This window comes from Hydrogenophaga sp., from assembly GCF_050250835.1.
GTDB lineage: Bacteria > Pseudomonadota > Gammaproteobacteria > Burkholderiales > Burkholderiaceae_C > Hydrogenophaga.
The window spans coordinates 111,572-224,401 of sequence record NZ_JBFWNX010000003.1 but is presented as its reverse complement, the minus strand read 5'-3'; the positions used below and the strand labels follow the sequence as shown (position 1 = coordinate 224,401).

103 protein-coding genes and 2 pseudogenes (2 of these 105 only partly in view) are annotated in these 112,830 nt (G+C 65.0%); 60 read left to right on the top strand and 45 right to left on the bottom strand.

All coding sequences use genetic code 11. From position 1 onward, the window contains the following. The 3 genes from hpf to hprK all read left to right on the top strand — a co-directional run. Positions 1-100 carry the 3' portion of a ribosome hibernation-promoting factor, HPF/YfiA family gene (hpf, locus tag AB7F11_RS06150; RefSeq protein ID WP_428291054.1) on the top strand. It extends 230 nt beyond the left edge of the window, so 100 of the gene's 330 nt are visible here — the last part of the coding sequence; its start codon lies off the left edge, out of view; the stop codon is at positions 98-100. Positions 101-242: 142 nt separating this feature from the next. Further along, positions 243-713, top strand: coding sequence for a PTS sugar transporter subunit IIA (locus AB7F11_RS06145; protein WP_428291055.1), 471 nt, complete (start codon positions 243-245; stop codon positions 711-713). Positions 714-835: 122 nt separating this feature from the next. Then, positions 836-1,786, top strand: a complete 951-nt coding sequence (hprK, locus tag AB7F11_RS06140; protein WP_428291056.1) for an HPr(Ser) kinase/phosphatase — start codon at positions 836-838, stop codon at positions 1,784-1,786. A 35-nt stretch (positions 1,787-1,821) separates the two neighbouring features. Here the strand turns inward: hprK and fur are convergent, their stop codons facing one another. After that, entirely contained in the window at positions 1,822-2,262 is a 441-nt protein-coding gene (fur, locus tag AB7F11_RS06135) for a ferric iron uptake transcriptional regulator (protein ID WP_428291063.1), read from the bottom strand. A 148-nt stretch (positions 2,263-2,410) separates the two neighbouring features. Here fur and AB7F11_RS06130 point away from each other — a divergent pair, with 148 nt between their 5' ends. The 7 genes from AB7F11_RS06130 (at position 2,411) to holA (ending at position 9,380) form a co-directional block, all read left to right on the top strand. Further along, complete coding sequence (locus tag AB7F11_RS06130; RefSeq protein ID WP_428291057.1) at positions 2,411-2,992, top strand: outer membrane protein assembly factor BamE; 582 nt, start codon at positions 2,411-2,413, stop codon at positions 2,990-2,992. Continuing rightward, the gene (gene dapB / locus AB7F11_RS06125) at positions 2,989-3,798 is read left to right on the top strand and encodes a 4-hydroxy-tetrahydrodipicolinate reductase (protein ID WP_428291058.1); all 810 of its coding nucleotides are present in this window, start codon (positions 2,989-2,991) and stop codon (positions 3,796-3,798) included. Before AB7F11_RS06130 ends, dapB begins: the two co-directional genes overlap by 4 nt. Then, the gene (locus AB7F11_RS06120) at positions 3,795-4,463 is read left to right on the top strand and encodes a MotA/TolQ/ExbB proton channel family protein (RefSeq protein ID WP_428299897.1); all 669 of its coding nucleotides are present in this window, start codon (positions 3,795-3,797) and stop codon (positions 4,461-4,463) included. The genes dapB and AB7F11_RS06120 overlap by 4 nt, the downstream gene beginning before the upstream one ends. After that, complete coding sequence (locus AB7F11_RS06115) at positions 4,460-4,894, top strand: ExbD/TolR family protein (RefSeq protein ID WP_428291060.1); 435 nt, start codon at positions 4,460-4,462, stop codon at positions 4,892-4,894. The genes AB7F11_RS06120 and AB7F11_RS06115 overlap by 4 nt, the downstream gene beginning before the upstream one ends. A 110-nt stretch (positions 4,895-5,004) precedes the next feature. Then, positions 5,005-7,764, top strand: a complete 2,760-nt coding sequence (gene leuS / locus AB7F11_RS06110) for a leucine--tRNA ligase (RefSeq protein ID WP_428299898.1) — start codon at positions 5,005-5,007, stop codon at positions 7,762-7,764. 10 nt (positions 7,765-7,774) lie between these two features. Further along, a complete protein-coding gene (gene lptE, locus AB7F11_RS06105; protein ID WP_428291329.1) occupies positions 7,775-8,314 on the top strand; it encodes an LPS assembly lipoprotein LptE in 540 nt (179 codons plus the stop codon). A gap of 13 nt (positions 8,315-8,327) precedes the next feature. Beyond that, positions 8,328-9,380 (top strand): DNA polymerase III subunit delta, encoded by a 1,053-nt coding sequence (gene holA, locus AB7F11_RS06100; protein WP_428299899.1) that lies wholly within the window; start codon positions 8,328-8,330, stop codon positions 9,378-9,380. Between the two features lie 19 nt (positions 9,381-9,399). Here holA and AB7F11_RS06095 read toward each other — a convergent pair whose 3' ends face one another. After that, positions 9,400-10,359, bottom strand: coding sequence for a helix-turn-helix domain-containing protein (locus AB7F11_RS06095; protein ID WP_428291327.1), 960 nt, complete (start codon positions 10,357-10,359; stop codon positions 9,400-9,402). 192 nt (positions 10,360-10,551) lie between these two features. On the opposite strand from AB7F11_RS06095, the gene AB7F11_RS06090 reads away from it, so the two are divergent. The 8 genes from AB7F11_RS06090 (at position 10,552) to AB7F11_RS06055 (ending at position 19,750) form a co-directional block, all read left to right on the top strand. After that, positions 10,552-11,748 carry an amino acid ABC transporter substrate-binding protein gene (locus AB7F11_RS06090; protein WP_428291326.1) on the top strand — a complete coding sequence of 399 codons (1,197 nt, stop codon included), beginning with the start codon at positions 10,552-10,554 and terminating at the stop codon, positions 11,746-11,748. A 273-nt stretch (positions 11,749-12,021) separates the two neighbouring features. After that, entirely contained in the window at positions 12,022-12,924 is a 903-nt protein-coding gene (locus tag AB7F11_RS06085) for a branched-chain amino acid ABC transporter permease (RefSeq protein ID WP_428299900.1), read from the top strand. After that, positions 12,921-13,949 carry a branched-chain amino acid ABC transporter permease gene (locus tag AB7F11_RS06080; protein WP_428291324.1) on the top strand — a complete coding sequence of 343 codons (1,029 nt, stop codon included), beginning with the start codon at positions 12,921-12,923 and terminating at the stop codon, positions 13,947-13,949. The genes AB7F11_RS06085 and AB7F11_RS06080 overlap by 4 nt, the downstream gene beginning before the upstream one ends. Beyond that, on the top strand, positions 13,939-14,739 hold the full coding sequence (locus AB7F11_RS06075; RefSeq protein WP_428291323.1) for an ABC transporter ATP-binding protein: 801 nt from the start codon (positions 13,939-13,941) through the stop codon (positions 14,737-14,739). The genes AB7F11_RS06080 and AB7F11_RS06075 overlap by 11 nt, the downstream gene beginning before the upstream one ends. Further along, the gene (locus AB7F11_RS06070) at positions 14,736-15,551 is read left to right on the top strand and encodes an ABC transporter ATP-binding protein (RefSeq protein WP_428291322.1); all 816 of its coding nucleotides are present in this window, start codon (positions 14,736-14,738) and stop codon (positions 15,549-15,551) included. Before AB7F11_RS06075 ends, AB7F11_RS06070 begins: the two co-directional genes overlap by 4 nt. 410 nt (positions 15,552-15,961) lie before the next feature. Then, complete coding sequence (locus tag AB7F11_RS06065; RefSeq protein WP_428291320.1) at positions 15,962-17,416, top strand: aldehyde dehydrogenase; 1,455 nt, start codon at positions 15,962-15,964, stop codon at positions 17,414-17,416. 67 nt (positions 17,417-17,483) lie between these two features. Beyond that, the gene (locus tag AB7F11_RS06060; RefSeq protein ID WP_428291319.1) at positions 17,484-18,050 is read left to right on the top strand and encodes a TRAP transporter small permease subunit; all 567 of its coding nucleotides are present in this window, start codon (positions 17,484-17,486) and stop codon (positions 18,048-18,050) included. Continuing rightward, a complete protein-coding gene (locus AB7F11_RS06055; protein WP_428291318.1) occupies positions 18,047-19,750 on the top strand; it encodes a TRAP transporter large permease in 1,704 nt (567 codons plus the stop codon). Before AB7F11_RS06060 ends, AB7F11_RS06055 begins: the two co-directional genes overlap by 4 nt. A 25-nt stretch (positions 19,751-19,775) precedes the next feature. Here AB7F11_RS06055 and AB7F11_RS06050 read toward each other — a convergent pair whose 3' ends face one another. Continuing rightward, the gene (locus AB7F11_RS06050) at positions 19,776-20,123 is read right to left on the bottom strand and encodes a hypothetical protein (RefSeq protein WP_428291317.1); all 348 of its coding nucleotides are present in this window, start codon (positions 20,121-20,123) and stop codon (positions 19,776-19,778) included. Between the two features lie 40 nt (positions 20,124-20,163). Between AB7F11_RS06050 and AB7F11_RS06045 the strand changes: the two genes are divergently transcribed. Beyond that, entirely contained in the window at positions 20,164-20,436 is a 273-nt protein-coding gene (locus tag AB7F11_RS06045) for a 2Fe-2S iron-sulfur cluster-binding protein (protein WP_428291316.1), read from the top strand. A gap of 350 nt (positions 20,437-20,786) precedes the next feature. On the opposite strand, the gene AB7F11_RS06040 is transcribed toward AB7F11_RS06045, so the two are convergent. Continuing rightward, the gene (locus AB7F11_RS06040) at positions 20,787-24,917 is read right to left on the bottom strand and encodes a HigA family addiction module antitoxin (protein WP_428299902.1); all 4,131 of its coding nucleotides are present in this window, start codon (positions 24,915-24,917) and stop codon (positions 20,787-20,789) included. Positions 24,918-25,217: 300 nt separating this feature from the next. Between AB7F11_RS06040 and AB7F11_RS06035 the strand changes: the two genes are divergently transcribed. From AB7F11_RS06035 to AB7F11_RS06025, 3 genes are all read left to right on the top strand, one after another. After that, positions 25,218-26,210 (top strand): RpiR family transcriptional regulator, encoded by a 993-nt coding sequence (locus tag AB7F11_RS06035; RefSeq protein ID WP_428291645.1) that lies wholly within the window; start codon positions 25,218-25,220, stop codon positions 26,208-26,210. Further along, positions 26,207-27,016, top strand: a complete 810-nt coding sequence (locus AB7F11_RS06030) for a GSU2403 family nucleotidyltransferase fold protein (protein WP_428291644.1) — start codon at positions 26,207-26,209, stop codon at positions 27,014-27,016. Before AB7F11_RS06035 ends, AB7F11_RS06030 begins: the two co-directional genes overlap by 4 nt. Positions 27,017-27,473: 457 nt before the next feature. Continuing rightward, a complete protein-coding gene (locus AB7F11_RS06025; RefSeq protein WP_428291643.1) occupies positions 27,474-27,947 on the top strand; it encodes a CreA family protein in 474 nt (157 codons plus the stop codon). Here AB7F11_RS06025 and AB7F11_RS06020 read toward each other — a convergent pair. Beyond that, positions 27,925-28,587, bottom strand: a complete 663-nt coding sequence (locus AB7F11_RS06020) for a glutathione S-transferase (protein WP_428291642.1) — start codon at positions 28,585-28,587, stop codon at positions 27,925-27,927. The two genes, AB7F11_RS06025 and AB7F11_RS06020, sit on opposite strands and share 23 nt — an antisense overlap. Before the next feature lie 51 nt (positions 28,588-28,638). Here AB7F11_RS06020 and AB7F11_RS06015 point away from each other — a divergent pair, with 51 nt between their 5' ends. From AB7F11_RS06015 to AB7F11_RS05985, 7 genes are all read left to right on the top strand, one after another. Beyond that, complete coding sequence (locus AB7F11_RS06015) at positions 28,639-29,115, top strand: hypothetical protein (protein ID WP_428299903.1); 477 nt, start codon at positions 28,639-28,641, stop codon at positions 29,113-29,115. Positions 29,116-29,136: 21 nt separating this feature from the next. Beyond that, positions 29,137-30,669, top strand: coding sequence for a glutamate-5-semialdehyde dehydrogenase (locus AB7F11_RS06010; protein WP_428291640.1), 1,533 nt, complete (start codon positions 29,137-29,139; stop codon positions 30,667-30,669). A 71-nt stretch (positions 30,670-30,740) separates the two neighbouring features. After that, positions 30,741-32,033 (top strand): glutamate--cysteine ligase, encoded by a 1,293-nt coding sequence (gene gshA / locus AB7F11_RS06005; RefSeq protein ID WP_428291639.1) that lies wholly within the window; start codon positions 30,741-30,743, stop codon positions 32,031-32,033. 132 nt (positions 32,034-32,165) lie between these two features. After that, on the top strand, positions 32,166-34,034 hold the full coding sequence (locus AB7F11_RS06000; protein WP_428291638.1) for a potassium transporter Kup: 1,869 nt from the start codon (positions 32,166-32,168) through the stop codon (positions 34,032-34,034). A 298-nt stretch (positions 34,035-34,332) separates the two neighbouring features. Continuing rightward, positions 34,333-35,514 carry a benzoate/H(+) symporter BenE family transporter gene (locus tag AB7F11_RS05995; RefSeq protein ID WP_428291506.1) on the top strand — a complete coding sequence of 394 codons (1,182 nt, stop codon included), beginning with the start codon at positions 34,333-34,335 and terminating at the stop codon, positions 35,512-35,514. Positions 35,515-35,519: 5 nt separating this feature from the next. Further along, positions 35,520-36,470: a glutathione synthase gene (gene gshB, locus AB7F11_RS05990; RefSeq protein ID WP_428291507.1), complete on the top strand. Its 951-nt coding sequence runs from the start codon at positions 35,520-35,522 to the stop codon at positions 36,468-36,470. Continuing rightward, positions 36,467-36,742 carry a VF530 family DNA-binding protein gene (locus AB7F11_RS05985; RefSeq protein WP_428291508.1) on the top strand — a complete coding sequence of 92 codons (276 nt, stop codon included), beginning with the start codon at positions 36,467-36,469 and terminating at the stop codon, positions 36,740-36,742. Before gshB ends, AB7F11_RS05985 begins: the two co-directional genes overlap by 4 nt. A gap of 79 nt (positions 36,743-36,821) precedes the next feature. Here the strand turns inward: AB7F11_RS05985 and AB7F11_RS05980 are convergent, their stop codons facing one another. The 3 genes from AB7F11_RS05980 to mdeB all read right to left on the bottom strand — a co-directional run bounded on the left by AB7F11_RS05980 (position 36,822) and on the right by mdeB (position 41,170). Beyond that, positions 36,822-37,712 carry a universal stress protein gene (locus AB7F11_RS05980; protein ID WP_428291509.1) on the bottom strand — a complete coding sequence of 297 codons (891 nt, stop codon included), beginning with the start codon at positions 37,710-37,712 and terminating at the stop codon, positions 36,822-36,824. Between the two features lie 86 nt (positions 37,713-37,798). Then, on the bottom strand, positions 37,799-38,200 hold the full coding sequence (locus tag AB7F11_RS05975) for a GreA/GreB family elongation factor (RefSeq protein ID WP_428291510.1): 402 nt from the start codon (positions 38,198-38,200) through the stop codon (positions 37,799-37,801). A 384-nt stretch (positions 38,201-38,584) separates the two neighbouring features. Then, positions 38,585-41,170, bottom strand: coding sequence for an alpha-ketoglutarate dehydrogenase (gene mdeB / locus AB7F11_RS05970; protein ID WP_428291511.1), 2,586 nt, complete (start codon positions 41,168-41,170; stop codon positions 38,585-38,587). A 101-nt stretch (positions 41,171-41,271) separates the two neighbouring features. On the opposite strand from mdeB, the gene AB7F11_RS05965 reads away from it, so the two are divergent. Then, positions 41,272-41,757, top strand: coding sequence for an Lrp/AsnC family transcriptional regulator (locus AB7F11_RS05965; protein WP_428291512.1), 486 nt, complete (start codon positions 41,272-41,274; stop codon positions 41,755-41,757). 4 nt (positions 41,758-41,761) lie between these two features. Here the strand turns inward: AB7F11_RS05965 and AB7F11_RS05960 are convergent, their stop codons facing one another. Continuing rightward, a complete protein-coding gene (locus AB7F11_RS05960) occupies positions 41,762-42,361 on the bottom strand; it encodes a hypothetical protein (protein ID WP_428291513.1) in 600 nt (199 codons plus the stop codon). Positions 42,362-42,445: 84 nt separating this feature from the next. Between AB7F11_RS05960 and AB7F11_RS05955 the strand changes: the two genes are divergently transcribed. Beyond that, entirely contained in the window at positions 42,446-42,670 is a 225-nt protein-coding gene (locus tag AB7F11_RS05955) for a hypothetical protein (protein WP_428291514.1), read from the top strand. A gap of 10 nt (positions 42,671-42,680) precedes the next feature. On the opposite strand, the gene AB7F11_RS05950 is transcribed toward AB7F11_RS05955, so the two are convergent. The 8 genes from AB7F11_RS05950 to AB7F11_RS05915 all read right to left on the bottom strand — a co-directional run bounded on the left by AB7F11_RS05950 (position 42,681) and on the right by AB7F11_RS05915 (position 51,458). After that, positions 42,681-43,349, bottom strand: a complete 669-nt coding sequence (locus AB7F11_RS05950) for a DUF6064 family protein (protein ID WP_428291515.1) — start codon at positions 43,347-43,349, stop codon at positions 42,681-42,683. A gap of 25 nt (positions 43,350-43,374) precedes the next feature. Next, positions 43,375-44,313, bottom strand: a complete 939-nt coding sequence (locus AB7F11_RS05945) for an aldo/keto reductase (protein WP_428291516.1) — start codon at positions 44,311-44,313, stop codon at positions 43,375-43,377. Between the two features lie 38 nt (positions 44,314-44,351). Continuing rightward, positions 44,352-44,759: a RidA family protein gene (locus tag AB7F11_RS05940; protein WP_428291517.1), complete on the bottom strand. Its 408-nt coding sequence runs from the start codon at positions 44,757-44,759 to the stop codon at positions 44,352-44,354. Continuing rightward, positions 44,756-46,432, bottom strand: a complete 1,677-nt coding sequence (locus tag AB7F11_RS05935) for an AMP-binding protein (protein ID WP_428291519.1) — start codon at positions 46,430-46,432, stop codon at positions 44,756-44,758. Before AB7F11_RS05935 ends, AB7F11_RS05940 begins: the two co-directional genes overlap by 4 nt. 10 nt (positions 46,433-46,442) lie before the next feature. Further along, positions 46,443-47,651: an acyl-CoA dehydrogenase family protein gene (locus AB7F11_RS05930; RefSeq protein ID WP_428299916.1), complete on the bottom strand. Its 1,209-nt coding sequence runs from the start codon at positions 47,649-47,651 to the stop codon at positions 46,443-46,445. 104 nt (positions 47,652-47,755) lie between these two features. Further along, complete coding sequence (locus tag AB7F11_RS05925; protein WP_428299904.1) at positions 47,756-48,610, bottom strand: enoyl-CoA hydratase family protein; 855 nt, start codon at positions 48,608-48,610, stop codon at positions 47,756-47,758. Beyond that, a complete protein-coding gene (locus tag AB7F11_RS05920; RefSeq protein WP_428289281.1) occupies positions 48,607-49,101 on the bottom strand; it encodes a MarR family winged helix-turn-helix transcriptional regulator in 495 nt (164 codons plus the stop codon). Before AB7F11_RS05920 ends, AB7F11_RS05925 begins: the two co-directional genes overlap by 4 nt. Next, a complete protein-coding gene (locus AB7F11_RS05915; RefSeq protein WP_428289282.1) occupies positions 49,098-51,458 on the bottom strand; it encodes a bifunctional salicylyl-CoA 5-hydroxylase/oxidoreductase in 2,361 nt (786 codons plus the stop codon). The genes AB7F11_RS05920 and AB7F11_RS05915 overlap by 4 nt, the downstream gene beginning before the upstream one ends. A gap of 143 nt (positions 51,459-51,601) precedes the next feature. Here AB7F11_RS05915 and AB7F11_RS05910 point away from each other — a divergent pair, with 143 nt between their 5' ends. Beyond that, positions 51,602-51,928 carry a DUF1840 domain-containing protein gene (locus AB7F11_RS05910; protein WP_428289283.1) on the top strand — a complete coding sequence of 109 codons (327 nt, stop codon included), beginning with the start codon at positions 51,602-51,604 and terminating at the stop codon, positions 51,926-51,928. Positions 51,929-52,052: 124 nt separating this feature from the next. On the opposite strand, the gene AB7F11_RS05905 is transcribed toward AB7F11_RS05910, so the two are convergent. The 10 genes from AB7F11_RS05905 to AB7F11_RS05860 form a co-directional block, all read right to left on the bottom strand. Beyond that, positions 52,053-53,048 (bottom strand): Bug family tripartite tricarboxylate transporter substrate binding protein, encoded by a 996-nt coding sequence (locus AB7F11_RS05905; protein WP_428289284.1) that lies wholly within the window; start codon positions 53,046-53,048, stop codon positions 52,053-52,055. Next, positions 53,045-53,407: a hypothetical protein gene (locus AB7F11_RS05900; protein WP_428289285.1), complete on the bottom strand. Its 363-nt coding sequence runs from the start codon at positions 53,405-53,407 to the stop codon at positions 53,045-53,047. Before AB7F11_RS05900 ends, AB7F11_RS05905 begins: the two co-directional genes overlap by 4 nt. 58 nt (positions 53,408-53,465) lie before the next feature. Then, positions 53,466-54,452, bottom strand: coding sequence for a tripartite tricarboxylate transporter substrate-binding protein (locus AB7F11_RS05895; protein WP_428289286.1), 987 nt, complete (start codon positions 54,450-54,452; stop codon positions 53,466-53,468). Between the two features lie 102 nt (positions 54,453-54,554). Next, positions 54,555-55,802 carry a phenylacetate--CoA ligase family protein gene (locus AB7F11_RS05890; RefSeq protein WP_428289287.1) on the bottom strand — a complete coding sequence of 416 codons (1,248 nt, stop codon included), beginning with the start codon at positions 55,800-55,802 and terminating at the stop codon, positions 54,555-54,557. A gap of 32 nt (positions 55,803-55,834) precedes the next feature. Then, positions 55,835-56,656, bottom strand: a complete 822-nt coding sequence (locus AB7F11_RS05885; RefSeq protein ID WP_428289288.1) for an ABC transporter ATP-binding protein — start codon at positions 56,654-56,656, stop codon at positions 55,835-55,837. A gap of 89 nt (positions 56,657-56,745) precedes the next feature. Further along, entirely contained in the window at positions 56,746-58,083 is a 1,338-nt protein-coding gene (locus AB7F11_RS05880) for an ABC transporter substrate-binding protein (RefSeq protein WP_428289289.1), read from the bottom strand. An 87-nt stretch (positions 58,084-58,170) separates the two neighbouring features. Beyond that, positions 58,171-59,247, bottom strand: a complete 1,077-nt coding sequence (locus tag AB7F11_RS05875; RefSeq protein ID WP_428289290.1) for a branched-chain amino acid ABC transporter permease — start codon at positions 59,245-59,247, stop codon at positions 58,171-58,173. A gap of 12 nt (positions 59,248-59,259) precedes the next feature. Then, complete coding sequence (locus AB7F11_RS05870) at positions 59,260-60,189, bottom strand: branched-chain amino acid ABC transporter permease (RefSeq protein ID WP_428289291.1); 930 nt, start codon at positions 60,187-60,189, stop codon at positions 59,260-59,262. 12 nt (positions 60,190-60,201) lie between these two features. Further along, complete coding sequence (locus tag AB7F11_RS05865; RefSeq protein WP_428289292.1) at positions 60,202-60,999, bottom strand: ABC transporter ATP-binding protein; 798 nt, start codon at positions 60,997-60,999, stop codon at positions 60,202-60,204. Between the two features lie 118 nt (positions 61,000-61,117). Further along, positions 61,118-63,064, bottom strand: a complete 1,947-nt coding sequence (locus AB7F11_RS05860; RefSeq protein ID WP_428289293.1) for an AMP-dependent synthetase/ligase — start codon at positions 63,062-63,064, stop codon at positions 61,118-61,120. A 220-nt stretch (positions 63,065-63,284) separates the two neighbouring features. Between AB7F11_RS05860 and AB7F11_RS05855 the strand changes: the two genes are divergently transcribed. The 9 genes from AB7F11_RS05855 to AB7F11_RS05815 all read left to right on the top strand — a co-directional run bounded on the left by AB7F11_RS05855 (position 63,285) and on the right by AB7F11_RS05815 (position 75,107). Beyond that, positions 63,285-64,019 carry a Crp/Fnr family transcriptional regulator gene (locus AB7F11_RS05855; RefSeq protein WP_428289294.1) on the top strand — a complete coding sequence of 245 codons (735 nt, stop codon included), beginning with the start codon at positions 63,285-63,287 and terminating at the stop codon, positions 64,017-64,019. Positions 64,020-64,026: 7 nt separating this feature from the next. Further along, the gene (locus AB7F11_RS05850) at positions 64,027-65,100 is read left to right on the top strand and encodes a pseudouridine synthase (protein ID WP_428289295.1); all 1,074 of its coding nucleotides are present in this window, start codon (positions 64,027-64,029) and stop codon (positions 65,098-65,100) included. Between the two features lie 35 nt (positions 65,101-65,135). Next, entirely contained in the window at positions 65,136-66,413 is a 1,278-nt protein-coding gene (locus tag AB7F11_RS05845; protein ID WP_428289296.1) for an esterase/lipase family protein, read from the top strand. 84 nt (positions 66,414-66,497) lie between these two features. Beyond that, entirely contained in the window at positions 66,498-68,447 is a 1,950-nt protein-coding gene (htpG, locus tag AB7F11_RS05840) for a molecular chaperone HtpG (protein WP_428299906.1), read from the top strand. A gap of 110 nt (positions 68,448-68,557) precedes the next feature. Continuing rightward, positions 68,558-69,961, top strand: a complete 1,404-nt coding sequence (locus tag AB7F11_RS05835; RefSeq protein WP_428289298.1) for a class I SAM-dependent methyltransferase — start codon at positions 68,558-68,560, stop codon at positions 69,959-69,961. Between the two features lie 227 nt (positions 69,962-70,188). Then, positions 70,189-71,619 (top strand): class I SAM-dependent methyltransferase, encoded by a 1,431-nt coding sequence (locus AB7F11_RS05830; RefSeq protein ID WP_428289299.1) that lies wholly within the window; start codon positions 70,189-70,191, stop codon positions 71,617-71,619. Continuing rightward, positions 71,612-72,937: a sensor histidine kinase gene (locus tag AB7F11_RS05825; RefSeq protein WP_428289300.1), complete on the top strand. Its 1,326-nt coding sequence runs from the start codon at positions 71,612-71,614 to the stop codon at positions 72,935-72,937. The genes AB7F11_RS05830 and AB7F11_RS05825 overlap by 8 nt, the downstream gene beginning before the upstream one ends. Continuing rightward, the gene (locus AB7F11_RS05820; protein WP_428289301.1) at positions 72,934-74,139 is read left to right on the top strand and encodes a hybrid sensor histidine kinase/response regulator; all 1,206 of its coding nucleotides are present in this window, start codon (positions 72,934-72,936) and stop codon (positions 74,137-74,139) included. The genes AB7F11_RS05825 and AB7F11_RS05820 overlap by 4 nt, the downstream gene beginning before the upstream one ends. After that, positions 74,139-75,107, top strand: coding sequence for a response regulator (locus AB7F11_RS05815; protein ID WP_428289302.1), 969 nt, complete (start codon positions 74,139-74,141; stop codon positions 75,105-75,107). The genes AB7F11_RS05820 and AB7F11_RS05815 overlap by 1 nt, the downstream gene beginning before the upstream one ends. 9 nt (positions 75,108-75,116) lie before the next feature. On the opposite strand, the gene AB7F11_RS05810 is transcribed toward AB7F11_RS05815, so the two are convergent. Beyond that, the gene (locus AB7F11_RS05810) at positions 75,117-75,908 is read right to left on the bottom strand and encodes a class I SAM-dependent DNA methyltransferase (RefSeq protein ID WP_428289303.1); all 792 of its coding nucleotides are present in this window, start codon (positions 75,906-75,908) and stop codon (positions 75,117-75,119) included. A gap of 131 nt (positions 75,909-76,039) precedes the next feature. Here AB7F11_RS05810 and AB7F11_RS05805 point away from each other — a divergent pair, with 131 nt between their 5' ends. After that, positions 76,040-76,408 (top strand): hypothetical protein, encoded by a 369-nt coding sequence (locus AB7F11_RS05805; RefSeq protein WP_428289356.1) that lies wholly within the window; start codon positions 76,040-76,042, stop codon positions 76,406-76,408. A gap of 16 nt (positions 76,409-76,424) precedes the next feature. Here AB7F11_RS05805 and AB7F11_RS05800 read toward each other — a convergent pair whose 3' ends face one another. From AB7F11_RS05800 to AB7F11_RS05785, 4 genes are all read right to left on the bottom strand, one after another. Continuing rightward, a complete protein-coding gene (locus tag AB7F11_RS05800; RefSeq protein WP_428289304.1) occupies positions 76,425-76,658 on the bottom strand; it encodes a hypothetical protein in 234 nt (77 codons plus the stop codon). Positions 76,659-76,790: 132 nt separating this feature from the next. Next, complete coding sequence (locus AB7F11_RS05795) at positions 76,791-77,219, bottom strand: organic hydroperoxide resistance protein (protein ID WP_428289305.1); 429 nt, start codon at positions 77,217-77,219, stop codon at positions 76,791-76,793. 58 nt (positions 77,220-77,277) lie between these two features. Next, positions 77,278-77,727: a MarR family winged helix-turn-helix transcriptional regulator gene (locus tag AB7F11_RS05790; RefSeq protein WP_428289306.1), complete on the bottom strand. Its 450-nt coding sequence runs from the start codon at positions 77,725-77,727 to the stop codon at positions 77,278-77,280. Positions 77,728-77,799: 72 nt separating this feature from the next. After that, complete coding sequence (locus tag AB7F11_RS05785) at positions 77,800-78,840, bottom strand: serine/threonine protein kinase (protein ID WP_428289307.1); 1,041 nt, start codon at positions 78,838-78,840, stop codon at positions 77,800-77,802. Between the two features lie 47 nt (positions 78,841-78,887). On the opposite strand from AB7F11_RS05785, the gene AB7F11_RS05780 reads away from it, so the two are divergent. The 4 genes from AB7F11_RS05780 (at position 78,888) to AB7F11_RS05765 (ending at position 82,602) form a co-directional block, all read left to right on the top strand. Next, positions 78,888-79,763, top strand: a complete 876-nt coding sequence (locus AB7F11_RS05780; RefSeq protein ID WP_428289308.1) for a class I SAM-dependent methyltransferase — start codon at positions 78,888-78,890, stop codon at positions 79,761-79,763. A gap of 89 nt (positions 79,764-79,852) precedes the next feature. Beyond that, positions 79,853-81,040 carry a cation:proton antiporter gene (locus AB7F11_RS05775; protein ID WP_428289309.1) on the top strand — a complete coding sequence of 396 codons (1,188 nt, stop codon included), beginning with the start codon at positions 79,853-79,855 and terminating at the stop codon, positions 81,038-81,040. Positions 81,041-81,043: 3 nt separating this feature from the next. After that, a complete protein-coding gene (locus tag AB7F11_RS05770) occupies positions 81,044-82,168 on the top strand; it encodes a YbdK family carboxylate-amine ligase (RefSeq protein WP_428289310.1) in 1,125 nt (374 codons plus the stop codon). A gap of 176 nt (positions 82,169-82,344) precedes the next feature. Further along, a complete protein-coding gene (locus AB7F11_RS05765; protein ID WP_428289311.1) occupies positions 82,345-82,602 on the top strand; it encodes a hypothetical protein in 258 nt (85 codons plus the stop codon). A 3-nt stretch (positions 82,603-82,605) separates the two neighbouring features. On the opposite strand, the gene AB7F11_RS05760 is transcribed toward AB7F11_RS05765, so the two are convergent. Further along, positions 82,606-83,445, bottom strand: a complete 840-nt coding sequence (locus AB7F11_RS05760; RefSeq protein ID WP_428299907.1) for an ABC transporter permease — start codon at positions 83,443-83,445, stop codon at positions 82,606-82,608. A gap of 77 nt (positions 83,446-83,522) precedes the next feature. After that, positions 83,523-84,461, bottom strand: coding sequence for an ATP-binding cassette domain-containing protein (locus tag AB7F11_RS05755; protein WP_428289313.1), 939 nt, complete (start codon positions 84,459-84,461; stop codon positions 83,523-83,525). Between the two features lie 97 nt (positions 84,462-84,558). On the opposite strand from AB7F11_RS05755, the gene asd reads away from it, so the two are divergent. From asd to AB7F11_RS05730, 5 genes are all read left to right on the top strand, one after another. Further along, on the top strand, positions 84,559-85,410 hold the full coding sequence (gene asd / locus AB7F11_RS05750) for an archaetidylserine decarboxylase (RefSeq protein ID WP_428289314.1): 852 nt from the start codon (positions 84,559-84,561) through the stop codon (positions 85,408-85,410). 22 nt (positions 85,411-85,432) lie between these two features. After that, positions 85,433-86,635, top strand: coding sequence for a formate-dependent phosphoribosylglycinamide formyltransferase (gene purT, locus AB7F11_RS05745; protein ID WP_428289315.1), 1,203 nt, complete (start codon positions 85,433-85,435; stop codon positions 86,633-86,635). A 121-nt stretch (positions 86,636-86,756) separates the two neighbouring features. Then, positions 86,757-87,302: a DUF3455 domain-containing protein gene (locus tag AB7F11_RS05740; protein ID WP_428289316.1), complete on the top strand. Its 546-nt coding sequence runs from the start codon at positions 86,757-86,759 to the stop codon at positions 87,300-87,302. 91 nt (positions 87,303-87,393) lie between these two features. Next, on the top strand, positions 87,394-87,960 hold the full coding sequence (locus AB7F11_RS05735; protein ID WP_428289317.1) for a sigma-70 family RNA polymerase sigma factor: 567 nt from the start codon (positions 87,394-87,396) through the stop codon (positions 87,958-87,960). After that, a complete protein-coding gene (locus AB7F11_RS05730) occupies positions 87,957-88,670 on the top strand; it encodes an anti-sigma factor (RefSeq protein WP_428289318.1) in 714 nt (237 codons plus the stop codon). The genes AB7F11_RS05735 and AB7F11_RS05730 overlap by 4 nt, the downstream gene beginning before the upstream one ends. Positions 88,671-88,682: 12 nt before the next feature. On the opposite strand, the gene AB7F11_RS05725 is transcribed toward AB7F11_RS05730, so the two are convergent. Continuing rightward, a complete protein-coding gene (locus AB7F11_RS05725) occupies positions 88,683-90,191 on the bottom strand; it encodes an AMP nucleosidase (protein ID WP_428289319.1) in 1,509 nt (502 codons plus the stop codon). Between the two features lie 53 nt (positions 90,192-90,244). Here AB7F11_RS05725 and AB7F11_RS05720 point away from each other — a divergent pair, with 53 nt between their 5' ends. Then, the gene (locus AB7F11_RS05720; protein ID WP_428289320.1) at positions 90,245-91,525 is read left to right on the top strand and encodes an MgtC/SapB family protein; all 1,281 of its coding nucleotides are present in this window, start codon (positions 90,245-90,247) and stop codon (positions 91,523-91,525) included. Here AB7F11_RS05720 and gorA read toward each other — a convergent pair. Together gorA and AB7F11_RS05710 are read right to left on the bottom strand one after the other, a co-directional pair. After that, positions 91,515-92,921: a glutathione-disulfide reductase gene (gorA, locus tag AB7F11_RS05715; RefSeq protein WP_428289321.1), complete on the bottom strand. Its 1,407-nt coding sequence runs from the start codon at positions 92,919-92,921 to the stop codon at positions 91,515-91,517. The two genes, AB7F11_RS05720 and gorA, sit on opposite strands and share 11 nt — an antisense overlap. A gap of 64 nt (positions 92,922-92,985) precedes the next feature. Then, the gene (locus tag AB7F11_RS05710; protein ID WP_428289322.1) at positions 92,986-93,837 is read right to left on the bottom strand and encodes a 3-hydroxybutyryl-CoA dehydrogenase; all 852 of its coding nucleotides are present in this window, start codon (positions 93,835-93,837) and stop codon (positions 92,986-92,988) included. A 166-nt stretch (positions 93,838-94,003) separates the two neighbouring features. Between AB7F11_RS05710 and AB7F11_RS05705 the strand changes: the two are divergent. Next, a pseudogene (locus AB7F11_RS05705) lies at positions 94,004-95,608 on the top strand (GMC family oxidoreductase); the annotation flags it as partial. A 6-nt stretch (positions 95,609-95,614) separates the two neighbouring features. Here AB7F11_RS05705 and rocF read toward each other — a convergent pair. Together rocF and AB7F11_RS05695 are read right to left on the bottom strand one after the other, a co-directional pair. Continuing rightward, positions 95,615-96,532, bottom strand: a complete 918-nt coding sequence (rocF, locus tag AB7F11_RS05700; protein ID WP_428289323.1) for an arginase — start codon at positions 96,530-96,532, stop codon at positions 95,615-95,617. 393 nt (positions 96,533-96,925) lie between these two features. After that, positions 96,926-97,438, bottom strand: coding sequence for a hypothetical protein (locus AB7F11_RS05695; RefSeq protein WP_428299908.1), 513 nt, complete (start codon positions 97,436-97,438; stop codon positions 96,926-96,928). Positions 97,439-97,479: 41 nt separating this feature from the next. Between AB7F11_RS05695 and AB7F11_RS05690 the strand changes: the two genes are divergently transcribed. From AB7F11_RS05690 to AB7F11_RS05680, 3 genes are all read left to right on the top strand, one after another. Further along, positions 97,480-98,556 (top strand): hypothetical protein, encoded by a 1,077-nt coding sequence (locus tag AB7F11_RS05690; protein ID WP_428289325.1) that lies wholly within the window; start codon positions 97,480-97,482, stop codon positions 98,554-98,556. 69 nt (positions 98,557-98,625) lie between these two features. Continuing rightward, the gene (locus AB7F11_RS05685; RefSeq protein WP_428289326.1) at positions 98,626-99,903 is read left to right on the top strand and encodes a right-handed parallel beta-helix repeat-containing protein; all 1,278 of its coding nucleotides are present in this window, start codon (positions 98,626-98,628) and stop codon (positions 99,901-99,903) included. An 82-nt stretch (positions 99,904-99,985) separates the two neighbouring features. Continuing rightward, positions 99,986-101,068 (top strand): DUF6352 family protein, encoded by a 1,083-nt coding sequence (locus tag AB7F11_RS05680; protein WP_428289327.1) that lies wholly within the window; start codon positions 99,986-99,988, stop codon positions 101,066-101,068. Positions 101,069-101,071: 3 nt separating this feature from the next. Here the strand turns inward: AB7F11_RS05680 and icmF are convergent, their stop codons facing one another. The 5 genes from icmF to AB7F11_RS05655 all read right to left on the bottom strand — a co-directional run bounded on the left by icmF (position 101,072) and on the right by AB7F11_RS05655 (position 109,426). Next, positions 101,072-104,578: a fused isobutyryl-CoA mutase/GTPase IcmF gene (icmF, locus tag AB7F11_RS05675; RefSeq protein ID WP_428289328.1), complete on the bottom strand. Its 3,507-nt coding sequence runs from the start codon at positions 104,576-104,578 to the stop codon at positions 101,072-101,074. A 32-nt stretch (positions 104,579-104,610) separates the two neighbouring features. Next, entirely contained in the window at positions 104,611-105,489 is an 879-nt protein-coding gene (locus AB7F11_RS05670; protein WP_428289329.1) for a PPK2 family polyphosphate kinase, read from the bottom strand. A gap of 129 nt (positions 105,490-105,618) precedes the next feature. Next, positions 105,619-107,631 (bottom strand): TRAP transporter large permease subunit, encoded by a 2,013-nt coding sequence (locus AB7F11_RS05665; RefSeq protein WP_428289330.1) that lies wholly within the window; start codon positions 107,629-107,631, stop codon positions 105,619-105,621. Further along, entirely contained in the window at positions 107,631-108,248 is a 618-nt protein-coding gene (locus tag AB7F11_RS05660; protein WP_428289331.1) for a TRAP transporter small permease subunit, read from the bottom strand. The genes AB7F11_RS05665 and AB7F11_RS05660 overlap by 1 nt, the downstream gene beginning before the upstream one ends. A 59-nt stretch (positions 108,249-108,307) precedes the next feature. Further along, positions 108,308-109,426: a TRAP transporter substrate-binding protein gene (locus AB7F11_RS05655; protein ID WP_428289332.1), complete on the bottom strand. Its 1,119-nt coding sequence runs from the start codon at positions 109,424-109,426 to the stop codon at positions 108,308-108,310. A gap of 256 nt (positions 109,427-109,682) precedes the next feature. Here AB7F11_RS05655 and AB7F11_RS05650 point away from each other — a divergent pair, with 256 nt between their 5' ends. The 4 genes and pseudogenes from AB7F11_RS05650 (at position 109,683) to cqsA (ending at position 112,490) form a co-directional block, all read left to right on the top strand. Further along, complete coding sequence (locus tag AB7F11_RS05650; protein WP_428289333.1) at positions 109,683-109,928, top strand: metal-sensitive transcriptional regulator; 246 nt, start codon at positions 109,683-109,685, stop codon at positions 109,926-109,928. Further along, positions 109,882-110,442 (top strand): annotated as a pseudogene (locus AB7F11_RS05645) (MBL fold metallo-hydrolase); the annotation flags it as partial. The gene AB7F11_RS05650 and the pseudogene AB7F11_RS05645, both read left to right, overlap by 47 nt. Positions 110,443-110,646: 204 nt before the next feature. Further along, a complete protein-coding gene (locus AB7F11_RS05640) occupies positions 110,647-111,066 on the top strand; it encodes a rhodanese-like domain-containing protein (protein ID WP_428289357.1) in 420 nt (139 codons plus the stop codon). Between the two features lie 167 nt (positions 111,067-111,233). After that, complete coding sequence (cqsA, locus tag AB7F11_RS05635) at positions 111,234-112,490, top strand: alpha-hydroxyketone-type quorum-sensing autoinducer synthase (RefSeq protein WP_428289334.1); 1,257 nt, start codon at positions 111,234-111,236, stop codon at positions 112,488-112,490. Between the two features lie 84 nt (positions 112,491-112,574). Here cqsA and AB7F11_RS05630 read toward each other — a convergent pair whose 3' ends face one another. Further along, on the bottom strand, positions 112,575-112,830 hold the 3' portion of the coding sequence (locus AB7F11_RS05630) for a response regulator (protein WP_428299909.1). 731 nt of this gene lie beyond the right edge of the window; the window shows 256 of its 987 coding nt (coding positions 732-987); its start codon lies off the right edge, out of view — the gene reads right to left on this strand; the stop codon is at positions 112,575-112,577.

Here is a 112,830-nt window from a genome sequence, read left to right as displayed (position 1 = left end):
CGCCCTCGACGATCTGGCCGACAAGATGGACCGTCAGGTGCTTCGATACAAGAGCAAGGCTCAGGATCACCACCACGAAACCGTCAAACGCGTCATGTGAAGCATTTCACGGCTCCTTTGGAACGGGCCGTGATGTATGTTGCGATGCAACAAGCCGCTTGAATTGTCAAGCGGCTTTTTTGTGCCCTCGGTCTATTCAAGATGGCCCAACTCGGCATAATTTGCGGTCCGAAAGGGCTCACATGAACCGACTCTCCGCCATCCTGCCCGCTCCGCAAGTGCTCGTCAGCGTGGATGCGACCAGCAAGAAACGCGCCTTTGAAGAAGCGGGGCTGCTCTTTGAAACCCTTCACGGACTCAACCGCGCCCTCATCACCGACAGCCTGTTTGCCCGCGAGCGCCTGGGCTCCACGGGACTGGGACACGGTGTGGCCATTCCTCACGGCCGCATCAAAGGCCTCAAACAGCCGCTGGCGGCTGTGTTTCAGCTTTCCAATCCGATCGGCTTTGACGCGCCAGACGAACAGCCCGTCCAGCTCATGATCTTCCTGCTGGTGCCCGAGGCGGCCACGCAGAAGCACCTGGAAATCCTTTCCGAGATCGCCGAACTTCTCAGCGACAGCGCGCTGCGCGAGCGGATGAAGGGCTCCAGTGACGCAGCCCTGCTTCATGGTCTGATCACCTCCTGGCAATCGGCCCACGCCGCCGCCTGAGACGGTTGACCCCCACGCTTCACAGCCGCGCGGGTCGCCTCCCTTCCAAGGAGGCTGATCCACCTCGGAGTGGCCCGGCGGCGGATCGCTTGAATCCTTTCCACTTTGTGGAGTAACGACTTTTGAAACCCACCGTCGTCAGTGCCGATGTCCTGTTCGAGGACCATCGGGATGCCCTGAAGTGGCAGTGGATTGCCGGCCTGGGCGCTTCCGAGCGTCGCTTTGACGAGGTCGCGATCCGGGCGGCTCGTTCAGGCGCCGATCTGGTCGGTTATCTCAACTACATCCATCCCTACCGCGTCCAGGTGTTTGGCGAGCGCGAGGTGGCGTACCTCACGAGCCCGAGCGAGGACGACAACCGCCGCCGCGTGGCTCGCATCGTCACATTGGAGCCGCCGGTGTTGGTCGTGGCCGATGGCCAGACCGCTCCCGATGCGCTCACCGCGATGTGCGAGCGCGCCCAGATCCCGATGTTCGCCACACACGAGTCGGCGGCTTTCGTCATCGACGTGCTGCGCGCCTACCTCTCGCGGCATTTCGCCGACCGGGCTTCCATGCACGGCGTGTTCATGGACATCCTGGGCATGGGGGTGCTGATCACCGGCGAGTCGGGTCTGGGCAAGAGCGAACTGGGTCTGGAGCTCATTTCGCGGGGCCATGGCCTGGTGGCCGACGACGCGGTGGATCTCTACCGCATCAATCAGACCAGCATCGAGGGCCGCTGCCCCGAGCTGCTGCAGAACCTGCTGGAGGTTCGCGGCATCGGCCTGCTCGACATCAAGGCCATCTTTGGCGAGACGGCGGTGAGGCGCAAGATGCGGCTCTCGCTGATCGTGCATCTGGTGCGGCGCGAGACCATGGAACGCGACTACGAGCGCATGCCCCACGAGCCGCTGTACCAGGACGTGCTGGGGGTGCCGGTGCGAAAGGCGGTGATTCAGGTGGTGGCTGGGCGCAACATCGCCGTGCTGGTGGAAGCAGCCGTGCGAAACACCATCCTGCAATTGCGCGGCATCGACACCTACCAGGAGTTCGTCTCGCGCCACCGCGCGGCCATGTCGCGCGGCGAATGAAGGAGCGCCCCCGCGCCGCCTGCGTTCTGAATGGCTCAGCCTCTGTGCGAATGCCCTTTATGAGGGCAATCGGTCTTGGTGCAGTTGGCGTAAAGCGAGAGGGCGTGCTCCTGCAGGGCAAAGCCGCGTGTCTTGGCCACCATCTGCTGGCGTTTCTCGATCTCGGCGTCGTAGAACTCCTCCACGCGACCGCAGTCCAGGCAAACCAGATGGTCGTGGTGCTGCCCCTCGTTGAGTTCGTAGACCGCCTTGCCCGATTCGAAATTGCTGCGCGTGAGCAAGCCGGCCTGCTCGAACTGCATCAGCACACGGTAGACCGTGGCCAGGCCGATGTCGGAGCGCTCTTCCAGCAGCACGCGAAACACGTCTTCGGCCGTCATGTGGCGTTGCTTCGCGTTCTGGAACACCTCAAGTATCTTCAGCCGGGGCAGCGTGGCCTTGAGCCCCGTGCTCTTGAGTTCTTCGATGTTGGTCATGGCAGGGAACGGCGAGCGGTTGAAGGGGCTGATCCAGGGCATGAGGGACCCGGGACTACAATGACCGGATCATATCGCCAGCGCCCTGCGCACGCCGCAATTTCCGTCGGTTCGCGTGCGGAGCGCCGCGCTCACAAGGTCAGTTCACATGCACCCATCCGGTCATCACGGCATCGCTGCCCTGAATCGCTCCCGCCCGTTGCGGGTCCTCGTCTGCGCGGTGGCGCTGGTGGGCCTTGGGGCCTGCTCGGGTTACGGTGACGGCACCTTTGGCCTGACCAGTCTGGTCACGCCCTACAAGATCGACATCCTGCAAGGCAATGTGGTCACGCGCGAACAGTCGCAGTTGCTCAAGCCGGGCATGACGCGCCTCCAGGTGCGCGACGTGCTGGGCTCGCCGCTGCTCACCAGCGTCTTCCACGCCGAGCGCTGGGACTACGTGTTCACCTACAAGCGCCAGGGGCAGGAGCCGCAGAGCCGCAAAGTCACTGCCTTCTTCAAGGGCGACGTGCTGGATCGCGTCGAAGCCGACGAGTTGCCCAGCGAGGCCGAGTTCGTGGCGTCGCTGGACTCGCGCCGCAAGCCAGGCAAAGTGCCGCAGCTGGAGGCCACGCCCGAGCAGCTCAAGGCTTTTCACGAGCGCAACCCCGTCACCCCGGTGAAGACACCGCCCAGCGCGCCGGCCGACGCCAGCTACCCGCCCCTGGAGGGCGCGGGGTCGGCGCGATGAGCGGGCCGTTGCAAGTCTGTGTGGCCGGCGCCAGCGGGCGCATGGGCCAGATACTGGTCGAGGCGGTCCGTGCCAGCGGCGACTGCGTGCTCTCGGGCGCGCTCGACATCGCTGCCAGCCCAGCCATTGGCCAGGACGCCGGTGCCTTCGCGGGACAGGCCAGCGGCGTGACCATCACCGCCGATCTTGCTCAAGGTCTCTCGGGCAGCCAGTTCCTGATTGACTTCACCCGCCCCGAAGGCACCCTGGCGCACCTGCGCGAATGCGTGAAGCACGGCGTGGCGGTGGTGATCGGCACCACGGGGTTCTCTGAAGAACAGAAGGCCGAGATCGCGCAGATTGCGAAACAGATCCCCATCGTCATGGCGCCCAACATGAGTGTGGGCGTCAACGTCACGCTCAAACTGCTGGAGATGGCGGCCAAGGCCATGTCCACCGGCTACGACATCGAGATCATCGAAGCCCACCACCGCCACAAGGTGGACGCGCCCAGTGGCACCGCGCTCAAGATGGGCGAGGTGATCGCCGACGCCCTGGGCCGCGACCTCAAGGACTGCGCGGTCTATGCGCGCGAAGGCGTCACCGGCGAGCGCGACCCCTCCAGCATTGGTTTTGCCACCATCCGGGGCGGCGACATCGTGGGCGACCACACCGTGCTGTTTGCCGGTACCGGCGAGCGCATCGAGATCACGCACAAGTCGAGCAGCCGCGCCACCTATGCGCAGGGCAGCCTGCGCGCGGTGCGCTTCCTGGCCGGCAAGCCGGCCGGGCTGTACGACATGTTCGACGTGCTCAACCTGAAATGACCGACAGCGCGGGCCAGGGGCTCCTGCAGACGCTGGCCCAGGCGGACGGGCTTGGCCGCGTGGTCGCGCTGCTGCTGTTGGCCATGTCGGTGTCCAGCTGGGTGGTGATTCTCTGGAAGGGCTGGCTGTTGCGGCGCGCCGCCAAAGACATGAGCCTGAGCACGGCGACTTTCTGGCAGGCCAGCGACCTCGACGACGCCCAGCGCCGCCTGGTTGGCTTCGATTCCCGGCGCATCGTGTTGCCGCTGGTCCAGGCCGCTCGCGGCCTGGACGCCGCCGCACCCCTCACGCTGGCCACAGCGGCCGACCGATCACAACAACTCACGCGGGTGCTGCGCGGCGCCCTGCATGCCGTGCTGCATCGCCTGCAGTTCGGTCAGGTTCTGCTGGCCACCGTGGGCTCCACCGCACCCTTCGTGGGTTTGCTGGGCACGGTCTGGGGCATCTACCACGCGCTCACCGGCATGGGCCAGGACGGGCGCTGGCGCATCGAGCAGGTGTCCGGCCCCGTGGGCGAGGCGCTGGTGATGACCGCCGCCGGCCTGGCAGTGGCCATTCCAGCCGTGCTCGCCTACAACGTGCTGGGCCGTCAGATCGCGCGCATCGAGGCCGATCTGGAAGGCTTCGCGCGCGATCTGCGCGAATTGCTGTTGGCTCGCCCATGAGCTTCGGCGGGCTGGAAAAGCCGGTCGGGCACCAGCCCATGAGCGAGATCAACGTCACGCCACTCGTTGACGTGATGCTGGTGCTGCTGGTCATCTTCATCATTGCAGCGCCCCTCATGGCAGGGCGCCTGGCGCTGGACCTGCCGCGGGCGGAAGTGCCGGGCGTGGTACCCGCAGGCCATGAAGACTTTGTGGCTGTCGAGGTGGATGCCCGGGGCCAGGTCCACTGGGATGGTCAGCCGGTGAATCAGGAGGCCCTGCGCACGCGATTGCAGGAAGCCGCCCGGCGCAACCCGGCGACCGAACTGCAATTGCGCGCCGACACCAGCGTGCCCTATGGTCAGGTGGTGCAGCTCATTGGCCTGGCGCAGTCGGCCGGGCTCTCGCGCATCGGCTTTGTGGCCGAGGCCCCGCCTGCGCCCGGCCGCTGAAAGCGACAGGCGGGGGCACGAGCGGCCCAAGCCCTAAAATCCGGCATCTCCCTGCGCCGCCGCGCGCCGACTCCCCACATACCGTACCCGGCCCGTCCGGACCCTGGTTCATGCAAGAAAAGTACGCCCACCAAGATGTCGAGCGCGCCGCGCACGCCCACTGGACAGCCACCGACGCCTACCGCGTGAGCGAAGTCGCGGACAAGAAGAAGTTTTACGCCTGCTCGATGTTGCCTTACCCCAGCGGGAAGTTGCACATGGGCCATGTGCGCAACTACACCATCAACGACATGCTGGCGCGCCAGTTGCGCATGGCCGGTCACAACGTGCTCATGCCCATGGGCTGGGACGCCTTCGGCCTGCCGGCCGAGAACGCCGCCATCAAGAACGGCGTGCCGCCGGCGAAGTGGACCTACGACAACATCGCTTACATGAAGCAGCAGATGCAGGCCATGGGCCTGGCCATCGACTGGAGCCGCGAGGTCACCACCTGCAATCCCGATTACTACAAATGGAACCAGTGGCTGTTCCTGAAGATGCTGGAGAAAGGCATTGCCTACCGCAAGACCCAGGTCGTCAACTGGGACCCGGTGGACCAGACCGTGCTGGCCAACGAGCAGGTGATCGACGGTAAGGGCTGGCGCACCGGCGCCGTGGTGGAAAAGCGCGAAATTCCAGGCTATTACCTCAACATCACCGCCTACGCTGAAGAGCTGCTCGATCACGTGCAGATGGGCAACCCCAAGGCCACGCTCAACGGCTGGCCCGACAAGGTGCGTCTGATGCAGGAGAACTGGATCGGCAAGAGCGAGGGCGTGCGCTTCGCCTTTCCGCACACGATCCAGGACGCAGGCGGCACACCAATCGGCGGCGGCCGGATGTATGTCTTCACCACGCGTGCCGACACCATCATGGGCGTGACCTTTTGCGCCGTGGCGCCCGAGCATCCTCTGGCCACGCACGCCGCCGCGAGCAACCCGGCGCTGGCCGATTTCATCGAGGAGTGCAAGACCGGTGGCACCACCGAGGCCGAGCTGGCCACGCAGGAGAAGAAGGGCATGGCCACGGGCCTGACCGTCACGCACCCGCTCACGGGTGATGAAGTGGCCGTGTGGGTGGGCAACTACGTGCTGATGAGCTATGGCGACGGCGCAGTGATGGGTGTGCCTGCGCACGACGAGCGCGACTTTGCGTTTGCCAACAAATACGGCTTGAAGATTCAGCAGGTCGTAGAAATGCCCGTTCGGGCTGAGCCGGTCGAAGCCCTGGCGAACCCTTCGACCCTTCGACAAGCTCAGGACGGGCCGAGCTCAGGGCGAACGGGGGTTTTTTCGGCCACTGAGTGGCAGGACTGGTACAGCGACAAGCAGCGCGGCGTCTGCGTGAACTCCGGCGTGCTCGATGGCCTGGGCTACAAGGCCGCTGTGGACAAGGTGGCCGCGCTGCTGGCCGCCAAGGGCATGGGCGAGAAAAAAACCACCTTCCGCCTGCGCGACTGGGGCGTGAGCCGCCAGCGCTACTGGGGCACGCCCATCCCCATCATTCATTGCGAAGAACACGGCGCGGTGCCGGTGCCCGAAAAAGACCTGCCGGTGGTACTGCCGCAGGACTGCATTCCCGATGGGTCTGGCAACCCGCTGAATCACCACGCGGGTTTTCACGCCGGCGCGGTGTGCCCCGTCTGCGGCAAGGCGGCGCGGCGCGAAACCGACACCATGGACACCTTCGTCGACTCGGCGTGGTACTTCATGCGCTACTGCGACCCGGTCAACGAGGAGCGCATGGTCGCCGGCGGTGCCGACTACTGGATGCCGATGGACCAGTACATCGGCGGCATCGAACACGCCATTCTCCACCTGCTCTACGCGCGGTTCTGGACCAAGGTGATGCGCGACCTCGACCTGGTGAAGATCGACGAGCCCTTCACCCACCTGCTCACGCAGGGCATGGTGCTCAACCACATCTACAGCCGACGCACCGCCAAGGGCGGCAAGGATTACTTCTGGCCGCACGACGTGGAGAACGTGCTGGACGAGGCCGGCAAGGTGGTGGGTGCGAAGCTGAAGAACCCGGCCGCCAGTGGCGACGGCCAGCTGCCCGTGGGCACGCCGATCGACTACGAGGGCGTGGGCACCATGTCCAAGTCCAAGAACAACGGCGTCGATCCGCAGGACCTGATCGAGAAGTACGGCGCGGACACGGCACGCCTCTACACCATGTTCACCGCGCCGCCAGAAGCCACGCTGGAGTGGAACGACGCTGCGGTGGAAGGTAGCTACCGCTTCCTGCGCCGCGTCTGGGCGTTTGGCGTGAAGCTCTCGGCCGCGGGTGGCCTGGGTGCGCTCGCTGCAGGGGTGTCGAGGCAGGCGCTTTCCAAGGCCGCCAAGGCACTGCGCCTGGAGATGCACACCGTGTTCAAGCAGGTGGACTACGACTACCAGCGCATGCAATACAACACCGTGGTTTCGGGCGCCATGAAGATGCTCAACGCGCTCGAAGACTTCAAGGGCGACGGCAGCGCGGGCGATACCGCCGCGCAGGCCGAAGGTTTCGGCATCCTGTTGCGCGCGCTCTATCCCGCCACGCCACACATCACCCACACGCTGTGGAGCGAGCTCGGTTACAGCGGTGAGCTGCTCGACGCCCCCTGGCCACAGGCCGACGAAGCGGCCCTGCAACGCGACGAGATCGAGCTGGTGTTGCAGGTCAATGGCAAGCTGCGCGGCAGTGTGACGGTGCCGGCGGGTGCCGACAAGGCCGCCATCGAGGCCGCTGCGCTGGCTTGCGAGGCCTTCACCAAGCAGGCCGCTGGTGCCGCGCCCAAGAAGGTGATCGTGGTGCCTGGGCGGTTGGTCAACATCGTCGTCTGAAACCCGGTCCATGAACACCACCATCCACCTCGATCCCTTGCCAAGGCGCCGCGTCCTGCGGGGGCTGGCCTCCGGCCTGGCTGCGCTGGGCCTGGCGGGCTGTGGCTTCGCGCTTCGCAAGGCGCCCACCTTTGCTTTCCAGACGATCCGTCTGCAAGGCAACGAAGGCACCGCCGTGGCGCGCGAGTTGCGCGAGGCCTTGCAGGCCAATGGCCTGCAGGTGCTCACCACCGCCACCGCAGCCCCGACGCAGCCCGCGCAGGTGGTGTTCACCGTGGTGACCGATCAGCGCGAACGCGCAGTGGTGGGGCAGACGGCGGCCGGCCAGGTGCGCGAGCTGCAATTGCGCACGCGCTTTGTGTTCCGCCTGCGCACCGCCACCGAGAAAACCCTGATCGACGAGACCGAACTGCTGCTGGAGCGCGACATCAGTTTCACTGAGACGGCGGTGCTGTCCAAGGACGCGGAAGAGGCCATGCTGTACCGCGACATGCAGGGCGACATCGTGCAGCAGGTGTTGCGTCGGCTGGCGGCGGTGAAGTCGCTCTGAGGACGCCGCGCCCATGCAGATCGCTGCACCGCAACTCGCCGCTCACCTGCAAAAAGGGCTGAGAAGCCTGTACACCCTGCACGGCGACGAGCCGCTGCTGGTGCAGGAAGCGGCCGACGCCATCCGTGCCACTGCACGCTCCCAGGGTTACACCGAGCGCACCGTGCATACCGTGGCGGGTGCGCACTTTGACTGGGGCGAGGTGTTGGCCAGCGGCGGGTCGATGAGCCTGTTTGCCGACAGGCAGCTCATCGAGATCCGCATTCCGTCTGGCAAGCCGGGCAAGGACGGATCGCAAGCGCTGCAGCGCATCGCCGAGGCCGCGCAGGACAACGACAGCACGCTCACGCTGGTGATCCTGCCGCGCCTGGACATGGCGACGCAGAAGGGTGCCTGGTTCGCAGCGCTGGAGAGTTTCGGCGCCACCATCAGGTTCGATCCGGTGGATCGCAAGTCGCTCCCCGCGTGGATCGCGCTGCGACTGCAGCAGCAAGGCCAGCGCGTGACCGCAGGCGAGGAGGGTCAGCGCACGCTGCAGTTCTTCGCCGACCGGGTGGAGGGCAACCTGCTGGCCGCGCACCAGGAAGTCCAGAAACTGGCGCTGCTGCATCCGCAGGGCGAGTTGTCGTTCGAGCAGGTGGAATCGGCGGTGCTGAACGTGGCGCGCTACGACGCCTTCAAGCTCGCAGAAGCGGTGCTGGGCGGGCAGGTGCAGCGGGTGCAGCGCATGCTGGCGGGCTTGCAGGCCGAGGGCGAGGCGCCGGTGCTGGTGCACTGGGCTTTGTCGGAAGACATTCGCACCCTGCACCGCGTGCGCACGGCGCTGGACGCCGGCCGACCGCTGCCGATGGCGCTGCGCGAGAACCGGGTCTGGGGCGTGAAGGAAAAGCTCATGGAGCGCGCCTTGCCATGGCTGAACCTGGCCACGCTGTCTCGCTGGCTCGACGATGCGCACACGGTCGATGGGATCGTGAAGGGTCTCAAGGTTCCCTCATGGCCTGCAGATCCCTGGCAGGCTTTGCAGCAGTTGGCGCTCAAGGTTTCCCTGGCCTGTTCGGTTCGCTGACGACCTGCGAAACGAACGACTAAACCAGACGCAAGGCAGCTTCCCGGAAATCGCTCGGTGACTGCCCCGTGTGCTCCCGGAACACCCGGCTGAAATGTGCGCCGTTGTTGAACCCCCACGAGAACGCGATCTCCGTGATGGTGCGCTGCGCACGTGAAGGGTTGGAGAGTTCGCGCATGCAGGCCTGGATGCGCTGGCGCTGAATGTAGTGGGCCAGCGTATCGTCTTCGGCGCTGAAGGCGTTGTGCAGGTGGCGCTTGCTGCAATTCAACGCCTGCGCAATGTGGTCCAGCGAGAGCGAAGGATCGCGCAGGTGCTGGCCAATGTGTTCGCGGATGCGGTCGCGAAACGCCTCGAGCTGGGTGGTGGCATTGCCCTTGCCCGCCAGCTCCTGCAACGACAGGCGCACCAGCTCCACGATGAGCTCGCCCGCGCCCCTCGCCGCGTTCTCGCTCATGCCTGGGAGCTCCTGGTACGTGGTGCGCATGGTTTCCAGCGCCACACGGGCGATGCCGCTCACGCCACCCACGTGCCGCGCCATCAACGGCTCCAGCCGCAGCCCGCGCTCGGTGAGCTGGTCTTTGGGCAGCATCACGATCAGGTGTTCCACCCGCTCGGGGTTGGCAATCTCATAGCTGCCGGTGGTGTCGTAGATCGCCCAGCCGCCCGGTCGCACCCAGGCTTCGCGGCCCTGCTGCTGCACCGCCGCGCTGCCTTGCCACGGTGCCACGATCTTCAGGTAGGCGCGCTCGCTGCCGCGCGCCAGCTTCGGGCTGCGCAACACGCGGTGGCGGTTGGCTTCCAGCTTGGTCAGCACCACGTCGCCCGCGTGCGATGCCGACATGTGTCCGTCGAACAGCGTGTCGCCATACAGGTCCGATTCCAGGCCACCGAAATGCGTCCATACCCAGTCGCGCCAGATCGCCGCGCGCTCGCCCGGGGCGACGATGTCGGTGCTCATCGTGGAGGAGGAGGTCATGTGGGCGTACCTGGATATCGGTGACCACAAATTATCGGCGCCGGTGCCGCGCCGCGCAGCGGGTGATTTCAAGGGTTAACCCGCACCGCCGTGCGCGCTCGGACAAGCCGGCAGTGCGCCGACGGCATAGCGCCGCAGGCGCGTTCTGCTTAGCATGACGGTTCGGTCAACCACAACGCCAGGAGACAAACCATGGTCCATCCCACTCGACGTCTGGTCATCAAGAGCGCCGCCGCCACGGTGGGCGCCATGTCCATCGCCCCTCAGTTGCTGGCGCAGACGGCGCCCGTGCGCATCGGCTATTCCATGTCGCGCACCGGCCCCTGGACCGGCGGCGCGCAGGTGAGCCAGGAGCCCAACTACCTCCTGTGGGCCGAGCAGCAGAACGCTGCCGGTGGCCTGGACGTGAAGGGCACGCGCCGCAAGATCGAGCTCGTCAGCAGCGACGACCGCAGCGACATGGAAACCGTGGTGCGCACCTACGAAAAGCTCATGGGCAGCGACAAGGTCGATCTGATCCTGCCGCCCTGGGGCAGCAACGCCAATTTCGGCGTTGCGCCGCTGGCCAACCGCTTCGGCTACCCCTTCCTTGCGCCCACCGCGCTCTCGCGCCGCCTGGCCGAGATGAAGCTGCCCTACTTCTTCCTGCTGCTGCAGCAGCCCAAGCCCATGTGCGACGCGCTGGTGGACATGCTCAAGGCCAACGGCGCCAAAAGCCTGGCCTGCGTGTACGTGGACGACCTGTTCGGCCTGGAGAACTACGCAGCCCTCAAGGTGGCGCTGCAAGGCAGCGGCATCAGCCTGGTGCAGGACACCAGCTACCCCGGCGGCGTCAAGGACCTCTCGCCCACGCTGCGCTCGATCAAGGACAAGAACCCCGACGCCTTCGTGGGCTTCACCTACCCGCCCGACACCATCCTGGCCAGCCGCCAGAGCAAGGAGATTGGATTCAACCCGAAGTTTTTCTACGCTTCGGTGGGCACCGCCTTCCCGCTCTACAAGAACGTGATGACACCGGCCGGTGCCGAAGGCGTCCTGGGCATGGGTTCGTGGAACAGCAAGACCAGTCCGGGCGCCAAGGCTTACTTCGACGCCCACGTGGCCAGCCAGAAGAAAGAACCCGATCGCTGGGCCAGCGGTGCCTGCTGGGCCGGCCTGGAAATCATCACGGCGGCCGTCAAGACCCAGGGCCTGGACCGCAAGGCGATCCGCGACTACGTGGCCAACACCACGCACAAGACCATCATTGGCGACATCAGGTTCAGCGGCAGCGAGAACGTGGGCACGCCGGGCACGGTGGGGCAGTGGCAGAACGGCGAGTTCGAGGTGGTGTGGCCGCAGAAGGTGGCGACAGCGAAGTTGAATCCGACCAAGCCCGCGTGGAAGTGACGCGGCGTTCGTCCTGAGCCTGTCGAAGGATCCGAGTCCCTTTCCAACCCGATCCGTTCGGGCTGAGCTTGTCCTTCGACAGGCTCAGGACGATCGGAGCACCGCCGTTCAGACTGAGCCGATGTTCCGTACAGACTGAGCCGATGTTCCGTTCAGGCTGAGCTGATGTTCCGTTCGGGCTGAGCTTGTCGAAGCCTTTGCCGGCTCCTGTGCCTGGTGAACCCTTCGACAAGCTCAGGGTGAACGGGTGTTTGTTCCCTCCATCCCCAACGCATGTCCTTCTCCTCCTGGCTCGAACTCATCGCATCCGGTCTCATCACCGGCGGCATCTACGCACTCGTCGCGCTCGGGCTGAACCTGCAATACGGCCTGATGCGCATCCTCAACATCGCGCACGGCGAGTTTCTGATGGTGGGGGCGTTTCTGACCTGGATGGTGCAGACCTCGTTCGGCCTCTCGCCGCTGTGGATGATTCCGGTGTCGTTCGGGCTGCTCATGGCGCTGGGTGTGGCGGTGCACTGGCTGTGCTTCCGCCGGCTCACGGCCACTTCGCCGAACCTCGATGTGTTCGAGGCGCGCGGCCTCATGGTCGCCTTCGGCCTCATGTTCCTGGTGCAGAACTTCATCTCCTATGTGTGGGGTGGTGACCTGCGCGGATACGACTACCTCACGCAGCCGCTGGCCATTCCGCTGCCCGGTGGCGACGCGCAGTTCGCGGTCAACAAGCTGGTGGTGTTTGCGATCGCGCTGCTGTTCTCCGGCGCACTCATCGTGCTGCTGCGCATGACGCTGCTGGGCAAGGGCGTGCGCGCGCTCATGCAGTCGCCCACCGGCGCGCAGCTCGTGGGCATCGACACCAGACGCCTGCATCCGCTCATGTTCGGCATTGGCCTGGGCCTCTCGGGCGTGGCGGGTTGCCTGCTCTCCATGGCCTACACCATCAGTCCATCCATGGGCGAGCCCTACACCGTCACCGCGCTCATCGTCATCACGCTCGGTGGCTTCGGCAGCATGGGTGGCGCGCTCGCTGGCGGCCTGCTGCTCGGCGTCATTGAAGCCATCGGCATGCACTTCACCAATCCTTCGCTCAAGGCGCTGTTGAGTTACGTGGTTTTCATTGGCGTGTTGCTGTTGCGCCCTGAAGGCCTGTTCGCCAGAAAAACAAGAAAAGCATGAACTCAAGACAGTTTCTCATCCGCGACCTGCTGGTCCTCTTCGGCTTCACCGGCTGGTGCATCGCATTGCCGGGCTTCGCCAGCGAGTTCGTCGTGTCCATGGCGCTCACCTGCCTGATGTACGTGGCGCTCTCGTCAAGCTGGGCGCTGTTCTGCGGCACCACGCGTTACCTCTCGCTCGCCACCTCCGCCTTCTTCGGCATTGGCGCCTACACCAGCGCGCTGCTGCTCGAAACCGTGCCCTGGGTACAGGCCATTGCGCTGGGCGCGCTCATCGCCGCTGCCGTGGCGGTGGTCATGGGCGCGGCCGTGCTGCACCTGCGCGGCACCTATTTCGCGGTCCTCACCTTCGGCATGACCGAGCTGATCCGCCACGCCATCAGCTATTTCGAGAAGAGCGTCACCGGCACCGTGGGCCGCGTGCTCATGGTGGTGCCCGATCGCGACACCATCTACTTCACCGTGCTCGCGCTGGCGGTGCTCACCGTGGCGCTGTCCATTGGCATCCGCCGCACGCGTTTCGGCCTGGCCATGCTCGGCATCGGGGCCGACGAGCAGCGCGCGCAGACGCTGGGCGTGAACACGCGCCTGGTGAAGATCGCCGGGTTTGCACTCACTGCTGCCGTGGCGGGCGCCGTGGGTGCAGCCATGTCGGTTCGCTGGACCTACATCGACCCGCACACCGTGTTCAACCCCTTCATCGGTTTCCAGACCGTGCTGATCGCGCTCATCGGCGGCGCCATGACGCTCTGGGGCCCGCTGATCGCGGCCATCGTGTTCAGCGTGCTGGCCGAAACGCTGCGCCTGCAGGTGCCACAGGTCTACATGATGTCGCTCGGCCTGCTGCTGATTCTCTCGGTGCTGTACCTGCCGGGTGGCCTCGCCTCGCTGCGCACCGAAACCTTCCGCGCCTGGCGCGACAGCTTCAAGCTCTGGTGGAAAGACATCAAGGACGACCTGAGCGGCGAGACGAAGCGGCGCAAGCTGCGAGAGAAAGAGCAACGGGAGCGCCGCCATGTCTATTGAAGCGCTGCCTTTGCTCGACGCCCACGAAGTCACCGTGCGTTTCGGTGGCCTTACCGCCGTGGACGCGGTGAGCGCGCGCTTCATGCCCGGCGAACTCGTCGGCATCATCGGCCCCAACGGCGCGGGCAAAACCACCTTCTTCAACGCCATCTCTGGTGTGACCAGACCCACCAGCGGCACGCTGAGGGTGCAAGGCCGCGAGCTGGCCGGCAAGGCGCCGCACCGGTTTGCCGCCAACGGCCTGGCGCGCACCTTCCAGACACCGCGCACCTTTGGCGACATGCTGGTGCGCGACAACATCGCCTTCGGCCTCAAGTTCGCCGGCCGGCGGCCGCGCAAGTACCTCTTCTGGGGTGAAGAAACCACGGTGCCCTGGGTGTTGCGCACCCCCGAAAGCATCCTGAACCTCATCGGCCTCAGCGCGCAGGCCAACCTGCCGGCTGCGGCCATCACGCCTTCGCAGCAGCGCCTGCTGGAGATCGGCATGGCGCTGGCCACGCGCCCGCGCCTGCTGCTGCTCGACGAAGTGGCCGCTGGCCTCACCGAATTCGAGCTCGAGGAAATGGCGCGCCTGATCCGCCGCCTGCGCGACGAGCTGGACCTCACCGTGGTCTGGATCGAACACGCCGTGACCACGCTGCTGCGCCATGTGGAGCGCGTCATCGTGTTGCACCAGGGCCGAAAGATTGCCGATGGAACACCCGCTGAAGTGGTGCGCAACGCCGAAGTGATCGAGGCCTACCTGGGTGACGAGATGAACGAAGCCGAAGCCGGGGAGGCCATCGCATGATGTGGTACCGACCGCAAGCCTTTGAACTCGGCGGTGGTTCGAAGGCCCACCTGAAGATTGACGGCCTGTCTGCCGGCTACGGTGCATTCCTCGTGCTGCGCGACGTCAAGCTCGACATCCAGCCCGGCCTGACCGTGGTGCTCGGCCCCAACGGCGCTGGAAAGACCACACTGCTCAAGGCGCTCAACGGCCTCATTCCGCGCATGGGTACCGTGCTGCTCGATGGCGAGGAACTGGCCGAGAAGACCCACGAGATCGTGCAGGCCGGTGTGGCGCTGGTGCCCGAGGGCCGGCAACTGTTTCCGCAAATGACGGTGGCCGAGAACCTTGAACTCGGTGGCTGGCGGGTGCCAAAGGCTGAGCGTGCGCGCCGGCTGGAACAGGCCTTCACGGATTTTCCCAAGCTCAAGGAACGCGCAACCCAGATGGCCGGCACCATGAGCGGCGGCGAACAGCAGATGGTGGCCGTGGCCCGCGCCATGATGTGCGCGCCGCGCCTGCTCATGCTCGACGAACCTTCGCTGGGCCTGGCGCCGCGCATGGTCGATGAGTTGCTGGCGATTGTTCGCCGCATCGCGGACGCCGGCACCACCGTGCTGATGGTGGAACAGAACGTGAAGAAAGCGCTGGCCGTGGCCGACCGAGGCTACGTGCTCGAACGCGGCACGCTGGTGGCCAGCGGACCGGCGAAATTGCTCGCACGCTCCACCGTGATCCGTGAGGCCTACCTCGGCGCCGACAAAGACCCCGCCACCGGCACCACCAGCGCGGCCGATGCCGTGAATCGACGAAAGGCCTTGGCAACCACCTGACTTTCCGTTTGCACCGAGCCCCCCAGCGTTTGCACCGAGCCCCCACCTGTTTGCACCGAGCCCCCACCGTTCGGGCTGAGTTACACCACCGTTCGCCATGAGTTACACCACCGTTCGCGATGAGTTACACCACCGTTCGCCCTGAGCCCGTCAAAAGGCAAGCCCAGCCCGAACGGTATGGCGCCGATTGTCCTGAGCCCGTCAAAAGGCAAGCTCAGCCCGAACGGTATGGCACCGATCGTCCTGAGCCTGTCGAAGGGCAAGCCCAGCCCGAACGGTATGGCGCCGATCGTCCTGAGCCCGTCAAATGGCAAGCCCAGCCCGAACGGTATGGCACCGATCGTCCTGAGCCCGTCAAAAGGCAAGCCCAGCGCGAACGGTATTGCGCCGATCATCAAAGGAGAAACCCCATGTCCGACATGTCCATGCTCATCAACGGCCTGAAGGTCACCGCCGAAAAAGGTGCCACCTTCGAACGGCGCAACCCGCTCGACGGCAGCGTGGCCACGCGCGCGCCCGCCGCCTCGCCGGCCGACGCCGTGATGGCGGTGGAAGCCGCCGCCGAGGCGTTCAAGACCTGGAGCGAGACCGGACCGAGTGAGCGCCGCGCGCTGCTGCTCAAGGCGGCCGACGCACTGGAGGCCAAGACGCCCGCGTTCATTGAAGCCGTGTCCGCCGAAACCGGTGCCACCGGCATGTGGGGCGGCTTCAACGTGTTCCTGGCCGCCGGCATGATCCGCGAGGCCGCCGCGCTCACCACGCAAGTGGCGGGCGAAGTGATTCCGTCCGATGTGCCCGGTTCGCTCGCCATGGGCGTGCGCCAGCCGGCCGGCGTGGTGCTCGGCATTGCGCCGTGGAATGCGCCCGTCATCCTCGGCGTGCGCGCCATCTGCGTGCCGCTCGCGTGCGGCAACACCGTCATCCTCAAGGGCAGCGAGAACTGTCCGCGCACGCACCAGCTCATCATCGAAGCCTTTCAGGAGGCCGGCTTCCCGCCCGGCGTGGTGAACTACATCACCAATGCCCCGGCCGACGCCGGCGCCGTGGTGGAAGCCATGGTGGCGCACCCGGCGGTGCGCCGCGTGAACTTCACCGGCTCCACCAAGGTCGGCAAGATCATCGCCATGACCTGCGCGAAATACTTGAAGCCGGTGGTGCTCGAACTCGGTGGCAAGGCACCCATGGTGATCCTGGACGACGCCAACATCGAAGACGCCGTGAACGGCGCGGCCTTCGGCTGCTTCGCCAACAGCGGCCAGATCTGCATGAGCACCGAGCGCCTCATCGTGGACCAGAAGATCGCCGACGAGTTCGTGAAGAAGTTCAGCGACAAGGCCAAGGCCCTGCCTCTCGGCGACCCGCGCAAGCCCGAGCCGGTGGTGCTCGGTTCGGTCATCGGCATGGGCACGGTGGACCACTGCAACGCGCTGATCGACGACGCGCTGGCCAAGGGCGCCAAGCTGGTGTGCGGCGGCAAGGCCGACACCACCCTGATGCCGGCCACCGTGCTCGACCACGTGACGCCCGCCATGCGCATCTACCACGAAGAAACCTTTGGCCCGGTGAAATGCGTGGTGCGCGTGAAGGGCGTGGAAGAAGCCATTGCCTGCGCCAACGACAACGAGTACGGCCTGAGCGCCGCCGTGTTCGGCGGCGACATCGCCCGCGCTTTCAACGTGGCCCGCAAGATCGACTCCGGCATCTGCCACGTGAACGGCCCCACCGTGCACGACGAAGCGCAGATGCCGTTTGGCGGCGTCAAGGGCTCCGGCATTGGCCGCTTCGGCGGCAAGGCCGGCATTGCCGAGTTCACCGAACTGCGCTGGATCACGCTGCAGACGACGCCTCGGCACTACCCGTTCTGAATTCGTCAGCGCGCCGACAGCCGCCGCGCAGTAGCATGGCCCTCTCTCTGCACGAGGGGGTCTGGTCATGGACACTCTGGAACGGTTTTCCCGCGCCATTGACACGCTCAACCGCGTGATCGGCCGAGCCACGGTGTGGCTGATTCTGGGCGCCATCGTCGTCAGCGCGGCCAATGCGCTGATGCGCAAGTTCTTCGGTCTGGCCTCCAACCTCTGGCTGGAGGGTCAGTGGCACCTGTATGGCGCGGCCTTCCTGTGCGCGGGCGCCTACGTGCTTCAGGTCGACGAACACGTGCGGGTGGACGTGCTCTCTCGGCGCTTCGGGCCGCGCCTGCAGGCCGGGCTGGATCTCGCCGTGCTGGTGCTGGTGGCGCTGCCGGTGTGTGTGTTGCTGGTTGGTCTGGGTGGCCGGCTGGCTCTGAACGCGTGGCGCATCGGCGAAACGTCGTGGCACCCGGGCGGCCCCGTGCACTGGCCCGTGCTCATGTGCATTCCCCTGGGCTTCGGTTTGCTGGGCCTGCAGGCCCTGTCCGAGGCGGTCAAGCGCGCCAGCTTCCTGCTTGGGCGGCGCCCGAACGCCAGCCTGGCCGAAGCGGACCTGCCTGCGTTCTTTGGCGACCGGACGACCCCATGACCTGGATTGCAGCCCACCTGGCCCCGCTCATGTTCGTCGGCCTGGTGCTGCTGCTGCTCACCGGCGTGCCCGTGGTGTTTGCGCTCATGGCCTGCGGCCTGGGCTTTGCGCTCGCGGGCATGGCGCTCGACCTGATGCCGCCAGCGCTGATGGGGGCGTTGTCGTTGCGCGTGTTCGGCATCGTGTCGAGCGAGCTGCTGCTGGCCATCCCTTTCTTCACCTTCATGGGGCTGGTGTTGCAACGTTCGGGCATGGCTGAAGACCTGCTGGAAACCGCGGGCCAGGTCTTCGGCTCCGTGCGCGGTGGCATGGCGCTGGCGGTGGTGGTCGTGGGCGCGCTGCTCGGGGCTACCACCGGCGTGGTGGCGGCCTCCGTCGTCTCGATGGGGTTGATCTCGCTGCCGGTGATGCTGCGCAACGGCTACAACCCGCGCATCGCCTGCGGCGTGATCGCGTCATCGGGCACGCTGGCGCTGGTGGTGCCGCCGTCGCTCGTGCTGATCATCGTCGCCGAACAGCTCGGCACCAGCGTTGGCGACATGTACGCAGCGGCGCTGGTGCCCGCCGCGCTGCTCATCGGCCTGTATGCGTTGCTGGTGGCGATGCTGGCCCTGTGGCGCCCCGAGTGGCTGCCTGCCTTGCCGCCGCACCGGCGCACCCTGGCGCAGGCCGACGGCAGCGCGGGCTACCGCTCGCTGCTGGTGCTGGTCGGCCTGAGCGCTGTCGCCGGTGGTGCCCTGGTGGAAAGCTACCCGGCGGTGCTGCGGGCCATCGGGCGAGAGTTCGCGCCTACCGCCGACGAAGTCTTCATGGCGGGCTTCGGGGGCGCCGTGCTCGTTGCATTCGCGCTGTCCTTGCTGGACGCCGGCCTGCGCCTGCACTGGCTGTCTCCGCTGGCGCGCCGCGTCGCCTTCGTGCTGCTGCCGCCGCTCATGCTGATCTTTCTCGTGCTGGGCACGGTCTACCTCGGCATTGCGACGCCATCCGAGTCGGGCGCGCTCGGGGCCGTGGGTGCCGTCTTGCTGGCCGTGGCGCGGCGGCGCCTCACCCGCCGCAACGCGGCCCAGGCCCTGCTGGAGACGAGCAAGCTGTCCTGCATGGTCATGTTCGTGCTGATCGGCGCCACGTTCTTCAGCCACTCATTCCTGGCCCTCGACGGCAAGCTGTGGGTGGAACAGCTGTTCGCCGATCTGCCCGGCGGAGCCACCGGTTTCCTGGTCTTCGTCACGCTGCTCATCTTCGTGCTCGGGCTCTTCCTCGACTTCTTCGAGATCGCCTTCGTGCTGCTGCCCCTGCTGGCGCCGGTGGCGCACAAGCTGGGCATCGACCTGGTGTGGTTCGGCATACTCGTTGGCGTGAACCTGCAAGCGTCATTCATGACACCGCCGTTCGGGTTTTCGCTGCTGTTCCTGCGCGGTGCCGCGCCCCGGGCAGACACGATCGACCCGGCCAGCGGCAACACGGTGCGCGGCATCGGCACCCACGACATCTACATCGGCATCCTGCCTTTCGTGGGCGTGCAGCTGCTCGTGCTGGGGCTGCTCATCGCCTGGCCGGGCCTGGTGATGCGCGACAGCCCAGCCCCACCGCTGGACGCCGCCGCCGTCCAGAGCGAACTGGAGAGGGTCACCCCGCCGCCAGAAGAGGGGCTCACCGATCCGCTGCAGATGTTGCTGGAGAGCCTTCGCGAAACGAGGTGAGTTGGTTGCGCGCCTGTTGTCGCGCTCAGTAAATCGTCTCGCGGGCTTCCAGAACCAGCGACAGAACCCTTGAGCCCTTGCAGCTCGCCTTGGCCCGCACGCGGCCATCGGCACCGGCCTCGATGGCCAGGCGACAGTGGTACTCCAGGCTGTCGGTCTCGCCAGGGTTGTGGCTCGGAACCCGGCGAGCCCACACACGCCTGCCATCCACCTCCACCGTCAATTCGTGCGAGCCCTCAGAGACCTCCGCTGGCACAGACACCCGCAGTGTTGCATCAAGGTCGAAGGTGCGCGAGCGGCCCAGTGCAGCGGGAATCACCAGAAAGGCGACGGAGTCGGTGCCCGCGTCATACTTCCAATACTCCAGAGTCATGGGGCAAGTCTATGCCCACTCCTTTTCATCCTCGGCGCGCATGACAAGCTTCCGCATCCAGATTGAAGGCCAGGCAGCAGACGTCGAGGCCGACAGCGAAACCAGCTTGTTCGCTGCCATGACGCGCGCGGGCATGGCATGGCCGGTGTCCTGTCGCAACGGCACCTGCCGCACCTGCCTGGCTCGCCTGCTGCAGGGGGAGGTTCGCTACGAAATTCCCTGGCCCGGCCTGAGCGCCGAAGAAAAGGAGGCTGGCTATTGCCTGCCCTGCGTTGCACGGCCCGTGGGGGATGTGGTCATTGCGCGGGCTTGAAGGCCGCGCCACGCGGGGTGTTCTGGGTGGGCTTTGCTTTCTGGATGGCTGCTGGAGGCTGATTCCGGTCTGTCGCCCGTAGGTTGCGACTGGCTGGTTATGCCGGCGCCAGCGGTCATCCGCGCATCGCAAAAACGAAGGCTGTGATGCGCGAGAACTGTGATTCAACGGATTTGTTAGAAGATATCGGGCGAGGCATCAATCACAGAGTGTCGGCGGCAGTACTGGTTCAATAGCCCTTGTACAACTCGCACCCTCTTGGATGTTCCCTGAGGTGCGATTCGCTTGGGCGAGGAGTCGGTACAGCACGCGGAAGCAGCAAGGGCAAGTTGGTGACCTCGCCATCATGCTCAGCGCAACCTCCTCTGGATCGTCGCTTCCGTGTCCTCGCGCTCCGCCTCGGCGTCGTACGTCTTCACCAAGCCCATCAGGAGCTTCGAAGAGACGAAGGGATGAGAGTGTTGAAGGGCTTCGGCCCAAGTGCGGTACTCGTCGGCGAGAGCGCGCTCTTGCCCTCCACCCTCACCTCGCCAATGCGCTCCACGGGCGTTATATCGCCCTGTACGCATGCCACGAGCAATGTCGACGGATTGGATGTCCTCAATCACCTCTCGTACCTGCTCGCAGGGCCATACCCCATCGTCACCTGATGGTGCATTGGAGAGAAGCTCCCCGATGCTCACGTCCGCCACCGCCGTGCGGTCAATTTTTGCTGCCGCATCGCGTACCGCATCGACCCAGGAGCGCAGTCGAGCAGCATTCAGAGCGCCGGCCTCGTCGCGTCCTGGGATGGATCGCAACGCGCGAAGAAGCTTGTATCCCCGCTCCGCAAGTTGTTTGCCGCTTCCCTCCGGCGGCACGATCTCTGGCGGATCTATCCCGTCACCCTTGCGTCGGTATGTCCATGCGAGCGCCTGCACGTACAGGTCTGGATGCGCTTCGACGTATCGCTCTAAGTTTGGTATGCCGCCCTTTGCTCCAGGCTGGATAAGCGCATCGACGAACGTGAACTCAAGTCCAGCCTTCTGCTCGATCGTGAGTGACGAGGGCGCATTGATTCGGTCAAACGCTTCTTCGATGTAGTGATGTTGCAGTTGGTAGTGGCCTTCCTGCTCATCGCCCCCTTGAGCCACATTGGTCATGAGACGGAAGACGAGCTCGGGTTCAAGGCGTCCCAGGGCGAACTGCGCAGTATGGAACGCAGCTCGCGGCCGCTTCGCCGCGACTAGGCGTTCGATCGCTTCCAGCACCTCGGCATCTTCTTCTCGGAACCACTCGGGGACCACGTCTCGCCAGTACCGCGTTCGTGAGTCGACGCTGAGTCCGTCCACTCGCTGCCATGTCGCGGGACGGAACGGTGTTGCGAGGAGAACGCGGACGAGCTCGTCTTCTGGGATGCGTTCGGAGAGTGCATCCAGAAGCTCCTGGCGTTTTGTCTCGTCTGCATTGCTACGGACGAGCCCGGCAATGAGGTTTTGGCGCGAGCCGGCATTCAAGGCGTCGGTCGGGGCAAGCGCGGCACAGATGACGTCGGCGACCTCAGCCCACGACAGCACTCGCTCGGCGAGCAGGAGACCCGCGACGAAAGCCGCATTTCCTTGTGTTGAAAGTTCAATCACTCCGGTGTCGCCGCGAGCTGCGTACACATCCCTGAGCGCTTCTGCGCGACGGGCGGCAACACGCTCTGCGCGCTTGTCGAAGTCACGGTCAATATCCGCCAAGTCCTCCGCGGACTCAGAGAGCCAATGCTCTCTGAAGAGCCAGGCGTGCTTCTGCACGATGTCGGTCGGCTCAAGTGCCTGACGCGCCGCTTTCGCCGCGTCCGTGAGCGCAACATAGTCATCGGGATTGGTGTGACGCTTGCTCCTGCGCGAAAGGATGCGCTGCCTTATGTGCTCTCGCACACGCGCCTTGTCCCGGTCGGGAGCGGAGTTCGCCCATGCGGTCATGATCTTCCAGACGCGATCGCGGTCTCCGTTTGAAAGGCCAGGGAGGCAACTGACGAGATCGCAAATCATCGCTTCCGTGTAGTCGCTCTTCCAGGTCAGAGCCATTTCGACCATGTCTTTTGTGAACGCAATGATCGGTTCCCAGGTGGGCAGCGGTTCGCCGTACCCCAAGCCGTCGTTCCGCCACTTCGGCTTGTGGCTTCCGCTGCCTGACCGCAGTCCCGGCTCAATCTGTGCGATGCACAGCCTCCAGGCGATCTCCGGATATCGAACGGCAAGATCCTTCAGTACTCGTAGCCGGGTCGTGTGGTCCGCCGCGGTCTGCGGCATCCAGGCTGCAAATATCGATTCGAGCGAGTTCATGGGCTTGTTGACCCAGTTGTCGTTGATCTCGATCCGCGACAATTGCGCGAGGATGCGGGCGACTCGCGGCATGGTGATCGGGCTCCACGCCAGGCCCTCGAGTGCCCAAAGAAGCCCAGTACGTGGGCAACCACCGAAGACGCCGCTTCCGGCAGGACGCATAAGCCCATACGTTGCGGGTGTTCCGCTCTTGAGGTCGGCTTCAAGGATCGCGAGGAACACCTCGGGCGCGGCTTCCGCGTATGCGGTGAGATCGCGGTCGTTCGCTTCGAGGAGGCGCGTGCTGAGCGGCGTCAGTAGCGTACGGACGAGCGTACCCGCTTCGTGCTCGCAGTCGAATGCAAGACGGCTCCCGAAAAGATGGTCGCCGTGTACGGCAAGAAGTACGAGAGCCTCGGCGATGCCCTGTCGCAATGTTGCAGAGAACTCGCGACGCTTGCCGTAGATGTTGGCGGCCCACCGCTTTTCTTCTGGCAGATCGAGCCCTGGATCGTCCTCGCCGAGCACGATGTTTGCCACTCTGAAAAAGCGCTCGAGGTCGGATGCAGTGATCTGTGGTGCGATCGCGAAGAGCACGTCGATTGTCGATATGACACCGCGATAGTGCCCGACCGACCAAAGCGGCGGATCGTTGAGGCGCACGAGATCTTGGCACTGCCGCTCGAGCACGTCGTACGTATGCTCGTCGCTCATGAGTTCGAGCACAGCTTGATCGGCGCGATTTGTTGCGTTCCAGGCGCCGACCCAAAGGAAGGGAACGAGGGACGCACCTCGTCCCGCATCTGCAGCCCAGTGCGGCGTCCTGATCGCTGGCATCGTTGTGAGCCGACGACGAAGGACGGTAAGCGAACGGCCTGATTCGTTCGCGAGTCGCGCGATCTCGTCACGGCCGAACCCCATCGTTTCGAGTGGCTTCGTAAACGCCTCGTAGTTGAGCGGCTCGAGCGTGACATGGGGCTCGACGTTCACGGCGTTACGTGGATAGACAACGATGCAGTGATGGGAGCGCGCAAGCGGCGCTAGCTCGGCCTCGACCGCTCGCGTGTGCGCGACTGCAATGAATGTTGTCGTTCCTTTCGCTAGTGCGCGCACGACGCCCGGCTCATCGAAGACGAGCGCGCGGTCTGCCAGGCCGATCGCCTTCGGGTCTTCGAGCGACGCGAAACACCGTGCAAGGAAGGCAAGGGCCTCGTCCGTGGAGTCGGCGGCCACGATGGTGGGTCCGCCAGGGCTCTGTGTGAGCCGCGAGATCAGGGTCTTCTTCGCACCCTCAACGTAGAGGTCGAAGAGCGTGTGATCGAGTGCAGGGTCCGTCGCGAGCGACCAGTCAGCCCAGCACTGTTCGAGCGTACGAACCCCCTTGGCCGGGCGTTCCATCTCGCGAGCGAACCACGCCTGCGCGGCGATCGACTGCTCAAACCACTGCTCAAGATCGTTCGAATCGAACGCCCGCACATCGCGCCACTTCTTCTTCGCCCGCTGCGCTCGCTCCCAGTCGCCCTTCCCCGGCCAATGCCGTGGCGTGACGAAGACGAAGGTCAAGTTCTCGCGTTCGGCCTTTGGTATAGCCTCGACGCTCTTCGCGATGTCGCTGTCCGCCTTCGTCTTGGGGTCCTTGTTTGTGCCGAGTTCCCACCCCGAGAGGCCTTCGGGAATCCATGGTGTTCCTTGTCCCGTATCGACGATTCCGTCCCAGCCTGGACGCTCTGCATCATCGTTTCCAGGGAAGTCGATCTTCGTGATGCCGCGACCAGTCGAGTTCACCAACGTGCGAATGAGGACAGCCAAGCGGCTGCGCGCGCCGATGTTCCGCTCTGCCCAATCTTCGATGTCACGAGCCTTGAAGTTGAGGAAGGGCACCGCATAAGGCGTCGAATCAGCGGGGGCACCCTTCATTTGCGCTTCCGCGGCGTCGAACGCGGACTGCATCGCGAGTAGTTCCTCCTTGGTTGCGCCGAATGCCACCTCGATCCGCGCTGCCATATCGGGGGTGAGCGCAGCGTTGCCGTTGAGGAAGTTGGAGAACGCAGGGCGACCGACGCCGACGAGCGCCGCAGCGGCGGAGACAGACAAGCCTTTCGGTTCGAGGTACCTCTCGCGCACATGTTGGCCGGGGTGCGGCGAAGCGTTGGCTGGTGATGTCGACCCCTTTTTTGCTTTTTTGACCACGTTGCCCCATTGGTGTGTAGTGTGTTGCGCTACAGCATACATGGACTTGCGAGCAAAAGATCAGAACGTGCTTGTAACGTGGCCAGGTTGACTAACGTGGACTTGTTATCTACAGTGGCCATGTTAGGAGCATCCCCAATGCCGGTAGTCGAGTCACCTTCAAGTCGATACAGAGAGGCTGAGTTATCCGTTGCGGACCTGTTCCGGTCCCACGGATGGCGGCCCGACGCTTCGATTGACCGAGGTGGCGGGGGCGCCGATCTCGTCCTCGAAAGAGACGGCCAGCGCTTCGCTGTGGAAGTGAAGGCGCTCGCCGAGGGCCGAGCCGATCGCGTGCTGCCGCTCCTGTCGATGGCAATACTTCAGGCGAAAGCGCATGCACGCGAAGTGGGCGGGGCAAAGCCTCTGGCAGTTCTCTGGGTGGGGCACGCCTCACCCAGTCTCGGAAATCACCTGCGCTCGTTCGCCAAGAACTATGCGGAAGGCGTTCCCGTGGGAGTTGTGTCCGAGAACGGATTCAGGCACTTCGTGGGGCACCCGTTTGACGAACTGAATGCGGAACCGAAAAGCGAGCATTGGCGCGCCAGCCGCTCATCCCACCAAGTGGTCAACCTTTTCTCCGACCTAAATCAGTGGATGTTGAAGATCCTTCTCGCCAACGAGATCCCGGACACTCTACTAAGCGCTCCACGAATCAACGTTCGAAGTGGTGCCGAGTTGGCGGATGCAGCAGGTGCTTCGACGATGAGCGTCTCCCGATTCTTGCAGCAGCTTCGCAACGAAGGTTTTCTCGACGAAAACTCGCGGGGACCCCGCCTCGTGAGGAGAGCGGACCTGTTTGAGCGCTGGCGAGCCGCGGCCCTGCGCCCTGCGCCCGAACTGGCGGTGCGATTCGTCTTACGTGCGCCGGTGCGCCAGCAGCTGCAAGACCTCATCGCAAAGCAATCGCCCGAAGCCTGCCTTGGCCTGTTCGCCGCGGCTGAGGAACTGAAGTTTGGCCACGTTAGCGGCGTACCCCCGCATCTCCTTGTCCCCAAGCTGCCGCTTGCGGACGACAAGAAGTGGAGGAGCGTGCGCCCGGTGGCCCCAGGAGATGCGCCTGACTTCATTCTTCGGCAGGTGGCGTTTCCTCAATCAGTGTTCCGAGGCGCCGTGCATCGTGATGGATGGGCCGCCTCGGACGTCATTCAAACCTGGCTCGATGTTGGAAGTCACCCCGCGAGAGGCGCGGAGCAGGCTGACTTGATCTACGCTAAGTTCCTTCGCCCTATCGTTGAAACGGACCTCCGATGAACGATCTGGAAGCCTTTGTGCGGTTAGCTGAGGCCTTGGCGCCGTGGCGCGGTCAGCTCGTGTACGTCGGCGGATGGGCACACCGAATTCATCGACTGGATACCAGAGCCAATGCGCCGGCGCATCAAGCCGTCTTCACGAAGGATACGGATCTGGCCTTCGCAGCTGCTGAACCTATTGAAGGTGATATCAAAGCCGCACTGGAAGGAAGCGGATTTAAGGAACAGCTGTCTGGCGAGTCAAAGCCGCCTGTGGCTCACTACACCCTGGGTACGGAGGGCGAAGGCTTCTACGCTGAGTTTCTGACGCCGCTGGCGGGCAGTGGCTTCAAGCGAGACGGGAAACCAGATGCTACGCTGGCGAAGGCAGGCATCACGGCACAGAAGATTCGCCATCTCGACATCCTGCTGGTCGATCCGTGGGTAGTCAAGCTGCACCCCGACAACGCCCCCTTGAAGACGTCGATGGACATCCGGGTCGCCAACCCGCTTGCGTTCATGGTTCAAAAGTTCCTGATCCAAAAGCAGCGTCCGGCAAAGAAGAGAGCGCAGGACATCCTGTACATCTTCGACACCGTCGGCCTGTTCGGAGGTCAGATGGCGGCGTTTCAGAAGCTGTGGAAGGTGGTCATTGGCCCCGGCCTAGGTAAGGACCGCGATGAGGTGATCAAGCTCAACGAGGCTACCTTCTCGAAGGTGACCGACGACGTCCGCAGCGCGGCGTTGATCCCGCAGGACCGCAAGCTGACGGCCGAGGAAATTCAATCAACCTGTCAGCTCGCCTTTGAGCAAATCTTCGAGGGCTAGGAAGGGGCGCGACATCGCTGACCATGACTAGAAAGCGGAGCGATAGTTTTCGCTGAGCGTTCAATACAACTGTCAGCCGCCAGCCCGGCTCCCCGTGGCATGCGAAGCAATGCGTGGGGACAACCGTGCGGCCGTTGTCGCCGCAGCGGACACCCTGAGCGACCGCTTCGGATCGGACAGGCGAACTCGGTGTTGCCGTCGCGACTGACTTCTTTCGCTGCCAAGCCGCCCTACCTACAACACCGCCAATACGTCGCAGCAGCTTGCTGATGGCCGCCGCATTCACCCGTCTTGCGGTTGAGGTGGCAACCGCAGACGTCGAGGCCACCGCCGTGGGCGAGGGTGGCTGGTGCAGCGGCGGCCCCCCGGTGTCGAGATCAGTGCGCCGCCGCGCCGGACTGCGGCCCGTGGCGACCTGCTACCGTGTGGTCATTCGAATGCCCTCTGAAAGACCGCCATGCGCCGCTTCACCGTGCCCTTGCTACTGGCGCTCGCCGCCACTGCCGCCACCATCCACGCCGAAGAAATCGGTTCGGTCGACACCGTTTTCAAGTTCATCGGCCCGGACCACAAGATCGTGGTCGAGGCTTATGACGACCCGGGTGTGACTGGCGTCACGTGTTTCATCTCGCGCGCCAAGACCGGTGGCATCAAGGGCGCGTTTGGCCTGGCCGAAGACAAATCGGAGGCGTCCATTGCCTGCCGGCAGGTTGGCCCCATCGCCATCCCGAAGCCCATCAAGGAACAGGAAGAGATCTTCAGCGAACGCATCAGCCTGATCTTCAAGCGGCTGCGCATCGTGCGCATGGTCGATCCCAAGCGCCACACGCTGGTGTACCTCACTTACTCGGATCGGGTGATCGAGGGTTCGCCGCAGAACTCGATCACGGCGGTGGCGGTGGACCGGGCTACGCCGATCCCGCTGCGTTGAAGGTTGGAAACCGCACCGCCTGTCCGCTGGCCAGCTTGGTCATGGCTGTGTCGAACAAGGGACGAGACAGCCAGTCTGAAAGCCAGGTCCTGAGGGCTGGCAAAGGCAGTGTGCAAAACCAGCCGGGCTCCACCGCCGCGAACTGGCGCACGAACGGGAAGATGGCGATGTCCGTGGCGCAAGGGGCCTCGCCGCCCAGCTGGGGCGAGATCTGCAACCGCGCTTCAAGCGGCTTCAGCAGGGTCTCCACGGCGGCGTCCCGATGCAGCAACGGGTTCGCATCGTCGAATCGCTCGGGGTACTTGTAGCGGTCCAGGTGGTGTTTGAAGGGGCCATCGCAGATCGACAGCAGCTCCAGGTTGGCTGCACCCTGGCCGCGCGCCCACCAGCGCTCGGGGTCGCTGACGCCGAATGCCCATTGCACGATGTCCAGGCTTTGCTCCAGCACCTCGCCGTCGGGCAACTGCAGCACCGGCACCGTGCCCTTGGGCGACAGGGCCAGCATGGCGGCGGGCTTGTCGCGCAACACGATCTCATGCGCATCGAACGCAATGCCCGCCACCAGCAGCGCCATGCGCGCCCGCATGGCATAGGGACAGCGGCGGTAGCTGTAGAGCAGGGGAGCGGAAGCAGGCGTCATGGCACCCGATTACATCGCAATGCCCGCGTTCTGCCTGTAACCTCGACCCCCATGACATCTGACACCCAAGAACCCATTCACGAAGACCGTCTCTGGAGCGACGAACACTGGACCGCCCGTGTCATCAAGAACGAAGACGACGATGGCTGGGCCGTGGCCATGCATCTGGACGGTGCGGCCGAGCCGGCGCTGGTGGGCCCCTGGACCATGGGCCGCGACAAGAAGAACCCCAAGCCGCTGGACACGGCGGCTTTCAACACGCTGGTGAAGACCGCGAAAGAGGTGATCCGCCGTTCCGAACAGCAACTGCACGCGCAACTGAACAAGAACGTGACGGTGACGGCCGATGGCCGGCGCGTTCGGGTGGCGCTGGCCATCGTTCCCGATGAAGAGGGCGCCACCGCCACCCTGAGCGCGCACGACGAGTTCGATGCCGAACTGGCCCGCGTGCCCGTTGCGCCCCTCTTCAAGCTGAATGTGGACAGCGCGCAGGCCTGGATAGCATCCGGGTTCGAGCGCCCGCGCTGATCCTCTGCGAAAATCTCCGGCATGAACGCGACCAACACCACCGAACTCATGCACACCCTGGGCCAGCAGGCCAAGGTGGCGTCGGCGCACATGGCCAAGGCCAGCGCGGCCACCAAGCTGGCGGCGCTGCGCGGCCTGGCCGCCCTGCTGCGCGCCAACGTGGATGCCCTGCAGGTGGACAACGCGAAAGACCTGGAGCGCGCCCGCGCCAACGGCCTGAGTGAGCCCATGCTGGACCGCCTCAAGCTCACGCCCAAAGTCATCGAAACCTGCGCCCAGGGCTGCGAGCAGCTTGCGGCCATGCCCGACATCATTGGCGACATCACCGGCATGAAGCAGATGCCCAGCGGCATCCGCGTGGGCCAGATGCGCGTGCCCATCGGCGTGTTCGGCATGGTCTATGAGAGCCGGCCCAACGTCACCATCGAAGCGGCGTCGCTGTCCATCAAGAGCGGCAACGCCGCCATCCTGCGCGGCGGCTCGGAAGCCATCGAATCCAACCGCGCGCTGGCCGCGCTGGTGCAGCGTGCGCTGGTGGACGCCGGTCTGCCGGCCGATGCGGTGCAGCTCGTGCCCACCACCGACCGCGCTGCCGTGGGCCAGCTCATCACCATGCCGCAGTACGTGGACGTGATCATTCCGCGTGGCGGCAAGGGCCTGATCGAGCGCATCAGCGCCGAGGCCAAGGTGCCGGTCATCAAGCACCTCGACGGCAATTGCCACACCTACGTGGACGACCCCTGCGACATCGCCATGGCGGTGAAGGTGGCCGACAACGCCAAGACGCAGAAGTTCAGCCCCTGCAACGCCACCGAGAGCCTGCTGGTGGCGCGTGGCGTGGCGGCCGAATTCCTGCCAAAGATCGGCGCGATCTATGCGGCCAAAGGGGTGGAGATGCGGGTGTGCGCCGAGAGCCGGGCGATCCTCACCCAAGCCATGCGGGCTGAGCTTGCCCTTCGACAGGCTCAGGACGATCGGGGTACCGCCATTCGGGCTGAGCTTGCCCTTCGACAGGCTCAGGACGATCGGGGTACCGCCGTTCGGGCTGAGCTTGCCCTTCGACAGGCTCAGGACGATCGGGGTACCGCCATTCGGGCTGAGCTTGCCCCTCGACAGGCTCAGGACGATCGGGGTACTGCCGTTCGGGCTGAGCTGCCCCCCGTTCGGGCTGAGCTTGTCGAAGCCGGGCATTCACCCATCCTCGTCGACGCCACCGAATCCGACTGGTCCGAGGAATACCTCGCCCCCGTCATCAGCATCAAGGTGGTGGAAGGTGTGGACGAAGCCATTCGCCACATCAACCACTACAGCAGCCATCACACCGATGCCATCCTCACCACCGACCACATGCACGCCCAGCGCTTCTTGCGAGAGGTCGATTCGGCGAGCGTGATGGTGAATGCGAGCACCCGCTTCGCAGATGGCTTCGAGTTCGGGCTGGGCGCCGAAATCGGCATCTCCACCGACAAGTTCCACGCCCGCGGGCCGGTCGGCGTGGAAGGCCTCACCTCGCTGAAGTACGTGGTGCTGGGCGAGGGCGAAGTGCGCGGCTGACGCCTTGAAATGGCCGTCATCCGGCCCCATTACACTGACTGCCTCCCCCACCAGTCGTACCCCACCCTCCTATGGTTCCGCACCTCGTCACCGCCTTGACTGGCCCTATCAACGAGCTCGAGCAGCGAATCCTCGAATCCACCCCGGTGATCGAGCGCTGGTTCCGGCTGGAGTGGATGGAACACACGCCGCCGTTCTACAGCTCGGTGGACGTGCGCAATGCCGGCTTCAAGCTGGCGCCGGTGGACACGAACCTGTATCCCGGCGGCTGGAACCACCTGACGCCCGAAATGCTGCCGCTGGCGGTGCAGGCGGCCATGGCCGCCATCGAGAAAATCTGCCCCGAGGCCAAGAACCTCCTGCTGGTGCCCGAGAACACCAAGGACATCTTCTACCTGAGCAACCTCGCGCAACTGCAGCGCATCTTCTACATGGCTGGGCTCAATGTGCGCCTGGGCTCGCTCTCCAACGACATCAAGGCGCCCACCACCATCGAGCTGCCCGGCGGCGAAAAGGTGGTGCTCGAACCCCTGATCCGCAGCAAGCGCCGGCTGGGCCTGAAGAATTTCGACCCCTGCACCATCCTGCTCAACAACGACCTGAGCGCGGGCGTTCCCGGCATCCTGGAAGACCTCCACGAGCAGTACCTGCTGCCGCCACTGCACGGAGGCTGGGGCACTCGGCGCAAAAGCCACCACTTCAAGGCCTACGAGGAAGTCTCCAAGCGCTTCGGCAAACTGCTTGGCATGGACCCCTGGCTCATCAACCCGATGTTCAACCAGTGCGGCCAGGTGGACTTCAACTCCGACGCGGGGCTCGAATGCCTGCGCAGCAACACCGACGCGCTGCTCGGCAAGATCCGCCGCAAGTACAAGGAATACGGCATCAATGAAAAGCCTTTTGTCGTCGTCAAGGCCGACAACGGCACCGGCGGCATGGGCATCCTCACGGTGCGCGACGCCAAGGACATCGACCACCTGTCCGACAAGACCAAGGCCCGCATGGCCGTGACGCAGGCCGGACAGGAAGTTCACGAAGTGATCATCCAGGAAGGCGTGCTGACCAACGAGCGCATCAACAGCGCGGTGGCCGAGCCCGTGGTCTACATGATGGACCGCTATGTGGTCGGCGGTTTCTACCGCGTACACGCCGACCGGGGTGTGGACGAAAACCTGAACGCACCCGGTTCCAGCTACGTGCCGCTGGCCTTCGAGCAGAGCGCGCAGTTGCCGCAGCCCGGCGTCAAGCCTGGCGCCAGCGTGCCCAACCGCTTCTACATGTACGGCGTGATCGGCCGCCTGGCCATGCTCGCGGCGAGCTACGAGCTCGAAGCGACCGACCCGGACGCCGAAGTCTACGAATAAGTTGCTGCAGCGCAACATTTTCTGTGGGTGCGCCGGTTTAGGCCGCTGAGACCACAGACAAGCCGGGGTGCCCAGCGCAAAATCGCTGTTCCCCGACAACCGAACCCCGAGCCGACAGGCCGGGGTTGTTTTGTGTCTGCTTCCAAATCGTCTCTGGCGGCGCTCACCCTGGGCGCCATCGGCGTGGTTTACGGCGATATCGGCACCAGCGTGCTGTACGCCGTCAAAGAGGTGTTTGGGTCCGGCCACGTTCCCTTCACCTACGCCAACGTCTACGGGATTCTTTCCATCCTGTTCTGGACGCTCACCGTCATCGTCTCGCTCAAGTACGTGACGCTGGTGCTGCGCGCCGACAACAACGGCGAGGGCGGTCTCATCGCCATGCTGGCGCTGGCTTCCACGGCGGTGAAAGACCGGCCCGCGCTGCGCCAGGGCCTGCTGGTCGTGGGCATTTTCGGCACCTCGCTGTTCTACGGCGATGGTGTGATCACGCCGGCCATCTCGGTGCTTTCGGCGGTCGAAGGCCTGGAGGTGATCTCGCCACACTTCAAGCATTACGTGGTGCCCATCACGCTGCTCGTGCTGTTTGCGCTGTTCGCGGTGCAAAAGCGCGGCACCACCGGCATCGGCCGCTTCTTCGGCCCCATCACTCTCACCTGGTTCCTCACCATCGCTGCGCTGGGCGTGGCGCAGATCGTGGACCACCCCGAAATCCTGGGTGCGCTGAGTCCGCTGCACGCATTGCGCTTCATGTGGGAGCAGCCCGGCACGAGTTTCATCATCCTGGGTGCGGTGGTGCTGTGTGTCACCGGTGCGGAGGCGCTTTACGCCGACCTCGGGCACTTTGGCAAACGGCCGATCCGCCTGGCCTGGTTCCTGGTGGTCATGCCCTGCCTCACGCTGAATTACTTCGGCCAGGGGGCGTTGCTGCTGGCGCGGCCGCAGGCGGTGAAGAATCCCTTTTTCAACATGGCACCCGAATGGATGCTGCTGCCGCTGGTGGTCCTGGCCACCCTCGCCACGGTGATCGCCTCGCAGGCCCTGATCACCGGCGCGTTCAGCGTCACCAAGCAGGCCATCCAGCTCGGCTACCTGCCGCGCCTGAAGGTGCAGCACACCAGCGTGCGGCACACCGGCCAGATCTACATGCCGTTCGTGAACTGGGGACTGTTCGTCGCCATCGTGCTCGCGGTCGTCATGTTCAAGTCGTCCACCAACCTTGCGGCGGCCTATGGCATCGCGGTCACGCTGGACATGCTCATCACCACCGTGCTCACGTTCTACGTCATCCGCTACAGCTGGAGGTACCCGCTCTGGATGTGCCTGGGCGCCACCGGGTTCTTCTTCGCGGTGGACCTGGCCTTCTTCAGCTCCAACCTGCTCAAGCTCTTCGCCGGTGGCTGGTTCCCGCTGCTGATCGGTGGCGCGGTGTTCACGCTCATGATGACCTGGAAACGCGGTCGCGCGCTGATGCATGAGAAGCAGCACGCCGAATCCATTGAACTCGCCAGCTTCCTCGACGCCGTGTTTGTCGCGCCGCCCGTGCGCGTGGAAGGCACCGCCGTGTTCCTGACCGCCGACATCGGCACCGTGCCCAACGCCATGCTGCACAACCTCAAGCACAACAAGGTGCTGCACGAACAGAACCTGTTTGTGACGGTGCGCAGCCACGAAGTGCCCTGGATCGGCCTGGAGAAACGCCTGCAGATCGACCCGCTTGGGCACAACTGCTGGCAGGTGGTGGTGAACTACGGCTTCAAGAACGACCAGGACCTGCCCGAAGCGCTGGAAGCCCTGCGCGGACGCGGCTGCGAAGTGGGCCCCATGACCACCAGCTATTTCCTGTCGCGCGACGTCGTGGTGCCCACCATCGGCAGCGGCATGGCGCCGTGGCGAGAAAAGCTCTTCGCACAGATGCACCACAACGCGAGCGGGGCGGCCGAGTTCCTGAACTTGCCGAGCAATGCGGTGATCGAGCTCGGGTCGAAAGTCGAGATTTGAGCGCCACCCGTTCGGGCCGAGCCACCCCTCCGTTCGGGCCGAGCCACCCCTCCGTTCGGGCCGAGCCACCCCTCCGTTCGGGCCGAGCCACCCTTCCATTCGGGCCGAGCCTCCCCTCCGTTCGGACTGAGCCACCCTTCCGCACGGGCTGAGCCACCCTTCCGTTCGGGCTGAGCCACCCTTCCGTTCGGGCTGAGCCTGTCGAAGCCTCGCCCACACTCAGGCGAACCCTCCGACAGGCTCAGGGCGAGCGGGGTGGCGGGCGGGCCATGGGGCGGGGGGAGTGGACAATCCCCCGATGCCCTTCTTCCGTGACCTCAATCTCTCCGCCGCCACCGCTGGTTTCGTCGCCGTGCTGGTTGGCTTCACCAGTTCGGTGGCCATCGTCTTTCAGGCCGCGCAGGCCTTTGGCGCAACGCCGGCGCAGATCACATCCTGGATGTGGGCGCTTGGCCTGGGCATGGGGCTGTGTTCGGCCATTCCTTCGCTGGTCCTGCGCCAGCCGGTGATGGTGGCCTGGAGCACGCCGGGTGCAGCGGTGCTGGCCACGGCGGGCCTGGCGGGCGGGTTCACCATGGCCGATGCGGTGGGTGCCTTCATCGTCAGCGCGGCGCTCATCACGCTGGTGGGCGCCACTGGCTGGTTCGAGCGGGTGATGAACAAAATCCCCATGGCCATTGCTTCGGCGCTGCTCGCGGGGGTGCTGGCGCGCTTTGGCCTGCAGGCCTTCGACGCCGCCAAGACCGCCCTGCCGCTGGTGGTGCTCATGCTGCTGGCCTACCTGATGGGCCGGCGATTCATGCCGCGCTATGCGGTGCCGCTCACACTGGTGGTGGGCGTCGCGTGGGTGGTGGCCCAGGGGCAGTTCAACGCCAGTGCCGTCACGTTCGAGCTCGCCATGCCGGTATTCAGCCTGCCGGCCTTCAGCCTGGCCGGTTTCACCAGCCTCGCACTGCCGCTCTTCGTGGTCACCATGGCTTCGCAAAACCTGCCCGGTGTGGCGGCCATCCGCGCGGCGGGGTACGACATGCCCATCTCGCGCATCATCACCATGACAGGCGTGGCCACGCTGGTGCTCGCGCCCTTCGGCGCCTTTGCGCTCAACCTCAGCGCCATCACCGCCGCCATCTGCATGGGCCCCGAGGCACACCCCGATCGCGACAAGCGTTACGCCGCTGCCGTGGTCTGTGGTGGGCTCTACGTGTTGATCGGGCTCTTCGGTGCCGCCGTCACCGGCGTGCTCATTGCCTTTCCGCGCGAACTCGTCCTGGCCATCGCGGGCATCGCGTTGCTGGGCAGCATCGGTGGCGGTCTGCACGCCGCGCTCAAGGACGACGCGCACCGCGAGGCCGCGCTCATCACTTTCCTCGTCACGCTCAGTGGCGTGGTGATTGCCGGCGTCGGCTCCGCGTTCTGGGGCGTGCTGGCCGGCGCGATCGCGCTGTTTGTGCAACAGTACGGGCTCAAACCTCGCAAGTGAACCGCATGCCCAAAAAGATCCTCATCGTCGCCGACCCGCTTGAGTCCTTCAAGATCTACAAAGACACCACCTTCGCCATGATGCGCGAGCTGCAGAAGCGCGGCCACTCGCTCGCCACCTGCGAGCCTGAGCAGATGCAATGGCAAAGCGGCCATCCGGTCACCGCGCTGGCACGGCACGTCACTCTCACGGGAGACGCCCACGCATGGTTCAAGACCACCGCCGAAGTGCGCGACCCGCTGCACAGCTTCGACGCCGTGCTCATGCGCAAAGACCCGCCGTTCGACAGCGAATTCTTCTACGCCACCCACTTGCTGGAGCAGGCCGAACGTGAAGGTGCGCGCGTGTTCAACAGCCCGCGCGCGCTGCGCGACCACCCCGAGAAACTCGCGCTCATGGAGTTCGCCTCGTTCGCGCCGCCCACCCTGGTGACGCGTCTGCCTGCCGCCATCCGCGCCTTCCACGCCGAGCACAAGGACATCATCTTGAAGCCGCTCGACGGCATGGGCGGCATGGGCATCTTCCGCGTTGGCGCCGACGGCATGAACCTGGGCTCCATCATCGAGACGCTGAACCAGGGCGGCAGCACCAGCGTGATGGTGCAACGCTACCTGCCGCAGATCGTGGACGGCGACAAGCGCCTGCTCGTGATCGGTGGCCAGGCCGCACCGTTCTGCCTGGCGCGCATACCGCAGGGCAACGAGATCCGCGGCAACCTTGCCGCTGGTGGCAAGGGCGTGGCCTTGCCGCTCTCCGAAAGCGACTGGGCCATTGCCAGGGCCATCGGTCCCAAACTCGCCGCGCGCGGCCTGCTGCTGGTGGGGCTGGACGTGATCGGCGACAAGGTCACCGAAATCAACGTCACCAGCCCGACCTGCTTCCAGGAAATTCAGCAGCAGACCGGCTTTGACGTGCCGGCCATGTTCGTGGATGCGCTGGAGAAAGCACTGGCATGACCACCACCGCGCCCGCCCAACCCCGCAACCCCCTGCACGGACTCACGCTGGAGGCGGTGCTGAACGCGCTGGTGAACCACTACGGCTGGGAAGGACTGGGCGAACGCATCCCGGTGCGCTGCTTCAACCTCGACCCCAGCATCCCCTCCAGCCTGCGCTTCCTGCGCAAGACGCCGTGGGCGCGCGAAAAGGTGGAGGGGCTTTACCTCTTCATGTTGCGCGAAGAGCGCCGCGCACCTAAACCCGCGAGATCGCCAGCACCGCCGCGATGATCGGCATGCCGATCAGCATGCAGGTCAGCAGGAGCATGACCGGAAGACCTTGGAGCGGTCGGCAAAAAGCTGGTCCCTGTCACGGGACCGATCGCCCAGGCGCCCACGAGCCGGGCGCGCCCACCGGCTGAGCATGTGCTTGCTTCAGCGGTACCACCAGCACATCGCTCTGCGCCCACCGGGCCACCCTCTGCGCCACGCTGCCCGTGAGGAAATCGGCCAGTGGTGTGCGGTGCTGTTTTCCCACCACCACCAGTTGCGCACCCGTGGCCTGCTGCTGCACAGCGGTCTGGTAGGCCGCGTCGCCATGGGCCAGATCGAAGGCCAGGGCGGTGCCATCCTGTGCAAAAGCGCTGGTGAGCTGGATCAACCTCTCCCGGGCGCGTTGGCGCGAGCTCATGCGGTTGACCCGCTGGGTCTCCCAGGAGACGTTGGCCGAGCGCAGCTTGGACTCTTCCAGCGTGTCGATGGCGTGAAACAGCTCGACCTGCGAGCCTTCGACCCACGGGCGCGCACTCTCCACAAGTGGCCCGGATCGAGGGGAGAGATCGACCGCCACCAGCGCCCGCTGATAGGCGCCCGCAGGCGCGTGCTTCACCAGCAACACCGGGCACGGGCTGCCTTGCAGGCACTGGTCCGTGAGGCTGCCCTTGTAGAAGGTCTTCCAGTGCCGCTGCCATTGAGGCGCCATCACCAGCAGGCGCGCCGCGCCGCACTGCGCGATGACGCCCTCCAGTGTCGGCGTGGAGGTGGGTGAAGCGGTCACGCGCAGCGCGTGTCGGCGGGCCAGTTGCCTGGCGCGCTGTGCCAGCCGGGCCGCCGGGTCGGTGAAGGGAGAGCCAGTGCTCTCGCCAAAATGAAGCAGATGGAGGTGGTGCTTTTGCTGGCGAGCCAGCATGGCTGCGCGCTCGATGGCGTGCTCGGCCTGCACCGAGTGATCGGTGACGGCCAGTAGGAGAGGGTGGTTCATGAAACATCCTGGGCGTGCGGGGACCGGCCTCCGGCGCCAGGCCGGAGGAGCGATGGAACTGCAGTGGGCGTGGCGCCCGAGGCGATCTACAGGCTGTAGTCGCCGCTCGCCTCGGGCTGGAACAGCAGCGAGACGATTTCTGCCGCGCAGGCGTCACCGTTGGGTGTGCGCCAGCGCGCCGTGGCGCCCACGCGCAGGCCCAACAGGCTGGCGCCGACCGGCGAGAGCACGGAGATGAATCCCTGGTGTGGCTCGGCGTCGTCCGGGTAGCACAGCGTGAGCTTGTGGCGCTTGTGGGAGTCCAGGTCTTCGATGACCACCTGGGAGTACATGGTGACGACGTCCGACGGGACTTCGCGCGAGGCCACCAGATCGGTGCTGTCGAGCACCTCGGCCAGTTCAGGCAAGGCGTGCACGCCACCGAGGTGGCTCAGGCGCGCGTGATCGAGTTCGGTGAGCAGGCGTTCGCCCGCGATGTTTGCATGCATGGAGCACTCCAACCAATGCAGACGCCGAATGAAATGGACGGCGGCCGCGATCGCGCCGGCTTGTGGGCCCGGCGATGGTGGAATGGCGCAAGAAGATGAAGAGGTATCGCCGGGCTCAGGAATGTGCGGCCGGCTGACGTGGGCCTGCCGAACCCATGGCCGAGCGCGCGCGCAGCACGGCACCGGCCTGAAGCGGACGGTGGGTGCGGTGCGGCGATTGGTGGGAGGCGAGGGAAGTCACGCGGGAATTATAGGAAGGCGGGCATATCGCACTGCGGTGTGGTGGCAATGCGTTTTCGCGCGGCGTCTGGTGCGACGCCGTTGCCGGACGAGCGCACGTGATCCTCGTGCTCGGCACCAGGCAAGGCTTGGACTGAAGCCCGTTCAGTGCGCCAGCGCCGCCTTGGCCTGCTGCACGATGCTGGCCGCATCGACCTGGAAGTGCGCGCGCAGCGCGGCGCGCGTGTCGCTGCGGCCAAAGCCGTCAGTGCCCAGCGTGTGGTACGCACGGCCTTGCGGCACGAACGCACGCACGCTCTCCGGCACGGCACGCACGTAGTCGGTGGCGGCCACCACCGGGCCCGAGCCTTCGGCCAGCAGACGCGTGAGATGCGTTGTCTCGGGGCTGTTCAAGCCGTCGCGTGCGAGCTCGCTCCAACTGGTGATGCTGCACACCTCGGCGCAGATGCCCTCCCTGGTGAGCTCGGCGGCGGCCTTGATCACCTCGGTGAGGATCGCGCCGGAGCCCAGCAGGGTGACGCGCCGTGCGGCCTTCTCGTCACCGAAAAGACCGAAGCGGTAGCCGCCCTTGAGCACGTTGGCGGCCGCGCCTTCGGGCAGGTCGGGCTGAGCGTAGTTCTCGTTCATCAGGGTCACGTAATAGAACACGTCCCGCTGATCCACCAGCATGTCGCGCATGCCGGCGTCGACGATCACCGCGAGTTCGCCCGCGAACGCCGGGTCGTAGGCCTTGCAGTTGGGGATGGTTGCTGCCACCAGGTGGCTGCTGCCGTCCTGGTGCTGCAGGCCTTCGCCGCCCAGCGTGGTGCGCCCTGAGGTGGCTCCCAGCAGGAAGCCACGCGAGCGCTGGTCTGCGGCGGCCCAGATGGCGTCGCCCACGCGCTGGAAGCCAAACATGGAGTAATAGATGTAGAACGGCAACATGGCCAGGCCATGCACGCTGTAGCTGGTGGCCGCCGCCGTCCAGCTCGCCAGGGCACCGGCTTCGCTGATGCCTTCCTCCAGGATCTGCCCGTCCAGCGCCTCCCGGTAGCTGAGCACCGAGCCGATGTCTTCCGGCGCGTAGCGCTGGCCCACGCTGCTGTAGATGCCAACCTGCTTGAACAGGTTGGCCATGCCGAAGGTGCGTGCTTCGTCGGCCACGATGGGCACGATGCGCGGTCCGAGTTGCGCGTCTTTCAGCAGGCCGCCGAGCATGCGAACAAAGGCCATGGTGGTGCTCATCTCCTTGCCGTCGGCCTTCAGCGCGAAGGTGGCGTAGGCGTCGATGGGTGGCACCGGCACCACGTCGCACACCGTTTCGCGTCGGGGCATGGCGCCGCCGAGACGCTCGCGGTGTTCGCGCAGGTAGCGCATCTCGACGCTGTCGTCGGCCGGCTTGAAGAACGCCAGACCAGTGGCCTGCTCGTCGGAGAGTGGCAGGTTGAAGCGGTTGCGGAATTCAATGAGGTCGGTGCCGTCGAACTTCTTCTGGCTGTGCGTGGTCATGCGGCCCTGGCCCGCGCTGCCCATGCCGTAGCCCTTCTTGGTGTGCGCCAGGATCACTGTGGGCTGGCCGGTGTGGGCAGCCGCTGCGTGGTACGCGGCGTGGATCTTCACCAGGTCGTGGCCGCCGCGCTTGAGCCGGTCGATCTGTTCGTCGGTCATGCCCTGCGCAAGCCGTGCGAGGTCCTCGTTCTGGCCGAAGAAGTTGTCGCGGTTGAAGCGGCCGTCCTTGGCGGCGAAGGTCTGCATCTGGCCGTCCACCGTGTGGGCGAAGGCGCGCACCAGCGCGCCGCTGGTGTCGCGCGCGAACAGGCCGTCCCAGTCGCTGCCCCAGACCAGCTTGATCACGTTCCAGCCCGCGCCCGCGAACAGCTTTTCCAGCTCGTCGATGATGCGGCCGTTGCCGCGCACCGGGCCGTCCAGGCGCTGCAGGTTGCAGTTGACGACCCACACCAGGTTGTCGAGCTTTTCCCTGGCCGCCAGCGTGAGCGCGCACATGCTTTCGGGCTCGTCCATCTCGCCGTCGCCGAACACGCCCCAAACCTTTCGGCCCTCACAGTTGCGCAAGTTGCGGTGCGTGAGGTAGCGCATGAAGCGGGCGTGGTAGATCGAGCTGATGGGCCCGATGCCCATGGAGCCGGTGGGGAACTGCCAGAAGTCCGGCATCAGCCAGGGGTGCGGGTAGCTGGAGAGCCCGCGTGCGCCCTCGGCCGGGGCGGTGATCTCCTGACGGTAGTGCAGCAGGTCGGCCTCGCTCAGGCGGCCCTCCAGGAACGCCCGCGCATACACACCAGGTGCGCTGTGCGGCTGGAAGAACACCAGATCGCCCTGCTGCCCCGCGCGAAAGAAATGGTTGAACCCGGTCTCGAACAGGTCGGCCGCGCTGGCGTAGCTGGCGATGTGGCCACCAAGCTCGCCATACGCCTGGTTGGCGCGCACCACCATGGCCAGCGCGTTCCAGCGCATGAGCGATGCCAGGCGCTCTTCGATGGCCAGGTCGCCGGGAAAGGCTGGCTGGTCTTCCACCGCGATGGTGTTGACGTAGGGCGTGTTGAGCTCGGGTTGCCAGCCAATGCGCTGCTGGCGCGCCAGGCGAGCCAGTTCGTCGAGGATCTGCCGCGCGCGTGCCGGGCCCTGGCTGTTCGCCAGCGACAGCAGGGCTTCGCGCCACTCCGCCGTTTCGCCGGGGTCGGGGTCGGTGGACGCGGGCTCGATGAAATGCAGCTGTTTGGAATGGTCGTTCATGGTCGGGACTCCTGGACCGGACACTGTAGGCTCACTGGCCTGGCAATTGCTGTCGATGCTTGCGAAGAAGTGCAATTCATGAGGCATAAAATGCTGTGCATATGAAAGCAGACGGCACAAATACACTGGATGCAACCGATCTCCGAATTCTGAAAGAACTCCAGCGCGACGCCAGCCTGTCCAATGTGGAACTGGCCCGGCGCGTGCACCTTTCGCCCTCGCCCTGCCTGGCGCGGGTGCGCGCGCTGGAGGCGCGCGGGCTGATCCGTCAGTACGTGGCCCTGCTCGATGCCAAGCAGCTCGGCTTGCACCTCAACGTGTTCATTTCGATCAGTCTCAAGCAGCAGAACCGGCAGGCGCTGGAGGAGTTCGAGGCGCGCATCGGCATCCGCGACGAGGTGATGGAGTGTTACCTGATGACGGGCGACGCCGACTACCTGCTGCGCGTGGCCGTGCCCGACATGCCCGCGCTGGAGCGCTTCATCCTGGAGCAACTTTCTCCCATCGCCCAGGTGGAAAAGATTCGTTCCAGCTTTGCGCTCAAACAGGTGCGCTACAAGACGGCGCTGCCGCTCGATCAGGCCTGAGGCCTCAGATGCCCGTCAATTCGGCGTAGGCGCGCCGCGTGGCTGGCGACACGGCGGCCAGCACCTGGGCATGGCTGACCTGATGGCGCTTGAGCAGGCGCGCCGAAGCCAGTGTTCGCGAGCGGCAGAACCAGTGGCAGGTGTGTTGCATCAGGTACAACTCCGCCGACAGGGTAAAGGCCTTGTCGCGTGGCGAGCGTTCTGACGGGTTGGCCACCGCGTCAGCGATCCCACGGGCATGAATGCGAAAGGCTTCGCGCAGGTCGAACGTGGTGGCAGGAAAGAACCGGCCCACCCAGGGCAGGGCGATCTTGTTCACCCGTGCAGCGGCTTCGTCTGCGCGCGAAAACTCCGAGGCGAACCGGTTGAACTGGTCGGCAATGGCGGCCTCGGAGCCCGCCTGCAGGCGCCAGATCTGCTCGCGGCGTTGCGGATCTTCTTCATCCAGGGCGCGCAGGTAGCCCTGAACGACGTCTTCCATGAGGCCTTCCATGCGGTAGCGGCCCAGGTGTTGGCCGAGCAGCGCAATGCGCCGCTTCTGCTCTTGCGCGTTGAGGATGACGATGACCGCAAAGGTCACCAGCGTGAAGATGAGGATGTCCATGGACAGGGCGAGGTGTTTTCCGGCAAGCCCGCCAGTGTAGTGACCGGATGAGCCAGGGGCCAGCGAGGATGCGAGAATGAATTCATGACGCGCTCCCTGACCCTTTTCGCCCTGGTCACCCTGGCCTGGGTCGCAAGCCTGCTGGGCCTGTCCTGGCTCGCCGAGGCCTGGATGGGTCGCGAGCTTTCCGTGGGCGAGTGGCTGCTGCTGGGCGTGGTGCTGAGCCTGCTCACCGGGCTGGCGCTGCGGCGCTACCGCCAGCACCACCGGCGCAGGCTGCAGGACATGCGCGACTCGGCGCTCTGGTAGGTCGCCAGCCTCAGGCGCGCTGGCGTGCCACCACCGCCAGCGCCGCAGCCAGTGCCGGTATCCAGCCCTGTGCGGCACCCATGGTCCACAACGTGGTGGCACTCACGGCGCACCACAGCAGGGCCACCACCCACAGCGCGCCCCACAGTCCGCGCACAGAACGGCGGCACGATGCCACGCAGAGCAGCACACCCAGGGTGCCAATGGCGGTGGGGTCCGGTGCGAGGCCAAAGAACTCTGCCTGTGACCAGGGGCGGCCGAAGAGCCAGCTCAACCAGGGGTGCCCCAGCACCGACCAGACCAGCAGGGCCATCCCGGTTCGACGCGGCACACCGTCGCCTGCGATCTGGAACCCGCCCCACAGAGACAGCATCAGCAGGCCGGCTGCCTGAACTGCAAAGGCGATGGCAAAGGCGCTGCCTGCGGTGTTGATGGGGGCATAGCGCTGCCAAAGAAATGCCCACGCCACCAGTGCCCAGCAAGCGGCCAGCACCGCCAGGCCCGCACGCAATGCGCCGGATCGACCTCGCCAGAGCGCGCCTGCGAGTCCAAGCGCAACCAGCGCGGTCAACGCGGGCGCCGGCCAGATCGCCTCGTTGTGCAGTTCGAACAAGCGCCAGTAGGTGCGCGGCGCAAACATCAGCAAGTCCGAGGGGCGGTAGGTCCACCACTCGCTCACCTTGTGCCTCCGCGGGGCGCGAGCCTCAAAGCGCGGCCACTTCGCGCGCCATGCGCGCACGCAGCAAGGCGTCGGGCATGCGGCCGTGCGCGGGACCCATGTTCTGTCGCACATGGGCCACCTGGCTGGTGGCGGGGATCGCACAGGTCACGGCCGGGTGCGTGAAGGCGAACTTGAGCGCCACCTGGGCCCAGCCATCGCAGTCGATTTCACGTGCCCAACCTGGCAGTGGATGGCGGCGCAATGAATCCAGCAAGGCACCTTCCCGGAACGGGCGGTTGACGATGACGGCGATGCCGCGTTCCTGCGCCAGGGGCAGCACGCGTTGCTCCGCCTCGCGATCGAGCAGGTTGTAGGTGACTTGCACGAAGTCGATGGGCTGGGTGCGCATGATCTGTTCGAGTTCGGCGTGGCGTCGACCTTCCGATGTGCTGATGCCGACGTAGCGCAAGCGACCGGCGTCCTTCAACTCCAGCAACCGGGGCAGGTGTTCGCGCCACGACAGCAGGTTGTGCACCTGCATCAGATCGAAGCGCTTCACGCCCCAGTGGGCTCGCGAGGTTTCCATCTGCGCGGTGCCGCGAGCGCCGTCGCCCACCCACACCTTCTCGGCCGAGAACAGTGCGGCAGGCAGGCCCAGCTGCGCCAGTGCGTGGCCTATGGTGGGCTGCGAGGAGCCGTACATGGGCGAACTGTCGATCAGGCGGCCACCTGCTGCAAAGAAGGCGCGCACCACTTGCGCGCAGGTATCGAGGGCCATCGGGTCCTGCCCCACGTTGAACGTGATCCAGGTGCCAAGCCCGACCACCGGCACCGCTTCGCCACTGGAAGGAATGCGGCGCGTGAGGACGGGGCTGGATGATTGCGCTGAAGCCAGCGCCGGCAGTGCGGCCAGCAGCGCGGCACTCGCAAGCCAGCGACGGCGTTGCGTCGATGCGGGGTCGGCGTGTGCGGTGCGGCTCATGCGGTGGTGCAAAAGCCGTGGGAGCAACCCGGGTGCGCTTAAGTTCCGGGATCGTCCGGCACCACGGCGGTGACCTCGATCTCCACCTTGGCGCGGGCTTCCACCAGCGCGCTGACTTCCACGCAGGTCATGGCCGGGAAGTTCCGGCCCATCACCTCCCGGTAGACCTCGCCGAGCTCGCGCAGGCGCGCGTTGTATTCCACGCGGTCGATGATGTACCAGGTCATGCGCACCATGTGCCCGGGCGCGGCTTCGGCGCAGGCCAGCACCTCGCGCACATTGAGCAGGGCCTGGCGTGTCTGCGCGATGAAGTCGTCGCTTTCGAACACCTGCGCGCCGTTCCAGCCGATCTGGCCACCGACGAACACCTGGGTGCCGCGCGCCGCAATGCCGTTGGCATAGCCCTTGGGAGCCGTCCAGCCGGCAGGTTGGAGGTGTTTCATCATGTCGTGGGGTTCCTGGATGGGGTTTGCATCGCCTGCTGGCGCAGCGCGAAGCGTTGCAGCTTGCCGGTCTCGGTGCGCGGAAGCTGAGAGACAAACACCACGTCGCGCGGGTATTTGTAGGGCGCCAGTGTCTGCTTCACGTGGTCCTGCAAGGCCTTGACGAGCGGCGCACCAGCGGCCTCGCCGGGTTTGAGCACCACGTAGGCCAGCACGACCTGGCCGCGCTCGTCGTCCGGGCGGCCGACCACGCCACACTCGGCCACCGCAGGGTGTTGCAACAGGGCGGCTTCCACCTCCGGGCCAGCCACGTTGTAACCGGCGGTGATGATCATGTCGTCGGTGCGCGCCTGGTAGAAGAAATAGCCGTCGGCATCCTGGCTGAAGGCGTCGCCGGGGTAGTTCCAGCCGGCCTTGACGTACTGCGTCTGGCGCGGCTCGTCGAGGTACTTGCAGCCGGTCGGGCCGATCACGGCGAGCTTGCCCACCTGGCCACGCGGCAGCTCCTGGCCATCCTCGCCCACCACGCGGGCCTCGTAGCCCGGCACCACCCGACCAATGGCACCGCGCCGCACCGATTCGGGTGGCGAGGAGATGAAGATGTGAAACATCTCGGTGGCTCCGATGCCATCGAGCATTTCAAGCCCGGTCGCCTGTTTCCAGAGCTGTCGCGTGGCGTCGGGCAGGCCCTCGCCTGCGCTCACGCTGATGCGCAGCTTGCCAATGCCGTGCTGCTGCGCGAACGCGGCCATCTGCCGGTAGAACGTGGGCGCCGTGTAGCAGATGGTGGCGCCCACGCGGCCGATGAGTTGCACCATGGCCTCGGGCGTGTAGGGAATGGACGGGAAGTACACCGAGGCGCCGGCCCACATGGGAAAGACCAGCAGGCCACCCAGGCCGAAGGTGAAGGCCAGCGGGGGCGAGCCCATGACGATGTCGTCGGGCGTGGCGCGCAGCACGTGGCGCGGCCAGGTCTCGCAGGCGGCGAGCACATCGCGGTGCGTGTGCACGGCGGCCTTGGGCGTGCCGGTGGTGCCTGAGGTGAATGCCAGCAGGGCGATGTCGGTCGCGGCGGTGGGGCATGGCGTGCTGTGTTCGCACTGGCGTGCCGCCATCTTCTCCAGGGAATGCGGCACCTCGGCGCCCCCGGTGTTGAACACCAGCAGCTTCAGACCAGCCGTGGCGGCGTCGGCAGCGAGCGCGGCCTTGAGTTCGTCCTGCAGTTTCACATCGCACAGGGCCGCGGCCGGCTGCGCCTTGGCAATGATGGCAGCGAGTTCCTTCGCTCGCAGCAGCGGCATGGTGGCCACTGCGACCAGGCCCGCCTGCACCGTGGCCAGCCATGCGAGCGCCATGGCCACCGAGTTGCCGCCGCGCAGCAGCACCCGGTTGCCGGGCACCAGCCCAAGGTCCACCGTGAGCACGTTGGCAATGCGGTTCACTTCCGATTGCGCCTGTGCGTAGCTCAGCGTGCGTTCGTCGCTGCGAAGCAATGGCCGCCCCGCATGACCGGCTTGCTGCGCCCGCTGGAACAATGCCTGCACCGCATTGACCTGTGCGGGCATCTCCAGCTCGGGCCGGTCGAAGCGCAACTCGGGCCACTGCTCGGGTGGCGGCAGGTGGTCGTGGACAAACTGATCGGGCTGGGCGCTGGGAACGGTGCTCTTCATCGACATCTCCCGAGGATCACGAGCCATGGCTGCGCAGCGCCTGTTTGCCGAGGATGAGCAACTGCACTTCGCTCGCGCCTTCGTAGATGCGCAGCGAGCGGATGTCGCGGTACAGGCTCTCGATCTTCTGGCCCACCTGCACGCCCCGCCCACCGAACATCTGCAAGGCCATGTCGATCACGCGTTGCGCGTTTTCGGTGGCGCTCAGCTTGGCACTGGCCGCTGCGGCGGTGTAGGCGGGCGTGCCAGCGCCGCTGGTGGGGCTGCAGTCGCGCTGCCAGGCGGCGCGGTAGGTGAGCAGGGCGGCGGCGTCGACAAGCGCACTCATCTCACCCAGCTTCGCCTGCGTGAGCTGGAAGTCGGCCAACGTCTGCCCGAACATCTTGCGGTGCTTCGCGTGTGCCACCGCCTCGGCCAGCGCTCGTCGGGCCATGCCCAGCGCGGCGGCAGCCACCGAGGCGCGAAAGATGTCAAGAGTCTGCATCGCCAGCTTGAAGCCGCCGTGCAAGGGACCGAGCAGCGCATCGCTGCCCAGGCCGCAAGCCGTGAAGCGCAGGGTGGCCAACGGGTGCGGCGCCATCACATGAATGTGTTCGCGGCTGTCCAGGCCAGGTTCGCGCGCGTCGACGATGAAGGCGCTGATGCCGCGTGCGCCCGCGTTCGCGTCGGTCTTGGCGAACACGACGTAGAAGTCGGCCAGGTCGCCGTTGCTGATCCAGGTCTTGGTGCCCTCCAGCGTCCAGCCCTTTGCGGCCGGTGTGGCGCGCGTGGCCATGGCGGCCACGTCGGAGCCGGCTTCGGGCTCGCTGAGGGCAAAGGCGGCAATCTTGCGGCCCGTGGCCACGGCGCCCAGGTACTTGGCTCGCTGCTCGGGCGTACCCGCCAGCGTGATGGCGCCGCTGCCCAGGCCCTGCATGGCGAAAGCGAAATCGGCCAGGGGTGAGTGGAAGGCGAGTGTCTCGCGAAGGATCACCAGCGAGCGCGAATCGAGCGCGGGCAAGGCACCGCCATGCTCGGCGCTGACGCAGTACCGCAGCCAGCCATCCTGGCCCAGGCGCGCCACCCAGTCCTTGCAGGCAGTCCGGTCGTCGGTTTCGTCCACGCGCTGCAGCGCTGCCCAGCTGGCCAGGCGCGGCGCCATCTCGCGGTGGTGCGAGTCGAAGAACGGCAGTTCCCACTGCGCTTGCGGCGGGTGCATGCCGTGGGGGTGTTCGAAGGCGACCATGTCAGAGGTATCCATTCCCGTTCACCCTGAGCTTGTCGAAGGGTGCTTGCGATGTGGGCTGGAGGGGCTTCGACAGGCTCAGCCCGAACAGAAACTGCTTCATCTCAATCACCTTCAAACACCGGGCGCTGCTTCGCCGCGAACGCTTCATAGGCGCGCCTGAAGTCCTGCGTCTGCATGCAGATGGCCTGTGCCTGTGCCTCGGCCTCAATGGCCTGGTCCAGCGTCATGGCCCATTCCTGGTGCAGCATGGTCTTGGTCATGCCGTGCGCGAAGGTGGGGCCTTGCGCGAGTTGGGCGGCGAGCTTGTGCGCAGCAGGCAGCAGCGCTGGGCTGTCGTGCAGCGCATTGAAGAAACCCCAGGCGTGCCCTTCCTGTGCGTTCATGGCGCGGCCAGTGAACAGCAGTTCGCTGGCGCGACCCTGGCCGATCATGCGCGGCAGCAGGGCGCAGGCACCCATGTCGGCGCCGGCCAGGCCGACGCGGGTGAACAGGAAGGCGGTGTGGGTCTTTGGTGTGCCCAGGCGCAGATCGGAGGCCAGCGCCATCATGGCGCCCGCACCCGCACACACGCCGTCGATGGCGGCCACGATGGGCTGCGGGCAGGCGCGCATGGCGCTGACCAGGGCGCCCGTCATGCGGGTGAAGGCCAGCAGTTCGGGCATGGTCATCTTCGTGAGAGGGCCGATGATCTCGTGAACGTCCCCACCCGAGCAGAAGTTGTCGCCTGCGCCGGTGAGCACCACGGCGCGGATGTCGGTGGCCTTCTGCAAACCCAGGAACCAGTCGCGCAGCTCGGCGTAAGAGTCAAACGTGAGCGGGTTCTTTCGCTCGGGACGGTTGAGCGTGACCGTGGCCACGCCGTCCTGCACGTGCAAGGCGAAGTGGCTGGGCGACTTCGCCGCCATCGGGCCATATTGGCCATGCATCGGGTTGTGGTCGGGGATCGGGTGCTTCATTCGTCGAGTTTCCGGTTGAGTTCGAGTTGGTGCTGCTTGACCTTGCCCAGCAGCCGGTGCAGGCTGTCCAGGTCGCGTGCGCTCAGGCCTTCGAAAGCGTCAACGATCCATTGTTCGTGCTGTTCGGCCATTTCGACAAAGCTGGCGCGGCCTCGGTCGGTCAGTCGCACACGAAAGGCGCGGCGGTCGCCATCGACCCCTGTGCGTTCCACCAGGCCTTCGGTCACGAGCTGGTCGGTGATGCCGGTGACGTTCCCGCCCGTGACCATCAGCCGGTGCGAGAGCTCCTTCATCTTCAGGCCTTCGGGGTGGCGTTCGAGCTGGGCCATGAGGTCGAAGCGCGGCAGCGTGGTGTCGAACTGTTCGCGCAGGCAGGCGCGCACGCGCTTCTCGATCAGCTGCGAACAGGTCAGCAATCGAAGCCACAGGCGGAGTTCCTGGGCGTGCTCACTGTGGGCGCGGGCTTCAAGGTCGAGAGACGAGGCGTTCATGGGGTGCTGGCGCTGAGCGCTTGTTGGCGTGCGATTTCCCGGTAAAGCTGGTCGCGCCCACTCTCGTAGGGGCGTGGCCATTCGATCGCACGGGTCTGGAGCCTGGCCGCCTCGTGCAAGGTCCAGGCCGGGTCGGCCAGGTGCGGACGGGCCACGGCGCACAGGTCGGCGCGGCCGGCGGCGATGATGCTGTTGGCGTGGTCGGCCTCGCTGATGGCGCCCACCGCCATGGTGAGGATGCCGGCCTCGTTGCGCACGCGGTCGGCGAACGGTGTCTGGTACATACGGCCATAGACCGGTCTGGCCTGGCGCGTCGTCTGTCCGGAAGACACGTCGATCACGTCGCAGCCAGCGGCCTTGAACAGGCGGGCCATCGCCACCGCGTCGTCGGGCGTGTTGCCGCCGGGCGCCCAGTCGTGCGCGGAAATGCGCACACTGAATGGTCGGTCGGCTGGCCAGGCCGCGCGCATGGCGGCAAACACCTCCAGCGGGTAGCGGCAACGGTTCTCCAGCGAGCCGCCGTAGTCGTCGGTGCGCAGGTTGGTCAGTGGGCAGATGAAGGCCGAGAGCAGGTAGCCGTGTGCGCAATGCAGTTCAAGCCAGTCGAAGCCGGCTTCGGCTGCGCGACGGGTCGATGCCACGAAAGCGGCGGTGAGGGCGTCCATGTCGGCGCGCGTCATCGCACGGGGCACCTGATTCTGCTCGCCATAGGCCACGGTGCTGGCCGAAATCAACGGCCAGTTGCCGCTCGCCAGGGGTTCGTCGATCTGGTCCCAGCCCAGCTGCGTGGAGCCCTTGGCGCCGCTGTGGCCGAGTTGCAGGCCGATCTTCGCGCTGCTGCTGCCGTGCACGAAATCCACGATGCGCTGGAAGCCTGCCTGTTGTGCGTCGTTCCACAGACCTGGGCAGCCGGGCGTGATGCGGCCTTCGGGCGTGGGGCTGGTCATCTCCACCATCACCAGCGCTGCGCCGCCCAGGGCTCGCGCACCCAGGTGCACCAGGTGGTAGTCGCCGGCCACGCCATCGACCGCGCTGTACTGCGCCATGGGCGAAACCACAATGCGGTTCTTGAGCGTGAGGCTGCGCACCGTGAGCGGCAGCAGCATGGGTGGTGTGGGGTGTTTCCTGACCGGTTTGCCTGGTTCGGCCTGAGTCTGTAGCCACGCCTCATAGCCTTCCAGCCACCTCGCGTCTCGAAGTCGCAAGTTTTCATGGCTGATGCGCTGGCTGCGCGTGAGCAGCGAGTACGCGAACTGCTCGACCTCCATGCCGGTGTAGCGGTCCACGTTCTCGAACCACTCGGTAGAGTTGCGCGCGGCGTTCTGGATCTTGAGCACCTCGACGCTGCGGCGCGCTTCGTAGCCGCTGAGCACCGCGGCCACGTCGGCATTGGCGTGGCGCGCGAACTCGTCCGCCAGGTCGATCGCGTCTTCCAGCGCCAGCTTGGTGCCACTGCCGATGGAGAAGTGCGCGGTGTGCGCGGCGTCGCCCATGAGCACGATGGGGGTCTGGCGACCTGCCATGTCGGTCCAGTGCACCCACGTGTTGCAGATCACGCGCGGAAAACGAATCCAGATCGCCGAGCCACGCAGGTGCGAGGCATTGCTGATGAGACGGTGGTTGTCGAGCCAGGGCGCGAACAGCTTCTCGCAGAATGCCACGCCGTCTGCCTGGCTCATCTGGTCGATGCCATGCGCTTTCCAGACTTCCTCCGGCGTCTCGACGATGAAGGTGGAGGTCTCGCCGTCGAACTTGTAGGCGTGTGCCTGGAACCAGCCATGTTCGGTCTGCACGAAAGCGAAGGTGAAGGCGTCGAAGGTCTTTTTCGTCCCGAGCCAGACGAAGCGGCACTGGCGCGTGTCGATGTCGGGCTGGAAGGTGTCGGCGTAGCGTGTGCGGATGCGGCTGTTGAGTCCGTCGCTGGCGATCACAAGATCGGCCTGGTACTGCGCCGCCAGTGCCTGGTCGTCGGTCACGTCGGTCTCGAACACCAGATCCACACCCAGCGCCAGACAGCGTTCCTGCAGGATGTTGAGCAGTCGCTTGCGGCCGATGCCGCAGAATCCGTGGCCTCCCGAACGCACGCGCCGACCCTTGAAGAACACGTCGATGTCGTCCCAGTGGTTGAAGGCTTCGCCGATCAGCGCCGCCGACTCCGGGTCGGCCACGCGCAGGTTGCCCAGCGTCTGGTCGGAGAGCACAACGCCCCAGCCGAAGGTGTCGAACGGGCGGTTGCGCTCCACCACGGTGACGGCGAGTGTCGGGTCGCGCCGCTTCATCAGCAGAGCGAAGTACAGCCCCGCCGGGCCGCCGCCGATACACAGGATGCGCTGGAGTGCCGGTGGGGATGTGTTCATGCCTAATTAGTTTAGACTTGAAATATATCGAGCCAACCGGGGAAACCCTAGGCTCCCGTCCTTGATTCCGGGTGTTGGTGGGGCAGCGCCCCGCGTCGGTGCTATGGTGCTGAATTCCATCAGCGTTTCAAAGGAGGTCGCCCATGTCCGTCTACCGATTCAAGTCCCGCGAAACGGGCGAACTGGTGATGCTGGAGCCACACGCCAAACGACTGCTCCAGATCCTGGGCAAGGACCCTTCGGGCCCGGGCGTTGTTCTGCCCGATCAAATGGCGTCGGCGGTGGAGGCGCTGCGCACCGCCGCAGTGGAAGAGGATGCCTTTCGCAAGCGCCTGAGGGAAGAGGCGCAGGCCCGTGGCGAGCCTGCACCCGACTTCGACCCCGTCAGCCTGCGCATGCGTTCCACGCCGTTCATCGAGATGCTGCAGCGCGCCGAAAAAGCCGGCGTGGAAGTCGTTTGGGGCGTCTGAAGGCTTCAGGGCCTGTTCACACTATGTTTCCTACCCCATTCCCTCCGGGTTGAGGCCAAAAAGGCCTTGCGCATGGCCCTTTTGATCCGCAACGCATCTATCTTGAAATTGGCGTGAACAGGCCCTAGTCCACGCGAGCGCCTGAAGCCTTCACCACCGCCGCCCACTTCACGATCTCGTCGTTGATGAGTCTGGTGAATTCCTGCGGCGTGTTGCCGCCGGGAATGGCGCCCTGGGCGAGCAGCCTCTCCTTCACGGCGGGCAGGCCCAGCGCCTTGGCCGATTCCTGTTGCAGGCGGCTCACCACGTCCGGCGGCGTGCCGGCTGGAGCCAGCAGGCCGAACCAGGAGCTGGCCTCGAAGCCGGGCAGGTTGCCGGCTTCGGCCACCGTGGGCACATCGGGCAGGGCGGCCGAGCGCACTGCGCTGGTCACCGCGAAGGCCTTGAGGCTGCCGGCCTGGATGTGCGGCATCGCCGAAGGCAGGTTGTCGAACATCACATCCATCGAGCCGGCCAGCATGTCCGCCATGGCGGGCCCCGAGCCCCGGTAGGGAATGTGCGTCATGAAGATCCCGTTGCGCGACTTGAACAACTCGCCTGCCAGGTGGATGGAGGTGCCGTTGCCACTGGAGGCCATGTTGAGCTTGCCCGGGTTGGCCTTGGCGTACTTCACGAAGTCGGCCACGCTGTTGATGCCCAGCGCCTGTGCCCGCTTGGTGTTCATCACCATCACGTTGGGCACGCCAGCCACCAGCGTGATCGGCGCGAAATCCTTCTGTGGGTCATAAGGCAGCTTGGCGTAAAGCGACTTGTTGATGCCGTGCGTGCCGACGGTGCCCATGAGCAGCGTGTAGCCGTCAGGAGGCGATTTGGCCACCAGCTCGGCGCCGATGTTGCCACCCGCGCCGGCCCGGTTGTCCACCACAAAGCTCTGCCCGAACACCTTGGTGAGCTCGGGCGCCAGGACGCGGGCCAGGATGTCGGTGGTGCCACCGGGTGCGAACGGCACGACGATGCGCACCGGTTTGCCCGGCCAGCCTGCCTGCGCAGCGGCCAGGCCGGGGAGGACGGCTGCGGCGACGCCGAGGACGACGATGGTGCGGCGGGTGAAGTTGTTCATGTGTGTCTCCTGCTGAGTTGGTCGATCTGCGGCTGCAAGGGCTCGTGAGCGCGAATGCCCAGCGCCTGTGCCTCGTCATTGGCGCAGCTCACCACGCCATCGTCCAATGTACTGGCGGCCTGTCCGATGCGCGCACTCCTGTGCGACACCGCACAGGCCGCCAGACCATGCGACTGCAACAGGGCGAGTCCCGCAATGCCCGCTTCGTCCAGTCCGATCCCGGCGTCGTTGAACACCGAAAGCAGGGGCCGCACCGCCAGCGCGTAGCGTGCCGAGCTCAAACCCCCATGCGAACCGCTCAAAGCGATGCAGCCCGCATCAGCGGGCTGCAGTTCGGTGATCGAGTCAATGACCCTCACCGAAATCACGTGTCGCCCCTTGCCGGGTGGCGCAAAGCGCCGCAGGGGGTGGACCCAATCAATCTGCAAATTGGCCAGCGGCGTCGATCGCGCCCTTGAGCTTGGCGATCTGGTCGGCCACATACGCCTTGTGGCCAGCGGGCGTGACGCGGTTGTCCTTCACCACGAGGGCACCCAGGGCTTCCTGGCGCTTGATGAACTCGGGGTCCTTGAGCGCGACCTGGAGTGCATCGTTGATCTTCTTGGTGACATCGGCCGGCGTGCCTTTGGGCGCATACAGGGCGTGCCAGATGGTCAGGTCAAAGCCCTTGAGGCCCATTTCCTGCAACGAAGGGTAATCCTTGAGCAGCTTGTGCCCGGACAGCGGCTTCGCGGTGGTGACCGCGAACGCCTTCACGCGGCCGGCTTCGATCTGGCTGGTGGTGTTGGTGGTCTGGTCGCACATCACGTCGACCTGTCCGCCAACGAGGTCGTTCATGGCCGGGCCGGTGCCACGGTAGGCGATGGTGGTCAGCGACTTGTCCAGCTTGACGGCCGACTGCCACATGAGGCCGCACAGGTGGGACGCCGAACCCAGGCCGGCGTGGGCGAGGTTGAGCTTGCCGCCGTTGGCGCGGATGTAGGCCTCGAAATCGCGGTAGGTGTTGGCCGGCAGCTTGGGCGAGCCCAGCAGCGTCATGGGCACGTCGTTGATCATGCCGAGGAACTCGAAGTCATCCAGCGGCTTGAACTGTTGCTTGCGATACAGGCTGGTGGTGGCTGCCATGCCGATGTGCCAGACCAGCAGCGTGTAGCCGTCGGCAGGGGCACGCGCAACCTTGGTGGCGGCAATGGTGCCGCCTGCGCCAGCGGCGTTCTCCACCACGATGTTGGCGTCGCCCAGTGGCTTGCGCATGGCTTCGGCGAGTTGGCGAGCCACCAGATCGGTCGGGCCACCGGCAGCAAACGGCACCACGAAGGTGATGGGCTTGTTGGGAAATGCCTGCGCAAAAGCGCCGGAGGACACGGCGGCCGTGAGTGCCGCGAGGGCAAGAATCTTCTTCATCTGGAGCTCCAAGGGTTGATCAACTCTGGGATGTTAGTCCTTGTGTCCAAGTCGGAAATCGCGGTAATTACTTAGCTCTTGGCAGGGGAAAACCCTCGCTCCTCACTGGTAGCTGCGGGCGTCTTCGATCACCTTGCCGTCGTTGGGCAAGCTGCCCGGCTGCACCAGCTGGACCTGCGCGCGCAGCTTGGTGATGTCGCGCACCGCAGACTCGATGCGCTCGGCCAGGTCGTCGTGCGCGCCGCTGGCCTCCACCTGCAGGCACATCTGGTCGTTGGCCATCTCGCCGCTCACCACGAGGCGCGCTTTCTGCACCTGCGGAAAGCGTCGGGCAATGTCGGCCACCTGCGAGGGGTGCACGAACATGCCGCGCACCTTGGTGGTCTGGTCCGCGCGCCCCATCCAGCCCTTGATGCGCGGCGCGGTGCGCCCGGTGGGGCACGCGCCGGGCAGCACGGCCGAGAGGTCGCCCGTACCGAAGCGGATGAGAGGGTAGGCCGGGTTGAGCGTGGTCACCACCAGTTCGCCCACCTCGCCCTCGGCCACCGGATCGCCGGTGCCCGGGCGCACGATCTCCACGATCACCCCCTCGTCCACCACCAGCCCTTCGCGGGCGGAGGTCTCATAAGCCACCAGGCCCAGGTCGGCGGTGGCGTAGGTCTGGTACACCGCCACGCCCTGCTCGGCAAACCAGGCCGTCAGGCTGGGCGGACACGCCTCCCCGCCGACCGAAGCCTTGCGAATGCTGGAGACACCCACGCCCGCCTCGGCGGCCTTCTCGAGCAGGATGCGCAGGAAGCTCGGCGTGCCGGTGTAGGCATCCGGGCGCAGTTCAGCAATGGCTTGCAGCTGTTGTTCGGTTTGCCCGGTGCCGGCCGGGAACACGGTGCAGCCCACCGCGTGCGCGCCCGATTCGAGGATGAACGCGCCCGGGGTCATGTGGTAGCTGAAAGCGTTGTGCACCAGCTCGCCTGAACGAAAGCCCGCCGCAAACAGGGCACGTCCGGCACGCCAGTAGTCGCGCGTGGCACCCTCGGGTTCGTAGATCGGGCCGGGCGAGGCAAAGATGCGCGTCATCTGCGGACCGCGCACCAGGCTGGAGAACCCACCAAACGGATCGCTGGCGCGCAGCGCCTTCTGCCGTTCGAGCAACTCGCCCTTGCGCGTGACAGGCAGGCGCGCGAGCGCCGCACGGCTGGTGATCGAAGAGGCGTCGACCCCGCGCAGGATCTCGGCAAAGGCCGTACTGCCCGTTTGCGCGTGCGCCACCTGAGCGGCCAGCGCAGCCATCTGCCCGGCCTCGCGTTGTTCCGGCTTTCGGGTTTCCAGGGCGTCAAAAAATTCGTTCATGGCGTTGTGCAGCGTTGGGAATTGAAGCGAGATCAGGCCAGCCAGCGCTTGCGCCGCTTGTAGCTCTTGACGTCCTTGAACGACTTGCGCTCGCCACCGCCCATGCCCAGGTAGAACTCCTTCACGTCCTCGTTGTTGCGCAGGTCACTGGCCAGGCCGTCCATGACGATGCGCCCCGACTCCATGATGTAGCCGTAGTCGGCGTACTTCAGCGCCATGTTGGTGTTCTGCTCGGCCAGCAGGAAAGTGACCTTCTCCTTCTGGTTGAGGTCCTTCACGATCTCAAACACCTCTTCAACGATCTGCGGCGCCAGTCCCATGGAGGGCTCATCCAGCAGCATCACGCTGGGGTTGGTCATCAGCGCCCGGCCAATCGCGCACATCTGCTGCTCGCCGCCCGAGGTATAGGCGGCCTGGCTGGTGCGCCTCGTCTTCAGGCGCGGAAAGTAGTTGTAGACCTTCTCCAGGTTGGCTGCCACCTCGCCTTTGTCCTTGCGCGTGTAGGAGCCGGTGAGCAGGTTTTCTTCAATGGTCAGGTGGGCGAAGCAGTGGCGGCCCTCCATCACCTGCACCACGCCGCGCTGCACCAGGTCGGCCGGCGTGAGGTTCTCAATGCGTTCGCCCCGCAGCTCGATGCTGCCCTTGGTGACTTCGCCGCGCTCGGCCTTGAGCAAGTTGGAGATGGCCCGCAGCGTCGTCGTCTTGCCCGCCCCGTTGCCTCCCAGCACCGCCGCGATCTTGCCCTCGGGCACATTGAGCGAAACGCCCTTGAGCACCAGGATCACATGGTTGTAGATGACCTCGATGCCGTTGACGTTGAGGACGTTGGTGGTGGTGCTCGCTGGGGTGGTCATGGGAGTGTCCTGTGTGGCCAATTCAAAGACCTGCGCGCAGCCGGTCTTTGAATTGGCGGCTCTTGCGAGCCGCCAGGTTCAGTCGGAGATCAAGACTGGCAGTCGGCGCCGGTGCGACGGGTCAGTTTTTTCTCGGCCGCGTACTTGTCGGCCGCTGCCTTGACCATCGGACGGATGATCTGCTCATCGCCTTGCAGCCAGTCGGAGGTCCACTCGAACTTGCTGCCGTTCCAGGTGTGTACGCGGGCCCAGGAGGCGCCCATGTGGTCCTGGCAGCTGGTGGAGATCGGGCGCATCACACCCTTGAAGCCCAGCGCGTCGAGCTTGGCTTGCGTGAGGTTCAGGTTCTCGTAACCCCAGCGAGCCTGCTCACCCGTCATGACCTTGCCCTTGCCATAGCGGTCCTGCGCGGCGCGCACGCCCTCCACCGCCAGCATGGCGGCCTGCAGACCGCGCATGTACAGCACCTGGCCAACTTCTTCCTTCGGTCCCGTGCCCTGGCCCTTGCCGTGCACCTTGCTCAGGATTTCCTTGACCACGGCCGCATTCGGCTCGGCGCCGTGCTGCATCATGATGGCGTTGTAGCCCTTGGCGCCCGCGCCCACGTCTTTCACGTCCGGCTCGGCACCCGCCCACCACACGCCATACATCTTCTCGCGCGGGTAGCCGGTGGCCTGCGCTTCCTTCAACGCGGTGGAGTTCATCACGCCCCAGCCCCAGTTGAGCACGTAGTCCGGGCGGTCGCGGCGAATCTGCAGCCAGGTGGCTTTCTGCTCCACACCGGGGTGCGTCACCGGCAGCAGGCTCAGCGAGAAGCCGTGCATGGCGGCGCGCTCCTGCAGCAGCGGGATCGGCTCTTTGCCGAACGGGCTGTCGTGGTAGACCAGCGCGATCTTCTTGCCCTTGAGCTTGTCCACACCGCCCTCCTTTTTGGCGATGTGCTGGATCAGCGTGTCGGCGGCCACCCAGTAAGTGCCCGAGAGCGGGAAGTTCCACTTGAACACGCCACCATCGGCCGACTCGCTGCGGCCGTAGCCGGCGGTGATCAGCGGGATCTTGTCGCCCGGGGCCTTTTCGGTCAGCGCAAACGTGATGCCGGTGGAAAGTGGCTGGAACACCGTGGCACCACCATTCTTGCCCTTCAGGCGCTCGTAGCACTCGACACCTCGATCGGTGGCGTAGCCGGTCTCGCACTCTTCAAACGACACCTTCACGCCGTTGATACCGCCACGCTCGTTCACCAGCTTGAGGTAGTCCACGTAACCGTTGGCAAATGGCACACCGTTGGGCGCGTAGGCGCCCGTGCGGTACACCAGCACGGGGAAAAACTGTTCCTTGGCTTGCGCCATGGCGCTCGGTGCCACCAGAGCGGCGGACACGCCGGCGCAGGCGATGGACACGGACAGAACAAGATTTCGCAGCTTCATTTCGTAGTCTCCTGATAAGAATCAAACACACAGACCCACACAAACACCATGACCCTTGGACGTCGGACGGCCTGCGCCGTTCCGAACTCAGTGCGGAAAGGGCCAGAGCCGCAACTTCTGTTTGGCAATACTCCAGAGCTTGGCCAGACCGTGGGGTTCCACGATCAGGAACCAGACGATGAGCGCGCCGAAAATCATGAACTCGGTGTGCGAGACGGCGGCGGTGGAGATCTCCACGCCGACGAGTGAGCCCACCGCGGGCAGGAACTGGTTGAGGAAGATGGGCAGAACCACGATGAAGGCTGCACCGAAGAAGCTGCCCATGATCGATCCCATGCCGCCGATGATCACCATGAAGAGCAACTGGAAGCTGCGGTCGATGGAGAAAGCCGCAGGCTCCCAGGAGCCCAGGTGCACAAAGCCCCACAGGCCGCCGGCCACGCCGACGATGAAACTGCTCACGGCAAAGGCGCTGAGCTTGGCGTACATCGGGCGGATGCCGATCACCGAAGCAGCGACGTCCATGTCGCGGATGGCCATCCACTCGCGGCCGATGGCCGATCGCACGAGGTTCTTGGCCAGCAGCGCAAACACCACCAGAAAGCCCAGGCAGAACAGGTACTTGTCCATCGGAGTGTTGATGGTCCAGCCCAGCACCGAGAGGTTGGAGACCGAGACCGAACCCGAGGCGGTGTTGTTGGTGAACCAGCCGATGCGCAGGAACGCCCAGTCGCAGAAGAACTGCGCGGCCAGCGTGGCCACCGCGAGGTAGAGGCCTTTCACACGCAGGCTGGGGATGCCAAAGAAGATGCCCACCAGGGTGGCGAAGAAGCCGCCCGACAGCAGGGCAATGATCACCGGCATGCCGTCGATTCGCACGTAGGTGTTGTAGGCCATGTACGCGCCCACCGCCATGAAGGCGCCCGAGCCCAGGCTGATCTGACCGCAGTAGCCCACGAGGATGTTCACGCCGAGCGCGGCCAGCGCCAGGATCAGGAAGGGAATGAGGATGGCGCGAAACATGTACTCGTCGACCAGCAGCGGAACGCCGATGAAGGCAAACGCGATGAAGGCGAGGATGACCCACCGGTCCTGCGCGATCGGGAAGATCTGCTGGTCGGCGCTGTAGGAGGTCTTGAACTGACCGTTTTCTCTGTAGAACATGGTCGAAATTCCTTAGACGCGATCAATGATCTTTTCGCCGAACAAGCCCTGCGGCCTGAAGAGCAAGAAGACAAGAGCCAGCACATACGCAAACCAGATCTCGATGCCGCCGCCCACATAGGGGCCGAGGAAGACCTCGGAGAGCTTCTCGCCCACGCCGATGATCAGGCCGCCGATGATGGCGCCGGGCACCGAGGTGAGGCCGCCCAGGATGATCACCGGCAGGGCGCGCAGGGCCACGGTGGTCAACGAAAACTGCACACCCAGCTTGGAGCCCCAGATGATCCCGGCCACCAGCGCGGTGACGCCCGCCACGAACCACACGATGACCCAGATGCGGTTGAGCGGAATGCCGATCGACTGCGCAGCCTGGTGGTCGTCGGCCACCGCACGCAGCGCACGTCCGGTGGAAGTCTTCTGGAAGAACAGCGAGAGCGCGGCCACCAGCAAGGCCGCTACACAGGCCGCGTACACATCTTCCAGGTTGACCAGAACACCGCCTTCAAAGACGCCGTCAAACAGGAAGATCGGATCCTTGGGCATGCCCACGTCGATCTGGTAGATGTCCGAGCCGAAAATGGTCTGGCCCAGGCCGTCGAGGAAATAGGTGATGCCCAGCGTGGCCATCAGCAGCGTCACGCCTTCCTGGTTGACCAGGTGGCGCAGCACCAGGCGCTCGATCAGCAAGGCCAGCACGAACATGAGCACGCCGGCCATGAGAAAGGCGATCAGGTTGCCCAGGAACTTGTCCTCGATGCCCAGCAAGCCCGGCACCCAGCCGGAGAAGCGCGCCATGGCGAGTGCTGCGAACAGCACCATGGCGCCCTGGGCGAAGTTGAAAACCCCTGAGGCCTTGTAGATGAGCACGAAGCCCAGCGCCACCAGCGAATACAGCATGCCGGCCATGAGGCCGCCAAGAAGAGCTTCAAGAAAGAATGCCATGGTGTTTCTCGATCAATGACTCGTGCCAAGGTAGGCGCTGATGACTTCTTCGTTGTTGCGCACCTCATCGGGCGTGCCGTCACCGATCTTCTTGCCGTAGTCGAGCACCACCACGCGGTCGGAGATGTCCATCACCACGCCCATGTCGTGCTCGATCAGCACGATGGTGGTCCCGAACTCGTCGTTCACATCGAGGATGAAGCGGCTCATGTCCTGCTTCTCCTCCACATTCATGCCCGCCATGGGTTCGTCCAGCAGCAGCACCTGCGGCTCCATGGCGAGAGCCCGGCCGAGGTCCACGCGTTTCTGCAGACCGTAGGGCAGGGTGCCCACGGGTGTCTTGCGAAAGGCCTGGATCTCCAGGAAGTCGATGATGTGTTCGACGAACTCGCGGTGCTGTTCTTCTTCCTTCTGCGCGCCGCCGAAGCCGAAGGGGTTGCGAAACGCCTGTGCAAACAGGTTGCTCCTGATGCGCAGGTTGCGCCCGGTCATGAGGTTGTCGATCACGCTCATGCCCTTGAAGAGCGCGAGGTTCTGGAAGGTGCGCGCGATGCCCATCTCGGCCACCTGGCGGCTGTTCATGTGCTTGAAGGTCTGGCCCCGGAAGCTGATCGAGCCTTCCTGCGGCTGGTACACGCCGTTGATGCAGTTGAGCATGGAGCTCTTGCCCGCGCCGTTGGGCCCGATGATGGCGCGCACCTCGTGTTCGCGCACGTTGAAGCTGATGTCGGTAAGCGCCTTGACGCCTCCAAAGCGCAAGCTGATGTTGTGCACGTCGAGGATGACGTCGCCGATTTTCTTTTCGCTCATGCGAATCTCCGTTCGCCCTGAGCCTGTCGAAGGGTTCTTGCGATGTTGGCTTGGAAGGGCTTCGATCCTTCGACAGGCTCTGGACAGGCCAGGCTCAGCCCGAAAGGGGTGTGGTGGTTCATGCGGCTGCCCTCACGGGGGAGAACACCTTGGCGTCCTGGATCTTCAGCGTGGCGCTGACCGAACCGGTGCGCCCATCCTCGAACTTCACCTGGGTCTCGATGTATTGCTCGGTCTTGCCGCCGTAGAGCGCGTCCACCAGCACGTTGTAGCGGTCGGCGATGAAGCCACGGCGGACCTTGTTGGTGCGTGTGAGTTCGCCGTCGTCGGCGTCCAGTTCCTTGTGCAGCACCAGAAAGCGGCTGATCTGGCTGCCCGCGAGCAACTCGTCGCGGCTGAGGTCGGCATTCACTTTTTCCACGCACTCGCGAATGAGTTCGTACACCTCCGGCTTTTGCGCCAGGTCGGTGTAGCCCGCATACGGCAGGTTGCGCCGCTCGGCCCAGTTGCCCACGGCATCGAAGTCGATGTTGATCAGCACGCAGACCTTCTCACGCTGGTCGCCGTAGGCCACGGCTTCCTTGATGTGCGAGAAAAACTTGAGCTTGTTCTCCACGTACTTGGGCGCGAACATCGCGCCGTCGAACGCACCGCCCTTCAGGCGGCCCACGTCCTTCACGCGGTCAATGATCTTCAGGTGTCCCGAGGCGTCGATGAAGCCGGCATCGCTGGTGTGGTACCAGCCGTCGGCCGTGAGCACTTCGGCGGTGGCTTGCGGATTCTTGTAGTAACCCTTGAGCAGACCCGGCGACTTCACCAGGATCTCGCCGCTCTCGGAGAGCTTGATCTCCACGCCCTCGCAAGGAACCCCCACTGTGTCGGCGCGCGCCTCGTTGTCGGGCTGCAGGCAGACAAACACAGCGGTTTCGGTGGAGCCGTAGAGCTGCTTCAGGTTGATGCCGATGGAGCGGTAGAAACTGAAGAGGTCGGGCCCGATGGCCTCGCCGGCGGTGTAGGCCACGCGCACGCGGCTCATGCCGAGGTTGTTGCGCAACGGGCCGTACACCAGTGCATCGCCCACGGCGTACCAGAGTCGATCGAACAGGCCCATGGGCTTGCCGTCCATGCGGTCCGGGCCGACCCGGCGCGCCAGGTTCATGAAGTGGTGGAACATGCCGCGTTTGATGGCGCCCGCGTCTTCCATGCGGATCATCACGCTGGTGAGCAGGCCTTCGAAAACGCGCGGCGGCGCGAAGTAGTAGGTCGGGCCCACTTCTTTCAGGTCGATCGTCACGGTCGCTGCGGACTCGGGACAATTCACCACGAATCCGCAAGCCAGCCACTGCGAGTAGCTGAAGATGTTCTGCCCGACCCAGGCCGGTGGCAGGTAGGCCAGCACCTCTTCGTCGGCCGTGAGCCTGTCGAATTTCGCGCCCACGCTGGCGCGGTCGATCAGCGTGTTGTGCGTGTGCACCACGCCCTTGGGGTTGCCGGTGGTGCCACTGGTGAAGAACATGGCGGCCACGTCGTCGGGCTGGCCCAGTGCCACCTGATCCCTGAAGAGCTCGGGGTGCGCCTTCGCATGGGCCTGACCGGCCGCCACCAGTTCCTCCATGCCACCCAGGCCGGGCTGGTCGTAGTTGCGCAGGCCCCGCGGGTCGTCGTAGTAGATGTGGGAGAGTTGCGGGCAGCTCTCCCGGATCTCCAGCATCTTGTCCACCTGCTCCTGGTCTTCCACCACCGCGAAACGCACTTCGGCGTTGTTGATCGGGAAGACGCATTCGGTGCCCACCGCGTCCTGGTAGAGCGGCACGGGAATCGCGCCCAGCGCCTGGGCCGCCAGCATGGTGGCGTACAGGCGAGGGCGATTCGCGCCGATCACCACCATGTGCTCGCCGCGCCGCAGCCCTGCCTGGTGAAGACCGCAAGCCAGGGCTTCCACCAGCGCCGCCATCTGCGCCCACGTCGTCGTCTGCCAGATGCCGTATTCCTTCTCGCGCATGGCCGCCGCCTGTGGGCGGCGTTGCGCGTGGTCCAGCAACAGCCGGGGGAAAGTCGTTTGCATGCATGTCTCCTGTGGCAGGTGAGCGGTGGGTGTCCTGTGGAATGCGCAAGGCACGCCGTTCACTGTTTTGCGGATGGTAGGTCTTCGTTTGACGTTATGTTGTCGGTCCGACGACAATTGCGGGTCTCCCCTCCTAGGACTTTCCCTAGGACCTGCTCGCATCCCACGCACCAGCGTGGGCAGGCCCTAGCCTGTCGGTTCTTTCCCCTGGGGGACCAACATGAGCCCTTTCACGCCTCACCGTTCCGGCAACGTCTTGCGCGATCGTGCGAGGCCGCCCACCGAAGCCGAGCTGGCCGAAATACCCTGGCTGCAACGCTTGAGCGATGCCGAGCGCGAGCGCGCCGTGGCCGCGCTCGTGGTGGGCGAAGCCCAGGCGGGCGATTACGTGTGCCGTTTCGGGCGCCCGGTCACCTTCTGGTTCGGGCTGGTGGACGGCCTGCTCAAGATGAGCAACGACGACTCGCAGGGCCCCGTCATCACCTTCACCGGCGTGGCGCCTGGCGGCTGGTTTGGCGAGGGCACGGTGCTCAAGCACGAGCAGTACCGCTACAACATCCTGGCCTTGCGCAAGAGCCGCGTGGCGGGCTTGCCGGTGGAAACCTTCGACTGGCTGCTGGACCACTCCATCGGCTTCAACCGTTTCGTGATGCACCAGCTCAATGAGCGCCTGGGGCAATTCATCGCCGCGCGCGAGATCGACCGCCTCAACAACCCCGACCTTCGTGTCGCACGCAACCTGGCTGCGCTGTTCCATCCACTGCTATCGCCCAACGTGGGTGGTGTGCTGCGCATCACCCAGCAGGAACTGGCCTATCTGGTGGGGCTCTCTCGGCAGCGGGTCAACGAGGCGCTCACCACGCTGGCGGCCAAAGGGTGGATTCGCGTGGAGTACGGGGGCTTGAGGGTGCTGGACCTGGCCGCCCTGAGGTCGGGCGTGCTGGATGAGGGATGATCCCCTCATGTCTACCGATAAACCCGCCCGCACACTGAAGTTGAATCCGGGTGCACCCAAGAAGCCCGCCGACCCATTCGCGCCGCGCCGCGCACCCGTGCGCCCACCCGGCCCGGCGCGCGCCAAGAGCGTGTCTGCCTCTGCACCCAAGCCGCCGCGCGAAGCCTTGCCGGGTGAAGCGCCCAGGCGCGCTCGGCCCGAAGGTGAACGCACGGCGCGTCCCCGTCCTCCGGCACCCCCGCCTCAGCGCCAACCCCACCGGCCCGATCTCGCCCGCGTGGGCAACGTGCGCGGCGAAATCCGCCTCAACAAGCGCATGGCCGACCTCGGCCTTTGCTCGCGCCGCGAGGCCGACGAATGGATCGCGCGCGGCTGGGTGAAGGTGAACGGCCAGCCGGCCGTGATGGGCCAGCCCGTGCCCGCCGACGCACACATCGAAGTGGCGCCGCAAGCGCGTCACCAGCAGAGTGGACAGGTCACCATCCTGCTGCACAAGCCGGTGGGCTACGTGAGCGGCCAGCCCGAGGACGGCCACGAGGCCGCCGCCACGCTCATCGGTGCGCCCAGTCAATGGCGTGGTGATGCGCGCATGCCCGGCGACGGCCGCCGCTTTGCCCCCGAGCACACGCGGGGCCTGGCGCCGGCGGGTCGGCTCGACATCGACTCCACCGGCCTGCTCGTGCTCACCCAGGACGGCCGCGTGGCGCGCACCCTGATCGGCGAGCACAGCGGCGTGGAAAAGGAATACCTGGTGCGCGTGCAGTACGCGCCCAACGGCCCACAAGGTGCGGGCGTCGTGGCGCAGAACGTGCAGGCCGCGTTGGCGCCGTCGCAACTGGCCTTGCTGCGCCATGGCCTGAGCCTGGACGGCCAGCCACTCAAGCCCGCGCAGGTGGAATGGCAGAACCCCGAGCAGCTGCGCTTTGTGCTCATCGAGGGCAAGAAGCGCCAGATTCGCCGCATGTGCGAACAGGTGGGCCTGCACGTGGTGGGCTTGAAGCGCATCCGCATTGGCGGGGTGCTGCTGGGGAACCTGCCGGTGGGACAGTGGCGGTATCTGGGGAGTGACGAGAGGTTTTGATGGCCAGCGGGCATGGATCGAGTCCAGAATGCCCCATGGCCCTCAAGACCCCCTCCGCTGCCCAGCTGGCCCTGCTGCGCCATGTCCGCCCCGCCGACCTGCGGGCGGCCGTGCAACTGGCCACCGAAGCCACCACCGGCGTGATTGGCATCGCCGAAGGCGTGCACCAGTCGGTGCGTCGGCGGATCGGCCTGCCCGCCGGGGCCTTGCCCGATCGCACCAGCGGACTCACCGGCCAGGTCTACCGAGGTATTCGGGGGGTCACTCAACTCGTGGGCCACGGGCTGGACGGCGCATTGGCCTCCCTGCTGCCTCTCGTCGACGAGCCGGGTCTGCATCCGGCGCCATCTCCCGGCCGTGAGGCCGTGATCGCTGCGCTCAACGGCGTGCTGGGCGATCGCCTGCAGGCCAGCGCCAACCCGCTGGCGCAGCCGATGGAGCTGCGTTACCAGGGCGAACGGCTGCCTCTGGGCCGTGGCCCGCCGCTGCACGAACGCCTGGCGAGCGCAACGCCGCACCTGCTGGTGCTGCTGCACGGCCTGTGCATGAACGACACGCAGTGGCAACGTGCGGGCCACGACCATGGCGCCTGGCTCGCGCAGGCGCTGGGCTGCACGCCGGTCTACCTGCGCTACAACAGCGGCTTGCACACATCGGTGAATGGCCGCGAATTCGCACGCCAGCTCGAAGCGCTGACGGCGCAGTGGCCGGTGCCGCTGCAGTCCATCACCTTGCTGGGCCACAGCATGGGCGGTCTGGTGGCGCGTGCGGCCTGCTACGAGGCGCAGGGTGCCGGGCTCCGCTGGCCCGGGTTGCTGCGGCATCTGGTGTTCCTCGGAACGCCGCACCATGGCGCGCCCCTGGAACGCGCGGGGCACGGCGTCGATGTGCTGCTGGCGGCCTCACCCTTCACCGCTCCGTTCACCCGCCTGGGGCAGTTGCGCAGCGCCGGCATCACCGACCTGCGCCATGGCCATGTGCGCGAGGCGGACTGGCACGGCCGCGATCGCTTCGGCTCGGCCGCCGACCACCGCGAGCCCCTGCCCCTGCCCGAGGGCGTGGCCTGCTTCACCGCAGCCGGCACGCTGGCGCCGCAGCGCGGGCTGCTGGCCGAACGCCTCACCGGCGACGGGCTGGTGCCGCTGCGCAGCGCGCTGGGCCAGCACGACGACCCTCGGCGGCGACTGGTGTTTGCGCGCGACAGCCAGCGCACCTTCTACCGCACAGGGCACCTGGAACTGCTCTCCAGCATGGCGGTGGCCGAGCAAGTGCTGCAGTGGCTCGCACCCGCCCCGCCGCCGGTGGATGCTTGAATTTTCGAGTCCCGCCCATAATTCCGCTTCGCGCTGCGTCCGCAGCGGTGGTTTTCGTTCCAGTTCTTCTTCCTGCAGACTCCCATGAGCAAACAAACCCTGTCCTTTCAGGCCGAGGTGGCGCAACTGCTGCACCTCGTCACGCACTCGCTGTACTCCAACCCCGACATCTTTCTGCGCGAGCTGGTGTCCAACGCCTCCGATGCCTGCGACAAGCTGCGTTTCGAAGCCCTGAACAATGCAGCGCTGTTCGAGGATGCGCCCAATCTGGAAGTGCGAGTGGCCTTCGACCGCGAGGCCCGCACCATCAGCATCACCGACAACGGCATCGGCATGAGCGCACAGGAGGCCATTGACCACCTGGGCACCATCGCCAAGAGCGGCACCAAGGATTTCATGAGCCGGCTCTCTGGCGACCAGAAGCAGGACGCGCAACTCATTGGCCAGTTTGGCGTGGGCTTCTATTCCGGCTTCATCGTGGCCGACAAGATCACGGTGGAGTCCCGCCGCGCTGGTTTGCCAGCGGGAGAGGGCGTGCGCTGGACCAGTGGCGGCACAGGAGACTTCGAAGTCGAGCCCATCGAACGCGGCGCGCGCGGCACCAGCGTCATCCTGCACCTGCGCGAGGACGCAAGCGACTACCTCGACCACTGGCGCCTCAAGACCATCGTTGGCAAGTACTCCGACCACATCAGCCTTCCGATCCTGATGGAAAAGGAAGAATGGGACGCCGAGAAAAGCGAATACGTTCGCAAGGGCGATTGGGAGGCCGTGAATTCGGCCAATGCGCTGTGGGCGCGCAGCAAGAAAGACATCAGCGACGAACAGTACGCCGAGTTCTACAAGAACCTCAGCTACGACACCCAGGCCCCGCTGGCCTGGAGCCACAACCGCGTGGAGGGCAGCACCGAATACACCCAGTTGCTCTACATCCCGGCCAAGGCGCCACAGGACCTGTGGAACCGCGAGCGCAAGGCCGGCATCAAGCTGTACGTGAAGCGCGTGTTCATCATGGACGAGGCCGAAGCGCTCATGCCAGCTTACCTGCGCTGGGTCAAAGGCGTGGTCGACTCGGCCGACCTGCCGCTCAACGTGAGCCGCGAGCTGCTGCAGGAGAGCCGCGACGTGAAGGCCATCCGCGAAGGCAACACCCGCCGCGTGCTGGCCATGCTCGACGACCTGAGCAAGGACGCCGAGAAGTACCCCCGCTTCTACGCCGAGTTTGGCGCCGTGCTCAAGGAAGGCCTGGGCGAGGACTTTGCCAACCGCGACAAGCTGGCCAAACTGCTGCGTTTTGCCAGCACGTCCCCCGTTCGGGCTGAGCCTGTCCTTCGACAAGCTCAGGACGATCGGGATTCAGACGCGCAGGAGAGCCCTTCGACAGGCTCAGGGCGAACGGATGGGCTGGTGTCCCTCGCAGACTACAAGACCCGCATGAAGGAGGGTCAGAAAGCGATTTACTACATCACCGCCGACAACCTGGCCGCCGCCCGGAACAGCCCGCAACTCGAGGTGTTCCGCAAGAAAGGCATCGAGGTGCTCCTCATGACCGATCGCGTGGACGAGTGGGCGCTGTCGTTTCTGACCGAGTTCGACGGCACACCGCTGCAAAGCATCGCCAAGGGTGCGGTGGATCTCGGCTCCCTGCAGGACGAAGCAGAGAAGAAGGCCGCCGAAGCCGCAGCCGAGGTGTTCAAGCCGGTGTTGGAGCGCCTGAAGGAAAGCCTGAAAGACAAGGCCAAGGACGTGCGCGTGACTTCACGTCTGGTCGACTCGCCCGCTTGCCTGGTCGTGGAGGATGGCGACTACTCCACGCAATTGGCACGCCTGCTCAAACAGGCCGGTCAACCCGCGCCACAGGTCAAGCCCATCCTGGAGGTCAACGCCGACCACGCGCTGGTGAAGAAGCTGGAGGCCAGCGAGCACTTCGACGATCTGGCCCACATCCTGTTCGACCAGGCGCTGCTGGCCGAAGGGGGGTTGCCCGACGATCCGGCGGCTTACGTGAAGCGGGTTAATGGCTTGCTGATCTGAGCGTCATGACGGTGGGCCGGACCGAATAATCCTTTTGACTACACTCCTGGGAGCTCGCGGAGGATAAATTATGTACATCTGGTCCTCGCCTCCCGGCCATTTGTCAAAAATTGTTCCTAATGCGCCCCTTCGATCACGTCGTTACGTTCCGCAACAGCCACGGGCGCGCCGCATGTGGCAAGGTTGCCAGCCTGCAGCGGCGATCACTGGTGATGGAGATCTACAACCCGTGTTCCATCGTCCAGGTCTGCGAGGTGCTGAGCGAACTCACCATTCGAACAGGTGATGCCAATATCTATAAGGGCAATGCGGTGGTGGTGAGCCTGCTTAACACGGGGTTGATGGCCGTAGCCTCGGTGGAGCTGATCGACGAGTGGTCCGACCACAACGCTATTGGCGGCGACATTCACCAGGCGCGCGGCGAAGCGGAACGTTTCGTGTCCGACTGGGAGTCACGCTTCAAGATCCGGCAGAGCTACCAGGTCATGATCAGCGAGTTTCGTGCATTCCTGGCAGAAACGGCCCGCTGGGCGGATCAGGCGGACTTGTCCGCCTCGCTGCCACGCGAAGCCGATGGACGTATCCGTGCCGATGTGTTCGATGAGCTGGCCGCGCCCATCATGAAGAAAAGCGCAGAGTATTTGGTCTGGCTCGAAGATGAAGGCCCACGCGTTGCCCCGGAGGACTTGGTCGCGCACCGCAACTTTGCACAGACTTCGTTGCATCCTTTGCTGCTGCGTGCGCCCTTCATCTACCGCACCTTCACCAAGCCGCTGGGCTATGCGGGCGACTACGAAATGGTCAATCAGATCCTGGGGGATCCACGCCAGGGGCCCAACACTTACTTCCAGATAGTCAACACCGCATTTCTGAAGGCAGATGTCGCACAGGCCCATCGCAATCGCATTGACATTCTGGTCGAGTCCCTGTTGCAAATCGCCCGTCAAGCGCGGCGTGAGGGACGCCAGGCACGTGTGCTGAACGTGGGATGCGGTCCGGCCGTCGAGATTCGACGCTTCATTGCATTGGACGAACATCCCGACAGCATTGCTTTCACGCTGTTAGATTTCAGCGAGCCGACAATTGAGTACACGCGCAGCAAGATCGCCGAAGGTGCTCGCGAAACCGGCCGACGGGTGCAGGTGGAGTTCGTCAATGAGTCAGTGCACGACCTGCTAAAGCGGACCAGCCGGCAGACACCTGTTTCCGCCAGCGAAACATTCGACTTTGTGTACTGCGCGGGCCTGTTTGACTATCTTTCTGACAAGGTCTGCTCTCGGTTGTTGCAGTACTTCGTCTCGCGCGCACGAGAAGGAGGACAAATTCTCGTGACCAACGTGCATTCGAGCAATGCGCAAAAGATTCTCATGGAGCATCTACTGGAATGGCACTTGATCTACCGCGATGAGGCAGGGTTGGAATCCATCTTGCCGGCACAGCGCCAAAACACTTCGATCTACACAGAATCGACAGGTCTCAACGTCTTCGCCGAGTTCCGCGCCTCGGCGATATGATCGACCGGTGATGCGTAGCTGTCCGCAGCTTGAGAAACTTGGGATGTCGCCCTACCACGCGGAGCGGAACGGGTATCGTCTGTTGTTTTCCAAGGGCAACGCGCTTGTGGCTCTGCTGCTGAAGGTGGCTCGGCTTGGGACTCGGCTTTGCACTCTACAACAGCAGGGAATCTATCAAGAAGCAGTGAGATGTAGCTGCTCCGCCCATCCGATCCTTCGGTCACACTGTGTTCCTCCAGCGCCCCTTCGACCACGTCGTTACGTTCTGCAACAGCCAGGGCGAAAGCGCGCGCGGGACCCTGACCAGCCTGCAGAGACGTTCGCTGGTGATGGAGATTTACAACCCTTACTCCATCGTCCAGGTGAGCGAGGTGCTCAACGAGCTGACCATTCGTTCGGGCGACCGCAGCATATACAAGGGCAAGGCGGTCGTGGTCAGCTTGCTCAACACCGGCTTGATGGCTGTCGTGTCAGTGGCGCTGATCGACGAGTGGTCCGACCTCAACGCGATCCGCGGGGATATCAGGCAGGTGAGCAGCGAGGCCTACCGCTTCGTGGCCGACTGGGAATCTCGTTTCAAAGTCCGGCAGAGCTACCAGGTTGCCATCAGCGAGTTCCGGGCCTTCCTCTCGGAGACGGCCCGTTGGATCGATCAGGCCGACATGGTCGATTCACTTCCGCGTGATACCCAGGGCCGTTTAACCGACGAGGTGTTCGTCGCGATGGCCGAGCCGCTCATGATCAAGGGCAAGGAGTTCTTGGTGCGCCTGGAGGACGAGGCCTCCCGCCTGCCGGAGGCGGACTCGCTGTTGCATCGGGCCTATGCGCAGACCGCGCTGCACCCGTTGGTGCTGCGCGCGCCCTTCGTCTATCGCACTTTTGCCAAGCCGCTGGGCTATGCGGGAGACTATGAGATGGTCAACCAGATTTTGGGCGATCCTCGACAGGGCGGCAGCACCTATATCCAGCTTGTCAATGCCATGTTTCTGCGCTCAGCTGTGGCCGTGGCGCACCGCAATCGCATTGACATTCTTGTCGATTTCCTTCGCAAGGCGGTGGTTCATGGGGTTCAACTGGGCCGGCCTGTGCGAATCCTCAATGTTGGGTGCGGGCCAGGGGTGGAAATCCAGCGGCTGATCGCCATCGGCGAGGATCTCTCCCATCTTAAATTCACTCTGATGGATTTCAGCTTGGAGACTCTGAATTACACGCGCCAGAAGATCGAGGCGGTCGAAGACCTGCACAAGACCGGGGTTAGCGTGGAATACATACATGAGTCGGTGCATGAGCTGCTCAAGCGCGCCGTGCGCGGCAACGCTCTGCCCGAGGGAGAGGGTTTCGACTACATCTACTGCGCCGGCCTTTTCGACTACCTGTCCGACAAAGTCTGTTCGCGGCTGATCCGCTACTTTGTCTCCCGTAGCAACTTTGGGGCTCATTTGCTGGTGACCAACGTGCATGCCAGCAATCCGGAGCGTTACGGAATGGAGCACCTGCTGGAATGGCATCTGATCTATCGCGAAGAGCGGCAGATGCAATCGGTGCTAGAGGAGGTGGATGCCCCGGTGAATCTTTACACGGACCCTACCGGGGTCAACATTTTTGCGGAAGTGGTCGTGACGACCCATCTGAAGACGGTTCCTCTTAATCATGGATAGCCGCCCCAGCACGCCCTACGAGCAGCAGTTGTCGGATTTCCGTCTTTCTTATAGCAAGGCGGGAGCCATCACAGCCATCGTGCTGGTGCTCGCAGGTGTGGGATTGGACTATTTCACTTATCCGCAGCGGCTTCTGGAGTTCTCGATGCTGCGCTTGGCTGTGGTCGTACTCACGCTGGGCATTTTTGGGGTGTTATTCAGTGGTTTGGGCCGTCGTCACGTGCGCTCGATAACCATGCTGTGGCTGCTGCTGCCTCAAATGATGATTTCCTACATGATCTTCACCACGGATGGGGCGCACTCCATCTATTTCGTTGGCCTGCACCTGGCCTTGTACGCGGTGGGAATAATTTTGCCCATTAGCTTCTTTGAAGGCGTGGGCTTCGGCTTGCTTACCCTGATTTTGTACATGGTGGCATGCGCCCTGCATCCAGACGCAGAGGCCGAGACCTCTCGCATGGTGACGAATTCCCTCTTCATCCTGTTCTCGGCTGCCGCCGCCGCGGTGTGTACCTGGTTCAACGAGAAGGCGCGTATACGGCTGTTCTCCCTGCAGCATGAGGTGTCAGAGAAAAACGCATCGCTTCAGGAGATCAACGCTACGCTAGCCGAAGTCAAAGGTCAGCTGCTGCAACGCGAAAAAATGGCCGCCATCGGTACGCTCTCGGCGGGGCTGCTCCATGAGCTGAACAACCCGGTCAACTACAGCCTGATGGCGATCAACATGGGCCTGACATCGCCCGCCATGGACAAGGATGCCGAGCTCAAGGAGAGCCTGGTCGATGCTCGCGAAGGCATGCAGCGCATCCAGAACATTGTTTCCGACCTGAAAACGTTTGCTTATCAAAAGCCCGGTGAGAACAGCCAACGCATGTTCCTGCTGGAAAATGCCGTGCGTTCAGCGCTTCGACTGGCGGGACACGAGCTCAAGGGAATAGAAGTCAAGCTCGACATGCCGCAGGATACCCATGTGGTCGGTGACGAGCCGGCCATCATTGGTGTGCTGATCAACCTGTTCAGCAATGCCGCGCACGCACTGCAAGCGGCCAAGCGCGAGGCGCCCAAGATCGAGGTGCGCGCCGTCCAGTGCAATCAACGGCTGTGTGTGTCGGTGCGCGACAACGGCCATGGCATCACCGAAGAGAACCGGGCCCGGGTGTTCGAGCCCTTCTTCACCACGCGCGACGTGGGTGCCGGGCTGGGCCTGGGCTTGAGCGTGAGCTACGGTATCGTGCAACGCCACGGCGGCACACTGGCGGTGGATAGCGAGGCAGGCGCCTGGACCGAATTCACGTTTGACTTGCCGAGACCTCCATGACCCAAGAAGAATACAAGGGAGTGACTGAAGGATCGAGGGGGCCGCACGTGGTCCTCATGGTCGATGACGAGCCTCAGGCTTGCAAGTGGTTCGCCCGCTTGTACGGCGGCGAGTTTGCGGTGTTGACCACTGGTGGTGTGGACGAAGCGCTGGCGTTGCTGGCCCAGCGGGGCCACGAGGTCGCCGTTCTGTTGACCGACTACTCCATGCCGGGGCGCGATGGCGTGGCGCTGCTTGGCGAGGTGCGCCGCTCCTACCCCCACGTTGCGCGTTTGCTGATGTCGGCCTACGCCGACAAGGACGTGGCCATGTCGGCCATCAACCAGGGTCAGGTGGAAAAGATGCTGGAAAAGCCGCTGGATGATGCGCTCACGCGGCAAGTCCTGAAGGAGTCGATCGCGGTCAGCCTGGAGCGCGTGCGCCAGCAACAGCTGGTCGAGCGACGCGCATCCGCTCTGCGCGACACGCTGGGATTTCTCGCGCACGAAGTCACCTCGCCCCTGGCCACGGTGCGCGGCTACCTCAGCGCGATGCGAGACCGGCATCGCGACTCGCACGACGGTCAGGACGGCGTCGCCCACATCGAGCAGCAGAAGCCGGGCGACGTGCTGTTCATGATCGACGCGGCGCAGCGTCGCGCCACCTATGCCCAATCGCTGGTGTCCACCTTCGTGCAGAGCGCGCGCGACGCCAGCCGCGGGGATGCCTCGGCCAACCTGCTGGCCAGTGATCTCGTGCGTGCGGTACAGGAGGAATATCCGTTTGAACCGGGCGAGGCGGATTGCCTGTCGATCGACACGTCGGCCGATTTCACCTTGCCAGGCCGACGCGATCTGCTGTTCCTGGTGCTGTGCACGCTCGTGAAGAACGCCTTCATTGCCCTGCGGACCACTCCGCCCTTGCGGCCCGCGCTGCACATCGAGCTGACCCGTGCCGCGCCTGCCACCGGTCTGCCCCTGCAAGCCGCCTTGACGGTGGGCGACAACGGGCCCGGCATCGCACCCGAGGTGCTGTCGCGCCTGATGGTGGAGCCCGTGACCACTCGAGCCGAGTCCGGTGGCAGCGGAATGGGGATGCTTTTCTGCCACCGGGTGATCACGTCGTTGGGTGGTTCCATCGGAGTTCATTCCAACCTGGGGCAGGGCACGACGGTGACTCTGTATTTCCCACCCGCACAAGATACCTCGGTCGAGGAGACCTGATGACGCCAGTGAAAATCCTGTATGTAGACGACGAGGCCATGGCGCTGAAATATTTCGAGCGGCTGGTGAGCCCCTTGGCGCCCGTGATCACCGCTGGTTCGGTGGGAGAGGGGCGTGCGCTGCTCAAGGCCCACGGCGCAGAAGTGGCGGTGCTGGTGTGCGATCAGCGCATGCCGGGCGAGCATGGCAATGAACTGCTGCGCCATGCTCGCGAGTACTACCCCGGCGTCGTGCGCATTCTCACCACGGCGTACTCCGACATCGGCGATGCCATCGAAGCCATCAACGCGGGCGAGATCCACCGCTACATCAACAAGCCCTGGGAGATCGAGAGCCTTCGCGCTGAATTGAAGAATGCGCTGGACCTGGCCCAGTTGCGCAGCGAGCGCGATAGCCTCATGCGCGACAAGCTGCTGGCGCAGCAGAGCCAGTTGCGGGCCAACCGGCTGGCCGGCCTGCTCATGGTGAGCGCGGCGGTGCAGCACGATGGGCACGAACTCGCCTTGTACCGCTACGGCCACGCCGCCTTGCTCGCTGGCTGTGACGAGCCCGAGGTGGACTGGCACCGGTGGGATCACGCCGATCTGATGCAGGCTGAGGCGCAGCGCGGTGCGGCCATTGCCGCGCACCTCGGTGACTGGCTGCGCACCTTCGGCCCCCGGGGTGACGCTGACCAGACTCTTTCGGTGCTGGCGCAGACGTTGGGCGGCGGCGTGCAGGCGGGGGGCAGCGCTGTGCGCCTGAACGACCGCACAACGCTGACCGCCTTGCTGTCGATGCCGGTCGGCGAAATGCCCTCCGCGCCGCAATGCGCCTGGCTGGCGTGGCTGCTCTGGTGCGAAGGCCTGAGCGAACTGCATGTCGAGCCAGGCGGCGCCTGGCTGGTCAAGCCCGCCACAGCCCCCTTGCCAAGGGTCGACTGGCTGGCCGATCTGATCGAGCGCATCGCGACCGTGCCCGAGGCCTGACCCACGGTCTCAGTAGGCGCAGGCTTCGATCAGCGTCGCGGGAATGTTGGACTCTTTCCTTCCCACCAGCGCGTAGTAGAAAAGCGGTCTGCCATCCAGAGAGATGCGATGGCGGTAGCGCTCCAGGTGGTGCACCTCGAGGGCATCGTTCATCAGCAGCGTCTTTACCAACCGGGAGAAGCCCGAGGTGTCGCTTTCCAGAAGAAATGTTTCCTTGATATTGAAAGCCACCCAGCCACCCGGCGCGATCAGGTTGTAGGCATTGGCGAAAGCGGTCACCGGCACATCGCCAAAGCCCAGCGCCGCCACGCAGGACAGGCAGTCGAAGTGCCAGGATTCCAGCTCGACCCGTGACGCTTCCGACAGGTCGCAGAAATCGCAGGTGTAGTACGCGTCGTAGATGCCCGGCCGGTCGCGCTCACAGGCCAGCCGAGCCTCTTCTGCAATGTCGGCACCGACGATCCGGGCCACGCCGCCCTGGTGCAATTGCTCGCCAAACATGCCGTTGCCAGCGCCCAGGTCGAGCACACGCAGTTCGGTCATCTCCACCCGGTTGTCGCGAAGCACCTTCGAGAGGATGTCGCCCACCTTGCGCGGAGAGCTGCATTTGAGTCGTTCGTAGAACAACTGCTCGTAAAGACCTTCCCGTTTGTAGATTTCACCGTAGTCGTGGAACCGCAGCTTCAGCGATTGGTCTTCCTCACACAAGCTGAAATAGGCTTCGTCCTGATCCAGCCGATGTGGCTCGGTGATCGGGAAGCGGATGCGGTGTCTTGGTGTCGGGTTGGCCGTGACGCTCATGGGCAGATGTCTCCTCAAAAGCAACGGACCGTAACGCACAAGCCTTTTCGCACGCAAATACAGAGAATAGGAAAATCGTGTACGAGAAGCCCTTCTTTCCTCACCTGGACCGCCGCATGAATCTGCCCCCTATGCCATCTCGCCGGAACTTTCACGCATCCTGGCGCAGCGCCGTGCTGACACTTGCCGCCTTGGTGCTCGCGGGCTGCGGCTCTGTGGGCGCGGGCGTCGGCATCGGTATTCCCGTGGGACCGTTTTCCATCGGCGTTGGTGCGGGCACCGGTGGCGTGAGCGCGGGCGTGAGCACCGGTGTGGGCCCTGTGGGCGTGGGCGTGGGCGTGAACCAGCGCGGGCAGGTCAGCGCGGGTGCCGGGGTGGGCACCAGCACCCAGATCGGCAACAGCCGAGCGCGCGTGGGCGTGGGCGTGGGCACCAGCAGCGTGATCTACGACCCGAACGACCCCAGGCAGCGCACGGCGGGTGGAGAAGTGGCGCCTTGACGGATACGCTTCGCAGCTAGGGTGTGACGACGCGTATGGAGTAGTTGTTGTCGTCGATCGAGGTGGGATAGCCCTGTGCATCGACCGGCGTCAGGAGGCCCGCAACCGTCCCGTAGAGCCTGTTGTCCACGACCTGTGCGATGGACTGCCTGACTTCCAGGCCGCGTGTATGGATCAGCTTGTCCACCTCGCCAAAATCAATCACTTTCGTGCCATCCAGTTCGATGGTCCAGGTGCTGTGCGTTGCCACCACCTCCGCAGGCTAAAAGCTTGGTGATGGCGATCAGCGTTGCAAGCGTGGCTCCGATCGGATGGAATGTTCAACGAAAAAAGGCGCTCCCGGCTTTGGCCGGGCGCGCCTTCTGAGGGGTTTGGCGTGTCGTCAGACCAGCGTGATCGTGACGTCGATGTTGCCGCGCGTGGCGTTCGAGTACGGACAGACCTTGTGCGCGGTGTCCACCAGGTCTTGCGCCACGGCGCGGTCCACGCCAGGCAGGTTCACGGCCAGGCGTGCGGCGATGCCGAAACCGGCCGGGATCGGGCCAATGTCGACTTCGGCATCAATGGAGGCATCCGCGGGCACGGCCACTTTCTTCATGCCCGCCACGTGCTTGAGTGCGCCCATGAAGCAGGCTGAATAACCTGCTGCGAACAGTTGCTCGGGGTTGGTGGCGTTGCCGGCACCACCCATGGCTTTGGGCGGGGACAGTTTCACATCCAGCAGGCCGTCGTCGGTGCGCGAGGCGCCTTCGCGGCCGCCGGTGGTGTGGGCGCGGGCTGTGTAGAGAACTTTGTCGAGGGAGGTGGGCATGGTGTGGCTCCTGAGGTTGAAATCACCTGTGGACAGGCGGGGTTGAAAAGGGGGGCGTTCAGGCAATGAGTCGGTCGCGCAAGGCCTGTACCTGTCGGGTGAGTGCCAGCACTTCCGACAGATCGCATTGCGTGGCCTGCGCCACGCAACCGGGAATGCGCGCGGCGCGGGCCTTGAGCTTTCGGCCGGCAGGTGTGAGGCGGATCAGCACGCGCCGCTCATCCTGCAGGTCGCGCAGGCGGCTGACCAGTTCGGCGGCTTCGAGGCGTTTGAGCAAGGGCGTGAGGGTGCCTGAATCGAGGTGCAGACGCTCGCCCAGCTCCGAGACGGTCACGCCGTCGCTTTCCCACAGCACCAGCATGGCCAGGTACTGCGGATACGTAAGGCCAAGTTCTTCCAGCAGTGGCTTGTAGAGCTTGGTCATGGCCAGGGAGGTCGAGTACAAGGCGAAGCACAACTGGTGGTCGAGGCGAAGGGCCTGATCGGTGGCGATGCGTGGCGTGTTCATGAGGCCGAAATATAACGAACAATTAAATTGCACACAACTTAATTGCAAACAACCATGCTGCATGTCGGGTCTTCAGGCAACCAGCGGCCTGCCCTGCATCTCCTCGATCTGCTCGACCAGCATGTCCACCTGGCCTTGCCAGTAGTCGCGCGTGCCGAACCACGGAAAGTTGATCGGGAAGGCCGGATCGTCCCAGCGGCGCGCGATCCAGGCGCTGTAGTGGATCAGGCGCAACGTGCGCAAAGGTTCGATGAGGGCGAGTTCGCGCCGATCAAAAGGGCGGAACTGTTCGTAGCCGTCGATCAGCGCGCCGAGTTGTTGCGTCTGCTGGCGACGATCTCCTGAAAGCAGCATCCAGAGGTCTTGCACCGCAGGCCCGCTGCGGGCGTCGTCCAGGTCCACAAAATGCGGGCCGGCGCCGGGCTGGCCTTCAGGCGTCCAGAGGATGTTGCCGGGGTGGCAGTCGCCATGCAGCCGGATTCGTGCGATCCCGGCTTCTTCCAAAGGGGCGCCTGTTCGCAGGGTTGGGTGGGCTTCGATCAGCGCCAGGGCTTCTTCCAGCGCGACGGCCCACGCGGTTCGCACCTCGGGCGCCACGGCGCTGTGTTCCAGCAGCCAGTCCCGGGGTTCACGCGCGAAGCTCGCGGCATCCAGCGCGGGGCGCTCTGCGAAAGGTTGGCCTGCACCCACGCTGTGGATTCGCGCCAGAAAGCGGCCGATCCATTCCAGCACCTCGAAGTTGTCGAGCTCTGGGCGGCGCCCGCCTCGGCGCGGGCTGACCGAGAAGGCAAAGCCACCGAAGTGATGCAGCGTCTGCCCATGCAGGCGCAACGGCGGCACGGCGGGGATTTCGGCCGCGACCAGTTCTTCTGCAAAGGTGTGTTCCTCGGCGATCTGCGCGTCGCTCCAGCGATCGGGCCGGTAGAACTTGACCACCACCTGTTCGTGTCCGTTCACCGGCGTTTCCAGGTGCACCTGGTAGACGCGATTTTCGAAGCTGTTGAGTGCGGCCATGCGCCCATCGCCCCAGAGACCCACGTGGGCCAGCGCGTCCTGCACCACGTCGGGGGTGAGGCTGCTGTAAGGATGTGCGCGGTGCTGGTCAGAGGTCATGCGCGATTGTCGCCTCTGCCTGTGAAGCACTCCCCTATGATCGGCGCATGGCAAAACACAAGGCCCATGCGCAAGCTGCGCCCACGCTGCACGAACAGTTGCCTGAATTGCGGCCGGGCCAGTCGGTCGCGCTGCTGCAAGAGCTGCACATTCTCACCCGCGAAGGCCGGCTTAACCAGGACACGAGGCGAAAGCTCAAGCAGGTCTACCACCTGGTGCAGTTCATCGAACCGCTGCTGGCCGAGGTGCTGGCCGCACGCGGCGACGTCATCCTGGCCGACCACGGAGCGGGCAAGTCCTATCTGGGCTTCATCCTGTACGACCTGTTCTTCAAGGACAAGACGGCCGGGCGCGTCACGGGCGTGGAGACGCGCGCGGAACTGGTGGACAAATCGCGCGAGCTGGCCGAGCGCCTGGGATTCGCGCGCATGGACTTCCTGGCCACCACGGTTCAGCAGGCGTTGAACCACCCCGAGCTGCCCGAGCGCATCGACGTGGTGACCGCGCTGCATGCCTGCGACACCGCCACCGACGACGCCATTGCCTTCGGTTTGGCCAAGGACGCCAGCCACCTTGTGCTGGTGCCCTGCTGCCAGGCCGAGGTGGCCGGCGTGATGCGCAAGCACAAGGCGCTGAGCCTGGCACGCACGCCGCTGGCCGAGTTGTGGCGCCATCCCTTGCACACACGCGAGTTCGGCAGTCAGATCACCAACGTGTTGCGCTGCCTCCAGCTGGAGGCGCATGGATACAGTGTGACGGTGACCGAGCTTGTGGGATGGGAGCATTCCCTGAAGAATGAATTGATTCTGGCCCGTAGAATGGTCCAGGACCGGAACGGTGCCCGCGAGCGGGCCCGGCTGAGGCTGCGGCAGGTGCTCGACGAGCTGGACCTGCAGGAACTCACGCAGCGCTTCGCGGTTTGACTTTGCGGTGGCACCACGTGCCGCCTTCCCCCGGGGTGTTTCGTGCCCGCCGGGAACCGCATCCACCAGGCCTTTCAGGAGAACCCGCCATGGTCACCGATTTCGATTTTTTGCTGCAATCCGTTGCCTGGCCCCTGGTGCTGTTGCTGGCCTGGTTCGTGGGCGAACGGGTCCACGAGGCCTGGCACCTGCCGCGCGTCACGAGCTATGTGGCCGTCGGCCTGGTGGGGAGCCTGGTCAATCTGCCAGGGCTCACGGTGGCGGTGCCGGGCCTGGACTTTCTGGCCAATGTCGCCCTCTCGCTGGTGCTCTTCGAGCTGGGCTACCGCATCAACCTTCGCTGGTTCCGTCACAACCCCTGGGTGTTGGTGCTGGGCGTGGTGGAGTCGTTGGTCACTTTCGGGGCGATCTACTGGGTGTCGGGCTGGTTCGCGCTGGAGACTGACTTTCGTCTCATCATCGCGGCGTTGTCCGTTTCGGCATCACCCGCTGGCGTGGTGCGAGTGGCGAACGAACTGCGCAGCGCCGGCCAGGTGACCGAGCGCGTGTTGCACCTGTGTGCCATCAACTGCATGGTCTCCGTGCTGCTGCTCAAGATGGTGGTGGGCTACTGGTATCTCAACACCTCTGGCGATCTGGTGCTGGCGGCCTTCGGCAGCATCCATGTGGTGGGAACCTCGGTGGCGGTGGGCGGCTTGCTAGGGGTTGTGGTCCCCTGGTTGCTGAGCCAGCGCACCACGCACGAGCGTGGCGTGACGGTGGTGTTTGCCCTGGCGGTGCTCCTGCTCACCACGGCGGCCTACGGCCTCAAGCTGTCGCCGCTGCTGGCTGCGCTGACCTTTGGCATCGTCGCGCGCGAACGCCGCGTGCACCTGACCAACGCCCAACGCGACTTCGGTACGGCGGGCGATCTGTTGTCCATCTTCCTGTTTGTCTATATCGCCTCGCTGCTGGACTGGGCCGACGTGGCGACGGGCATGTTGCTGGGCCTGCTGCTCATCGTGGTGCGCACGGCGTCCAAGGTGGGCTGCAACCTGGCGGCCGCTCGCCTCTCGGGCATCACGGAGCGCAAGGGCGTGCTCACCGGCCTGGCGCTCACGCCCATGTCGGCCTTCGCCATCCTTTTGCTGGAACAGAGCCGGCTCTACGGTTTTGCGCCCGCGGTGCAGGTGCTCTCGGTGATGGCCGGGATGATGCTTCTGCAGGAACTGCTGGGCCCAGTGGTGACGCAGCGCGCGCTGATGGCCGCGCACGAAACCCATGTGACCAAGGAGTAAGTCATGCCATTGGAAGCCTTCAAATCCTCCGACTCGCTCACCATGGGCGTGGAGCTGGAGCTGCAACTCGTCAACACCTACGATCTGGATCTCTCCAGCAGTGCCAACGATCTGCTGGAGCTGCTGCGCCGCAAGCCTTTCCCCGGCGTGGTCACGCCCGAGATGACGCAGAGCATGATCGAGATCGCCACCGACGTGCAGCGAGAGCATGGCCCACTGCTCGCGCAGTTGCAGCAGATCCGCGACACGCTCGTCACAGCGGGCGACCGTCTCAACATCGAGATCGCCGGCGGTGGCACGCACCCCTTCCAGCGCTGGTTCGAGCAGCGCATCTTCTCCAAGCCGCGCTTTCAGGAACTGTCGGGGCTCTACGGCTACCTGGCCAAGCAGTTCACCGTGTTCGGCCAGCATGTGCACATTGGCTGCGCCAGCGCCGACGAAGCCCTGTTCCTGCTGCACTCCTTGAACCGCTACGTGCCGCACTTCATCGCGCTGTCGGCGTCTTCGCCGTTCTCGCAGGGCGTGGACACCTTGTTCGACTCCGCGCGCCTGAACTCGGTGTTTGCCTTCCCGCTCAGTGGACGCGCACCCTTCATGTTGAGCTGGGAGGAGTTCGCCAATGTCTACTTCACCAAGATGGAGTCCACCGGCGTGGTCAAGTCCATGAAGGACTTTTACTGGGACATCCGGCCCAAGCCCGAGTACGGCACCATCGAACTGCGCGTGTGCGACACGCCGCTGACGGTCGAACGTGCCGCCGGACTGGCCTGCTACCTGCAGGCGCTGTGTCGACACTTGCTGGAGCGTCGCGAACTGCCACCCGAGGAGGACGACTACCTCGTCTACACCTACAACCGTTTCCAGGCCTGTCGCTTCGGGCTGGACGGCATGATGGTCAATCCCAAGACCCGCGAGCAGATCAGCATTCGCGAGGACATTCTGGCCACGCTGCGGCACCTGGGAGACCACGGACAGGCGCTGAACTCCATGGCCGCACTCGATGAGATCGAACGCACCGCTGCGCGTGTGGGCAACCACGCCACGTTCCTGCGCAACCGTTTCAAGGAAAGCGGCAGCGTGCAGTCGGTCGTGAGGGCGAGTGTGGAGGCCTTGCGGCACGGGCCGTGATGGATGTCACAAGGCGTGCGTAGGGCAATCACACGCCGTGTCAGCGAAGTTCCTACAGCGTGAATGGGGGTGCGCCGACTTAACGTCGGCGAAGGCGGCGAATACAGTTTGTTTCATCGACTCCGCCTTGTTACCAACCTTTTCGACACCCGTCCATTCACCTTCAGGAAGCCGCCATGTCCACCACCGCCACCCGCCTCAATCCCTTTGTCCTGATGCTCGATCCGGAAGCCGTGATCAGCGCCATGGAGACCAGCGCCAACCTGCGCGGCATTCGCGGCCGCATCTGCCGCCCGCTGGACAAACCCCTGATTCCCAAGATCTTCGACGCCGCAGCGCGAGCCTACGACGCAGTGATCGAGGCCGAAGACTTTATCGACACCGGCAGCGAGTTGTACTGCGAAGCCCAGCCTGCACTCGCTTCTGTTCACTGAAGGCTATCTGGCAAAGCGCTTTCGTGTCAAAGCGAGGGCCAGCCAGAACCCTCCCACGGTGTACACCAGCAGCACCGCTACATGCAGCCAGGGCCGCTCAGGCCACTGGTCCATGAACAGAGGTCTCACCAGCTCCACCGCGTTGGTCAGGGGCAGCCAGTCCGAGAGGTGGCGCACCGCCGCTGGCAACTGTTCGCGCGGAAAGAACACGCCCGAGAGAAACATCATGGGGGTGAGGAACAGCGTGAAGTAGTAGGTGAAGAAGTCATAGCCTTTGGCCAGGGCGTTGAACACCAGTGCAATGCACGAGAAGGTGATGCCCACCCCCAGCAGCACCGGCCAGGCCAGCAGCAGCTTGGGTGAATGGCTGATGCCCAGCGCGAGCATCACCACCATGATGGCCGTCACCGAAAACAGCGCCTTGAACCCGGCCCACAGCATCTCCGCCAGCACCACGTCGTCCAGGCTCACCGGCGCGTTCATGATGCCGTCCCAGGTCTTCTGGACGTGCATGCGCGAGAACGCGGAGTACAGCGCCTCGAAGGTGGCAGCGTTCATGGCGCTCATGCAGATGCTGCCGCTGGCGAGGAACAGGATGTAGGGCACGGCCACGGTGCCCTGGGGCGTGCTCATGCTCACCTGCCCGACCAGCGCCCCCATGCCATAGCCAAAGGCGACCAGCCACATCAGAGGCTCGGCGATGTTGCCGACCAGGCTCGGAATGGCGAGCTTTCGCCAGACCAGCAGGTTGCGCAGAAACACCGGCCACCAGCGCCTGGACAGGCGAGGTGGTGCCCAGACCGAAGGGGCGCTGGGCAGGGCGGGGGTGCTGGTCGTGTTCATGGTTTGCTGTGCGTTGTATCCGTTCGGGCAGAGGTCCGTTCATCCTGAGCTTGTCGAAGGGGTCGAAGCCTTCGCCGTCAACCGTCTTCCCGAATCTGCCTGCCGGTGAGCTTGAGGAACAGGTCTTCCAGGTTGGCCGGACGGTGCAGGGCGCGCAGATGGCGGTGATGCTCACCCAGCGCCGCCAGCAAAGGCATGGCTTGCGCGGTGTAGAAGAACACGGTTTCGCCGCTCACCTCCACGCGCGCCGCCAGCGCGCGCAGCGCGGCATGTTCTTCTGCCTGTGCCAGTGCCAGCGCGCCGTTGCCGTAGACCTCCACCACATCGGGTTCGAGGTGCTGCGCAATCAGTTCGCGGGGCCGGCCCTCGGCGATCTTGCGGCCGTGGTCCAGGACCAGCAGGCGCGAACACAGGCGCTCGGCTTCGTCCATGAAGTGCGTGGTCAGCAGGATGCTCTTGCCTTGCTGCAGCAGCAGTTGCAGTCGCTCCCACATCAGGTGCCGTGCCTGCGGGTCCAGGCCGGTGGTGGGCTCGTCGAGCATCAGCAGTCTGGGGTCGTTCACCAGCGCACGTGCCAGCGAAAGTCGCCGCTTCATGCCGCCGGAGAGTTCACCCGGCTTGGCGTCCGCCTTGTGCGACAGCGCGGCGAATTCGAGCAGTTGCGGAATGCGCGGCTGGATCAGGGCCTTGGGCAGACCGAAGTAGCGGCCATACACCAGCAGGTTCTCGGCGCAGGAAAAGTCGGGGTCCAGCGTGTCCATCTGGCTCACGACGCCCAGTTGCGCCTTGATGGCCAGCGCTTCGCTCGGCATGTCCATGCCGAAGGCGGTGATGCTGCCGGCGTCGGGCGGGGTCAACCCAAGGCACATGCGGATGGTGGTGGTCTTGCCTGCGCCGTTGGGGCCGATGACGCCCAGGCATTCGCCAGGCTCGATGGAGAAGCTGAGGTCGTCCACCACCGCGCTATCGCCATAGCGTTTGACCAGATGGTGGCATTCGAGAAGGGCGGCATTCATGTGCCGGCATTGTGCCCGCTGGCCCGATGCGGGCCAGAGCCCACCCCTACAATGCGGGGCTGCCCGCCAGGGTCTTGTCCCACCGTCCAGTTCGCCCATGTCCCTCGCCGTTTCCCTGCAACATGTCTTCCCGAAGCGCGCGCTCACTGTGTTCGGGGGCTGGGTGGCCAATGGCCGCTGGGGCGCCATCACGCAATGGATCATCCGGCGCTTCATCCGCAAGTACCGCGTCAACATGGCCGAGGCCGCTCAACCGGATCCGACCGCCTACGCCAGCTTCAACGAGTTCTTCACCCGCGCGCTGCGCGCCGACGTGCGGCCACTGGCGAACGCAGCCTTCGTCTGTCCGGTGGACGGCGCCATCAGCCAGTTTGGCGCCATCGCACGCGACCAGATCTACCAGGCCAAGGGCCACACCTACAGCACGCGCGCGCTGGTGGGGGGTGACGAGGAGCTGGCCGCGCTGTTCGACGACGGCGCCTTTGCCACCATCTACCTGAGCCCCAGGGACTACCACCGCATCCACATGCCGGTGGGGGCCACGCTGCGCCGCATGATCCATGTGCCTGGCGATCTGTTTTCGGTCAATCCCGCCACCGCGCAGGGCGTGCCCGGGCTGTTTGCGCGCAACGAGCGCGTGGTCTGCGTGTTCGACATGCAGGTGGGCAAGGTCACGCTGCCTTTTGTGCAGGTCCTGGTCGGAGCCACCATCGTCGGCAGCATGGCCACCACCTGGCATGGCGTGGTGAATCCGCCGCGAGTGGGCCAGCTGCGCGAATGGACGTACGACGACACACCCGTGTACCTGCGCCAGGGCGAAGAGATGGGTCGCTTTCTGCTGGGTTCCACCGTGGTGCTGCTCTGGCCACGCGACACCATCGCCTTCAACCCCGACTGGGCACCCGAAGCCGCCGTGAAAATGGGTGAACCCATGGGCGACGTCCTCTGAAGAACCGCTGACTGGATACACCATGACCACGCTCGGAACCCCTTTGTCGCCCTCGGCCACCCGCGTGATGCTGCTGGGCTCTGGCGAACTTGGCAAGGAAGTGCTCATCGCGCTGCAGCGCCTGGGGGTGGAGACCATCGCGGTGGACCGCTACGACAACGCGCCGGGCCATCAGGTGGCGCACCATGCGCGCACCATCACCATGAGCGACCCGGCCCAGCTCAAGGCGCTCATCGAAGCCGAGCGCCCGCACCTGGTGGTGCCCGAGATCGAGGCCATCGCCACGCCCATGTTGCAGGAACTGGAAGCCGCTGGCGTGGTGCGCGTGATCCCCACCGCCCGCGCCGCGCGCCTGACCATGGACCGCGAAGGCATCCGCCGTCTCGCCGCCGAAACGCTGGGGCTGCCGACCAGCCCCTACAAATTCTGCGACTCGCTGGACGAACTGCAGGCGGCCATCGACTCCGGTATCGGCTACCCCTGCATTGTGAAGCCGGTCATGAGCAGCAGCGGCAAGGGCCAGAGCAAGATCGACGGCCCGGCCGATGTGAAGACGGCCTGGGACTGCGCCATGTCGGGCGGCCGCGTCGGCCCGGGCCGCATCATTGTGGAAGGCTTCATCGACTTCGACTACGAAATCACGCAGCTCACCGTGCGCGCGCTTGGCGCCGATGGCCGGGTGGAAACGCACTTCTGCGATCCCATCGGCCATGTGCAGGTGAGTGGCGACTATGTGGAAAGCTGGCAGCCTCACCCCATGACGCCGGCCGCGCTGCAGAAGTCCCGCGACATCGCCAAAGCCGTCACCGATGACCTGGGTGGCCAGGGTCTCTTCGGCGTGGAACTGTTTGTCAAGGGCGACCAGGTCTGGTTCAGCGAAGTCAGCCCGCGCCCGCACGACACCGGCATGGTGACCATGATCACCCAGTGGCAGAACGAGTTCGAGCTGCACGCCCGGGCCATTCTGGGCCTGCCGGTATCCACCGCGCTCAGGAGCCCCGGGGCCAGTGCCGTTATCTATGGCGGCGTGGATGCGCAGGGCATTGCCTTCGACGGGGTGGACGAAGCCCTGAGCGTGCCGCAGACCGAAATTCGCCTGTTCGGCAAACCCGAGAGCTTCAAGAAGCGGCGCATGGGTGTGGCGTTGGCCTTCGATGCCGAGGTGGAGAAGGCCCGCACCCAGGCCAAGCTGGCGGCCTCGAAGGTGAAGCCGCGCGCGACCTGATCCCGGGGCGCCGGATTTTTTTTTGCATCTGGCTGCATCCAGACGGCTCGGTGGGGCGTAGTGGAAGCAGTGGCGCTGTTTTTGCGCCGCTGCCCACAACCCACCATCGAGGAGTTTTCCCATGATCGTCAAGACCACCCTGGCCGCTGCTGCGGCGCTCGCCCTGTCCGCCTGCGCTTCCAGCATGAGCGCGCCCATGATGTATTCGCAGACCAGCCTGCCCGATGCGGTGAAGGTGCCCGCCGGCAACAAGGTGGCGATGGAAACCGTGGGTGTGGGCCAGATCACCTACGAATGCCGCACCAAGGCCAACATGCCCGGGCAGTACGAGTGGGTCTTTGTCGGCCCCGACGCCAAGCTGATGGACCGCAGTGGCAAGCAGGTCGGCAAGTACTACGGCCCGCCCGCCACCTGGGAAGCGAACGACGGCTCCAAGTTCACCGCCACCCAGCTTGCCGTGGCGCCCGGCGGCGAAGGCAACATTCCGCTTCAGCTGGTGAAGGCCAATCCCGCCATGGGCATGGGCGCCATGAGCGGCGTGACCTACACCCAGCGCGTGGCCACCAAGGGCGGTGTTGCGCCGGCCATGGCTTGCGGTGCGTCCAACATGGGCGCCAAACAGATCGTCCAGTACCAGGCCGACTACATTTTCTACAAGGCATCGTGATGGTCTTCGGCTAGTATGGCCGGCAGCCCCGGGGCCTGGCGCCACCACGCGCCGGGCCCTGTTTCTTCCGCCCTGCTGGTCCTCACCGCCCTTGCCGCCTTCCGAGCCAGATCCGTTCGATCACGATGCCGCCCTGGTCGCCTGTGCGAAGGGCGATCGTGCGGCCCTGCGCCGTCTCTACGAGCGTGAAGGCCGTTACCTGTTGGGCGTGGCCCTGCGCATCGTGCGCGACCGCGCCACCGCCGAGGACGTGCTGCACGACGCTTTCATGAACATCTGGACCCGGGCCGCCAGTTTCGACGCCCGCCGTGGCGCAGGCCGGGGCTGGATGTACGGCATCGTGCGCCACCGTGCGCTCGATGCCGTTCGTGCTGGCTCACGCACCGTGTCCGCCGACGAAGAGGGCATGGACGCGCTTCAAGCCGAGGAAGCACCCGACGCCCCCGACATGGCCGAGGTGTTTGCATTGCGTGCCGACCTGGGCCGGCTAGACGATTGCCTGGCGCGCCTGGATACGCCCAAACGCAACTGCGTGCTCTACGCCTATCTGGACGGTTGCACCCACCCCGAAATCGCCGAGCGCCTGGGCGCTCCGCTGGGCTCGGTGAAAGCCTGGATTCGCCGAGGGCTGGCCTCGCTGCGGGAGTGTCTTGCATGAGCGGGGCGGCTTCCGACGACATCGACGCACTGGCCTCGGCCTACGTGCTGGGCACGCTCTCGGCCGAGCGTCGCCGCGTGGTGCAGGAACGCCTGCCGAACGACGCCATGCTGCGCACCGCCGTCGATGCCTGGGAGGCGCGCCTGCTACCCCTGACCGCGTTGGTCGAACCCGTGGAGCCCACGGCGGAACTCTGGTCTCGCATCGAGCGATCTCTGCCGCCTGAGCGTGTCGTCCGCCCCGCCACCGGCGGTGGGTGGCAACGATGGTGGCGCAGCGTCAATGTCTGGCGTGCCGTGGCCGCCACCGGTTTCGTCGCCGCTTCAGTGGTGGCGCTGCTGCCGTCCACCGGCCTGTTCGCGCCAGCAGCACCGCAATACATGGTCGTGCTGGTCGCGCCCAACGGCACCACGCCAGGCTGGGTGGTGCAGACCAGCGGGCGCGACACGCTGCGCCTGGTGCCACTGGGCATCACGAGCGTGCCAGAGCAGCGCTCGCTGCAGTTCTGGACCAAGGCCGACGACTGGAACGCCCCGGTTTCCCTGGGTCTGGTGCAACCTGGCCAGCCGCTCGAAGTGAAGCTCGACCAGCTGCCGCCGCTGGTGCCCAACCAGTTGTTCGAAATCACGCTGGAGCCCTACACCGGCTCACCCACCGGGCGACCGACCGGGCCCATTCTTTACATCGGGCGTGCGGTCAAGGTGACCTGAGCCTGTGGACGTTCACTGGAACGCCACCTCCGCAAAGCTCCGCAGCTTGCGGCTGTGCAGCTGGTCGGTGCCGCCTTCGCGCAGGATGTCGATGGCGCGGATGCCGATGCGCAGGTGCTGGTCGACCCGCTCGCGGTAGAAGTGGTTGGCCATGCCGGGCAGCTTGATCTCGCCGTGCAGGGGTTTGTCGCTCACGCAGAGCAGGGTGCCGTAGGGCACGCGGAAGCGGAAACCATTGGCCGCGATGGTGGCGCTTTCCATGTCGAGCGCCACCGCGCGCGATTGCGAGAAACGGCGCTGCGGCATGTTGTCAGGCAGCAGTTCCCAGTTGCGGTTGTCGGTGCTGGCCACGGTGCCGGTGCGCATGATGCGCTTGAGCTCTTGCGGCGGCACGCCGGTCACGTCGGCCACCGCGCCTTCCAGAGCGAGCTGGATTTCGGCCAGCGCGGGGATCGGCACCCACAGTGGCAGTTCCTCATCGAGCACATGGTCTTCGCGCACGTAGGCGTGCGCCAGCACGTAGTCACCCAGCTGCTGCGTGGTGCGCAGGCCAGCGCAGTGGCCGAGCATGAGCCAGGCGTGCGGGCGCAGCACGGCGATGTGGTCGGTGATGGTCTTGGCGTTGGCAGGGCCCACGCCGATGTTGACCATGGTGATGCCGCTGCGATCGGCGCGCATGAGGTGGTAGGCCGGCATCTGCGGCAGGCGCGGGGGCGCATGGCCGAGTTCGTCGCCCGGTTCAGCGGCCAGGCCCGCGCGGCGCATCACCACGTTGCCCGGCTCGACGAAGGCGATGTATTCACTCTCGGGGTTGGCCATCTCGGCGTGGCCGAGCTTGATGAATTCGTCGATGTAGAACTGGTAGTTCGTGAACAGGATGAAGTTCTGGAACCACTCGGGTGCGGTGCCGGTGTAGTGACGCAGGCGCTGGAGCGAGTAGTCCACACGCGGTGCGGTGAACAGCGAGAGCGGGTGGGATTCTCCCGGCTTGGGCTCGTACGTGCCGTTGGCGATGCCATCGTCCATGGCGGTGAGGTCGGGCAGGTCAAACACATCGCGCATGAAAGCGCGGCGCGCCACGTCCAGCGTGCCTTCCACGTGGTCGTGTTCAGCAAACGAAAAATGGATGGGAATGGGCTGGGTGCTGGTGCCGACCTCCAGTTCGCCCCCGTGGTTGGCCAGCAGCAGGCCGAACTGCTGGAGATAGTAGTCGCCATAGAGGTCGGGCCGGGTGAGCGTGGTCTCGAAGCGGCCGGGGCCGGCCACGAAGCCGTAGCTCAGCTTTTTGATGTCAGGGCTGTCGGGCGCAGCACCTCGGCGCGTGTTGCTGTGGGTGTGCAGGCGCACATACGGGTAGCAGGCGCGCACGTGGGTATCGGCAAAGGCGCCGCCAGCGACGTACTCGCGCATGGACTGGCGCAAAAAATCCACGTTGTCCTGGTAGATCCGCTGCACCTGGGCCAGCGCCTGGGCGGGATCGGTGAACACGAGGGGGGCGGTAAAGTCGGGCGTCTTGTGCATGGCGCTATTGTCGCCTTGCGGTGTGACGCCCGCACCGCTTCGCCCCGGCTCAAATGTTTGACACCTCCACGCCCTCCCTGGTCTCGGCTGCCACCACGCTGGCGGTGGCGCTGGGCTGCGGTCTGTTGATCGGTGTGGAGCGCGAGCGTCGCAAAGGCAGGGGACCCGGGCGTGCGTTGGCGGGGCTGCGCAGCTTTGCCCTGGTGTGCGTCACCGGCGCGGCCGCCGCGCTGACCCAGATCACGGGCCTGGTGGTGGCGGGGGCGGCGTTCGTGGCGGCACTGGGCGTCGTGGCTTATTGGCGCGACCGCTCCGACGACCCGGGTGTGACCACCGAAGTGGCGCTGCTGCTGACCTACCTGATCGGCGTGCTCTGTACCTGGAGCCTTCCCCTGGCCGCCGCACTGGCCGCCGGACTCACCGCGCTGCTGGCGGGACGCGAACCCATGCACCGATTTGTCAGCCACTGGTTGCGACCTGCCGAGGTGCGCGACGGCATCGTGCTGGCTGCGCTGGTGTTGCTGGGGCTGCCGCTGATGCCTGATCGACCCTTGTGGGGGCCGGTGCTCAACCCGCACGTGATGGTGCAACTGCTCGCCCTGCTGCTGGCCGTGCAGTCGCTGGCCCACCTGGGCCGGCGACTGCTGCAGGCGCGCCACGCGGTGGCGCTGTCCTCGCTCGCATCGGGTTTTGTCTCCAGCACGGCCACCATCGCCTCCCTGGGGCTGGCGGTGCGCGAGGGCCGCGAGGGTGCGCGGCTGATGGCCGGGGGCGGCCTGTTGTCTTGCGTGTCGACGCAACTGCAACTGCTGCTGGTGGCGGCAGCGGTCCAGCCCGCCTGGCTGACAGCGCTCTGGGTGCCTGCGCTGGCCAGTGCCCTGCTCGCTGTGCTCTGGGGCGCCTGGCTGGTGCGCGGCGCACCGGCCGAGGCAGCTCTGGGCGCCGTGTCCACGCCGCGCATGGAAGGCCTGCCCAGCGCGGGTGAAGAGCGCATGTTCAGTTTGAAGGGGGCGGCCGCCGTGGCCGCGTTGCTCACCGGCATACAGGTGCTGGTGCATGCGATGGCCTTGTGGCTGGGCGCGGTGGGACTGTACGTGGGCACGCTAATGGGCGCTCTGGCCGACCTGCACGCCGCACTGGCGGCGGTGTTTGCGTCCAGTCCACCCGGCGCCGGCGCCTCCCTGGCGGTGATGCTGGCATTGGTGGTACACGCCTTGAGCAAGAGCTTCACGGCCGGGCTGGTGGGTGGTGCGCGCTACCTTGCCTGGCTGGCGCCGGGCTTGTGGGCACACACCCTGCTTGGGGTGACGCTGATCGCGCTGGTCAGGTCTTGACCGGTTCGCGCATGGTCACGAACTCCTCGGCGGCCGTCGGATGGATGCCGATCGTGCTGTCGAACACCGCCTTGGTGGCGCCCGCCTTCATGGCCACGGCGAAACCCTGCACGATCTCGCCCGCCTCGGCGCCGACCATGTGCAGACCCACCACGCGGTCGCTCCTGGTGTCCACCACCAGCTTCATCAGGGTGCGCTCGGTGCTGCCCGAGAGCGTGTGCCTGAGCGCCTTGAACTCGCTGCGGAAGATGGTGATGTCACCGAATTTCTCGCGCGCCTTCGCCTCGCTGTAGCCCACGGTGCCGATGGCGGGGTGCGTGAACACGGCGGTGGGCACGAAATCGTAGGCCATGCTGCGCGGCGCCTTGCCGGCGGCGGGACCGAAGAGTTGATCCACCACGACCATGGCCTCGCCCAGCGCCACCGGGGTGAGTTGCAGGCGGTTCGTGACGTCTCCCAGCGCAAAGATGGAAGGCACGTTGGTCTGGTACTGCTCGTTGACGATGATCTCGCCCTTGGGGCCCTGCGCGACACCCACCGACTCCAGCCCCATATCGGCCACGTTGGGTACGCGCCCCGTCGCGTACAGCACGGCGTCGGCCTGCACGACGTTGCCGCCTTCGCACTCCACGCGCAGGCCGTCCAGGGTCTTGCGGATGTCCACCACACCGGCGTTGAGATGCAGATCCACGCCGGCCTTGATCATTTCGGCCGCCACGAAATGGCGAATTTCATCGTCGAAGCCACGCAGGATCTGCTCGCCTCGGTAGAGCTGCGTGACCTTCGACCCCAGGCCGTTGAAGATCGAGGCGAACTCGCTGGCAATGTAGCCACCGCCCACCACCACCAGCCGTTTGGGGAATGGGTCCAGATCGAAAATCTCGTTGGACGTGATGACATGCTCGCGCCCCACGAAATGCGGCACATGTGGCGTGCCGCCAGTGGCCACCAGGATGTGTCGGGCGGTGAATTCCTGGTGACCGGGCGAGCCGTCCGCGTTCAGGGTGGACAGTGCGATGCCGTGCGCACTGGTGACGCGTGCGAAGGCTTCGAACACCGTCACGCCGGAGCCGCGCAGCAGGTTGCCGTACACGCCATTGAGGCGGTTGATTTCTCGCGCGCGGTTGGTCCTGAGCGTGCCCCAGTTGAACGTGGGCTTTTCGCTTTCCCAGCCGAAGCCGTGCGACTCCTCGAACGATTCACCGAAGTGCGCCGCGTAGCTGTAGAGCTTCTTGGGGATGCAGCCCACGTTCACGCAGGTGCCGCCCAGGCCATCGCTGCCCAGCACCTCGGCCAGTGCCACGCGCGCGCCGCGCTGCGCGGCCATGCGGGCGGCACGCACGCCACCGCTGCCGCCGCCGATCACGAAGAGGTCAAAGTCGAATGAGGGGCTCATGCGGATGTGTCCTTGAAGCGGGGACTGATGTTACGTCCGCAAGAATGCCGGTGCTGGCACAGGCTCAATACGTGTACACCCCACGCCCGGTCTTGCGGCCCAGCCAGCCGGCCGCCACCATCTCCTTCAGCAGCGGGGCGGGGCGGTACTTGCTGTCGTTGAATTCGGCGATGTAGACGTTCATCACCGCCAGGCACACGTCCAGCCCGATCATGTCGGCCAGGGCCAGCGGGCCGATGGGCTGGTTGGTGCCCAGCTTCATGCCGGCGTCGATGTCCTCGGCGCTGGCGATGCCTTCGGCCAGCACGAAGAAGGCCTCGTTGATCATGGGCACCAGGATGCGGTTGACCACGAAGCCGGGTGCGTTCTTCACGGAGATCGGCGATTTTCCCAGTGCCTCGGCCAGGGCCTTCACCGCATCGTGGGTGGCGTCGCTGGTCTGCAGGCCCCGAATGATCTCCACCAGCGCCATCATCGGGACCGGATTGAAGAAGTGCATGCCAATGAAACGGTCGGGGCGCTGCGTGGCCGAGGCCAGCTTGGTGATGCTGATCGAGCTTGTGTTGGTGGCCACGATCACTTCGGGCGCGAGCAAGCCATCGAGCTGCTGCAGGATCTTGACCTTCAGGCCTTCGTTTTCGGTGGCGGCCTCGATGACGAGTTGTGCGCCTTTCAGGTCTTCGTAGTTTGTCGAACCCCGGATGAGCGAGAGCGCCTGCTCCTTGTCGGCGGTGGTGATCTTTTCCTTCTTGATCAGGCGGTCCAGGCTGCCTGCCACGGTGGCCAGGCCTTTGTCCACCGCTGTCTGCGCGATGTCGACCATCACCACGCGGATGCCTCTCGTGGCACAGGCTTGTGCGATGCCGTTGCCCATGGTGCCCGAGCCGATGATGCCGACGGTCTGGATCGTGTTCATGAATGCCAACTCCTGGATTTGAGTGCGGTTGTGTTTGGGGTTTTCCCGGCGTCGCCGGGGCGTCTTTCCTAGGCGCGACTGCCTACTGGTGGCAGGGTGCCTGTGCTAACTTGACCCACAGATTGTCGCGCACCGGCTTCGGCGCGCGGCCCCTACGGAGACACCCATGTTCGACTACATCATCGTCGGCGGTGGATCGGCTGGCTGCGTGCTGGCTTCCCGCCTGAGCGAAGACCCGGCGGTTCGCGTCGCCCTGATTGAAGCCGGCCCGAGCGATCGCAGCGTGCTGATTCACTGCCCCGCCGGCCTGGCTGTGCTGGCAAAGAACGGCCAGGCCAACTGGTGCCTGCAAACCGTGCCCCAACCGGGCTTGAACGGCCGGCGCGGCTACCAGCCCAGGGGCAAGGTGCTCGGAGGCTCCAGCTCGGTCAACGCCATGATCTACGCGCGTGGACACGCCAGCGACTACGACAGCTGGGCCGCGCAAGGCAACCCAGGCTGGTCGTTTGCGGATGTGCTGCCGTACTTCAAGCGTGCCGAGCACAACGAGCGCGGTGCCGACGCGCTGCACGGCCAGGGCGGCCCGCTCAACGTGATGGACCTGCGAAGCCCCAACGCGTTCCTGGGCGCTTTCGTCGAGGCGGGCGTGCAGGCGGGGTACCCGCACAACCGCGACTTCAATGGCCCTGAGCAAGAGGGCGTGGGCGCCTACCAGGTCACCCACAAGAATGGGGAACGCTACAGCGCCGCCAAGGCCTACCTCACCCCGCACCTGGGGCGCACCAACCTCCAGGTGATCACCAACGCCCTCACCACCCGCGTGGTGATAGACGAAGAGGAAAACCCGCCGCGCGCGGTGGGCGTCGAATACCGTGGGAAGGGCGGACGCGGCCCCTTGCAGATTCTTCGTCTGCGTGAGGGCGGCGAAGTGGTCCTCAGCGCTGGGGCGTTCGGCTCGCCGCAGCTCCTGATGCTCTCGGGCGTGGGTCCTGCCGATCACCTGGCCGAGCACGGCATCCGGCTCGTGCGCGAGCTGCCAGGTGTCGGGCAGAACCTGCACGATCACGTGGACGTGGTGCTGGTGGTCAATGCACCGAAGGTGAAAGACCTGTTCGGCCTGTCGTTCGGCGGCGTCGCGCGCATGGTGCGCGGCATTTTTGAATGGCGGCGCCAGCGCAGCGGCATGCTCACGACCAATTTCGCCGAAGCCGGGGGCTTCATCAAGAGTTCGCCAGACGAGCCCATCCCCGACCTCCAGCTCCATTTCGTCGTCGGAAAGCTGGTGGACCATGGCCGCAAGACGGTGTTCGGCCACGGCTACTCCTGCCATGTGTGCCTGCTGCGCCCGAAAAGCCGGGGCGCGCTGCGCCTCTCCAGCGCCGATCCTCAGGCTTCACCGCTCATCGACCCGGCTTTCCTGAAGGACCCGGACGACATGGCGCGTCTCCTGCGCGGCTTCAAGCTCATGCGCAATCTGCTTCAGCAACCCGCGCTCACGCGCCACGGCGGCACCGAGTCGGCCTCCTCGGTCCAGGCGCAGAGCGATGCACAGGTCGAGCAGTTCATCCGCAACCACGCCGACACCATCTACCACCCGGTGGGCACCTGTCGCATGGGGCCGGGGCCGATGGATGTGGTCGATGCGCAGCTGCGCGTGCACGGCGTGGCCGGGCTGCGGGTGGTGGACGCGTCGGTGATGCCCACGGTGGTGGGGGGCAACACCAATGCACCGGTGATCATGATGGCCGAGAAGGCCGTGGACATGATCAGGGGGCGGTCACTTTTTCCTCATGAGCGTGGACTTGCCGAACAGGCTCTCGATCAGGTCGACGGCCAGTTCGGCGGTGCGGTTGCGCACGTCCAGCGCGGGGTTGAGCTCCATCACGTCCAGTGAGGCCAGGCGCCCGGTGTCGGCGATCATCTCCATGCAAAGCTGTGCTTCCCGGTAGGTCGGCCCGCCGGGTACGGTGGTGCCCACGCCGGGTGCGATTTCAGGGTCGAGGAAATCCACATCGAAGCTCACATGCAGATGGGTGCTCTCATCGACGCCCTTGAGCGCCTGCTCCATGGTGTGGCGCATGCCCATTTCGTCGATGTACCGCATGTCGAACACCTCCAGCCCCGCCTGGTGCACCAGGCGCTTCTCGCCTGCGTCCACACTGCGAATGCCGATCTGCCGCACCTGACTCGCCTCGATGGCAGGCGTGTGGCCTCCGATGCCCGTGAGCCGCGCCGGGCCGTGGCCGCACAGCAGCGCCACCGGCATGCCGTGGATGTTGCCGCTGGGCGTGAGGGCCGCGGTGTTGAAGTCGGCATGGGCGTCCAGCCAGAGCACGCGCAGTTGTTTGCCTGAGGTGCGGCAGTGACGAGCCACAGCGCTGATGGAGCCCAGGCCCAGGCAGTGGTCGCCACCGAGCACGATGGGCAGGCGGCCGAGCACCAGTTCGGCGTGCACCGCGTGGTGCAGGCTCTCGTTCCATGCCAGCACCTCTTCGAGATGCCGGTAGCCCTCGGTAGGGGGCGCCCAGGGGTTGGGAGGACCTGTCAGATTGCCTCGGTCGACCACCTTCAGACCCTGGCCTTCGAGCACCGTGGCCAGGTTGGCCACGCGCAAGGCTTCCGGCCCCATGGAGGCGCCTCTGGCGCCGGCACCGATGTCGGTGGGGACACCAATCAGACTGATTTCGTGTTGCATGGCGCCATTGTGGTGGAAGAGCGCCCGGGGTTCCGTGGTGGCGATGTAGCCCAAAGGTGCTAGCCGTCGAGGTATCAAGCCGTATGGGTTGTTACAGAGAGATGGGCAGGCGTGGCAACCGCTTCCCACCTTTGCGCAAGGCATCGCGCCAGGGCCTGGGATGCCAGCCAGGCATTTGGTTACTTGAATGAACCTTCTGTGGTGGCTCCCCGCCATTCATTGACGAAACTCCGTTCATTCCGTGAGTTTCTCCGCTCTTCGTTGACTTGCTCACACCAGGCAAGCAGTCCATGACACTGGCCACTTCGAGCTGGACCCATCAACCATTGCCACCTTCGATCCATGCCCTGATGGTGCGAAGCGGCTTTCTACCGGCATCCATTTTGAACAAGATCACCTTCGCCATGCCTTGCCCGGCACCCACGCTGTCCCGCACGTCGCGGGCCACCCTGGCCTTGTTGTTTGCTGCCACCCTGAGTGCCTGTGGCGGCGGTGGTTCGGAAGCAGGCGCCACCGATGCGCCAGCTTCAGCTCCGGCACCTGCTCCCGCGCCGGCTCCAGCCCCGGCTCCCGCGCCGGCTCCAGCACCGGCTCCAGCACCGGCTCCAGCACCGGCTCCAGCTCCAGCTCCAGCTCCAGCTCCAGCTCCAGCTCCAGCTCCGGCTCCGGCTCCGGCTCCAGCTCCAGCTCCAGCTCCAGCTCCAGCTCCAGCTCCAGCTCCAGCTCCGGCTCCGGCTCCAGCTCCAGCTCCGGCTCCGGCTCCGGCTCCGGCTCCAGCTCCAGCTCCGGCTCCAGCTCCGGCTCCAGCACCGGCTCCAGCACCGGCTCCAGCACCGGCTCCGGCTCCGGCTCCGGCTCCAGCACCGGCTCCGGCACCGGCTCCAGCACCAGCACCAGCACCAGCACCAGCACCTTCTGGTACCGCCTGCGACACTGCGCCGGGCCGTGTGCTCCAGGTGGGCGCAGGCAAGACCTACAGTGTTCCAAGTGCGGCCGCAGCGGCAGCGCAGTCGGGCGACGTCATCAAGATCTCGGCGGGCGACTACCGGGGCGATGTGGCCTCGTGGAATGCCAGCAATCTCACCATCTGCGGCGTGGGCGGACGGGCCCGTCTGTTTGCCGATGGCAAGAATGCTCAGGGCAAGGGCATCTGGGTGGTCTCGGGGTCCAACATCACCATCGACAGCATGGAGTTTCACAACGCCACGGTGCCCGATGAGAACGGTGCTGGCATCCGGGCCCAGAACGGTGGCTACCTGCGCATCATCAACAGCGGCTTCTTCAACAACCAGAACGGCATTCTGTCGAACGCAGGCTCGTCCACGATCAACATCGAGCGATCCGAGTTCGCCCGCAATGGCCTGGGCGATGGCTACACGCACAACATCTACATCGGCCAGATCGACAAACTGACCGTGTCTGCCAGCTACTTCCACGAAGCGAAGATCGGCCACAACCTCAAGAGCCGCGCTCGGGAAAGCGTGATCGAGAACAGCTATTTCATGGACGGGCCGACCGGCACATCCAGCTACCTGGCCGACTTTCCCAATGGGGGCAAGGTGGTGCTCAAGGGCAATATGTTCCACAAGGGGCCCAACGCGGACAACTCCAACGCCATTGCCTATGGGTTGGAGGGCCTGTCGAATCCGACCAACACGCTGGATGTGATCCACAACACGGTCGCGGTCACGCGCTCGGGCGGCGCATTCTTTGCGATCGCCAGTGGCACCAGCTCGGTCAAGTTCACGGCCAACATTTTTGCGGGCACGGGCAACCAGAGCCTGGTGACCGGCTTCTCCGTCGGCAACGTGGCGCAGGCCAGCAACGTCACCTCGTCAGCCAGCAACATTCCGGGTGCAACCAACATCGCCAGTCCCAACTTCTGGCCCAACGCCACGCTGCAAGCCCTCATCGGCCTGTCCACCGTGCCGGACGCGACCTACACGCGGGATGCGCCTGCTCCGTACACGCTGCGCACCATCTCGGGTGCACGCAAAGTCGGCGCGCTGCAGTCGGCGCCCTGATCTTCGGCCGGATGAATCACGACCTGGCGGCATCCCTGGATGGTCACGGAACCGGCCTGCACACCTTCCATGAGTTTTGACATTCGCCGACGCTTGCCCTCTTCGTTTCCGCTGTTCTCCCTGTTGCTGCTGGCGGCGTCCCTGAGCGCCTGTGGCGGCGGTGGTGGCGATGCCGCGGGCGGAGGCGGAGGAGCTGGTGGCCCTTTCATCCCCTCTCCTTCGCCGCCTGTGCCTTCGGTGTCGGCGTGCGACACCGCCACCGGGCGCGTGTTGGAGGTAGGCCCCGGAAAGCCCTACGCCGCGCCGAGCGCGGCCGCAGCGGTTGCCCAGTCGGGCGACGTCATCAAGATTGCAGCGGGCGACTACCGGGGCGATGTGGCCTCGTGGAATGCGAGCAATCTCACCATCTGTGGCATCGGCGGCCGAGCCCGTCTGTTTGCCGATGGCCGAAACGCCCAGGGCAAGGGCATATGGGTGGTCTCGGGTTCCAACATCACCATCGACAGCATGGAGTTCCACAACGCCACCGTTCCCGATGAAAACGGCGCTGGCATCCGTGCGCAAAACGGTGGAGATCTGCGCATCGTCAACAGTGGCTTCTACGACAACGAGAATGGGATCCTGTCGAACACGGGCGCATCCACCATCACCATCGAGAACTCAGAGTTCGCCCGCAACGGCCGGGGCGATGGCTACACGCACAACATTTACGTCAACCAGATTGACCGCCTGACGGTGAACAACAGCTATTTCCACGAGGCGAAGATCGGCCACAACCTCAAGAGCCGCGCCCGCGAGTCCGTCATCCAGAACAGCTACTTCATGGACGGACCCACCGGAACATCGAGCTACCTGGCCGACTTCCCGAATGGCGGGCGCGTCTACCTGCGGGGCAATCTGTTCCACAAAGGGCCGAATGCGGACAACGCCAACGCCATCGCCTATGGGCTGGAAGGATTGTCCAACCCGCAGACGTCACTGGAAATGGTGCACAACACCGTGGCCTTCACGCGCTCTGGTGGTGCTTTTCTGTCGGTCGCGGGCGGAACGAGTTCCGTCCGACTCACAGCCAACCTGTTTGCGGGCACCGGGAACCAGAACCTGATCACCGGCGGTTTCGCCAGCGGCAACGCCGTCCAGATCAGCAACCTCACCTCGCTGGCCAGCAACCTGCCCGGTGCAACCAGCATCGCCAGCCCGAACTTCTGGCCCAACTCCGCACTGCAGACGCTGATCGGCCTGTCCACCGTGCCCGATGCGACTTACACGCGAGATGCGCCATTGCCTTACGCCTCGCGCGCGATTTCGGGAGGCCGGAAAGTGGGAGCGCTGCAAGCCGCACCCTGATGGGTGCTGGGTGAACGACAATCCGGTCACCCTTGGCTCCCCAGCCCGCGAAGCGCTTCCTGGCGCGACGCGGGTCTGTTTCATGTCCGATCCCTCAAGCGCCTTCTGGACCTCCTGCGGCCACGACCGCCTCACTCGCAACGACCGTGGCTGGCTCGTGCCCAGCGCCGACTATTGGCGATTCTGGCTGTCGCGGCCCGAGCTCGCCCTGGTGGAGGAGTCCTGTGCCGCCGAGCGCGCCTTGCACGCCGCCCTGATGCGTGAACCCGAACGGCCCGTGCCAACGCAGGAAATCGAGGCGATCGAGGACGAGGACGCGCGCGCCAATCACGGTGTGTTCCTCGGCTGGCGCAATGCAGTGCTCGCGGCCGGTTCGCTGGAAGCGGCGTACGCAGGATTCTTCAAGGAAGGCGCCATCCAGGTGCCACCGCTTTTCCTGGACCTGATGGTGCAGGCCATGGTGTGCCGTCTGCTGGCCGACGAGACCGATCCCTGGCGGTGGCGCGCTGCCGAGTTGCTGTTTCGCCGCCAGCGTGTGAGCGTGCAGGACGGGCGGGTGCTCAGCGGCGACAGCGAAGTGCTGGACATGCTCAACGAAACTGCTGGCCTGGGCGACGTGGGTCGTCTGCTTCTACAAAGCGGCGCGGCCTTGCCGCAGACGCAGATCGAGGTGCTCGGCGAAGACAGCGCCGATCGCTATCTGCACGGCCGCGTGGGCGCCGGGCGCTTCAACTTCGTGCTCGATCTCACCCACGAAGTCCAGAACGAACTGCCGCACGGGCTCACGCTCACCATGACGCGGGCGCACTCGGGTCTCAAGGCCCTGGCCGCCGTGCTTGAAAAATGGGTGCACCACTTTCATGGTGTCGTGGTGAATATCCAGCCCGAGGCGCGGGTGGAGGACCCATCCTGGCGCTGGCACCTGGGGCTTGACGTGGAATCGAGTGCCCTGCTCAACGACCTCTATCTCGGTCGAGAGGTCGAGGCCGAGCGGCAGCAGCGGCTCATCAGCCTGTTTCGACTCACCTTTGCCGACCCGTTGCACATGCAGGCCGACGTGCGGGGCAAGCCCGTCTACCTCGGCCTGGCGATGACGTCTGCCGGCCTGCTCAAGCTCAAACCGCAGAATCTGCTGCTCAACCTGCCGCTGGCCCAGCCCGCGTAGGCCTCACATGTTGCGGCGGTATTGGCCACCCACCTCGAAGAGGGCGCTGGTGATCTGGCCCAGTGAGCACACGCGCACCGCGTCCATCAGCACCTCGAACACGTTGCCGTTCTCGATCACCGCCTGTCGCAGGCGCAGCAACATGGCCGGCGATTCGCTGGCGTGACGTGCGTGGAAATCGGCCAGGCGCTTGAGCTGGCTCTGCTTTTCCTCTTCGGTTGAGCGCGCGAGTTCCAGCGTCTCGGGTGTGAGGTCGCCGTGCGGGTTGCGGAAGGTGTTCACGCCCACGATCGGGTACTCGCCCGTGTGCTTGAGCATCTCGTAGTGCATGGACTCGTCCTGGATCTTGCCGCGCTGGTAGCCGGTTTCCATGGCGCCCAGCACGCCGCCCCGTTCGGCGATCTTCTCGAATTCCTGCAGCACGGCTTCCTCGACCAGCTCGGTCAGCTCGTCGATGATGAAGGCGCCCTGGTTGGGGTTCTCGTTCTTGGCCAGACCCCATTCGCGGTTGATGATGAGCTGGATCGCCATCGCGCGACGCACCGAGTCTTCGGTCGGCGTGGTGATGGCCTCGTCGAACGCGTTGGTGTGCAGGCTGTTGCAGTTGTCGTAGATGGCAATGAGCGCCTGCAACGTGGTTCGGATGTCGTTGAACTGGATCTCCTGCGCGTGCAGGCTGCGGCCGCTGGTCTGGACGTGGTACTTCAGTTTCTGGCTGCGCTCGTTGGCGCCGTAGCGATCGCGCAGGGCCACCGCCCAGATGCGCCGCGCCACGCGGCCCAGCACGGTGTACTCCGGGTCCATGCCATTGCTGAAGAAGAAACTCAGGTTGGGCGCGAAATCGTCGATGTGCATGCCGCGCGCCAGGTACGCCTCCACGAACGTGAACCCGTTGGAGAGCGTGAAGGCGAGCTGGCTGATCGGGTTCGCACCGGCTTCTGCGATGTGGTAGCCGCTGATGGAGACCGAGTAGAAGTTGCGCACGTCGTGGTGCACGAAGTACTCGGCGATGTCGCCCATCACCTTCAGGCTGAATTCGGTGCTGAAGATGCAGGTGTTCTGGCCCTGGTCTTCCTTCAGGATGTCGGCCTGCACCGTGCCCCGCACGTTGGCCAGCACCCATTCGCGAATCTTGGCGGCTTCGGTGGCGGTGGGCTCGCGGCCATTCTCCGCCTGGAACTTCTCCAGGTTCTGGTCAATGGCGGTGTTCATGAACATCGCGAGGATGCTGGGTGCCGGCCCGTTGATGGTCATGGAGACCGAGGTGGCCGGGTGGCAAAGGTCGAAGCCGCCATAGAGCACCTTCATGTCATCCAGCGTGGCGATCGACACGCCCGAGTTGCCCACCTTGCCGTAGATGTCGGGGCGTGGGTCGGGGTCGTTGCCGTACAGCGTGACGGAATCGAACGCGGTGGACAGGCGCTTGGCCGGCGTGCCTTCGGAGAGGAGTTTGAAGCGCCGGTTGGTGCGGAACGGATCGCCTTCGCCGGCAAACATGCGCGTGGGGTCTTCGCCCTCGCGCTTGAAGGCGAAGGTGCCAGCGGTGTAGGGGAAGCTGCCGGGCACGTTGTCCAGCATCAGCCATTTCAGGATTTCACCGTGGTCTTCGTACTTCGGCAGCGCGACTTTTCGAATGACGGTGCCTGAGAGGCTCCTGGTGGTGAGCGCGGTGCGGATCTCCTTGTCGCGAATCTTCACCACGTACTCGTCGCCCGCGTAAGCTTTCTGCATGTCTGGCCATTGCGTGAGCAGCTTGCGGGCGGCCGGATCCTGGTCGAGTTCGCGCACCTGGGCCAGGTCGATCACCGCCTCCGCGGCACGCGATCGGTCAGGCTTTTCCACGCGCAGCATGCGGGCGCTTTCGTTGAGTTGCTGAATTTCCCGCGCGAGGCGCGCCTGCTCGCCGGCCTTTTGCTTGTACCCTCGAACCGTGTCGCTGATTTCGGCAAGGTAGCGCGTGCGCGAAGGCGGCACGATGGGTGTCTGGTTGGTGCTGTGGCGCACCGTCACGCGAGGCAGCATGCCTTCCTGCAGTGGCAGGCCGAGCTCGCCCAGACGGACTTTCAGGGCCTGGTAGAGCGCGGTCACGCCGTCGTCGTTGAAGCGCGCGGCCATGGTGCCGAACACCGGCATCTGGTCGGGTGGGGTGCTCCAGGCTTCCTGGTTGCGCTGCACCTGCTTGGCCACGTCACGCAGCGCGTCGAGAGCGCCCTTGCGGTCAAATTTGTTGATGGCCACGAAGGCGGCGAAGTCGAGCATGTCGATCTTCTCCAGCTGGCTGGCCGCGCCGAACTCGGGCGTCATCACGTACATGGGCACATCGACGTGCGGCACGATGGCCGCGTCGCCCTGGCCGATGCCCGAGGTCTCGACCACGATCAGGTCGAAGCCTGCGCACTTGCAAGCCGAAATCACGTCGGGCAGGGCGGCGCTGATCTCGCTGCCGAAGTCGCGCGTGGCCAGGGATCGCATGAAAACCCGCTGACCAGAATCCTCCGTCCGGGCTGATGTCCCCTCCGTTCGGGCTGAGCCATCACCCGTTCGGGCTGAGCTCACCTCCGTTCGGGCTGAGCTCATCTCCGTTCGGGCTGAGCCATCACCCTTTCGGGCTGAGCTCATCTCCGTTCGGGCTGAGCCTGTCGAAGCCTTGCCCACATTGTTGTCGAGCCCTTCGACAGGCGCAGGGCGAACGGCGGAAGTGGTGCGCCAGGGTCCGATGGCGTTCATGCGGATGCGGTCGCCCAGCAGTGCGCCTCCACTCTTGCGGCGTGAAGGGTCGATGGAAATCACCGCCACGCGCAGGCGGTCGTTCTGGTCCAGGCGCAGTCGGCGAATGAGCTCGTCGGTGAGCGAAGACTTGCCCGCACCGCCGGTGCCGGTGATGCCGAGCACGGGCACCTTTTTCGACGTGGCCTGCTCGCGCAGCGCCGTGACGATCGCCGTGTCGGCAGTGCCGTTTTCCAGTGCGGTGATCAACTGTGCGAGCGCGCGCCAGTTCATCTCGCCCTGGCCTTCAATGGCGGCCAGCGCCTTGGGTGCGTAAGGACTGAGGTCCTTGTCGCAGCGCATGACCATCTCGCCGATCATGCCGGCCAGGCCCATCTTCTGGCCGTCTTCCGGGCTGTAGATGCGGGTCACGCCGTAGTCCTGCAATTCCCGGATCTCGGCCGGCACGATCACGCCGCCGCCGCCGCCGAACACCTGGATGTGCTCGCCGCCCCGGCTCTTGAGCAGATCGACCATGTACTTGAAGTACTCCACATGGCCGCCCTGGTAAGAGCTGATGGCGATGCCCTGCGCATCTTCCTGCAGGGCGGCGGTGACGACCTCGTCGACCGAGCGGTTGTGCCCCAGGTGAATCACCTCGGCGCCCATGCCCTGCAGGATGCGGCGCATGATGTTGATGGCGGCATCGTGTCCGTCGAACAGGCTCGCGGCGGTGACGAAGCGCACTTTGTGCGTGGGGCGGTAGTTGGCCAGGGCCTGGAATTCAGCGGCTAGGTTGCTCATGTTGTCTCTCTGTCGATCTCGTTCGTCGGGGGTCAGTCGATGCGAAGCCCGGTCAATGCCGGGTCCTCGGGCGGAAAGCGAAGCTTCAGCGTCTTGAGCGTGTCGCGCACCACGGTGGCGATCATCAGGTTGCGGTGTGTCTTGGAATCGGCGGGCACCACGGTCCATGGCGCCCAGGGTGTGCTGGTGGCGTTGAGCAGGGCTTCGTAGGCGGCCTGGTAGTCGTCCCACTGTTTGCGCACTTCCAGGTCGCCCAGGCTGAATTTCCAGTGCTTGGTGGGGTCGTCCACGCGCTCCTGCAGCCGCTGTCGCTGCTCGTCCTTGCTGATGTGCAGCATGAACTTGAGGATCACCGTGCCGGTTTCGGCCAGCAGGCGCTCGAAATCCCTGATGTGTTCGTAGCGTTGCCGCGTCTGTTCGGGCGTGATCCAGCCGTTGACCGTGGGCACGAGCACATCCTCGTAGTGACTGCGGTTGAACACCGTCATCTCGCCCGCGGCGGGTATTTTCTGGTGGATGCGCCAGAGGTAGTCGCGGTCGCGTTCGGCTTCGGTGGGCGCCTTCCAGCCCACGGTGTGGACGCCCAGCGGGCTGGTGCGTGCGAACACGCCACGCACCGTGCCGTCCTTGCCCGAGGTGTCGGTGCCCTGCAGCACCACCAGCAGCTTGAAGCGTCGATCGGCGTAGAAAAGATTCTGCAATTCATCGAGCTCGCCGGCCAGCGCTGTCACGGCTGCCTGGTCTGCCGACTTGCTGCCGCTGGAAAACGGCTTGGCGTCGGTCTTGAAGGATTTGAGCGACACGCCCCGGGCCTGGCTGGGCGCCACCTGCCAGTCGCGCCAGGGTGCACCTTTGCCCGCGAGCACGGCCGCACGGGCAAAGGGCAGGTTGACGTCGTCGGGGCTGGGCATGGGCGTCGGGCAGGGTGGGAAGAGTGTTGACGTTTACGTAAACGTCAACAACGCACGATGTTAACCCGATCAGACGAAAAAAGGGGCGCCCGAGCGCCCCTTGGGGGTTTTTTGCAGCCGCCGTCCGGATCAGCGGTACAGCACCTGTGGCAGCCACATGCCGATCGCCGGGAACTGGTAGAGCAGCACGATGGCCAGGATCTGGATGCCCATGAAAGGCAGCATGCCGGCAAAGATCTGGTTCAAAGTCACGTGGGGCGGGCTCACACCCTTGAGGTAGAACGCGCTCATGGCCACCGGGGGGCTCAGAAAGGCGGTCTGAAGATTCAGCGCCACCAGCAAGCCGAAGAACAGTGGATCCACCCCGAAATTGTCCAGCAGGGGGATGAAGATGGGCATGAAGATCACGATGATCTCGGTCCACTCCAGCGGCCAGCCCAGGACGAAGATCAGCACCTGCGACAGGATCAGGAACTCGGTCTTGCTCAGGTTCATGCTGAGCACCCAGGTCTCCACCAGTTCCTGGCCGCCCAGCAACGCGAATGCGGCCGAGAAAATGGCCGACCCCACGAACAGCCAGCACACCATGGCACTGGTCTTGGCGGTGAGGAACACGCTTTCTTTGACCACGCCAAAGGTGAGTTGCCGGTACGCTGCCGCCAGCAGAAAGCCGCCGAACGCACCAACCGCCGCCGCCTCGGTCGGCGTGGCCAATCCGAAGACGATCGAGCCCAGCACCGACAGGATCAGCACCAGCAGCGGGAAGAAGCTGGAGAGCAGCATCTTGAAGACTTCCAGCCGCGTGAAGCTCAGGATGGCGTAGAAGACCACCATGGCCAGCGTGCCCACGGCCAACCCGATCCAGAAGCTCAGCGATGCCGGTTTGGTGGTGGCTGCTGCCTCGGTGGCCGAGCCTGCTGCTTCTGTTGCCCCCGCAGGCTCGGCCACCGAGGCAGCGGTCTCGCTCGTGGCGGGGGCGTCTCTGTCGGCACCCGGTGGCTCTGCCACGTCGTCGGCACTGGCTCCCGGCGGCTCGGCCACGGCGTCGTCGGATGGTGGCTCCGCCAGACCGCCGTCATCGGATTCTGGTTCCGCCAGACCGCCTTCGCTGCCGCTGTCTTCGTCTACGTTGGTGCTCGCACCCAAGGACTGCAGTTCTTCGTAGGTTTCCACGGGTACCACCGTGGTGGCACTCTGGTAGCTGGCAAAGGCCACGGCCGCAAACAGAACGGCCGGCAACAGCGCGATGCCGAGCTGCCCCAAGAGGTAGCCAGTGGACACGCCCTGGTTGCGCTTGCCATTCAAGGCCTTGAACAAACTGGAGACGGCCCAGCCATCACCTGTGGCGCCGATGGCCGTCAGCGGCGCCGGCAGCGGCACGAAGCGCTGCGCGGCCGTGAGCGGTGGCGCCCAGGCGGGCTTGAGCTTGGCCATCAGGATCACGTAGAGGACGTACAGGCCCGCCAGCATGATGCCGGGGAAGAAAGCGCCCGCGTACAACTGAACCACCGACACCCCGGCCGTTGCGCCATACACGATCAACAGCACCGACGGCGGGATCAGGATGCCCAGGCAGCCGCCGGCGGTGATGACGCCGGCTGACAGGCGCACGTCGTAGCCCGCCCGCAGCATCTGCGGCAGAGCCAGCAGACCCATGAGCGTGACGACCGCACCGACGATGCCGGTGGCGGTGGCGAAAACCGCACAGGTCACCAGCGTGGCCACGCCCAGCGACCCTGGCAAGCGAGCCAGCGACAGATGCAGGCTTCGGAAGAGCTTGTCGATCAGGTTGGCGCGCTCCACGAGGTAACCCATGAAGACGAACAGCGGAATCGAGATCAGAACGTCGTTGCCCATCACCGAGAACGCGCGCTGCACCATCAGGTCGAGCGTTTGTTTCATGGCGCCCGCTGCCGTCTGGTCTCCCGAGTGGTAGGCGAAGAATGCGAACATCATGCCCATGCCCATGAGGGTGAAGGCGGTGGGAAAGCCAAGCATGATGGCCACGACCACCAATGAAAGCATCAGCAGGCCGTAGTGGCCGTTGGTCATGGTGTCCACGCTGAACACCATTGCAAGAGCCGCAGCGCAGATGAGCGCCATCAGGGAAAAGCCGAACCAGAGTTCCTTGGGTATGCGCATCACTGGCCGCCTTTCTTGTCGACGAGGCTGTCCAGTGCTTGAATGTCGGCGTCTTTCACGTTCACCATTTCCTTGAGTTTGCCGACGTCCACTTCCTCAACGTCCTCCTCGCGCGAGGGCCACTCGCCACTTTGCAGGCACATGACGCAGCGGATGATCTCCACGATGCCCTGCAGCAGCAGGAAAGCGCCGGCGATGGGCACCACGAACTTGAACGGGTAGATCGGCAGCGGATCGGCATTGAAAGTCTGTTCACGGATGGCCAGCGACTCGTTGGCGAAGAACCAGCCGGCGTAAGTCAGGGCCACGATGCCGGGCAGGAAGAAAAGAAGGTAAAGCGTGAGGTCGATCGCCGCCTGCGTGCGCGGACGGAAGAAGCCATAGAGCACGTCGCCGCGCACGTGGCCGCTCTTGGCCAGTGTGTAGGCGCCTGCGGTCATGAAGAGCAGGCCGTACAGCATGATCTGCGCATCCAGCACCCAGGCATGGGGGTTGTTGAGCACGTAGCGGGAGAACACTTCCCAGGTGATGAGCAGGGTGAGCGCGATCACGCTCCAGGCGCAGGCCTTCCCAAACCAGGTCGACATCCTGTCAACGGCCAGTAGTAGTTGTTGCATGTGAATTTCCAGAAACAGAAAGGGGCGCCCGCAGGCGCCCCGAGCGAGGGTAGGTCCGGTCAGGACTTCTTTGCACCCTTGCCGAAGTAATGGTTGTACGCCATCTTGAAGTCGACCATGTAGTCGTTCTGCCACTGGCCTGCGCGTTGCGCGAACGCCTTCTGCGAGTCCAGCACTTTCTGAAAGATCGGGTTGGACTTGGCCTTCTCGGCAATGGTCTGGTCCCAGGCGGCGAGCTGCGCACGCAGGATCGGGTCGGGCGTCTTGTAGAACTTCACGCCGGCTTTTTTCAACTCGATGTAGTCCTGCGAGTTGCGCTGGATCGCCTTCCAGCTCATGTCGGCGCTCGCGGCCTGCACCGCGTAGTCGACGATCGCCTTGACTTCGGCCGGCAGGGCATTGAGCTTGGTCTTGTTGAACAAGATCTCGAATTGCTCGCCACTCTGGTGGAAGCTTTGCAGCATGCAGTTCTTGGCCACGTCGGGGAATCCGAGCAGGCGGTCGCTGGAGGCATTGTTGAACTCGGCCGCATCAATCAGGCCACGGTCCAAGGCCGGCACGATTTCACCGCCAGGCAGCGGGTTCACGGCGGTTCCCATCTTGGTGAACACGTCCACCGCGAGACCCACGGTGCGGAACTTCAGGCCTTTCATGTCGGCGACCTTGGCCACCGGCTTCTTGAACCAGCCCAGCGGCTGCGTGGGCATGGGGCCATACAGGTACGACGCCACGTCCAGGTTCAGGCTGGCGTAGATCTCATCCAGCAGCGCCTTGCCGCCCCCGTAGTTGTGCCAGGCCAGCACCATGTTGGGGTCCATGCCATAGGCGGGGCCGGAGCCCCAGAGCGCCAGGGCGGAATTCTTGCCGTAGTGGTAGGCCACGACGCCATGGCCACCGTCCAGCGTGCCCTTGCCCACGGCTTCAAGCAACTGGAATGCGGGAACCACAGCGCCCGCAGGCAAGACCTCGATCTTGAGCTTGCCGCCCGCCATGTCGTTGACCTTCTTGGCGAAATCCTGGGCGTACTCGTGAAAGATGTCCTTGGATGGCCAGGTGCTCTGGAATCGAAGCGAGGTGGTTTGTGCGGTGGCGATCATCGGCACGGACATGGCGCCGGCCGCAACGGCAGCGCCCTTGAGCATGCCCCGGCGCGATGTGACGGTCTTTTTCTCGGTCATTGGTTTGTCTCCAGTACAGGTTGCAGGACCGCAGATCATGCGCTCAAGGCCCGCCGCGCCGCGCAGGGTTTTCACCGACCGACGGTCAAGTCGGTGACCGACGCAGGCAGCGCTCCGGAGATGCCCACGCCTCGTCGTGCAAAATCGGTCTATCTGATATTGAATCCCGGCATTTCCCAATGGGCTTGCGCCCTGTTGCAGACACGGGGCTTTTAGAATACTTGACGGGGTATATGCCCTCACAAAGGAAATCAAGATGACCACCGTGCAGGATCCGGACCGCAAGAGAGCTCTTCTGCTGCGCCTCAAGCGCGCCGAAGGGCAGTTGCGCGGCATCCAGAAGCTCATTGAATCCGATGCCGATTGCGAGAAGGTGGCTCAGCAACTCGCCGCCGCCCGCAAGGCGCTGGACAAGACCTTCTATGCGCTGGTGGGCTGCGTGATGGTGCAGGGCGATGTGCCGCCCGACGAGGTGGCCGATATGCTGGCTCGCTTTGCCTGAGGGCCTGCAAGCCATGAAGCCCATCCAGTTGTTCGATCCTGCCTCGAGTACCTACACCTATGTGCTGTTCGACCAGCTGAGCAGGGAGGCGGTCATCATCGACCCCGTCGACGAGCAGCTCGAACGCGACCTGGCCGCGCTGCAGGAATACGGCCTCAAACTGGTGTGGACGGTGGAGACTCACGCCCACGCTGACCACATCACCAGCGCCGGACGCCTGGCCGAGCTGGCCGGTGCGCGCACTGCGGCACCACTGGGCTGCGGCATCGGCACCGCCGGTGTGCAGCTCCAGCACGGCGACACGCTGAAGTTCGGTGCCGAAACCCTGCAGGCGCTGCACACGCCTGGTCACACCGCCGGCAGCATGAGCTTCCTGTGGCGCCAGCATGTCTTCACGGGCGATACGTTGCTCATCAACGGTTGTGGCCGGACCGACTTCCAGTCGGGCAGCGCCAGCGACCTGTACCGCAGCCTCACACAGGTGCTGTTCGCCCTGCCCGACGAAACCACCGTCTGGCCTGGCCACGACTACCAGGGCCGCAGCCATTCGAGCATCGGCCAGGAAAAAGCCGGCAACGCGCGAGTCGCGGGCAAGTCGGAGGCCGAGTTTGTGGCCCTCATGGATTCATTGCAATTGCCCAAGCCACGCCGCATTGACGAAGCCGTGCCTGCCAACCTGAGTTCGGGACTGCGCCACGACGCCGACGGTGTTCTGGCGATGAGGCCCAGTCCTGCTGCTGGCACCCACCAGGGAAGCTACGCTGGTGATGTGTCGCCCGAACTGGCGTGGCAGTGGGCGCAGGCGGGTGAGGCGGTGCTGGTCGATGTGCGCACCGACGCCGAGCGTGAATGGGTGGGGTTTGTGCCGGGCGCGGTGCCGGTGGCCTGGAAACAGTGGCCCGGCATGGCCCTGAACCCGGAATTCGACCGCCAGGTTCAGGAAGCCTCAGGCGGCAGAAAGCTGGTGCTGCTGTGCCGAAGCGGCGTGCGCTCCATCGCCGCCGCCAAACGGGCCACCGAATTGGGGCTGGAGGCCTACAACATCGTCGAGGGCTTTGAAGGCGACCCTGACGCCACCGCGCAACGCGGTCGCAAGGGTGGTTGGCGGTTGCGCGGACTGCCCTGGCGGCAGAACTGAGACATATGTCACGGCGCGTTGTTGCGGTTTTGCGTCACCGCCTGTCGGCTGAAACTGCCAAAACTTGAGTAGAAAGCGTCACAACCCCTGTCAATCCTGACAGGGTCCGTGCGGTTTTTCACGGATTTCTTTTTTCAATGGGGTTTTCTATCCGTTAGGAGAACTCCATGGGAACGTTGGAACTGGTCAGGGAAGCCGTCTCTAAGGAGCCACCGCTGTCCAAGTCGTTGTTGCAGCGCATCGAAAGGGACTTTAAACCGCGCTGGAACGGCCCATGGGGCGGCAAATTTGTGCTTCATGGATCCTCGCCGGGTCCCAACGCTGTGCGTCTGGACGGCAACGATTACCTCAGCGTGACCGGCCATCCCAGCATCGTCGCGGCCCAGGTGGAGGCCATCACGCGCAGCAGCGAATTCGTGGTGCAGTCCGGCGTGTTCCTGCTCCAGCAGCACCCCACGCGAGCGCTGGAGATGTCGCTGGCCGACTGGGTGGGCAAGGAAGATGCGTTCGTCTGCCAGTCGGGCTACTCGGCCAATGTTGGCCTTTTGCAGTCCATCGCCGACGCCAACACCCCGGTCTACCTCGACACGCAGGCCCACGCCTCGCTCTGGGAAGGTGCCCACGCCGCGCGCGCACCCGCCCATGCCTTCCGCCACAACGATCCCGCCCATCTGGACAAGATGATGACCAAGAACGGTCCGGGTGTGGTGGTGGTGGATTCGGTCTACAGCACCACCGGATCGGTGTGCCCGCTGGAGGAGATCCTTGAAGTCGTGGAGAAACACGGCAGCATGATTCTGGTGGACGAATCCCACTCCCTGGGCACCCATGGCCCTTCGGGTGCCGGTCTGTGCGCCGAGCTCGGCCTGACCGATCGCGTGCATTTCATCTCGGCCAGCCTGGCCAAGTCGGTGGCTGGTCGCGCGGGCTTCTTCACCGCGCCTGCCAGCATGCGCTACTACATCCTGAGTTCGAGCTTTCCCAACATCTTCAGCTCCTGCCTGCTGCCCCACGAGATCGCTGGCCTCAAGGCCACGGTCGAAGTCCTGCAGAAGGCCGACGCGGAACGGGCTCGCCTCAAGGTCATCACGGCTCGCGTGCGCGACACGCTCAGCGGCCTGGGCTACCCGATCCATCACGGCACCGAGCAGATCATTGCGCTGGAAGCCGGTACCGAACCAGACACCATGCGCCTGCGCGATGAACTCGAAACCCGTGGGGTATTTGGTGCGATCTTCTGCGCGCCGGCCACCAGCAGCAAACGAGCCCTGGTGCGCCTTACGCTCAACTCGGCCCTGACCGAGGCCGAGCTGCTGCATCTGGAGGCGGTGGCGCGCGAAGTTGCGCCCATCGTCAAGCCCTGGGACTGGCCTTGCGCCCGTCGCGCCCGCGCTCAGGCCGGCCCACTCGAAATGGCCGCCTAGAAGGCTGCGCGGCCGAAGTCGTCGAAGCGGGCCTTTTCTCCGCGCGTTGCAGCCGACGACTTCTGCTGCGCAGATTCCCAGATCCTAGTCATCCTGAACGGCGCGCCCGCCCTGGGCTTCCAGAAAATGCCGGTAGGCATAGATGGGCTGGGGCAGGTCGTCGGCATTCAGTGAGAACACCGCCGCGGTGAGCACGCCGTCGTCACCGATGGGGAACGACACGGCGGTGCGCACGGGGCCGCGCAGGCCCATTTGCTGGTGGAGTTCCACGGCGGCCAGGCGTTGTCCCGCGCGAACCGCGCGCACCGCATCGAAACCCAGCCCGGCCGATCCGGCGAGT

Excerpts from the sequence above, each read along its gene's own strand:
- AB7F11_RS06145 (WP_428291055.1), top strand. The coding sequence starts at position 243 with ATGAACCGACTCTCCGCCATCCTGCCCGCTCCGCAAGTGCTCGTCAGC.
- fur (WP_428291063.1), bottom strand. The coding sequence starts at position 2,262 with ATGACCAACATCGAAGAACTCAAGAGCACGGGGCTCAAGGCCACGCTG.
- AB7F11_RS06130 (WP_428291057.1), top strand. The coding sequence starts at position 2,411 with ATGCACCCATCCGGTCATCACGGCATCGCTGCCCTGAATCGCTCCCGC.
- dapB (WP_428291058.1), top strand. The coding sequence starts at position 2,989 with ATGAGCGGGCCGTTGCAAGTCTGTGTGGCCGGCGCCAGCGGGCGCATG.
- AB7F11_RS06120 (WP_428299897.1), top strand. The coding sequence starts at position 3,795 with ATGACCGACAGCGCGGGCCAGGGGCTCCTGCAGACGCTGGCCCAGGCG.
- AB7F11_RS06115 (WP_428291060.1), top strand. The coding sequence starts at position 4,460 with ATGAGCTTCGGCGGGCTGGAAAAGCCGGTCGGGCACCAGCCCATGAGC.
- leuS (WP_428299898.1), top strand. The coding sequence starts at position 5,005 with ATGCAAGAAAAGTACGCCCACCAAGATGTCGAGCGCGCCGCGCACGCC.
- lptE (WP_428291329.1), top strand. The coding sequence starts at position 7,775 with ATGAACACCACCATCCACCTCGATCCCTTGCCAAGGCGCCGCGTCCTG.
- holA (WP_428299899.1), top strand. The coding sequence starts at position 8,328 with ATGCAGATCGCTGCACCGCAACTCGCCGCTCACCTGCAAAAAGGGCTG.
- AB7F11_RS06095 (WP_428291327.1), bottom strand. The coding sequence starts at position 10,359 with ATGACCTCCTCCTCCACGATGAGCACCGACATCGTCGCCCCGGGCGAG.
- AB7F11_RS06090 (WP_428291326.1), top strand. The coding sequence starts at position 10,552 with ATGGTCCATCCCACTCGACGTCTGGTCATCAAGAGCGCCGCCGCCACG.
- AB7F11_RS06085 (WP_428299900.1), top strand. The coding sequence starts at position 12,022 with ATGTCCTTCTCCTCCTGGCTCGAACTCATCGCATCCGGTCTCATCACC.
- AB7F11_RS06080 (WP_428291324.1), top strand. The coding sequence starts at position 12,921 with ATGAACTCAAGACAGTTTCTCATCCGCGACCTGCTGGTCCTCTTCGGC.
- AB7F11_RS06075 (WP_428291323.1), top strand. The coding sequence starts at position 13,939 with ATGTCTATTGAAGCGCTGCCTTTGCTCGACGCCCACGAAGTCACCGTG.
- AB7F11_RS06070 (WP_428291322.1), top strand. The coding sequence starts at position 14,736 with ATGATGTGGTACCGACCGCAAGCCTTTGAACTCGGCGGTGGTTCGAAG.
- AB7F11_RS06065 (WP_428291320.1), top strand. The coding sequence starts at position 15,962 with ATGTCCGACATGTCCATGCTCATCAACGGCCTGAAGGTCACCGCCGAA.
- AB7F11_RS06060 (WP_428291319.1), top strand. The coding sequence starts at position 17,484 with ATGGACACTCTGGAACGGTTTTCCCGCGCCATTGACACGCTCAACCGC.
- AB7F11_RS06055 (WP_428291318.1), top strand. The coding sequence starts at position 18,047 with ATGACCTGGATTGCAGCCCACCTGGCCCCGCTCATGTTCGTCGGCCTG.
- AB7F11_RS06050 (WP_428291317.1), bottom strand. The coding sequence starts at position 20,123 with ATGACTCTGGAGTATTGGAAGTATGACGCGGGCACCGACTCCGTCGCC.
- AB7F11_RS06045 (WP_428291316.1), top strand. The coding sequence starts at position 20,164 with ATGACAAGCTTCCGCATCCAGATTGAAGGCCAGGCAGCAGACGTCGAG.
- AB7F11_RS06030 (WP_428291644.1), top strand. The coding sequence starts at position 26,207 with ATGAACGATCTGGAAGCCTTTGTGCGGTTAGCTGAGGCCTTGGCGCCG.
- AB7F11_RS06025 (WP_428291643.1), top strand. The coding sequence starts at position 27,474 with ATGCGCCGCTTCACCGTGCCCTTGCTACTGGCGCTCGCCGCCACTGCC.
- AB7F11_RS06020 (WP_428291642.1), bottom strand. The coding sequence starts at position 28,587 with ATGACGCCTGCTTCCGCTCCCCTGCTCTACAGCTACCGCCGCTGTCCC.
- AB7F11_RS06015 (WP_428299903.1), top strand. The coding sequence starts at position 28,639 with ATGACATCTGACACCCAAGAACCCATTCACGAAGACCGTCTCTGGAGC.
- AB7F11_RS06010 (WP_428291640.1), top strand. The coding sequence starts at position 29,137 with ATGAACGCGACCAACACCACCGAACTCATGCACACCCTGGGCCAGCAG.
- gshA (WP_428291639.1), top strand. The coding sequence starts at position 30,741 with ATGGTTCCGCACCTCGTCACCGCCTTGACTGGCCCTATCAACGAGCTC.
- AB7F11_RS05995 (WP_428291506.1), top strand. The coding sequence starts at position 34,333 with ATGCCCTTCTTCCGTGACCTCAATCTCTCCGCCGCCACCGCTGGTTTC.
- gshB (WP_428291507.1), top strand. The coding sequence starts at position 35,520 with ATGCCCAAAAAGATCCTCATCGTCGCCGACCCGCTTGAGTCCTTCAAG.
- AB7F11_RS05985 (WP_428291508.1), top strand. The coding sequence starts at position 36,467 with ATGACCACCACCGCGCCCGCCCAACCCCGCAACCCCCTGCACGGACTC.
- AB7F11_RS05980 (WP_428291509.1), bottom strand. The coding sequence starts at position 37,712 with ATGAACCACCCTCTCCTACTGGCCGTCACCGATCACTCGGTGCAGGCC.
- AB7F11_RS05975 (WP_428291510.1), bottom strand. The coding sequence starts at position 38,200 with ATGCATGCAAACATCGCGGGCGAACGCCTGCTCACCGAACTCGATCAC.
- mdeB (WP_428291511.1), bottom strand. The coding sequence starts at position 41,170 with ATGAACGACCATTCCAAACAGCTGCATTTCATCGAGCCCGCGTCCACC.
- AB7F11_RS05965 (WP_428291512.1), top strand. The coding sequence starts at position 41,272 with ATGAAAGCAGACGGCACAAATACACTGGATGCAACCGATCTCCGAATT.
- AB7F11_RS05960 (WP_428291513.1), bottom strand. The coding sequence starts at position 42,361 with ATGGACATCCTCATCTTCACGCTGGTGACCTTTGCGGTCATCGTCATC.
- AB7F11_RS05955 (WP_428291514.1), top strand. The coding sequence starts at position 42,446 with ATGACGCGCTCCCTGACCCTTTTCGCCCTGGTCACCCTGGCCTGGGTC.
- AB7F11_RS05945 (WP_428291516.1), bottom strand. The coding sequence starts at position 44,313 with ATGAGCCGCACCGCACACGCCGACCCCGCATCGACGCAACGCCGTCGC.
- AB7F11_RS05940 (WP_428291517.1), bottom strand. The coding sequence starts at position 44,759 with ATGATGAAACACCTCCAACCTGCCGGCTGGACGGCTCCCAAGGGCTAT.
- AB7F11_RS05935 (WP_428291519.1), bottom strand. The coding sequence starts at position 46,432 with ATGTCGATGAAGAGCACCGTTCCCAGCGCCCAGCCCGATCAGTTTGTC.
- AB7F11_RS05930 (WP_428299916.1), bottom strand. The coding sequence starts at position 47,651 with ATGGTCGCCTTCGAACACCCCCACGGCATGCACCCGCCGCAAGCGCAG.
- AB7F11_RS05925 (WP_428299904.1), bottom strand. The coding sequence starts at position 48,610 with ATGAAGCACCCGATCCCCGACCACAACCCGATGCATGGCCAATATGGC.
- AB7F11_RS05920 (WP_428289281.1), bottom strand. The coding sequence starts at position 49,101 with ATGAACGCCTCGTCTCTCGACCTTGAAGCCCGCGCCCACAGTGAGCAC.
- AB7F11_RS05915 (WP_428289282.1), bottom strand. The coding sequence starts at position 51,458 with ATGAACACATCCCCACCGGCACTCCAGCGCATCCTGTGTATCGGCGGC.
- AB7F11_RS05910 (WP_428289283.1), top strand. The coding sequence starts at position 51,602 with ATGTCCGTCTACCGATTCAAGTCCCGCGAAACGGGCGAACTGGTGATG.
- AB7F11_RS05905 (WP_428289284.1), bottom strand. The coding sequence starts at position 53,048 with ATGAACAACTTCACCCGCCGCACCATCGTCGTCCTCGGCGTCGCCGCA.
- AB7F11_RS05895 (WP_428289286.1), bottom strand. The coding sequence starts at position 54,452 with ATGAAGAAGATTCTTGCCCTCGCGGCACTCACGGCCGCCGTGTCCTCC.
- AB7F11_RS05890 (WP_428289287.1), bottom strand. The coding sequence starts at position 55,802 with ATGAACGAATTTTTTGACGCCCTGGAAACCCGAAAGCCGGAACAACGC.
- AB7F11_RS05885 (WP_428289288.1), bottom strand. The coding sequence starts at position 56,656 with ATGACCACCCCAGCGAGCACCACCACCAACGTCCTCAACGTCAACGGC.
- AB7F11_RS05880 (WP_428289289.1), bottom strand. The coding sequence starts at position 58,083 with ATGAAGCTGCGAAATCTTGTTCTGTCCGTGTCCATCGCCTGCGCCGGC.
- AB7F11_RS05875 (WP_428289290.1), bottom strand. The coding sequence starts at position 59,247 with ATGTTCTACAGAGAAAACGGTCAGTTCAAGACCTCCTACAGCGCCGAC.
- AB7F11_RS05870 (WP_428289291.1), bottom strand. The coding sequence starts at position 60,189 with ATGGCATTCTTTCTTGAAGCTCTTCTTGGCGGCCTCATGGCCGGCATG.
- AB7F11_RS05865 (WP_428289292.1), bottom strand. The coding sequence starts at position 60,999 with ATGAGCGAAAAGAAAATCGGCGACGTCATCCTCGACGTGCACAACATC.
- AB7F11_RS05860 (WP_428289293.1), bottom strand. The coding sequence starts at position 63,064 with ATGCAAACGACTTTCCCCCGGCTGTTGCTGGACCACGCGCAACGCCGC.
- AB7F11_RS05855 (WP_428289294.1), top strand. The coding sequence starts at position 63,285 with ATGAGCCCTTTCACGCCTCACCGTTCCGGCAACGTCTTGCGCGATCGT.
- AB7F11_RS05850 (WP_428289295.1), top strand. The coding sequence starts at position 64,027 with ATGTCTACCGATAAACCCGCCCGCACACTGAAGTTGAATCCGGGTGCA.
- AB7F11_RS05845 (WP_428289296.1), top strand. The coding sequence starts at position 65,136 with ATGGCCCTCAAGACCCCCTCCGCTGCCCAGCTGGCCCTGCTGCGCCAT.
- htpG (WP_428299906.1), top strand. The coding sequence starts at position 66,498 with ATGAGCAAACAAACCCTGTCCTTTCAGGCCGAGGTGGCGCAACTGCTG.
- AB7F11_RS05825 (WP_428289300.1), top strand. The coding sequence starts at position 71,612 with ATGGATAGCCGCCCCAGCACGCCCTACGAGCAGCAGTTGTCGGATTTC.
- AB7F11_RS05820 (WP_428289301.1), top strand. The coding sequence starts at position 72,934 with ATGACCCAAGAAGAATACAAGGGAGTGACTGAAGGATCGAGGGGGCCG.
- AB7F11_RS05815 (WP_428289302.1), top strand. The coding sequence starts at position 74,139 with ATGACGCCAGTGAAAATCCTGTATGTAGACGACGAGGCCATGGCGCTG.
- AB7F11_RS05810 (WP_428289303.1), bottom strand. The coding sequence starts at position 75,908 with ATGAGCGTCACGGCCAACCCGACACCAAGACACCGCATCCGCTTCCCG.
- AB7F11_RS05805 (WP_428289356.1), top strand. The coding sequence starts at position 76,040 with ATGCCATCTCGCCGGAACTTTCACGCATCCTGGCGCAGCGCCGTGCTG.
- AB7F11_RS05795 (WP_428289305.1), bottom strand. The coding sequence starts at position 77,219 with ATGCCCACCTCCCTCGACAAAGTTCTCTACACAGCCCGCGCCCACACC.
- AB7F11_RS05790 (WP_428289306.1), bottom strand. The coding sequence starts at position 77,727 with ATGAACACGCCACGCATCGCCACCGATCAGGCCCTTCGCCTCGACCAC.
- AB7F11_RS05785 (WP_428289307.1), bottom strand. The coding sequence starts at position 78,840 with ATGACCTCTGACCAGCACCGCGCACATCCTTACAGCAGCCTCACCCCC.
- AB7F11_RS05780 (WP_428289308.1), top strand. The coding sequence starts at position 78,888 with ATGGCAAAACACAAGGCCCATGCGCAAGCTGCGCCCACGCTGCACGAA.
- AB7F11_RS05775 (WP_428289309.1), top strand. The coding sequence starts at position 79,853 with ATGGTCACCGATTTCGATTTTTTGCTGCAATCCGTTGCCTGGCCCCTG.
- AB7F11_RS05770 (WP_428289310.1), top strand. The coding sequence starts at position 81,044 with ATGCCATTGGAAGCCTTCAAATCCTCCGACTCGCTCACCATGGGCGTG.
- AB7F11_RS05765 (WP_428289311.1), top strand. The coding sequence starts at position 82,345 with ATGTCCACCACCGCCACCCGCCTCAATCCCTTTGTCCTGATGCTCGAT.
- AB7F11_RS05760 (WP_428299907.1), bottom strand. The coding sequence starts at position 83,445 with ATGAACACGACCAGCACCCCCGCCCTGCCCAGCGCCCCTTCGGTCTGG.
- AB7F11_RS05755 (WP_428289313.1), bottom strand. The coding sequence starts at position 84,461 with ATGAATGCCGCCCTTCTCGAATGCCACCATCTGGTCAAACGCTATGGC.
- asd (WP_428289314.1), top strand. The coding sequence starts at position 84,559 with ATGTCCCTCGCCGTTTCCCTGCAACATGTCTTCCCGAAGCGCGCGCTC.
- purT (WP_428289315.1), top strand. The coding sequence starts at position 85,433 with ATGACCACGCTCGGAACCCCTTTGTCGCCCTCGGCCACCCGCGTGATG.
- AB7F11_RS05740 (WP_428289316.1), top strand. The coding sequence starts at position 86,757 with ATGATCGTCAAGACCACCCTGGCCGCTGCTGCGGCGCTCGCCCTGTCC.
- AB7F11_RS05730 (WP_428289318.1), top strand. The coding sequence starts at position 87,957 with ATGAGCGGGGCGGCTTCCGACGACATCGACGCACTGGCCTCGGCCTAC.
- AB7F11_RS05725 (WP_428289319.1), bottom strand. The coding sequence starts at position 90,191 with ATGCACAAGACGCCCGACTTTACCGCCCCCCTCGTGTTCACCGATCCC.
- AB7F11_RS05720 (WP_428289320.1), top strand. The coding sequence starts at position 90,245 with ATGTTTGACACCTCCACGCCCTCCCTGGTCTCGGCTGCCACCACGCTG.
- gorA (WP_428289321.1), bottom strand. The coding sequence starts at position 92,921 with ATGAGCCCCTCATTCGACTTTGACCTCTTCGTGATCGGCGGCGGCAGC.
- AB7F11_RS05710 (WP_428289322.1), bottom strand. The coding sequence starts at position 93,837 with ATGAACACGATCCAGACCGTCGGCATCATCGGCTCGGGCACCATGGGC.
- rocF (WP_428289323.1), bottom strand. The coding sequence starts at position 96,532 with ATGCAACACGAAATCAGTCTGATTGGTGTCCCCACCGACATCGGTGCC.
- AB7F11_RS05685 (WP_428289326.1), top strand. The coding sequence starts at position 98,626 with ATGAGTTTTGACATTCGCCGACGCTTGCCCTCTTCGTTTCCGCTGTTC.
- AB7F11_RS05680 (WP_428289327.1), top strand. The coding sequence starts at position 99,986 with ATGTCCGATCCCTCAAGCGCCTTCTGGACCTCCTGCGGCCACGACCGC.
- icmF (WP_428289328.1), bottom strand. The coding sequence starts at position 104,578 with ATGAGCAACCTAGCCGCTGAATTCCAGGCCCTGGCCAACTACCGCCCC.
- AB7F11_RS05670 (WP_428289329.1), bottom strand. The coding sequence starts at position 105,489 with ATGCCCAGCCCCGACGACGTCAACCTGCCCTTTGCCCGTGCGGCCGTG.
- AB7F11_RS05665 (WP_428289330.1), bottom strand. The coding sequence starts at position 107,631 with ATGCGCATACCCAAGGAACTCTGGTTCGGCTTTTCCCTGATGGCGCTC.
- AB7F11_RS05660 (WP_428289331.1), bottom strand. The coding sequence starts at position 108,248 with ATGCAACAACTACTACTGGCCGTTGACAGGATGTCGACCTGGTTTGGG.
- AB7F11_RS05655 (WP_428289332.1), bottom strand. The coding sequence starts at position 109,426 with ATGACCGAGAAAAAGACCGTCACATCGCGCCGGGGCATGCTCAAGGGC.
- AB7F11_RS05650 (WP_428289333.1), top strand. The coding sequence starts at position 109,683 with ATGACCACCGTGCAGGATCCGGACCGCAAGAGAGCTCTTCTGCTGCGC.
- AB7F11_RS05640 (WP_428289357.1), top strand. The coding sequence starts at position 110,647 with ATGAGGCCCAGTCCTGCTGCTGGCACCCACCAGGGAAGCTACGCTGGT.
- cqsA (WP_428289334.1), top strand. The coding sequence starts at position 111,234 with ATGGGAACGTTGGAACTGGTCAGGGAAGCCGTCTCTAAGGAGCCACCG.